Origin of the sequence: Paenibacillus sp. P32E, assembly GCF_001909085.1 — a bacterium.
GTDB lineage: Bacteria > Bacillota > Bacilli > Paenibacillales > Paenibacillaceae > Paenibacillus_AQ > Paenibacillus_AQ helianthi.
Window position 1 is genome coordinate 172628 of record NZ_LVYY01000057.1, and the last position, 93856, is coordinate 266483.

86 protein-coding genes and 1 pseudogene (1 of these 87 only partly in view) are annotated in these 93856 nt (G+C 48.2%); 84 read left to right on the top strand and 3 right to left on the bottom strand.

Annotated elements, in window-relative coordinates:
- From A3848_RS27035 to A3848_RS27435, 81 genes and pseudogenes are all read left to right on the top strand, one after another.
- Positions 1-15, top strand: partial view of a MotE family protein gene (locus A3848_RS27035; RefSeq protein WP_256702564.1) — the 3' end only. 933 nt of this gene lie to the left of the window's left edge; 15 of the gene's 948 nt are visible here — the last part of the coding sequence; the start codon falls outside the window, past its left edge; its stop codon occupies positions 13-15.
- 205 nt (positions 16-220) lie between these two features.
- Positions 221-1552, top strand: coding sequence for a flagellar hook-length control protein FliK (locus A3848_RS27040; protein ID WP_178382090.1), 1332 nt, complete (start codon positions 221-223; stop codon positions 1550-1552).
- Positions 1553-1576: 24 nt separating this feature from the next.
- On the top strand, positions 1577-2062 hold the full coding sequence (gene flgD / locus A3848_RS27045) for a flagellar hook assembly protein FlgD (RefSeq protein ID WP_074088100.1): 486 nt from the start codon (positions 1577-1579) through the stop codon (positions 2060-2062).
- The gene (locus A3848_RS27050; protein ID WP_074088101.1) at positions 2059-2442 is read left to right on the top strand and encodes a TIGR02530 family flagellar biosynthesis protein; all 384 of its coding nucleotides are present in this window, start codon (positions 2059-2061) and stop codon (positions 2440-2442) included. Before flgD ends, A3848_RS27050 begins: the two co-directional genes overlap by 4 nt.
- Positions 2443-2562: 120 nt before the next feature.
- The gene (gene flgG / locus A3848_RS27055; protein WP_074088103.1) at positions 2563-3381 is read left to right on the top strand and encodes a flagellar basal body rod protein FlgG; all 819 of its coding nucleotides are present in this window, start codon (positions 2563-2565) and stop codon (positions 3379-3381) included.
- A 121-nt stretch (positions 3382-3502) separates the two neighbouring features.
- Complete coding sequence (locus A3848_RS27060; RefSeq protein WP_074088105.1) at positions 3503-3727, top strand: flagellar FlbD family protein; 225 nt, start codon at positions 3503-3505, stop codon at positions 3725-3727.
- Positions 3724-4191, top strand: coding sequence for a flagellar basal body-associated FliL family protein (locus A3848_RS27065; protein ID WP_074088107.1), 468 nt, complete (start codon positions 3724-3726; stop codon positions 4189-4191). Before A3848_RS27060 ends, A3848_RS27065 begins: the two co-directional genes overlap by 4 nt.
- 38 nt (positions 4192-4229) lie before the next feature.
- A complete protein-coding gene (fliM, locus tag A3848_RS27070; RefSeq protein ID WP_074088109.1) occupies positions 4230-5228 on the top strand; it encodes a flagellar motor switch protein FliM in 999 nt (332 codons plus the stop codon).
- On the top strand, positions 5218-6513 hold the full coding sequence (gene fliY / locus A3848_RS27075; protein ID WP_074088111.1) for a flagellar motor switch phosphatase FliY: 1296 nt from the start codon (positions 5218-5220) through the stop codon (positions 6511-6513). Before fliM ends, fliY begins: the two co-directional genes overlap by 11 nt.
- 27 nt (positions 6514-6540) lie before the next feature.
- Positions 6541-6906 (top strand): response regulator, encoded by a 366-nt coding sequence (locus A3848_RS27080; protein WP_019910416.1) that lies wholly within the window; start codon positions 6541-6543, stop codon positions 6904-6906.
- A 9-nt stretch (positions 6907-6915) separates the two neighbouring features.
- Positions 6916-7446 carry a flagellar biosynthetic protein FliO gene (locus tag A3848_RS27085; protein ID WP_074088113.1) on the top strand — a complete coding sequence of 177 codons (531 nt, stop codon included), beginning with the start codon at positions 6916-6918 and terminating at the stop codon, positions 7444-7446.
- Positions 7443-8207, top strand: coding sequence for a flagellar type III secretion system pore protein FliP (gene fliP / locus A3848_RS27090; RefSeq protein ID WP_074088115.1), 765 nt, complete (start codon positions 7443-7445; stop codon positions 8205-8207). Before A3848_RS27085 ends, fliP begins: the two co-directional genes overlap by 4 nt.
- Before the next feature lie 22 nt (positions 8208-8229).
- Entirely contained in the window at positions 8230-8499 is a 270-nt protein-coding gene (gene fliQ, locus A3848_RS27095; protein ID WP_074088117.1) for a flagellar biosynthesis protein FliQ, read from the top strand.
- A 10-nt stretch (positions 8500-8509) separates the two neighbouring features.
- Positions 8510-9295 (top strand): flagellar biosynthetic protein FliR, encoded by a 786-nt coding sequence (fliR, locus tag A3848_RS27100; protein ID WP_074088119.1) that lies wholly within the window; start codon positions 8510-8512, stop codon positions 9293-9295.
- Positions 9296-9316: 21 nt separating this feature from the next.
- The gene (flhB, locus tag A3848_RS27105) at positions 9317-10411 is read left to right on the top strand and encodes a flagellar biosynthesis protein FlhB (RefSeq protein ID WP_074088120.1); all 1095 of its coding nucleotides are present in this window, start codon (positions 9317-9319) and stop codon (positions 10409-10411) included.
- A gap of 21 nt (positions 10412-10432) precedes the next feature.
- Positions 10433-12466 carry a flagellar biosynthesis protein FlhA gene (gene flhA / locus A3848_RS27110; RefSeq protein WP_074088122.1) on the top strand — a complete coding sequence of 678 codons (2034 nt, stop codon included), beginning with the start codon at positions 10433-10435 and terminating at the stop codon, positions 12464-12466.
- Entirely contained in the window at positions 12463-13884 is a 1422-nt protein-coding gene (gene flhF, locus A3848_RS27115; protein WP_074088123.1) for a flagellar biosynthesis GTPase FlhF, read from the top strand. Before flhA ends, flhF begins: the two co-directional genes overlap by 4 nt.
- Positions 13881-14762, top strand: a complete 882-nt coding sequence (locus tag A3848_RS27120) for a MinD/ParA family protein (protein WP_074088124.1) — start codon at positions 13881-13883, stop codon at positions 14760-14762. Before flhF ends, A3848_RS27120 begins: the two co-directional genes overlap by 4 nt.
- A 35-nt stretch (positions 14763-14797) precedes the next feature.
- Complete coding sequence (locus A3848_RS27125) at positions 14798-16198, top strand: protein-glutamate methylesterase/protein-glutamine glutaminase (protein ID WP_074088125.1); 1401 nt, start codon at positions 14798-14800, stop codon at positions 16196-16198.
- A gap of 34 nt (positions 16199-16232) precedes the next feature.
- The gene (locus tag A3848_RS27130) at positions 16233-18311 is read left to right on the top strand and encodes a chemotaxis protein CheA (RefSeq protein WP_074088127.1); all 2079 of its coding nucleotides are present in this window, start codon (positions 16233-16235) and stop codon (positions 18309-18311) included.
- A 28-nt stretch (positions 18312-18339) separates the two neighbouring features.
- Complete coding sequence (locus A3848_RS27135; RefSeq protein ID WP_074088129.1) at positions 18340-18801, top strand: chemotaxis protein CheW; 462 nt, start codon at positions 18340-18342, stop codon at positions 18799-18801.
- A gap of 36 nt (positions 18802-18837) precedes the next feature.
- Entirely contained in the window at positions 18838-19431 is a 594-nt protein-coding gene (locus A3848_RS27140; protein WP_371915998.1) for a chemotaxis protein CheC, read from the top strand.
- Positions 19424-19921, top strand: a complete 498-nt coding sequence (locus A3848_RS27145) for a chemotaxis protein CheD (protein WP_074088133.1) — start codon at positions 19424-19426, stop codon at positions 19919-19921. Before A3848_RS27140 ends, A3848_RS27145 begins: the two co-directional genes overlap by 8 nt.
- A gap of 2 nt (positions 19922-19923) precedes the next feature.
- On the top strand, positions 19924-20343 hold the full coding sequence (locus A3848_RS27150) for a hypothetical protein (RefSeq protein ID WP_074088134.1): 420 nt from the start codon (positions 19924-19926) through the stop codon (positions 20341-20343).
- Between the two features lie 50 nt (positions 20344-20393).
- Positions 20394-21182 carry a FliA/WhiG family RNA polymerase sigma factor gene (locus A3848_RS27155; RefSeq protein ID WP_074088136.1) on the top strand — a complete coding sequence of 263 codons (789 nt, stop codon included), beginning with the start codon at positions 20394-20396 and terminating at the stop codon, positions 21180-21182.
- A gap of 27 nt (positions 21183-21209) precedes the next feature.
- A complete protein-coding gene (locus tag A3848_RS27160) occupies positions 21210-22613 on the top strand; it encodes a flagellar assembly protein A (RefSeq protein WP_074088138.1) in 1404 nt (467 codons plus the stop codon).
- A 79-nt stretch (positions 22614-22692) separates the two neighbouring features.
- A complete protein-coding gene (locus A3848_RS27165; protein WP_074088139.1) occupies positions 22693-23004 on the top strand; it encodes a hypothetical protein in 312 nt (103 codons plus the stop codon).
- Positions 23005-23039: 35 nt separating this feature from the next.
- The gene (locus A3848_RS27170) at positions 23040-23615 is read left to right on the top strand and encodes a hypothetical protein (protein ID WP_083612407.1); all 576 of its coding nucleotides are present in this window, start codon (positions 23040-23042) and stop codon (positions 23613-23615) included.
- Positions 23612-24256, top strand: a complete 645-nt coding sequence (locus A3848_RS27175; RefSeq protein WP_074088143.1) for a hypothetical protein — start codon at positions 23612-23614, stop codon at positions 24254-24256. The genes A3848_RS27170 and A3848_RS27175 overlap by 4 nt, the downstream gene beginning before the upstream one ends.
- 188 nt (positions 24257-24444) lie before the next feature.
- Complete coding sequence (gene rpsB / locus A3848_RS27185) at positions 24445-25146, top strand: 30S ribosomal protein S2 (RefSeq protein ID WP_020434093.1); 702 nt, start codon at positions 24445-24447, stop codon at positions 25144-25146.
- Positions 25147-25279: 133 nt separating this feature from the next.
- Positions 25280-25930 carry a translation elongation factor Ts gene (tsf, locus tag A3848_RS27190; protein ID WP_074088145.1) on the top strand — a complete coding sequence of 217 codons (651 nt, stop codon included), beginning with the start codon at positions 25280-25282 and terminating at the stop codon, positions 25928-25930.
- A 98-nt stretch (positions 25931-26028) separates the two neighbouring features.
- Positions 26029-26757 (top strand): UMP kinase, encoded by a 729-nt coding sequence (pyrH, locus tag A3848_RS27195; RefSeq protein ID WP_074088146.1) that lies wholly within the window; start codon positions 26029-26031, stop codon positions 26755-26757.
- Positions 26757-27311, top strand: a complete 555-nt coding sequence (frr, locus tag A3848_RS27200; RefSeq protein WP_074088147.1) for a ribosome recycling factor — start codon at positions 26757-26759, stop codon at positions 27309-27311. Before pyrH ends, frr begins: the two co-directional genes overlap by 1 nt.
- A gap of 78 nt (positions 27312-27389) precedes the next feature.
- Complete coding sequence (locus A3848_RS27205; RefSeq protein WP_074088149.1) at positions 27390-28160, top strand: undecaprenyl pyrophosphate synthase; 771 nt, start codon at positions 27390-27392, stop codon at positions 28158-28160.
- A gap of 21 nt (positions 28161-28181) precedes the next feature.
- Positions 28182-28985, top strand: coding sequence for a phosphatidate cytidylyltransferase (locus tag A3848_RS27210; RefSeq protein ID WP_074088151.1), 804 nt, complete (start codon positions 28182-28184; stop codon positions 28983-28985).
- A gap of 21 nt (positions 28986-29006) precedes the next feature.
- Positions 29007-30146 carry a 1-deoxy-D-xylulose-5-phosphate reductoisomerase gene (locus A3848_RS27215; protein WP_074088153.1) on the top strand — a complete coding sequence of 380 codons (1140 nt, stop codon included), beginning with the start codon at positions 29007-29009 and terminating at the stop codon, positions 30144-30146.
- Positions 30147-30292: 146 nt separating this feature from the next.
- Positions 30293-31567 carry an RIP metalloprotease RseP gene (gene rseP, locus A3848_RS27220; RefSeq protein ID WP_074088155.1) on the top strand — a complete coding sequence of 425 codons (1275 nt, stop codon included), beginning with the start codon at positions 30293-30295 and terminating at the stop codon, positions 31565-31567.
- A 138-nt stretch (positions 31568-31705) separates the two neighbouring features.
- Entirely contained in the window at positions 31706-33154 is a 1449-nt protein-coding gene (gene proS / locus A3848_RS27225; RefSeq protein ID WP_074088156.1) for a proline--tRNA ligase, read from the top strand.
- Between the two features lie 181 nt (positions 33155-33335).
- Positions 33336-37661: a PolC-type DNA polymerase III gene (locus A3848_RS27230; RefSeq protein ID WP_074088158.1), complete on the top strand. Its 4326-nt coding sequence runs from the start codon at positions 33336-33338 to the stop codon at positions 37659-37661.
- 244 nt (positions 37662-37905) lie between these two features.
- Positions 37906-38373, top strand: a complete 468-nt coding sequence (gene rimP, locus A3848_RS27235; protein WP_074088160.1) for a ribosome maturation factor RimP — start codon at positions 37906-37908, stop codon at positions 38371-38373.
- Between the two features lie 26 nt (positions 38374-38399).
- Positions 38400-39497 (top strand): transcription termination factor NusA, encoded by a 1098-nt coding sequence (gene nusA, locus A3848_RS27240; protein ID WP_074088162.1) that lies wholly within the window; start codon positions 38400-38402, stop codon positions 39495-39497.
- A gap of 35 nt (positions 39498-39532) precedes the next feature.
- Positions 39533-39841 carry an RNase P modulator RnpM gene (rnpM, locus tag A3848_RS27245; protein WP_019910454.1) on the top strand — a complete coding sequence of 103 codons (309 nt, stop codon included), beginning with the start codon at positions 39533-39535 and terminating at the stop codon, positions 39839-39841.
- Positions 39834-40152, top strand: a pseudogene (locus A3848_RS32500) (YlxQ family RNA-binding protein); the annotation flags it as partial. The gene rnpM and the pseudogene A3848_RS32500, both read left to right, overlap by 8 nt.
- Positions 40150-42813: a translation initiation factor IF-2 gene (gene infB, locus A3848_RS27255; protein WP_074088165.1), complete on the top strand. Its 2664-nt coding sequence runs from the start codon at positions 40150-40152 to the stop codon at positions 42811-42813. The pseudogene A3848_RS32500 and the gene infB, both read left to right, overlap by 3 nt.
- A 17-nt stretch (positions 42814-42830) precedes the next feature.
- Positions 42831-43184: a 30S ribosome-binding factor RbfA gene (rbfA, locus tag A3848_RS27260; RefSeq protein ID WP_020434078.1), complete on the top strand. Its 354-nt coding sequence runs from the start codon at positions 42831-42833 to the stop codon at positions 43182-43184.
- A gap of 21 nt (positions 43185-43205) precedes the next feature.
- Positions 43206-44183, top strand: a complete 978-nt coding sequence (locus A3848_RS27265; protein WP_074088166.1) for a DHH family phosphoesterase — start codon at positions 43206-43208, stop codon at positions 44181-44183.
- Complete coding sequence (gene truB / locus A3848_RS27270) at positions 44180-45094, top strand: tRNA pseudouridine(55) synthase TruB (protein ID WP_074088168.1); 915 nt, start codon at positions 44180-44182, stop codon at positions 45092-45094. Before A3848_RS27265 ends, truB begins: the two co-directional genes overlap by 4 nt.
- A 39-nt stretch (positions 45095-45133) precedes the next feature.
- Entirely contained in the window at positions 45134-46081 is a 948-nt protein-coding gene (locus A3848_RS27275; RefSeq protein WP_074088169.1) for a bifunctional riboflavin kinase/FAD synthetase, read from the top strand.
- 150 nt (positions 46082-46231) lie between these two features.
- On the top strand, positions 46232-46501 hold the full coding sequence (rpsO, locus tag A3848_RS27280; protein WP_019910460.1) for a 30S ribosomal protein S15: 270 nt from the start codon (positions 46232-46234) through the stop codon (positions 46499-46501).
- Positions 46502-46961: 460 nt separating this feature from the next.
- Positions 46962-49064: a polyribonucleotide nucleotidyltransferase gene (pnp, locus tag A3848_RS27285; protein WP_074088171.1), complete on the top strand. Its 2103-nt coding sequence runs from the start codon at positions 46962-46964 to the stop codon at positions 49062-49064.
- A gap of 334 nt (positions 49065-49398) precedes the next feature.
- Entirely contained in the window at positions 49399-50385 is a 987-nt protein-coding gene (locus A3848_RS27290; protein ID WP_074088172.1) for a polysaccharide deacetylase family protein, read from the top strand.
- 77 nt (positions 50386-50462) lie between these two features.
- Entirely contained in the window at positions 50463-51728 is a 1266-nt protein-coding gene (locus tag A3848_RS27295) for a M16 family metallopeptidase (protein WP_074088174.1), read from the top strand.
- A complete protein-coding gene (dut, locus tag A3848_RS27300) occupies positions 51706-52152 on the top strand; it encodes a dUTP diphosphatase (protein ID WP_143186278.1) in 447 nt (148 codons plus the stop codon). Before A3848_RS27295 ends, dut begins: the two co-directional genes overlap by 23 nt.
- Positions 52153-52431: 279 nt before the next feature.
- Entirely contained in the window at positions 52432-53328 is an 897-nt protein-coding gene (dpsA, locus tag A3848_RS27305) for a dipicolinate synthase subunit DpsA (protein WP_074088181.1), read from the top strand.
- Positions 53329-53925 (top strand): dipicolinate synthase subunit B, encoded by a 597-nt coding sequence (locus A3848_RS27310; protein WP_074088183.1) that lies wholly within the window; start codon positions 53329-53331, stop codon positions 53923-53925.
- A gap of 189 nt (positions 53926-54114) precedes the next feature.
- The gene (gene dapG / locus A3848_RS27315; protein WP_074088185.1) at positions 54115-55335 is read left to right on the top strand and encodes an aspartate kinase; all 1221 of its coding nucleotides are present in this window, start codon (positions 54115-54117) and stop codon (positions 55333-55335) included.
- Positions 55336-55351: 16 nt separating this feature from the next.
- On the top strand, positions 55352-56224 hold the full coding sequence (gene dapA, locus A3848_RS27320; RefSeq protein ID WP_074088186.1) for a 4-hydroxy-tetrahydrodipicolinate synthase: 873 nt from the start codon (positions 55352-55354) through the stop codon (positions 56222-56224).
- Positions 56225-56817: 593 nt separating this feature from the next.
- The gene (locus A3848_RS27325; protein WP_074088188.1) at positions 56818-58497 is read left to right on the top strand and encodes a ribonuclease J; all 1680 of its coding nucleotides are present in this window, start codon (positions 56818-56820) and stop codon (positions 58495-58497) included.
- A 333-nt stretch (positions 58498-58830) separates the two neighbouring features.
- Positions 58831-59610 (top strand): ClpP family protease, encoded by a 780-nt coding sequence (locus A3848_RS27330; RefSeq protein WP_074088190.1) that lies wholly within the window; start codon positions 58831-58833, stop codon positions 59608-59610.
- The gene (locus A3848_RS27335) at positions 59607-59822 is read left to right on the top strand and encodes a YlzJ-like family protein (RefSeq protein ID WP_074088191.1); all 216 of its coding nucleotides are present in this window, start codon (positions 59607-59609) and stop codon (positions 59820-59822) included. Before A3848_RS27330 ends, A3848_RS27335 begins: the two co-directional genes overlap by 4 nt.
- Before the next feature lie 129 nt (positions 59823-59951).
- Positions 59952-62603, top strand: coding sequence for an FtsK/SpoIIIE family DNA translocase (locus A3848_RS27340; protein ID WP_074088193.1), 2652 nt, complete (start codon positions 59952-59954; stop codon positions 62601-62603).
- Positions 62604-62798: 195 nt separating this feature from the next.
- Complete coding sequence (sleB, locus tag A3848_RS27345; RefSeq protein WP_074088195.1) at positions 62799-63647, top strand: spore cortex-lytic enzyme; 849 nt, start codon at positions 62799-62801, stop codon at positions 63645-63647.
- 215 nt (positions 63648-63862) lie between these two features.
- Positions 63863-65140 (top strand): EF-P 5-aminopentanol modification-associated protein YfmF, encoded by a 1278-nt coding sequence (gene yfmF, locus A3848_RS27350; RefSeq protein WP_074088197.1) that lies wholly within the window; start codon positions 63863-63865, stop codon positions 65138-65140.
- 2 nt (positions 65141-65142) lie between these two features.
- Positions 65143-66423 carry an EF-P 5-aminopentanol modification-associated protein YfmH gene (gene yfmH / locus A3848_RS27355; RefSeq protein ID WP_074088199.1) on the top strand — a complete coding sequence of 427 codons (1281 nt, stop codon included), beginning with the start codon at positions 65143-65145 and terminating at the stop codon, positions 66421-66423.
- Entirely contained in the window at positions 66423-67190 is a 768-nt protein-coding gene (gene ymfI / locus A3848_RS27360; RefSeq protein ID WP_074088200.1) for an elongation factor P 5-aminopentanone reductase, read from the top strand. The genes yfmH and ymfI overlap by 1 nt, the downstream gene beginning before the upstream one ends.
- 119 nt (positions 67191-67309) lie before the next feature.
- On the top strand, positions 67310-67570 hold the full coding sequence (locus tag A3848_RS27365; RefSeq protein WP_074088202.1) for a DUF3243 domain-containing protein: 261 nt from the start codon (positions 67310-67312) through the stop codon (positions 67568-67570).
- A 179-nt stretch (positions 67571-67749) separates the two neighbouring features.
- Positions 67750-68517 carry a DUF3388 domain-containing protein gene (locus A3848_RS27370; RefSeq protein ID WP_074088204.1) on the top strand — a complete coding sequence of 256 codons (768 nt, stop codon included), beginning with the start codon at positions 67750-67752 and terminating at the stop codon, positions 68515-68517.
- A gap of 26 nt (positions 68518-68543) precedes the next feature.
- Complete coding sequence (locus A3848_RS27375; RefSeq protein ID WP_074088206.1) at positions 68544-69551, top strand: RodZ domain-containing protein; 1008 nt, start codon at positions 68544-68546, stop codon at positions 69549-69551.
- 83 nt (positions 69552-69634) lie between these two features.
- Positions 69635-69799 carry a hypothetical protein gene (locus tag A3848_RS32505; protein ID WP_167374677.1) on the top strand — a complete coding sequence of 55 codons (165 nt, stop codon included), beginning with the start codon at positions 69635-69637 and terminating at the stop codon, positions 69797-69799.
- A 181-nt stretch (positions 69800-69980) separates the two neighbouring features.
- Complete coding sequence (locus A3848_RS27380) at positions 69981-70472, top strand: YajQ family cyclic di-GMP-binding protein (protein WP_074088209.1); 492 nt, start codon at positions 69981-69983, stop codon at positions 70470-70472.
- Between the two features lie 151 nt (positions 70473-70623).
- Positions 70624-71211 (top strand): CDP-diacylglycerol--glycerol-3-phosphate 3-phosphatidyltransferase, encoded by a 588-nt coding sequence (gene pgsA / locus A3848_RS27385; RefSeq protein WP_074088211.1) that lies wholly within the window; start codon positions 70624-70626, stop codon positions 71209-71211.
- A gap of 55 nt (positions 71212-71266) precedes the next feature.
- Positions 71267-72556, top strand: coding sequence for a competence/damage-inducible protein A (locus tag A3848_RS27390; protein ID WP_074088212.1), 1290 nt, complete (start codon positions 71267-71269; stop codon positions 72554-72556).
- A 298-nt stretch (positions 72557-72854) separates the two neighbouring features.
- Positions 72855-73919 (top strand): recombinase RecA, encoded by a 1065-nt coding sequence (gene recA, locus A3848_RS27395; RefSeq protein ID WP_074088213.1) that lies wholly within the window; start codon positions 72855-72857, stop codon positions 73917-73919.
- 125 nt (positions 73920-74044) lie between these two features.
- Positions 74045-74779: a regulatory protein RecX gene (locus A3848_RS27400; RefSeq protein ID WP_074088214.1), complete on the top strand. Its 735-nt coding sequence runs from the start codon at positions 74045-74047 to the stop codon at positions 74777-74779.
- A gap of 309 nt (positions 74780-75088) precedes the next feature.
- A complete protein-coding gene (gene rny / locus A3848_RS27405; protein WP_074088215.1) occupies positions 75089-76630 on the top strand; it encodes a ribonuclease Y in 1542 nt (513 codons plus the stop codon).
- A 53-nt stretch (positions 76631-76683) separates the two neighbouring features.
- Positions 76684-77478, top strand: coding sequence for a TIGR00282 family metallophosphoesterase (locus A3848_RS27410; RefSeq protein ID WP_074088234.1), 795 nt, complete (start codon positions 76684-76686; stop codon positions 77476-77478).
- Positions 77479-77678: 200 nt separating this feature from the next.
- On the top strand, positions 77679-77939 hold the full coding sequence (locus tag A3848_RS27415) for a stage V sporulation protein S (protein WP_036656334.1): 261 nt from the start codon (positions 77679-77681) through the stop codon (positions 77937-77939).
- Between the two features lie 197 nt (positions 77940-78136).
- The gene (locus A3848_RS27420) at positions 78137-79102 is read left to right on the top strand and encodes a dipeptidase (RefSeq protein ID WP_074088216.1); all 966 of its coding nucleotides are present in this window, start codon (positions 78137-78139) and stop codon (positions 79100-79102) included.
- A gap of 174 nt (positions 79103-79276) precedes the next feature.
- Complete coding sequence (pduL, locus tag A3848_RS27425; protein WP_074088217.1) at positions 79277-79849, top strand: phosphate propanoyltransferase; 573 nt, start codon at positions 79277-79279, stop codon at positions 79847-79849.
- 420 nt (positions 79850-80269) lie between these two features.
- Positions 80270-85924, top strand: a complete 5655-nt coding sequence (locus tag A3848_RS33355) for a rhamnogalacturonan lyase family protein (RefSeq protein ID WP_074088218.1) — start codon at positions 80270-80272, stop codon at positions 85922-85924.
- A 247-nt stretch (positions 85925-86171) separates the two neighbouring features.
- Positions 86172-87683, top strand: coding sequence for a DEAD/DEAH box helicase (locus tag A3848_RS27435; RefSeq protein ID WP_074088219.1), 1512 nt, complete (start codon positions 86172-86174; stop codon positions 87681-87683).
- 132 nt (positions 87684-87815) lie between these two features.
- Here A3848_RS27435 and dapA (A3848_RS27440) read toward each other — a convergent pair whose 3' ends face one another.
- Complete coding sequence (dapA, locus tag A3848_RS27440; protein WP_074088220.1) at positions 87816-88691, bottom strand: 4-hydroxy-tetrahydrodipicolinate synthase; 876 nt, start codon at positions 88689-88691, stop codon at positions 87816-87818.
- A 119-nt stretch (positions 88692-88810) separates the two neighbouring features.
- Here dapA (A3848_RS27440) and A3848_RS27445 point away from each other — a divergent pair, with 119 nt between their 5' ends.
- Entirely contained in the window at positions 88811-89686 is an 876-nt protein-coding gene (locus tag A3848_RS27445) for a LysR family transcriptional regulator (protein ID WP_074088221.1), read from the top strand.
- A gap of 122 nt (positions 89687-89808) precedes the next feature.
- Here the strand turns inward: A3848_RS27445 and A3848_RS27450 are convergent, their stop codons facing one another.
- Complete coding sequence (locus A3848_RS27450; RefSeq protein WP_074088222.1) at positions 89809-90687, bottom strand: glycosyltransferase family 2 protein; 879 nt, start codon at positions 90685-90687, stop codon at positions 89809-89811.
- Between the two features lie 161 nt (positions 90688-90848).
- On the opposite strand from A3848_RS27450, the gene A3848_RS27455 reads away from it, so the two are divergent.
- Together A3848_RS27455 and htpG are read left to right on the top strand one after the other, a co-directional pair.
- Complete coding sequence (locus A3848_RS27455; RefSeq protein WP_074088223.1) at positions 90849-91478, top strand: DUF1796 family putative cysteine peptidase; 630 nt, start codon at positions 90849-90851, stop codon at positions 91476-91478.
- A gap of 137 nt (positions 91479-91615) precedes the next feature.
- Positions 91616-93496, top strand: a complete 1881-nt coding sequence (gene htpG, locus A3848_RS27460) for a molecular chaperone HtpG (RefSeq protein WP_074088224.1) — start codon at positions 91616-91618, stop codon at positions 93494-93496.
- Between the two features lie 118 nt (positions 93497-93614).
- On the opposite strand, the gene A3848_RS32730 is transcribed toward htpG, so the two are convergent.
- Positions 93615-93856 (bottom strand): hypothetical protein (locus tag A3848_RS32730; protein ID WP_208619429.1); only part of this gene is annotated, 242 nt, incomplete at its 5' end.

Consider the following 93856-nt stretch of genomic DNA (forward strand, 5'->3'; position numbering starts at 1 on the left):
ATGGGCGGCAAATAATCCACTTGAGAGGAGGTGAAAAAGAATGAGTTTAGTCGTTCAATCAATGAGTGGCGGTAACACTGCTGTGACTAACGGAACGCCATCTGCGGCAAACGCGGGAACAGCGGCTGCCGGTGGGACCACACCAGTTCTTCCTTTTGCTCAGACTCTTGTTCAGAGCATGGGGGGAGCACAGACCAAAGAAACGTCAGTGCCCGCAGTTTTGGGGAATTTGGCTTCCTTGCTGCAAGGACTTATGAACGCTGTACAAGCAGCTGGTGAAAAAACAGGTACAGGTGCGGAAGATACTGCGAATAGTACCGGGAAGCTACAAGCACTTGCAGAGGATGTAGAGAAGCTGGATGACAGTATAAGCAGTGATCCTTCTTTGATGGCAGCGCTGCAAGGATGGTTGCTCCAGGTATCGGCTTTGTTGTCTGGTAGTACTCCTGCTAATGGAAAAGTCGATACAGAAGCTGGGAACAGCTCTACAGCAGCATTATCCCCACTAGCACAGAACCCGGAGACTTTGCGGTTTGCTGTTCAAGATGAGCTTAACAGCCTTGTTAACCTTATACAGCAATCTGCTGCTGGGGGGGATGCGAAATTAGCCTCAGAGGGTATTGCAATGTTGAACAATTTCACAGCAATCCTTGCAGAAGCGCAGGTCCCAGATGTAAAAGGTAAGCCGGTTAAAACAGCAGTCAGCACAGAAACCTCGCCAGTGGTTTTGACACCATTGTCCGAAACGGAATCCAAAGCTGATCCAAAAGCGAAAGCTCCGGTTTTTACAGACCTTCGTACAATTCAGACAGCTACAGTAAAGACTGAAAATGCTACAACTGCTACCCCTGTTATAACGGCAACGGAAGATGCTGCTGCAGAACTCACTGCAACGCCACTAACCAAAGCAACTGGAACAACTGAAGCTTCTAAGAACGGGGCAATTGCAGAATCGATACCAGGCGCAAAGCCGGTTGAAGAACATAATGAAGTCGTCACTGCAGGACAGTTATCCTTGCGGGGTGGGATTACCGCACCACTTAAGGCAGAGACACCACCAGTTCCGGTCCACCAGTTCGCGCAAGAGATGACTTCGTTTATTACTGGTAAACTGGAAATTGTTAAAAAAGGGGGGGTGGCTGAGGCTTCGATTACGCTGTTTCCGGAGAATCTCGGACAAGTCGATGTAAAGATCACTATGCAAAATGGCCATTTAGTAGCCCAGTTCTTAACGCAGCATACGGGTGCCAAAGATATGCTGGAACAACAGATGAGCCAGTTGAGATCAGCCCTTCAGTCTCAAGGGCTTCAAGTTGAGAAGCTGGAGGTCACTCAGAATAACACACCTTTGCAGTCTCAGTATAATGGTAGTCAGCAGGGTCGTGGAACTGGTTCTGGTGGTCAACAGCAAGAGAAACGTTCCAAGGAACGTACAGAGGAAATTGGAGATGCGGTACTTGCAGCTGAGCTGAACAGTGAATGGAATGAATGGGTTGCAAACACCCAACAGGAAAACCGCTCACAGGGCGGAGGTTTCTCAGCCAAGGCATAACTTAAGACAAGCGAGGTGAAAAAAATGGCATCATCAACTAATCCTATATCAACAAAGGATCAATGGAATTATCAAGTCCCTGACAGCTCGAAAAAAACTACCGGTAATTCAACACTCGGCAAGGACCAGTTCCTGAAGATACTCATTACGCAGCTTCAGAACCAGGACCCTATGCAGCCGATGGAGGATAAGGAATTTATTGCCCAGATGGCCCAATTCTCGTCTGTAGAACAGCTAATGAATATTTCAACACAAATGACAGCGATGAATCAGTCTCTTGGTGCGGTATCTGGTCTGATTGGTAAGGATATCACCTGGACGGATGCAACAACGGAGCAGCCCAAATCAGGGAATGTAGAGTCTATAGTAGTCAGCAGTGGTGTACAGTACGCTGTTGTAGGCAAAGACAGAGTTGCATTATCCGACGTCACGCAAATTAAGAATCCTGTAACGCCAGTGGAGAATGCGGCTGACAATACCGGTTCTGCAGATGGCGGGGCGACATCATGAGCGACAGACTTACAATAGGCCAGCTGTATCCAGCCAGTGTGCACCCGACAACACTTCAGCGGTCAGCAAACGCTAAGAACACTGTGAATTCAGACGTTTCATTTGAAAGTGTGCTGCAGAAGAATATGCTGAAGTTCAGCAATCATGCAGCCAAACGATTGGAACAAAGAGGAATAGAGCTTGGCAGCCGCCAATTGGATCAAATCTCTTCCGCAGTCGATAAGGCAGCCGCCAAAGGCAGCAAAGAATCACTTATATTAATGAAAGACATGGCGTTAATAGTCAGTGTGGCGAACCGAACAGTAGTGACTGCTATGGATGGAAGTTCCATGAAGGACAATGTATTCACACAAATAGATAGTGCAGTTATCATTTCTTGACCGGCCGGTCCTTACTGGAGAGCCGGAATGACCGCCGACCGACTGACGCGGCCATAGCTCAAAACAAGTTTCATACAAATACGGAGTCTAAGAACTCCATTATCCGGGAGGAATTCAATAATGTTAAGATCAATGTACTCAGGTGTTTCAGGTATGCGCGGTTTTCAGACAAAGCTTGACGTTATCGGCAATAACATTGCAAATGTAAACACCATTGGCTTCAAATCAGGGCGTGTGATGTTCAAAGACATCATGAGCCAGACGGTATCCGGAGTAACAGCACCTGTTGATGGAGGTCAGGGTGGTGTGAATGCCAAGCAGATCGGGCTTGGAGTTAGTATTGGTTCTGTTGATACCATGCATTTGGCTGGTAGCGCTATGACCACTAATAATCCGACAGATCTGCGAATTGATGGTGACGGTTTTTTCCTTGTTAAGCTCTCCGATGCACAGGAAACACCATTCCTTACACGTGCCGGTGACTTCCACATGGATGCCAGCCGCAACCTGTTGACCTCGGATGGACTGCATGTGCTTGATTCCAGTGGCCAAGCCATTCAATTAGGTGAAGACGTTACTGCTTTCACAATTGGTTCTGATGGTACAATTATGCAGACAATGGCAGATGGTACTACTCAAGCTGGTGTGCAAATTGGCGTAGCCAAAGTAAGTAATCCTCAAGGTCTTGAAAAGATTGGCGGCAACTTGTATCGGATGACGATGAATGCCAATGCTGATGGAGAACTTACCCCGACTACTGCGAACAATGCTGAAGCGGGGACGGGAGCCATTGTATCCGGCCAACTGGAAATGTCCAACGTGGATCTAACCAGTGAGTTTACAGAAATGATTGTTTCCCAGCGCGGGTTCCAGGCCAACTCCCGCATTATTACGACCTCCGACGAAGTGTTGCAGGAAGTCGTGAACCTCAAGCGTTAATTTGAAAGGCCATAATCAAAAACTTGCTGTACAATAGTAACGTTTCGCCATCTGGTGCAAAGGTTATTGCGAAGTCGTGGGGGAGGAACTCCTCCCCCTATTTTTTGTTAGGAGGCCTGTTATGATTTCGGTAACCAGATTGAATGGAACACCCATGTTTTTAAATGCTTTGTTGGTAGAAATGGTAGAAGAAAGTCCGGATACGTATATTACGCTCGTAACTGGAAAAAGGCTGATCGTGCTGGAAAAGGCCGATGAAGTCATCCGTAAGATCCGTGAGTATAACAGGGACATTGGCACATATGCTGCCACCATTAAAGTCCAGTCAATGGAGGAGCTTTCATGAAAAAGATGCTGCCGTGGCTCATTACAATTCTATTAGCAATAACTCTTATCGTAGTAGCTGCATTTTTACTTATGGATAAGATCTTTCCGAGTGATTCGAACGACGTGAATACGGCAGTTCAGAAGGTTGAGACCAAAAAACTCAGCGCTGATGAGATCGTCGAATTGACTGCACAAATCACCGACATCAAAACTAATCTTGCCGATCCCGATTATATCCTTTCAGTAGACATCGCGTTCCAACTGGATTCAGCGAAGTCCAAGGAAGAATTCGAAAAGATAAAAGCTATAAAAATCACGCCGCTAATTATCAAGGCGATTGCCGATACCAAGCCTGAGGAACTAAATGGGGCAAGCGGCAAAGATCAATTCAGCAGCAAGCTGGTGAATATAATAAATAAGAATTTGACCGAAGGCACTATAACCCAGATCGAATTCACTAAATTCATTTTGGCTTCCATGTAGCTGCTGAAGGATTATTCTTTGATAGGGGGGTGATTGAATTGGTTGATGTACTATCACAAAACGAAATTGATGCTCTGCTTGCCGCTCTTTCATCCGGTGAAATGGATGCTGACGAACTTAAAAAAGAAGAAACCCAGAAAAAAATCCGCTCTTATGATTTCAAACGGGCTGTACGTTTTTCAAAAGACCATATCCGAAGCTTAACCCGGATACACGATAACTTTGCCCGCTATCTTACGACCTACTTTTCGGCCCAATTGCGCACCTTCGTACAGATCAATGTCGTTCAAGTAGAGCAGCTCCCTTATGATGAGTTTATCCGCTCCATTCCGAAGATGACGATCTTAAATATTTTTGAAGCTGAACCGCTTGAAGGCCGGATGGTAATGGAAGTGCATCCGAATATAGCCTTTGCCATGCTGGATAGACTGCTAGGCGGCTTTGGTACGGCACCTTCCAAAATCAATGCTTTGACTGAAATTGAAACCACTATAATGGAGAGGATTTTCAGCAGATGCTTTGAAAGTCTGCAGGAAGCCTGGAAGACAGTGCTTGATATCAATCCCCGCATGGAGGCTTTGGAGACAAATCCTCAATTCATGCAAATCGTATCGCCCAATGAGACCATTGCACTTATTTCCTTAAGTACCAAAATTGGCGATACAACGGGGATGATCAACCTGTGTATACCTCACGTTGTTCTTGAACCTATCATGTCCAGGCTGTCGGTACACCAATGGTTTGTTTCTGAAAAAAAGGCGCGTGATGAAGTTGAGCTTGAGGCAATCCGGGCGAGAGTTCATAGAGCGCAGCTGCCGATTGTGGCAGAGTTGGGTGAATCGAGTCTATCCATTGCTGAATTTCTCGGGCTCAGCGTCGGCGACGTGATTTCTCTCAACAGGACTGTGGATTCAGGACTGTCAATCAAGGTGGGGGACAAGCTGAAATTCATCGGAAGTCCTGGGATGATTAAAGAGCGTGTAGCTGTGCAAATAGACGAGATAGTCAGCGAAGGAGTTGAAGATTTTGACGAGTAAAGATTATTTGTCCCAAGAAGAAATAGATGCTCTGCTCAGACAGTCTGCAGAAGGATCGCTAGCTCCCTCGACGAAGACGGTGGATGATTACTTGACACCCTTTGAACAGGACGCACTGGGAGAGATCGGGAATATCACATTCGGGAGTGCAGCTACAGCGCTGTCCACCCTTCTGGGTAAGAAAGTAGATATCACCACTCCTGAAGTATCCATTATCACCCGCGGAGAGTTCGAAGAGGCTTTTCCAAAACCTCATGTTGCGGTACATGTACAATATGTAGATGGTTTTCAGGGCATCAATTCATTGGTCATTAAAATCAGGGATGCACAGGTTATTGCAGATCTGATGCTTGGTGGTGAAGGGGATCCAAAGGATGAAGAGCTGAATGAAATTCACATCAGTGCTGTTCAGGAAGCGATGAACCAAATGATGGGTTCTTCGGCTACATCCATGTCTACTATCTTCAATCGCTTCGTGAATATTTCCCCTCCGGGAATCGACATTTTGAATATGTCCAGCGGAGAAGGCGTAGGCAGTCTTCCGGATGATGAGACACTTATACAGATTTCATTCCGGCTCAAGATTGGGGATTTGATTGATTCCACCATTATGCAGCTGCTCCCGGTGCAATTCGCCAAAGATATGGTGACTATGCTTCTGGGAGATGTGTCGCAATCGGATCAGGAGACGGCAGCAGCAGCGGTAGAAGCGCCGCCTAAGCCAGCAGCAGCTCCGGAACCTCCGGTAGCGCCTCCGGTGCAGCAAACCCCTCCAGTACAGCCTGGAGCAGTTCCACCGCCATATCCACCTCAGGGTATGCCGCCGTATCCGGGAATGCCGGAGGGAGGTTATTATTATCCTCCAGCAGGAATGCCAGCTTATGGAATGCCGCCTTATGGAATGCCACCTCAAGGTATGCCATACCAACAGGCTCCGCCCCAGCAGCCCGCTCCTAACCGCAATGTAAATGTACAACCGGTGCAGTTTGCCAACTTAAGCAACGGCGCCTTTGGTAATATTGATGAAAATAATTTAAATTTATTGATGGACATACCACTGAGAGTAACCGTAGAATTAGGAAGGACCCAGAAGCAGATCAAAGATATTCTGGAAATGTCGCAAGGCTCAATCATTGAGTTGGACAAACTTGCCGGTGAACCTGTAGACATCCTGGTTAACAACAAGCTTATTGCCAAAGGGGAAGTCGTAGTTATCGACGAAAACTTCGGAGTTCGCGTTACGGATATCGTCAGCCAGTGGGACCGAATTCAAAAATTACAATAAAGCATACTTAGGGAGGATTTTGTAAAAATGGCTAACCGAATTCTAATCGTGGACGATGCAGCATTTATGAGAATGATGATCCGTGACATTTTGTCGAAAAACGGATTTGAGGTTGTGGGTGAAGCCCAGGACGGGTCGCAGGCTATTGAGAAATTCAAGGAACTGCGTCCTGATTTGATCACGATGGATATCACCATGCCTGAAATGGACGGAATTGCCGCCCTTAAAGAAATCAAAAAAGTAGATGCCAACGCCAAAGTCATCATGTGTTCTGCCATGGGTCAGCAGGCTATGGTTATTGATGCAATTCAAGCGGGTGCCAAGGACTTTATTGTGAAGCCTTTCCAGGCAGACCGTGTTATTGAAGCGATTAATAAAACACTGGGTGTGTAATAAGAAATCATGCCAGTCACTGTAGAGCCGCATCTGGGAACGGGTAACAATCTGCTGAATCTTTTAAATGTTATTTTTGTCCTTGCGGTAATTGTTGTGCTCATAGTGCTGCTTATCCGTTTTCTGGGACGCCGTAATCAGACTCTGATGAGTGGGCGTTCCATCCGTACACTAGGCGCTTTGGGTCTTGGACCTAACAAGTCCATACAAATTATTGAGCTCGGAGGCAGCCTCTATCTGATCGGGGTCGGTGAGAATATATCCATGATGGATAAAATCACCGACCCGGCTGAGGTAGCGTTGATCATTTCGGCATTTGAGGATCAAACTTCAGGACAGAATAACTTTCTTGCGCCGCTCGTGGCCAAGATAAGAGCCAAATTCCGTGGAGAAGTACCATCACAGGAAATTGAACTTAGTGAAACATCCTCTTTTTACGAGACACTGCAATCCAAACTTGCGCTGGCACCTGAACGTAAGGAGAAAATGGAAGAGCTGCTTCGTGATGATGTACTCAAGGATGAGTCGAGGGATTTATGAAAAATAAACTGATTCTTTCATTTATACTGCTTGTTGCATTCAGTGCTCTGCTGATGCACCCCGTTCATGCTGATCCTATTCCTAACATTGATATTAAGGTTGGAGGCAGTAACGGTTCTAGCGGCGGTACCAGTTCCATCTCTATACTGCTTCTTGTAACAGTTTTGAGTGTGGCTCCGGCTTTTCTAGTGCTAATGACTAGTTTCACTCGGATTGTCATTGTTCTGGGCTTTGTCAGAACCTCGCTCGGTACTCAGCAGATGCCTCCCAACCAGGTGCTTGTAGGATTGGCGTTGTTCTTAACGCTCTTCATCATGTCACCGACACTTGCAACGGTAAACGAGACGGCGCTGCAGCCGTACATGAAGGGGACAATTACCCAGACCGAGGCGCTTAACAAAGCAGCAGATCCAATGAAGGCGTTTATGTTCAAACAGACCAACACCAAAGATTTGTTGTTATTCATGAATTATACCGGCAACAATGCTTCGGTTAAGCCTGCGTCATACAGCGACATCCCATTGACGGTGATCGTGCCTGCCTTTGCCATCGGAGAGATGAAAAAAGCTTTTACCATGGGATTTATGATTTTTATACCTTTTCTAATTATAGATATTGTGGTAGCCAGCACCCTGATGGCTATGGGGATGATGATGCTGCCTCCGGTAATGATTTCATTACCATTCAAAATAATGCTCTTTGTACTGGTAGACGGGTGGTACTTAGTCGTTAAATCACTGCTGTTAAGTTTTAACACCTGAGATTCAAGAGGAGGCATAAGGGATGAATGCGGACTTTATTATCGGTCTAGCCGGCCAAGCCGTATATTTGGTGCTCGAAACCAGTGCTCCCATGCTGATTCTTGGTCTGGTGGTAGGACTGATTGTCAGTATTTTTCAAGCAACAACGCAAATTCAGGAGCAAACCTTGGCGTTTGTTCCCAAAATTGTTGCTGTGCTGCTTGCTCTGCTCTTGTTCGGACCGTGGATTATCACGAAACTGGTGGATTTCACCAGCCAAATTTTGGGCAATCTCAATATGTACATCGGTTAATTAGATGAATATGGAAACCTTGCTGCAAAGTATTCCCGTCTTTCTGTTGATTTTTTGTCGAATTTCCGCTTTTTTTGTTGTAGTACCGGTATTCTCTTCTCAAAGTGTGCCACCCACCTTCAAAATTGGGCTTTCTTTTTTTGTAGCCATGGTTGTCTTTAGCTCAGGTGGAACAGGAATTACCGTGCCGCAGGATCTCACTTATATTCTGTTAATTGCCCGGGAAGTTTTAATCGGACTATTGCTGGGTTTTATTGGGTATTTGATGTTTATGGCGATTCAAACCGCTGGTTCATTCATTGATATTCAGATTGGATTCGGGATTGCGAATGTAATTGATCCTATGACTGGAGCGTCCGCACCGATTATCGGTAACTTCAAGTATATGATTGCTCTGCTGATGTTCCTGAGTATGAATGGTCATCACTACCTGTTGGACGCGATCGTATACAGTTACAAATGGGTGCCGATAGATAATGATCTGTTCATTAAAATGATAGATGGAAGCCTTTCGGAGTTCTTTGTCCGTACATTTGCACAATCCTTTATTTTGGCTTTCCAGATGTCAGCACCTTTAGTGACGGCATTATTTCTTACAGATGTGGGGCTTGCATTTCTGGCTAGGACCGCACCGCAATATAATGTATTCGTCATCGGGGTGCCTCTCAAAATTATTGTTGGCCTTGCGCTGCTTCTTATTCTGATGCCGGGTCTGGCTATGCTGTTCCAGAATCTCTTCGACATTATGTTTGAGTCCATGCACAATGTGCTGGGCCTGATAGGGAAGAGTCCTTAGGTGGCTGATAGGGGGAGAGCTATGCCGAAGACGAGACGTTATAAGCTTAATCTTCAGCATTTTGGGGGAGACAAGACGGAAAAAGCTACCCCGAAGAAACGGCAAGACGCCCGTAAAAAGGGTCAGGTGGCCAAAAGTGCCGAACTGTCTGGGGCAGTTGTGCTTTTATCAGCATTGTTAACTTTGTCTTTGTTTGGCGGCTTCATGAAAGAACGGTTCATCACACTGTATACAGATGTTTTTCAGAACCGGATGATGATGGAAGTGACTCCGGAAAATGTATCTGATATGTTCAATCACTATGGCATTCAAATCTTGATTTTATTGGCTCCTTTGCTGGGTATTACGTTTGTATTGGCTCTGGTGGCAAATTTGGCGCAGGTTGGTTTTATGGCAACGGGGGAAGGAATTACACCCAAATTCAGCAAAATCAATCCGATAAAAGGTTTCAAAAATATTTTCTCCATGCGTTCCTTTGTGGAGTTTTTGAAATCCATCTTCAAACTCATGCTGATTGCTTATCTGGTTTACAGTACACTTTGGGGACAAAAGGAGAGCTTTGCTGCATTGTCTCATGTCAATGCCGAAGGCGTGTATCGGTTCGCTGCCAAGCTCGTAATGAGCCTCGGCATCAAAATTGGAGCGGCTCTGTTAATCATGGCGGCTCTTGATTATATCTACCAGAAATATGAGCACGAAAAAAGTCTTAAGATGTCAAAGCAGGATATCAAGGATGAGTACAAAAAAATGGAAGGCGATCCCATCATCAAAGGCAAGATCAGGGAACGCCAGCGAAGAATGGCTATGCAGCGCATGATGCAAGAGGTACCCAAAGCGGATGTTATTATTACTAATCCTACGCACTTTGCAGTCGCTTTGAAATACGACGGTTCTAAAATGGAAGCTCCGCAGATTATTGCTAAAGGCCAGGATTATGTAGCGCTTCGAATCCGTGAGTTGGCCAAAGAGCATGGTGTTATGACTATGGAGAACAAACCGCTCGCGCGGGCGTTGTTTCAAAGAGCGGAGATTGGTGATGTAGTTCCTGCAGACCTATTCCAGGCGGTTGCAGAAGTACTCGCTTATGTATACAAGCTTAAAGGTAAAAGGAGATAAGTCGGGGGAGGTTCACGGACATTGAAAGCTAGAGATCTAACAGTTCTACTGGGTGTTATCGGTATTGTGCTTATGATGATTCTGCCCATCCCGGCTTGGCTTCTGGATGTTCTGCTAATTATCAATATATCAATTGCCTTAACCATCATCTTAGTAGCAATGAATACAAAGGATCCGCTGCAGTTCTCGATTTTCCCCTCGCTACTGTTGATCACAACACTATTCCGGCTTGCGCTGAACATTTCTACGACCAAACTGATTCTTTCCAGTGGTCATGCAGGTGAAGTAGTAGCCACGTTCGGAAGTTGGATTGCCCGGGGACAAATTGCAATAGGTTTTGTTGTCTTCCTTATTCTGGTGGTAGTTCAGTTCATAGTTATCACTAAGGGTTCAGAACGGGTTGCTGAGGTAGGCGCCCGCTTTACACTCGATGCAATGCCCGGTAAACAGATGAGTATTGATGCTGATTTGAATGCGGGGATGATTAATGAACAGCAAGCCCGGGAGCGCAGACGTAATGTTGAACGTGAAGCGGACTTCTTCGGGGCAATGGATGGTGCGAGTAAATTCGTCAAGGGTGATGCTATCGCAAGTATAATTATCCTGCTGATCAACCTGATCGGCGGGTTTATTATCGGAGTATCTATTCACGGACTTCCTTTTAAGGATGCACTGTCAACATACTCTGTACTTACGATCGGGGATGGTCTGGTCAGCCAGATTCCGGCACTGCTTATCTCTACTGCCTCGGGTCTGATTGTTACCCGCGCGGCATCTGAGGGCAATCTGGCAGAGGATTTGACGGGTCAGCTCCTGTCCTACCCTAAGCTTCTGTACATTGTTGCTGTAACCATTGCTTTTCTGGGATTCTTCACACCTATTACCGTGATGTCTACACTGCCGCTTGCTGGCTTAATGGGATATGCAGCTTATAGCATGAGCCAAAAAGCCAACCGCAAGCAAATTGCAGAAGAACAGCTGGTTGAAGAAAAACAGATAGAGGAAGTACGCAGTCCGGAGAGTGTAATCAACTTACTGACTGTAGATCCGATTGAATTTGAGTTTGGATACGGACTTATTCCTCTGGCAGATACAGGACAAGGCGGCGATTTACTAGACCGGATTATCATGATCAGACGGCAATGTGCCTTAGAGATGGGTCTGGTAGTTCCTGTAATTCGCATTCGCGACAATATTCAACTAAAACCGAATGAATATGTTATAAAAATTAAAGGAAATAACGTTGGCGGTGGTGAATTATTACTTAATCACTATCTGGCTATGAGTCCTGGGTATGATGATGAGTCGATTCATGGCATCGAGACAGTGGAACCGTCATTTGGTTTGCCAGCGTTGTGGATTGACGAGTCTGTCAAGGAAAGGGCGGAATTATCGGGATATACGGTAGTGGATCCCCCTTCTGTAGTAGCTACTCATTTGACTGAACTTATCAAACGTTATGGGCACGAACTGCTTGGACGACAGGAGACCAAACAACTGGTGGACAATCTCCGCGAGAATTATCCAGTACTTGTGGATGAGTTGATTCCTTCTGTTTTGGCTATTGGGGATGTACAGAAGGTATTAGGCAAGCTGCTGCGTGAGAAAATATCCATCCGCGATTTGGTAACTATTTTCGAAACATTAGCTGATTATGGTACCTATACCAAAGACCCTGATATTCTGACAGAGTATGTCCGTCAATCGCTGTCCAGACAAATTACCCAACAATTCTCACAGGCTGGAGAGACGTTGCGGGTCATCACAGTCGGACCCAATCTGGAAAAGAAAATTTCGGAAAGTGTGCAGCAGACGGAACAGGGTAGCTATCTTGCGCTGGATCCAGTCTCGACACAGACAGTGTACCAGCGCCTCACTGAACAAATTAACCGTCTTCTTCAATCCGGACAGCAGCCTATCGTGCTCACTTCTCCAACGATACGGATGTATTTGCGTCAAGTGATTGAACGGACAATGCAGGACATTCCAGTATTGTCTTACAGTGAGCTGGAGCCTAATATTGAAATTCAGAGCGTTGGGGTGGTGAATCTATGAGAGTGAAGCGTTATGTGGTCGATACGATGCCTGACGCCATGCATTCCATCCGCACCGAGCTGGGAAGCGACGCCGTCATCCTAAGTACCAAAGAGGTCAAAGTTGGCGGTTTCATGGGAATGTTCAAAAAGAAAAAGATCGAGGTTGTCGCGGCTGTTGAGGACGCTCAAAAGCCGGGTGCATCTGGGAAAAAACCAGCAGCTCCCCAGAGCATTCCGCGTAGCGCAGTTCCCCAAGCATATCTGAAAGCCGCTGCAGCTTCTTCTGCAGTAGCAGCAGGTGGTGCAAATGAATCTGTGGCTTTGGCATCCTCCTCGGCGAACGAGGCAGCAGCGAAACGGGCATTTGCCGAGATCGCCGCTGCCTTGTCTGATGCATCAGAGAATAGAGGGGCTGTAGCAGTACTGCCTGCCGTTGAAGACGAAGAGGATGAAATCTTCATTGAACCTCAATCTGCTCTGCCTATTAACAATTATCCCAGCATGTCGTCTATAGATGAGGCAAGGGGTAAGGATACTGTTGCAGCAACATCAACTGGCTTGGAGGGTGAGGTGCTCAGGGAAATTCGCGATATGAAACAGTGGATGGAGCGGATCGCCCGGTATTCTTCAGGCGCTGTTGAGCTTCCAGAACAGTTGGAGCAACTGAGGGATCAACTGATTGAACAGGAGACAGATGTCGTTCTGGTAGATGAATGGATCAGTAATATTTTTGAGCAATGGAGTGAGGAAGGCCGTACTTGGCTTCCGCAACAGTTTGCTGAGATGCTTGAAACTCAGGTGGAAGGATTTTTGTCCGGACGCATTGCAAACGGAATTGCACCTGATACACGGATTGTCTACATCGCAGGACCTACGGGTGTAGGGAAAACAACTACGATTGCTAAGTTAGCTGCAGAGCAGCTTTTCAAGCAAGGGCGTAAGGTAGGTTTAATAACCTCCGATACGTATCGTATCTCGGCAGTTGAGCAGCTTCGTACTTATGCGGCTATATTAAATATGCCTCTAGAAGTTGTTCAGTCACCGGGTGATCTGCAGAGGGCGTTGTTCCGTTTGGAAGGCTGCGATCTGGTATTAATGGACACGGCAGGCCGCAATTACCGTAACGAAATGCTGGTTGCAGAACTTCAGAGCCTGCTGGCCAGGGAGCTTAAGAGTGAAACTTTTCTGGTGCTCAGTCTTACATCAAAAAGCCGCGATATGAAGAAAATTGCCGAGCATTTCGGCCGATATCAGCTGGATAAAGTCATCTTTACCAAGCTTGATGAGACTGGAACCTATGGCCCGCTTTTCAATGTTTTGAATGATTTTCCGCTTAAGCTTTCATATATTACCAACGGTCAGAATGTTCCTGATGATCTGCTGTTGGCTACCAAAGAGCAGATCAGCGGGATGATTTTGGGAACAGGAGGCGTATGATGGATCAGGCGCAATCCCTGAGACAGCTTGTGTCCAGCCAGGAGCCCAAACGATCATCCGGTGGAGGAACATCAGCCCGGATTATCACCGTCTGCAGTGGGAAGGGTGGTGTCGGAAAATCGAATTTCACCTTGAACTTTGCGCTTGCACTTCAAGCGATGGGCAAGAGAGTGTTATTGTTCGATGCCGATATTGGTATGGCCAATATAGATGTGCTTATGGGGGTGTCAGCCAGATATAATCTCTATCATTTACTGAAAAGAGAGGCGGACATCAGCCAGATCATTCAGAAAGGCCCCAGTGGGCTTCCTTTTATCGCAGGCGGTTCGGGAATGGATGAGCTTTTTTCGCTCTCCGAGGGTGACTTAAGCTATTTTACAGACCAGATTGCCGGGATTGCAGACTCGATGGATTTTATCCTGTTTGATACTGGAGCCGGACTCTCTAAAGAGACGATGAAATTCATCACTTCAGCAGATGACTGCCTAGTGGTGACTACACCTGAGCCAACTGCAATAACTGATGCTTATGCACTGATTAAGGTAGTGAATAACTCATATCCTGATGTTTCATTTAAGCTGATAGTTAATCAGGCAGGGGATGAGAAAGAGGCAACTGGAACCAGCGATAAAATTCGCATGGCAGCCAGCCGTTTTTTGCAGCTGGAGATTACTTTTCTCGGATTTATCAGCAGTGATACTCATGTGGTACAGGCAGTGAAGAAGCAAATTCCATTCTCAGTGGCTTTTCCGAACAGTGCGGCAGCCAAAGATGTACACCGGCTTGCGCTAAGCTATTTGGCCGCAGATTCGGCAGACACCACTAAAGTACAAGGCATCAAGGGATTTATCAGCAGGTGGTTGAAGCGAAAACATTAATTGTTCTGAATTTGAGGAACAGAGGTGGAAATGGTATGAAGCCATATCGAGTTTTGGTTGTTGATGATTCTGCGTTTATGCGCAAAATTATTTCCGATTTGATTGAAAATGATGCTAACTTTCAGGTAGCGGCTACGGCTGCTAACGGCCGTGAAGCCATTGACAAAGTAAATGAGCTTTCTCCGGATCTTGTAACCATGGATGTTGAAATGCCGGAGATGAATGGCCTGGAGGCGCTGAAAATAATCATGGCACAGCGTCCGTTGCCGGTAATTATGCTCTCTGGCATCAATGAAGAGGGGATGAAGGAAACCATTCTGGCTCTGGAATGGGGGGCATTTGACTTTATACGCAAACCGTCCATTTCGAACTCACAGGATATTATTTCTGTGGGAGTAGCGCTCAGGGAGCAAATGAATGAGGCTATGCTTGCCCGTAAGCAGCGGGAAGCCAGAGCTTCTGCATATAAGACGCCTGAGCTTCCGGCTGCAGATGTGCCTTCAGTACCTGAGCCGATGCAGAGTCCTGCCAAACGGATAATGGAGCCGATCAAGAAGTTTCCGGATCCTGCAAGTAAATTAGTGGAGAAACCAAAGGTAAAGCCGGAAATGAACCTTGCACCAGACAAGAACAAGGGCAAAAGTTCACCTGGAAGAACAGCTCCAGAGAGTGGTTCTCCGCAATTGGGGGCCAAATCGGCGGCTGCACTTTCTAAACCGGCATCTGATACAATGAAAAACCGTTCCAAGGAGGAAGCTAAACCGGCATTACCGGATTCAAAACCGGTACCTCAGACATCAACCGGTGCCAGGAATGACCCTCCTTCCGTTGCTGGGGACCGCAAGTCCTCGTATACAGGTTTGAGCAAGCTGGTTGCTGTTGGTTGTTCCACAGGAGGACCAAGAGCTTTAAAAGAATTCCTCGAACATATTCCTGCTGATTTCCCAGCACCGATTGTTATTGTGCAGCATATGCCGCCCAATTTCACCAAGTCGCTGGCACAAAGGCTCAATACGTTCAGCCCCCTTGAAGTTTCAGAAGCAGAACAGGGAATGATTCTGCGTAAGGGGGCGGCATATATTGCTCCTGGCGGTTATCATATGAGGGTTGTTCCGGCAGCAGGAGGCCAGTATTCGATTGATCTGACTTTGGGAGAAGCCCGAAATGGACATCGTCCTTCAGTGGATACACTCTTCGAATCCATACTCCCTTATACCTCACTGGAGCGGCACGCAGTGATTATGACAGGGATGGGAAGCGATGGTGCCAAAATGATGAAATCTCTTTATGATTCGGGTGTAACTTCCACCTTTGCTGAGAGCGAAGAAACCTGTGTGGTTTACGGTATGCCGCGTTCCGCTGTGGAGTTGCATTGTGTAAGACATATCCTGCCGTTGCAAGAAATTGCTCCAAGGCTGGTACAAGCCGTTAAATAACGGAAAAGTGAACTTGAAGGGGAGGTGCTCGTTAGTGGACATGAACCAGTATTTATCCATGTTTATTGATGAGTCAAATGATCATCTGCAGTCATTGAACGAAAGTATGATGGGGCTTGAAGCAAATCCTGAAGACCTGAGCATTGTGCAGGTCATTTTCCGCTCAGCACATACTTTAAAGGGTATGGCAGCTACAATGGGCTTTGAAGATTTGGCTTCACTTACACACCAAATGGAAAATGTTCTGGATTTAGTGCGCAATAACAAGCTGCGGATGCAGGATTTCATTTTTGACACGCTGTTCAAGAGTCTGGACGCCCTTGAATCCATGGTTGAGGATATTACGGGTGGTGGAGCAGGCAAAGCCGATGTATCGGCTATTGTCGCTTCATTGCAGGCAATTGTCCGCGGTGAGATCCCGACTGCTGCCGGTGCTGCGTCTGAAGCTACAGCAGCAGCGGCTCCAAAGGCTGCAGACGCTCCCGTATTCCTTGATGAGTTTCAATACTCGGTCCTGGAGCAGTCGCTCCAGGAAGGCCACAAGGTGCTGTACGTTGATGTTGCAATCCGTAAGGACTGCCAGCTCAAAGCAGTGCGGGCATATATGGTCTTTGATCTTCTCGAACGTTCGGGCGAGGTGGTCAAATCCTTCCCTTCGGTTCAGGATATAGAGCAGGAGAAATTCGAACATAGTTTCTCCCTCTATTACATAACCCAGAAGGAAGCAAGTGAAATTCAGGCGATGATCCTGAATCTGTCTGAGATCGAGAAGGTCACTGCGGTTGCACTTGATCAAGAATCACTGCGTCAAATGGGTCAGGAAACGGTGGCAGCTACTTCAGAAGCACCTGCACCTGTCAAAGCATCAGAACCTGCTGTGGGCAACGGGAATGCATCTCCTGCAGCTGCTGCTCATGCCAAAGAAGAGAGCAAAGCTGCTCCAGCGAGAACTGGAGGCGCGCCTTCACGGACCATCCGTGTAGACATTGAACGCCTTGATGTATTGATGAATCTGTTCAGCGAACTCTTGATTGACCGTGTTCGGCTAGAACAGCTTGCTTCAGAAGTCCAGAACGGAGACCTGACAGAAACGGTCGAACACATGAGCAGGGTCAGCGGTGATCTTCAGAACATTGTTATGAAGTTGCGCATGGTTCCTGTTGATACCGTATTTAACCGTTTTCCGCGCATGGTTCGGGATCTGGCCAAATCATTGGATAAGAAAATTGATCTGGTGGTTACTGGTGCTGAGACTGAACTCGACCGCACGGTTATCGATGAGATCGGCGATCCACTAGTACACTTGCTGCGAAATGCTGTAGATCATGGTGTTGAAGGTATACAGGAACGTTTAGCTGCCGGTAAGTCCGATACAGGAACAGTTAACCTGCGGGCATTTCATAGTGGCAACCATGTATTTATCGAAATCGAAGATGACGGCGCTGGAATCAATCCGCAAAAGATTTTGCAGTCGGCGATAAAAAAAGGCATTCTTACCCAAGAACAAGCATCGAATTATTCCGATGATGAGGCAATACAACTCTTGTTCGCTCCGGGATTCAGTACCGCAGAGGTTATCTCCGATGTGTCGGGCCGCGGTGTGGGACTGGATGTCGTCAAATCAAAAATCACCTCATTGGGCGGGAATGTGGTGATTTACTCCACTCAAGGTAAAGGTACCAATTTCTCTGTTCAGCTCCCACTGACTTTGTCCATTATCGCAGCAATGCTTGTGCGTTTGGGTTCAGAGAAATATGCAATTCCGCTCTCGTCCATTGTAGAAACTGGCATTGTGAAGCAGTCCCAGATCAGGACAATTCACGGTAACAAAATGCTGGAATTCCGCAACAGCCACATTCCGCTGGTTTCGCTTAGCAAGATCTTCTCTATACCGGATTATGATGAAAGCACGGAAGAGGAGACTGAAATCGTGGTGATTCGCAAGGGAGAACGTCTGGTCGCCCTCGCAGTTCAAGATTTTATTGGGCAGAACGAAATTGTGATCAAGAATCTGGGCAAGTATTTGCCGGAGGTTCAAGGCATTTCAGGTGCTACTATTCTCGGTGACGGACAAGTTGCACTCATTATCGATCCGAACGCTTTTATTAAATAATTTAGGATAGAACAGGGAGGTTCATTCCATGGCTGAAGACATCAAGGTGATTGTGTTTAAACTCGGAACTGAAGAATATGGCATTGAAGTGGAAAAGGTGCAAACGATCGAGCGTATGATGCCGATTACCCGTGTACCCAAGACGTTTTCCTTCATCAAAGGGGTGATCAACTTACGTGGTGTAGTTATTCCGGTTATTGATCTGCGCGGCCGTTTTGGCATTGCGGAGGCGGAACATACGGATCAGACCCGTGTGATCATTGTAAACGTTAATGAAATGGAAGTTGGCTTTATTGTTGATTCTGCTAATGATGTCATTGACCTGAACCGGGATTCCATTGATACACCTCCAGACGTTGTGGGGGGCATCAAAGCTAAGTATCTAGACGGGGTGGCCAAAATCGGAGAAGACCGTTTGCTGATTATGCTTAACTTATCCGAAGTGCTGAACAAGAACGAAATCGTGCAATTGGAAAGTCTAGAGGGCTAACCTGTGGAGCTATTCAAAAACTTTAAGGATTTTAAAATGGATGTGCTCAAGGAAGTCGGGAATATTGGAGCTGGCAATGCAGCCACCGCGTTGTCGCAGCTTCTGGGCAAACCGATTGATATGGCTGTCCCTAAGGTGCAACTTCTGAATTTTGATGAAATTACTGACAAAGTCGGTGGTGCTGAAGAACTGGTATATGCCGTGTTCCTAAGAGTGGAAGGTGAAGCACCAGGTAATTTGTTCTTCATACTCACACCAGAGGCAGCTATTAATCTGCTTAGCCGAATTGCCGGCATTGAGCTAATGGAGGGTGACGAATTGGGAGAGATGGAACTATCCGCGCTGAACGAAATCGGCAATATTCTCGCGGGTTCCTATTTATCTTCTCTTGCAGATTTCACTTCGTTGTCTATGTACCCGACTGTACCTGCACTTGCTATGGACATGGCTGGCGCGATATTGAGCTATGGCCTGCTGCAATTTGGGCAAATGGGGGATGACGCTTTGCTGATTGATACGACTTTTCTTGAAGGGCAGAACGAAATTGAAGGGCAATTTTTCCTTATTCCCGATCCGGAATCTTTCCCGAAAATCTTCAAATCATTAGGAGTACCATTCGAGAATGATTGAAGAACAAAGCATCATCAAAGTAGGCATGGCGGATCTTAACGTAGGCAGTCAAGAAAGTCTTGTCCGTACAACTGGACTTGGCTCCTGCGTAGGAGTAACCTTGTTCGATCCTGGGAAAAAGCTTGCAGGGATGGCACACGTTATGTTGCCTTCATCTGAGATCGCCCGGGAAGGACAAATGAATATCGCCAAATTTGCGGATACCGCTTTGCCGGAGCTATTATCCCGCTTGCTTGCGCTTGGCGCCGTCCGGAGCCGTCTTGTAGCCAAAATGGCTGGCGGCTCACAGATGTTCGCTTTTGCCGGGGGGAGTGACACCATGAGGATCGGGCCTCGTAATGTGGAATCCTGCAAGATTGCTCTTCAAGCCTTGAATATTCCGCTGCTTGCGGAGGACACAGGTGGAAATTTTGGCCGAACGATAGAAATTGCCTGTAGCACCGGAATATTGTATATTCGCAGTGTTCAAAAAGGCACTAAGGAAATATAGCGATGAATGGTAAACTTCTATTAAGTCTGTTGTTTGGATTGCTTGGCTTTGGCTTTACCTTTCTAATTAACTATGGGCATAACTTATTGGGAACCAGCTTGATTCGAGGAATTTTTGGATTTATTGTCTGGTTTCTGCTTGCCTTTCTCTTAAGATGGGTATTGGGTTTTATTGTTAAGCAATCGGGTTCTCCGGAGAACGGCGAGACAGCTTCCATTGATGGGAGTGAGAACCTCGGTAGTAATTTCGATATCAGCACTCCGGGCGAAGATGAAGAACTAATCAATATGCTAAAACAGAAACCGGAACAACAAGGGAGTGGGGATGTGGAGGACTTTACACCGCTTCAACCTCCCAAACTGGTTTCTATGAAAGATCCTGAAGAATTGGCCAAGGCCGTTCGTCACCTGAAAGAAGAATAAGCGGGTTCTGCTTATGCCCGCTGACTAAACTTTGGGAAGGGTGAAAGCCGTTGAACGAGCATAAAGCTTCTCAATCGGAAACTGACGGGCTCTGGGAACAGTGGAAAGAACACGGGAATCCTGATGCCAAGAAGAAACTGATTGAGAGTTACCTCCATATTGTTGATTATGTGTCCAGCCGCTTGGCAGTGGGGTTACCCAAGAATGTCTCCAAAGATGATTTGGCCAGCAATGGTGTGATGGGCTTGATTGATGCTATAGAGAAATTTGACTACAAACGGGGGCTGCAGTTTCAGACCTATGCCTCCTGGCGGGTGCGTGGAGCGATTCTTGACTCTTTGCGCCAAAGTGATTGGGTTCCCAGATCGGTCAGGGAAAAAGCAAAGAAAATCGAGGACGCCTACCAACAGCTTGAACAGAAATACTTGAGATCTGTGAGTGACGAGGAAATGAGCCAATATCTGAACATTACAGAGCCGGAATTTCAAAATATGCTGCAGGACGTGGCAGTCATGTCACTATGCTCACTTGAAGATCCTATCCGTGAAGAAGAATCAGAGACCCGCATGTCAATATTGGTGGATGATAAGGCTAAGAATCCAGATCGAAAAGTAAATGAATTTTATTTACGTGATACCCTGACCAAAGGCATCGAGAAACTAACAGTGAAAGAACGGACAGTCGTGTCCCTTTTATATTATGAAGATTTGTCTTTGAGCGAGATCGCCGAGGTGATGTCACTGTCGCCTTCACGGATTTCGCAGCTTCATTCGAAAGCTATTTTGCGGCTGAGAGGAACACTTGAAAAAAACCGTGATCTTCTCATGCAAAACGACTAACCGGGCGACGGTGAGGGGGAGCAGAAATTGATCGGTCATTATGCTTTGAGCCAGTATATTAGTATTACCTTTTCGGAGGATAAGGGGATTGCTTACCTTCAGTTTTCTAAGAAGGATGAAAATTTCTCTTGTACGATTGAAGATCTGGAAAGCTTCCTGCACAGTCACAACATTCGCTACGGGATTCAGCGGGACATCGTTCAACGTATCAGCAGCAATCCAGAGGAATACTTTTTCAGCAGGGTGCCTATAGCGATAGGACAACCTTCTGTGAATGGTACAGACGGCCGAGTAGTACTCACTGTCGATCTGGAAGAGGACCGCAAACCGCTGGAGATGGCGGATGGGAAAGTAGATTACAAGGACCTGGTAAGGCTTCATAATGTTCTAAAAGGTCAGATTATCGCCAAAGTCATTCCGCCTCAGCCAGGAAAAACCGGCATGATGGTTACCGGTGAAGAACTGCCGTCCAAACCGGGCAAAGAAGCTCATTTCAAAGTCGGGAAGAATGTGCTTGTTGATCAGGAAGAGACGGCTATGTATGCGGCTATTGATGGTCTAGTGACTTTAACAGACAAGGGAAAGATCAATGTTTTCCCGGTATATGAAGTCAATGGTGATGTTGATTACAGCACGGGTAATATTGATTTTGTCGGAACGGTTGTGATTCGGGGCAACGTACTGACGGGCTTCACCGTTAAATCTGCAGGCGATATCCGTGTAGTTGGAGGAGTTGAAGGCGCAGAGTTGATCTCGGGCGGTTCAATCGAAATTACCGGAGGAATCATAGGCTATAACAAGGGTCTTGTGAGTGCAGGGAAAAATGTGAAGGTTTCCTTCATCCAGGATGGGAATGTAGTGGCAGGTGAGGATGTTATCGTGTCACAGAGCGTAATGCACTCTAATATCAGAGCTGGCAAGGATGTTTTATGCAATGGAACAAAGGGTTTGATTGTTGGTGGCGTAGTGCAGGCTGGTGAACGTGTAGTGGCACGGACCATCGGTAACACAATGTCGACAGCAACGGCTATAGAGGTAGGCGTAGTACCCGAACTGAGAAATGAGATTAACGAACTGCGTCAAGAGCTGCGCCATCTCCTTGAGAATGAAGATAAGACTAACAAAGCGCTGTATCTGCTTAATCAACTTGCAAACAACGGCCAGCTCTCTCCAGACAAGGTGGCGCTTCGCGTGAAACTGAACGCAACCAAGCAATCTCATATGCGTGATGAGAAGAAGATCAAAGAGCGCGTGCTAGAGATCGAAAAAATGCTTGAGGATACAGGCAGAGCTAGAGTAGAGGTTATTAAAACCATCTATGGAGGTTCTAAAATTGTGATTGGCAGGTATACCCGCTTCGTCAAGGACCCAACAGAAAGGGTTACCTTCATCTACAGTGATGGGGATATCTCTATGAGTCCTAATATTTAAAAATGAGGACGATACTTATCTGATTGACGTTGCTTTGGAAAACCGGTTTTGTAACCACTTCAGTGAGGAGAGGGTATTTATGAGTCTGAAACCGGTGGAACTTCAAATTGCTTTGCCCCGGACAACTGAAGCAGGAAAGATTCAAAATGGGCTGCAGCATCGGCCTGCACTGGATCAGCAGCAGTTGGCAGGCCAGAATGTGAAACAAACGGAGCAACTCGCTCAGCGGAGCAGCGAAGTAGATGAGTCCGCTGAATCTGCTTTACGTGATGACCGAAGCGGACAACATCAATCTGGCAGTCATACCCCCCCTCACAAACATCAGAAGCCGGAGACCAGTCATGATGCCGAACACCCTTATAAGGGGCATCGCATTGACCTCAGTCTATAATATTCTTGATTTGAACTTCTAAAGGAGATATGCACTTGCAACCATGGGTATACATCGTGCTGGTAGGCGCTGTCGCTATCGTTTATGCCCTGAGACTGCCAGTACGTGCTAAAGACGAGTCAGCAGACAGACAGAGTCTGAAAGAAACGGAAGCCGCGCTTGAATTGTATATGGCCGACATCGAGCGTGATCATGACAATATGCTGCAGCTGGTCGGCAGTATCAAACAACAGTCGCAAAACAACCGGGCTGCGCTGCAAGAGGAGATTGCCGGATTGAAGGAGCAAGTAGCTGAGTTGCAAAAAAACTCAATGTTGCTTGACGCCAGGCTGACAGCTGAGGAAAAAAGTCTACTACAGTTATCAGCGGCTTTTGGCAAAGGGAATGCGGCTGTTTCACCAGCCACCGGTCAGAGTATGCATACTGAGTCTGTAATCGATGCACCTGTTCCCAAACCGAAACCGGTCAGTTCAATCAAACAGCGTTATCCCAGGTTGTTTGAGCTGCATGAAGAAGGAAAATCTATTGACTCTATTGCCAAGACGGCAGGTCTTCAGCGTGGTGAAGTTCAGCTGATCTTGCAGCTTGCCAAACAGGAGGAGTCGGTATGATCAAGAATCGTTCGTTCATGTTGGGATTGGGTGCTGGCCTGATTATTGGTGCATTGCTGCTACAGTTAATGCTCTCCGGAGGAGCTGCACCCATGACCAAAGATGAGCTGGTCAAGGAAGCGGCTAAACTTAATTTAACCGTTAACGATCCTGCCGCAAAAGCACCAGATGAAGACGGAGCTGATTCTGCGCAGGGAACAGAGGGGGCTGCCAAAGAAAATGATACTACAGCAGTTGCCGGATCTCCCAAGCCATCTGCTTCACCGAAAGCCTCTCCTGCAGCTTCACCTAAGGCTGCGGTTAAGCCAACAGATGCTAACAAACCAGTGAAGCCTTCAGCTCCCGCCAAACCATCCTCCTCAGCTGCAGTTAAGCCAAAGGTAACTTCGTCGACGGTGAATACGCCTGCTACACCTGCTCCTGCGGTTGCTGGCACCATATCTGTTAAGATTCCTACGGGAATTACACTCTCCGAGACTGCTGACCTTTTGGCGGAGGCAGGTGTCATTGATGATAAAGCTGAGTTTTTGAAGAGTGCGAACAACCGTAAAGCTAATACTAAAATTCAATATGGCGGCTACAGCTTTATAAAAGGTGAGGGTATTAATTCTATCATTGACAAACTGATCACCGTAAAGTAGCTATTTGCGGAGGAAATTTATTTGAAGCGTTGCATACGTTATTTTAATATGGTATAGTAATAAACGGTGTTAAAACACACGCCGGTTGATTTCGACAAGGGGTGCTTTCTTCTGAAGAAAGTCTTGTAGAAAGATGACACGCGGCGGAGGAGACACACAAAAAAACCAATACTAGGAGGTGTGTGAAGATGGCAGTAATTTCCATGAAGCAGCTTCTCGAAGCTGGGGTTCACTTCGGTCATCAGACTCGTCGTTGGAATCCAAAGATGGATCGTTATATCTTCACTGAAAGAAACGGAATTTACATTATTGACCTGCAAAAAACGGTTAAAAAGGTAGAGGAAGCTTACAACTTTGTAAAGAGCGTCGCTGGCGACAACGGCACAATCCTATTCGTAGGAACAAAGAAACAAGCACAAGATTCCGTAAAAGAAGAAGCTGAACGTTCGGGTATGTTCTTCATTAACCAACGTTGGCTGGGCGGTACCCTGACTAACTTCCAAACTATTCAGAAGCGGATTGACCGTCTGAAGAAATTGGAACTTTGGGAAGAAGACGGTACCTTCGCAGTTCTGCCTAAGAAAGAAGTAATCCTTCTCCGCAAAGAGAAAGATCGTCTTGAAAAATTCCTGGGCGGTATCAAGAACATGAAAGGTCTGCCTAGTGCGCTGTTCATCATTGACCCGCGTAAAGAGCGCATCGCTGTTGCGGAAGCTCGTAAACTGGGTATCCCAATCGTAGCTATCGTTGATACTAACTGTGATCCGGATGAAATCGACTACGTGATCCCGGGCAATGACGACGCGATTCGCGCCGTGAAATTGCTTACTGGTAAAATGGCTGATGCAGTTGTGGAAGCTCACCAGGGCGAAGATACAACTACAGCTTAAGTAGTAGCCGGAACTTAACTAGAACTTAAATGAAAAGGGTGGTTGGCAGGTGGATAACCTCTCACTGCCCTTTTTTTAGGATAATAGACATGAAGCGTGTAACATAACGACAATTATCTGGAGGGAATTAACAATGGCAGTAGATGCAAAAGCAGTAAAAGAACTTCGCGAAAGAACAGGCGCGGGAATGTTGGATTGCAAAAAAGCGCTGGAAGAAGCTAACAACGATATTTCGAAGGCAGCAGATTTGCTTCGTGAAAAAGGTCTTTCCGCCGCTGCTAACAAAGCTGGACGTATTGCTACAGAAGGCGTTGTTGAGTCTTATATCCACGCTGGCGGACGTATCGGTGTGCTTGTCGAAATCAACTGTGAAACTGACTTCGTAGGTAAAACGGATTCCTTCAAAGAATTCGCACGCGATATCGCTATGCAGATCGCTGCAGCAAATCCGCTGTATGTTCGTCGTGAAGAAGTACCAGCTGAAGCTGTTGAGAAAGAAAAGGAAATTCTGAAGGCTCAAGCTCTGAACGAAGGCAAGCCTGAGAAAATCGTCGAAAAAATGGTTGAAGGACGTATCAGCAAGTTCTATGAAGAATATTGCCTGCTTGAACAAACCTTCGTTAAAGATCATGAAAAGACAATCTCCCAACTGCTGAACGAAAAAATCAGCACTATCGGTGAAAATATCTCTATCCGTCGTTTTGTTCGTTACGAACTGGGCGAAGGCCTGGAAAAGAAAGTCGACAACTTTGTAGAAGAAGTTATGGCTCAAGTGAATCAATAATAGTAATCTGCATACAGAATTGAATAAAGGCAAGCATCAAAAGAGCGGAACACATACACGTAGTGTTCCGCCTTTTGTAAGAAAGTGAGGGTATACAATTGGAACAGCCGGTATTTAAGAGAGTAGTCCTTAAGGTTAGCGGTGAATCACTCGCAGGACAAAACGGATATGGCATTGATGCGGAGACGATTATTTCCATCGCGGAACAGGTCAAGGAAGTCGTTGAGCTAGGGGTTCAGGTTGCCATTGTGTGCGGTGGAGGCAATATCTGGCGTGGAATCGCGGGCAGCGCAAGTGGAATTGACCGGGCTACAGCTGATTATATGGGGATGCTCGCCACGGTTATGAACTCGCTTGCACTTCAGGATGCGTTGGAGCAAATTGATGTGCCGACACGGGTGCAGACTTCAATTTCCATGCAGCAGATTGCTGAGCCCTATATTCGCCGCCGTGCTATTCGGCATTTAGAGAAGGGCCGTGTGGTTATTTTTGCAGCGGGTACGGGTAATCCGTTCTTCTCCACGGATACAACGGCAGCTCTAAGAGCAGCCGAAATTGAAGCGGAAGTCATTCTAATGGCGAAGAATAAAGTAGATGGTGTATATTCTGCTGACCCATTCAAAGATAGTACAGCCGAGAAATACGAGCAACTCACGTATATGGATGTGCTCAACAAAAATCTTGGTGTTATGGATTCCACCGCTTCCTCTCTGTGCATGGATAATAATATACCGCTCATTGTGTTTGCTATTACAGAGCAAGGCAATATCAAACGTGTCGTTCTCGGTGAGAAGATCGGAACGATTGTTAAAGGGAGTGTAGATTAATGCCACAATCGGTTAAGAAGAATGCCGAAGAGCGTATGGAAAAAGCGATTTTATCTCTGAAACGGGATTTGGCAACACTGCGGGCAGGACGTGCTTCTACATCACTCCTGGACCGTATTCAGGTAGAATATTACGGTGCGCCTACTCCAATCAACCAGTTGGCCAATATTAGTACTCCAGATTCACGGACCCTCCTGATCCAGCCTTGGGATAAAACCTCGATGTCGGACATCGAACGCGCGATCATGAAATCGGATATTGGGATTACTCCAGCCAATGACGGTACTATTATTCGCCTTTCTATTCCGCCGCTTACTGAAGAACGCCGCAGTGAACTTGTGAAGTTCACCAAGAAATTTGGTGAAGAGGCCAAGGTAGCCATCCGCAATATCCGTCGGGATGCCAATGATGACATCAAAAAGATGGAAAAAAACGGTATTTCGGAAGATGAGTCCCATGGGCACCAAGAAGACATTCAGAAGTCAACGGATAAGTTCATAGCCGAAGTTGATAAAGTGCTCTTGGCCAAAGAAAAAGAGATTATGGAAGTATAATGAAATTCAAGAGACTTCAGGCCCCTCCGTATATGGTGGGGTTTGTCTCTTTCTGATAAGAGCTTGGAGGAAACGGAAATGATCAAACGGATTCAAGCGTGGCTGAGCCGTAAAGACAGGCAGCAGGAGCCAATTGAGATTTCACCGGATAACATTCCCCGTCATGTGGCTGTCATTATGGATGGCAATGGCCGCTGGGCTAAACGTCGAGGATTACCGCGGATCGTTGGCCACCAGAACGGGATGAAGGCAGTCAAACGTACTACAATTGCCGCGAATGATCTGGGTGTGGAGTTCTTGACCATGTACGCTTTCTCTACCGAAAACTGGAAACGGCCGAAGGAAGAAGTGGATTTTTTAATGCGCTTGCCAGTCGAGTTTCTGGCTCTAGAGCTTGACGAACTTATTGAAAAAAATGTGCAAGTACGTGTGATGGGCGACACTGACGCTCTGCCATCTCATACCCGTAAGGCTATGGAGGAAGCAGTCAACCGTACTAAGCACAATACAGGCCTTATTTTGAATTTTGCCTTAAATTATGGTTCGCGCAAAGAAATAGAAGATTGCATGCGGGGATTGGGACAGGACATTCAGGATGGAGTATTATCACCGGAAGATATTACATCTGAACTGATCGACAGCAGACTATTGAGTTCAGGAATGCCTGACCCTGACCTTCTTATTCGTACGAGCGGAGAGATGCGGCTAAGCAACTTTATGCTCTGGCAGGTTGCCTACAGTGAGTTCTGGTTTACAGATGCATACTGGCCGGAATTTGATAAGTCGCATTTGTTGCAGGCTGTAGCGGAGTATCAGCGCCGTACACGCCGTTATGGTGGACTGAAGTAGCCTGATGGGAGATGGGAACCATTGAAGCAGCGATTGATTACCGGAATTATAGCCGGCGCGGTATTTTTAGGATTGTGCTTTTGGGGAGGCTGGCCATACCAGCTGCTGCTGACAGCTATGGCTCTCATCGGTTTTTATGAATTTGTGAAAATGACAGGCACACAGACTTTTGGTGGTACTGCTATTGTAGGTTATCTATCTGTAATGTGTTTTATGATCCCTTGGGATTTAATGGGTATCTCTGAATGGTTTTCTTGGGAGCAAGGGATTTGGCTATTAATGCTGGTTTTTCTCTTGATTACAGTAATCAGCAAGAATAAGTCGGATGTTAAAATTGCAGCTATATTGTTTACCGGAATTGTATACATAGGAATGGGTTTTTCCTATATGTCTATTGCACGTGGTGCGGGGGACGGGCATGGTTTGATCTGGACTTTCCTGCTGCTGTGCTGTATCTGGGGCAGTGATGCTGGTGCTTATTTTGTAGGCAGAAGCTTTGGCAAAAACAAGCTGTGGCCAGCTATAAGTCCCAACAAAACCGTGGAAGGAGCCCTTGGCGGGGTGTTGATCTCCATTCTGATTGCAATTGGTTTTGCTTTATTTGTTCCTGATCTCCTGACTATAGGACGTGCGCTTCTTATCGGAATTTCATGCGCGGTTCTGGGTCAGCTGGGTGATCTTGTACAATCTGCCTATAAACGGGTGTACGGTATTAAGGATTCAGGCTCGCTGCTGCCTGGTCATGGAGGTATTCTTGACCGCTGCGACAGCTGGATTATCGTATTTCCTTTCGTACATATCGTAATGCTTATGCCATACTACTAACGCCAGGGAGAAGGTTCTACTGTGAAAAGAATAAGTATTCTCGGCTCCACGGGTTCGATCGGGACACAGACGCTGGATGTAATCGCCATGCACCCGGATGCCTTTGAAGTGGAGGGCCTGGCCGCTGGAAGCAATACTGCCCTACTGTTAGAGCAGATTCAACGTTTCAAGCCACGCCGCGTTTCTGTGTCCTCCAAAGAGCTGGCTGAGGAGATCAGAACGAGTCTTCCTGAGGGCGTGGAACTTTTTAACGGGAATGAAGGACTGGTTGAGATCGCTGCAGGCGGAGATGCGGATACTTTGGTAACAGCGGTAATGGGTAGTGTCGGGTTACAGTCCACGCTTGCGGCAATTGATGCTGGAAGACATATTGGCTTAGCCAATAAGGAAACACTCGTTACAGCCGGACATCTGGTGACTGAGCGTGCCGTGAGAAAAGGCGTTCAAGTGCTCCCAGTCGACAGTGAGCATTCTGCTATATTCCAGTGTCTTAATGGTGAAAACCGTGAGGATATTGCCAATATTACGCTTACTGCCTCCGGCGGCTCATTTCGGGACTATTCCCGGGATCAGCTTAAGGAGGTTACGGTTGAAGATGCCCTGCGGCATCCGAACTGGAGCATGGGGTCCAAAATCACGATTGACTCGGCCACTATGGTGAATAAGGGCTTGGAAGTAATTGAAGCTCATTGGCTGTTCGGTTTGCCGTATGAACAAATCCAGGTAATACTGCATCCGGAAAGCATTATCCATTCTTACGTGGAGTTCCGGGACAGCAGTATAATAGCTCAGTTGGGTAACCCGGATATGCGCGTTCCGATCCAGTATGCGCTCACCTATCCGGACCGGTGGGCTTCACCGGCCAAACGATTGTCTCTGGCTCAAGTCGGTCAACTAACCTTCAGGGAAATGGATTATGTGCGTTTTCCAGCGCTGAAGCTTGCGATAGAATGCGGGAAGGCCGGAGGGACGAACACTACTGCCTTTAATGCCGCTAACGAAATCGCTGTTGCCCGCTTCCTGCGTCATGAGATTCCTTTCTTACGGATTGAAGAGATTATTGAAGAAGTACTGCAGCATCATGAAACGGTTGCATTCCCGGATCTGGAACAAATTGAGTATTGCGACTATACAACACGTGAACTTGCAAGTAAGTTGTAATCCGCTCTAAATAAGATATATCCGTGGATTTTTGCTTTACCCTGAAAAATAGGCTGGGGCTGTTGATTCTCTTGTGCAGGGTCTTGGAATAATGATAAATTAAGAGGACATACTTCGGTCTTACACCTAAAGGGGGAAAGTTACGCATGGAAATGGTAAGAGTCGTTTTTTTAACGGTGTTCATGTTTTTTGTACTGGTAACAGTGCATGAATGGGGACATTATTATTTTGCCAAACGCGCCGGTATTCTTGTGCGGGAATTTGCCATCGGTTTCGGCCCGAAACTGTTTTCTTATAAACGAAATGAAACCCAGTTCACACTTCGTTTGCTGCCCTTTGGGGGTTATGCTAGGATGGCCGGTGAAGATCCGGAGATTATTGAGATTGGTCCTGGACAAACTATTGCTGTTAGGCTGGGACAAGATAACAAGGTTAAGAACATATACCTGGATTCTCTCGACACGCGCAGAAATGTGATTCGCGGGGAAGCGCAGTACACGGATCTGGAGAACGAACTGAAGATCCGTCTGGACGTAGACGGGGAAGTAACCGTATATGATGTTCATCCGCAAGCAATGCTCATTAAAGGTACCCAGCAGACACAAATTGCACCTAAGGACCGCCAATTCGGCAGTAAAACCGTTGGTCAGCGTGCGATTGCTATTTTTGCCGGACCGGTGATGAATTTTATTCTCGCCTTTGTGCTGTTTGCCCTGCATCTGCAAATGGCGGGAATTCCCATCGAAAATCCTACGTATGTGAAAATCGGTGATGTTAGTGCCAACATGCCCGCAGAAGAGGCCGGACTGCAGAAAGGCGATATCGTCGTATCTGTAAACGGGGAGAAAATCGGCGGGGATTATCAAAAGATGATCTCGTTAACCTCCGCTTCCAAAGGCAAAGAGATGCAGTGGACATTACAGCGTGGTGAAGAAACCTATAATGTGGCTATGATTCCCCGCAGTATGGAGGGAGAAGAAGGCGGTAAAGTAGGTATTACTCCGGAGTTGCCTACTCGTCAGGCCGGGTTTGGGGAGACGTTCTCCAAATCAGGTATAGCGATGGTGGATACGACCAAGGCGATATTCATGGGCTTTAAACAATTAATCAATAATTTTAACATGGATGATATTTCAGGACCTGTTGGTACAGCAAAAATGACCGGACAGATCGCTCAGCAGGGGATTCAGTATTTAACCTATTGGGCGGCTATACTGAGCCTGTATCTGGGAATATTTAATCTGCTGCCGATTCCTGCGCTGGACGGAAGCCGGCTGGTCTTCCTTGGTGTGGAAGCATTGCGCGGCAAGCCGGTTGATCCTGGCCATGAGGGTATGGTCCATTTCGTCGGCTTTGCGATGCTGTTCCTGGTAATGATTGCTGTTACGTATAATGATATATTGCGTCTCATAAGCGGTTGATTTTCCTTGTTTCACCTAATTTTTATCATTACGTTTTTCACTTGGGTCTACACTTTTGGGGGTCCCCGCAAAGCACCTGAATCAGCTTTTATGAATATTCAACACTTTGTGGGGCTATTTTAGGAGGAGTTTCACTACATGGCCAAAGATAAGCAGTTCGTTACAGAGATTACGCCGCAGGGCGAGGATTTCTCACGCTGGTACATTGATGTTATTAAAAAGGCGGATTTGATGGACTACTCACCGGTCCGCGGTTGTATTGTGTTCAAACCGGATGGCTTTGAAATCTGGGAACATATCCAGGAAGAAATGAACCGGCGCTTCAAGGAAACAGGACATCGTAACGCTTATTTTCCGATGTTCATTCCAGAGAGCTTTTTCCAAAAGGAAAAGGACCACATCGAAGGTTTTAATCCTGAACTGCCTTGGGTCACGGAAGCGGGCGGCGATAAATTGGAAGAACGTCTGGCAATCCGGCCTACGTCGGAAACCATGATTGGGCATATGTATTCCAAATGGATTCAGTCTTACCGTGATCTCCCGGTTCTGATCAATCAATGGGCCAACGTGGTCCGTTGGGAGAAGCGTACACTTCCATTCATTCGCACGAGTGAATTCCTCTGGCAGGAAGGACATACCGCTCATGAGAATGAAGCTGAAGCTCGTGAAGAAACGATGCAGATGCTGGAGATCTATCGGGATTTTGTAGAAGGGTATCTGGCGATTCCGGTAATTACCGGACAAAAGACCCCATCGGAGCGTTTTGCCGGCGCGGTAGATACGTATTCCATTGAAGCCATGATGAAGGATGGACGAGCTGTACAGGCGGGAACTTCGCATTACCTGGGCACCAAATTTGCAGTTGCTTTTGAAATCCAGTACCTGAGCCGGGAGAATGTGCTTGAGCATGTACATACCACTTCATGGGGAACAAGCACACGTCTGATCGGTTCCATGATTATGGTTCACGGTGACGACCGGGGCCTCGCGTTGCCGCCGAAAGTTGCACCTACACAGGTTATTATGATACCGATCGGACCGCCTAAGACTCGTGACGCTGTCATCGGCCGAACAGACGAGCTGTTCAAGGAACTCAAAAACGCAGGTGTTCGCGTACGCGTGGATGACCGGGCGGATGTAACCCCAGGATGGAAGTTCAATGAGTATGAAATGCGCGGAGTGCCAATCCGTCTTGAGCTGGGGCCACGTGATATGGAGAACGGCGTCTGTGTGCTGGTCTCGCGTATCAGCGGAGAGAAGAAGGTCATCCAGCAAGCGAATCTGGTGGAAGAAGTACAGACGATGCTAGAGCAGGTGCATAACGAAATGTTCGAGCGCGCGCTGAAATTCCGTGAGGATCACTTCTATTCGGTGGATACACTGGATGAAATGAAGGCTTCCATGGAGGAGAAACGAGGCTTTGCACTGGCAGGCTGGTGCGGCTCCGAGGCGTGCGAATCCAAGGTGAAGGAAGAGACGGGTGCTACAAGCCGCAACATTCCTTTCAACCCTGCCGAGACGAAGCAAGTGTGCATTTGCTGCGGCAAACCAGCGGCGCATACGGTTGTTTTTGCCAAAGCCTATTAATTTGTTTCAGCATTGTTTATGATAAAGATTCTAGTACGTTAATCTAGCTTCTGGTGAGAGGAGTCGGCGGGCCGAAAGAACCCAAAGCTTTTTGACCCGGAAGCTTTTTAAAATCTGTCTCATTCTTATGATTTGCTGAAATCAGGCGTTTTTATTATTGCGTAAGTTAGGTGGGGGAAGCATGGAACTGAACGTGGAGAGAAGAAAGCGGTTCGAGCTTTTGATGAAGCAAGGTGAAATTCCGCCCGCGATTATTGATCCTTACTTCTTGGATGGATACATTGAACGTGTGGAAATCAGCCGAGGCAATCATGACTGGCATATCGTTATTGTCAAAGAAAGTTTGGTTCCGGCCCAGACGTACCGGACCTTTGTACTGAGAATGCGTGAGAAGCTGCAGCATATTGCCAAAGTCAGCTTCTTGTTCCTATATGATGACAAAATCAGCAGAGCGGAGCTTGTGCAGGAATATTGGGGGCTATTTCTGGAATGGGCGCAGCGTGAAATCCCTTCTGTCAATGGCTGGTTGACACGCTCCAGCCAGGAGCTGCAGGACGGTACACTTTTACTGAGCCTAAATGACTCCATGTCCCTGGAGCTGGCCCGCAAAAAAGGGATCGAAGGCGCGATTGTGAAATTTTACGATAAATTCTTCGGTCTCCCCCTGAAGGTTAAGCTCCAGATTGCCGAGAGTGAGAGCAAAGCGGATGCCTATGAGGAATTCCAGCAGAAACTGCAGCAAGAACAGCGTGAACTGGTGGAAATGATGATGATGGCCAGTGAACCTGATGAGCCTGTAGAGGAAGGGGATCCGAACGAGGTTATTAAGCTCCAGGTCGGTTATGAGATTAAGGAGCAGGCTGTGCCCATTCTTGAGATTCAGGATGAGGAAAAGAAGATCACGATACAAGGGACTATTTTTGGTCTTGAGAGCAAGGAGCTTCGCAACGGAAATACGCTGTTCACTTTCTGTATTACAGATTTTACGGACTCTCTGCAAATCAAAATGTTTGCCAAGACCAAAGAAGATCTGAAGGTCATGGGACAACTGGCTAACGGCAAATGGGTCAGAGCACGCGGTAAAGTAGAATATGACCGGTTCATGCAAGTTCCTGAACTGGTGATGATTCCTTCGGATCTGTCCGAGGTTCAGGCACCACCTGCCCGTAAAGATATAGCCCCAGTGAAGCGTGTTGAATTCCATCTGCATACGACAATGAGTACAATGGATGCGGTCGCACCGATCGATGCGTATGTTAAAACAGCCGCGAAATGGGGTCACCCCGCAATTGCCGTCACGGATCACGGTGTGGTTCAGAGCTTCCCTGATGCAGATCACGCGGCCCATAAGCACAAAATCAAAATGCTTTATGGCGTAGAAGCCAATGTTGTCAATGACTCGGTGAATATTGTAGAGAATCCGCAGCCCTTGGAACTGAAGACAGCGACCTATGTTGTATTTGATATAGAGACCACGGGTTTATCAATTACACGTAACAATATTACCGAGCTTGCAGCGATCAAGATGTGCGAAGGCAAGGAGCTTGACCGGTATTCAACATTTGTGAACCCGCATGAAAAAATTCCTTATCATATCCAGCAACTGACCAATATTACGGATGAAATGGTGAAGGATGCACCGGACCTGGAGCCTGTGCTTCAGGAATTCGTGGATTTTGTAGGTGATAGCATCCTCGTAGCCCACAATGCAAGATTTGATATGGGATTCATTCAGGCATCACTAACGAAGCTGGGCAAACCGATATTATCAAACCCTTCGCTGGACACTCTGGAGCTGGCGCGTCTGTTGTTCCCGAGCATGAAAAATCATAGGCTGAATACATTAGCAGACAAGTATAAAGTACTGCTGGAGAGCCATCACCGTGCGGTAGATGATACCGTTGCGCTGGGGGGAATCCTAAACGGCCTGCTGGCTGATGCTGAGAAGCTCAAGAACCTTACCCGGCTGGACCGGTTGAATGATTATGTCGGTAATGATCTCTCCAACACCCGACCGTTTCACTGCGGTATTTATGCGCTGAATCCAGTGGGGAAAAAGAATCTGTATAAGCTGATTTCCATGTCTCATACCGAATTTTACAAGCGGGTACCGTGTATACCAAAGTCCAAGCTAGAACAGTATAGAGACGGTCTGCTGGTGATTTCCGGTTGTGAACGGGGCGAGTTTTTTGAGGCGGTGCTGAACAAGACTGTGGAAGAGGCAATGGAAGTTGCGCAGTTTTATGATGTTCTTGAGATTCAGCCGCTGACCATGTATATGCATCTGGTAGACAAAGGTTTTGTTGCCAGTCCAGAGGATTTACGGGGAGTGGTGCGTAAAATCTGTGAAATTGGCGAGCAGTTGAACAAGCCGGTTATTGCCACTGGAAATGTGCACTACCTGGAGCCAAGGGATAAACTGTTCCGTGATATAACGATTCATGGAATTACCGGCTTCAGCCCGCTGAAGGATCAGCGTAAGCCGGACGCCCATTTCCGCACTACGGATGAGATGCTGGCTGAATTTGAATTCCTGGGTGCGGAGAAAGCGATGGAGGTTGTTGTTACTAACACCGTAGCCTTAGCTGAGCGTTTTGAGGAATATCCGCTTTTTCCAAGCGACCTGTTCACACCTATAATTGAAGGGGCAGACGACGAGATCCGGGAAACCTGCTACAATACGGCAAAATCGATCTATGGTGAAGAACTGCCGGAGGTTGTCGTTGCCCGGCTCGAAAAGGAGCTTGCGCCGATTATTAAATACGGTTTCTCTGCCAACTATCTAATTTCTGAGCGGCTTGTCAAGAAATCCAATCAGGATGGTTACCTGGTAGGGTCGCGTGGTTCCGTAGGATCATCTGTGGTGGCAACCTTTCTCGGAATCTCCGAGGTAAATCCGCTGCCTGCCCATTATATCTGTACAAATCTGGAGTGCAAGCATAACGAATGGTTTCTTGACGGCAGTGTGCCGAGCGGCTTCGATCTTCCAGATAAAACATGCCCAAACTGCGGAGGCAAACTCAAAGGCGAGGGGCAGGATATTCCGTTTGAGACGTTCCTTGGTTTTAAGGGAGACAAGGTTCCCGATATCGACCTTAACTTTTCGGGTGAGTATCAGCCGACTGCGCATAACTTCACCAAGACCATGTTTGGACCGGACAATGTATTCCGTGCCGGCACCATTGGTACTGTTGCAGAAAAGACCGCTTTTGGCTTCACAAAAAAATACGAGGAGCATCATCAGAAACGGTGGCGCGGAGCCGAAGTCGGGCGTCTGGCGGCAGGCTGCACCGGTGTGAAACGGAGTACGGGGCAGCATCCCGGCGGTATCGTTGTTTTGCCGGATTATATGGAGATTGAAGATATCACCCCGGTTCAGTTCCCGGCGGATGATGTCACCGCAGAATGGAAGACGACCCATTTCGATTACCATGCGTTTGATGCCAATCTGCTAAAGCTCGATATACTGGGCCACGATGATCCGACGATGATGCGTATGCTCCAGGATTTAACTGGTGTTGACCCAACGACCATTCCGATGAACGATCCGAAGGTCATGAGCATGTTCAACTCTACCGAAGCGCTGGGGGTAAGGCCCGATCAGATCCGGACACCTGTGGCAACCTACGGAGTACCTGAGATGGGGACCAAATTTGTCCGCCAGATGCTAGTGGAGTCGAAGCCGTCCAGCTTTGCCGACTTGCTGCAGATCTCGGGTTTATCCCACGGCACCGGAGTTTGGCTTGGTAATGCTCAAGAGCTTATTAAGAACAACACCTGCAATATTAAGACAGTTATTGGTTGCCGCGATGATATCATGCTCTTTCTAATTTATAAGGCGGGAATGGATGCAGGCCTGGCTTTCAAAATTACCGAAAGTGTTCGTAAGGGCAAGGGGTTGTCTGCCGAATGGATAGAGGAAATGAAGAAATGCAAGGTTCCACAGTGGTATATTGATTCTTGCCTGAAGATTCAGTACATGTTCCCGAAGGCACATGCTGCCGCCTATGTAATTTCTGCAGTACGGACCGCCTATTTCAAGCTGTACCATCCTATTGAGTATTATGCGACTTATTTTACGGTGCGGGCAGCTGATTTTGACATTGAGTTGTGCTGTAAGGGCTATGAGGCTATTGCCCGGCAAATTGTTGAGATTGAGCAAAAAGGCTTCCAGGCACTTCCGAAGGAAAAAGCGATGCTGCCTGTGCTTGAAATGGCTCTGGAGATGACCGCACGCGGCTTCACCTTCAAAAATATCGATTTGTACCGTTCCGATGCAACCAAATTCACCGTTGATGGCAATAGCCTGATTCCTCCGTTCTCTTCACTTGCTGGAATTGGAGATAACGCAGCGATCAATATTGCGGCTGCCAAGAATGCCGGGGAATTTCTGTCCATCGAAGATTTCCAGCAGAAATCCAAGGCGAGCAAGACGGTTATCGAACTGCTGAACAATATGGGCTGCTTCCGCGGATTACCGGAGAGCAACCAGCTTTCGTTGTTCTAACAGCCGCAACAAGTGGAGTAATGCAAAGGGTAATCCTATAAAAAGCCCCCTTCGAAACAAGGAGACAGCAGGTTTTTACGACTTGTTACATGAGGCAGTCAAGGGCTGGCACTTGTCAGTGCTGATGCACTATGGTATAATTTTTTTGGTAATAATGAGATAAGTCCGTTGTGTAAAGAGTGGGGAAACCCACTCTTTATCTTTGGTATATAGCAAAAGACAAGTTCGTGGAGGTTATTTTCTTTTGAGCACACCTAAATCCCAAATTAAACAAACGGTAGAGCAGATGCTTGGGCCCTATCTCGAGGACAATGGTTTCGAACTGGTGGACGTTGAATATGTGAAGGAAGGCTCCAACTGGTTTTTGCGCATATTCGTAGATAAAGAAGGCGGCATTGATATTGACGATTGTGGTGCCATCAGCGAATATTTCAGTCAGAAGCTGGATGAGAATGATCCTATACCTGAGGCTTATTTCCTTGAGGTATCCTCACCGGGTGCTGAACGCCCGCTCAAAAAAGCTGCGGATGTCGCCAAAGCGGTTGGCAAGGACGTCTATGTAACGGTGTATGAGCCGATTCAAGGACTTAAGGAATTCGAAGGTCGTTTGCTCTCGTTCGAGAACGAGGAACTGCTCATCTCCGCGGGCAAAAAAGAACATGTTGTACCGTATGCCAAAGTCGCCAGTGCGAGATTGGCCATCATTTTTTAACGTCTTGAAAGGGGGACCGGAATTTCATGAGTATGGATTTTATCGAAGCTATGAATGAACTGGAAAGGGAGAAAGGCATCAGTAAAGATGTGCTGTTCGAAGCCATCGAAGCTGCGCTGATCTCCAGCTATAAACGCAACTTCAATGCGGCGCAGAATGTGCGTGTGGATATGAACCGCAACACAGGCGTAATCAAGGTGTTTGCCCGCAAACTGATTGTTGAGGAGGTACTGGATACCCGGACTGAGATCTCGCTGATGTCTGCCCGGGAGATCAACCCTCATTTTCAATTGGAGGATATCGCCGAGCTTGAAGTAACGCCGCGTGATTTTGGCCGTATTGCCGCCCAGACGGCCAAGCAGGTGGTGACTCAGCGTATCCGTGAAGCAGAGCGCGGACTCATCTATAACGCTTTTATCGACAAGGAAGATGACATTGTTACCGGCCTTGTACAGCGTCAGGACATGCGCAATATCTACGTTGACCTTGGTAAAATCGAAGCAGTTCTGCCGCTCAGCGAGCTGATGCCGGGAGAAAAGTTCAAGCAAAGTGAGCGTATCAAGGCATATATCACTAAGGTTGAGAACACGACTAAGGGGCCGCAGATCATGCTGTCGCGCAGTCATCCCGGCCTCTTGAAACGCCTGTTCGAGCTTGAGGTTCCGGAAATTTTTGACGGTGTCGTCGAAATTCGTTCTGTAGCCCGCGAAGCTGGCTTCCGTTCCAAGATTGCTGTCTTCTCTCGCAATCCTGAAGTAGATCCAGTCGGTTCGTGCGTAGGCCCTAGAGGCACACGAGTTCAGACGATCGTTACGGAGCTGCGCGGCGAGAAGATTGATATCGTCCGTTATTCCGAAGCGGTTCAGGAGTATGTAGCCAACGCGCTTAGCCCGTCTAAGGTGCTTGAGGTTCAAGTCTTTGAAGCGGAAAAGATGGCTCGTGTCATTGTTCCTGATTATCAATTGTCGCTCGCAATCGGCATCAAGGGACAGAATGCCCGTCTCGCCGCGAAGCTGACCGGCTGGAAAATTGATATCAAGAGCGAAAGCCAGGCAGAGCAGGAATACGGCAGACCAAGAACTTCTAATGATGAAATGCATCAGGATTCCGTCTCCATTGACTAATCAACCTGCTCTATTTTAGAGGGGAGGCGATTGACATGAAACAGCGTAAGGTACCGCTGCGCAAATGCGTTGCAAGCCAAGAGATGATGCCCAAGAAAGAGCTGATTCGCGTGGTGAGAACGCCTGAGGGCGAAGTGCTGATAGACCTGACTGGCAAAAAGTCGGGCCGGGGAGCTTATATTTGCGGCAAACTGGAATGTTTTAAGCTGGCACAAAAGAATAAAGCACTTGACCGTGCACTCAAATGTCAAGTGAGTCCTGAAATCTATGCCCAGCTTGCACGGGATTTTGCATCCGTCGAGGAGCAGTTTCTGGCAGCAAAGGATAGTGAGGACAATGAGTAAGGCACTTTCTTATTTAGGGCTTGCCATGAGAGCAGGCAAGATTGTCACCGGCGACGAAGCTGTGCTCAAAGCAGTACGGTCTTCGGAGGCGAAGCTGGTCGTCCTCGCAGGTGACGCTTCAGAAAATACTCAGAAAAAGTTCCGTGACAAGTGCGGAACCTACGATATTCCACTAGTAATCGCATTTCACCGGGATGAACTCGGTGCAAGTATTGGTAAGGACCGGCGCGTTGTGCTGGCCGTTACGGATAAAGGATTCGCGGAAATGATCTCCAGAGTGCTTGGAGATACTGTCGGAGGTGGAGTTATTGACTAAAGAAGACAATAAGGATAAGCTGCGCGTGTATGAATACGCGAAATCGCTTAATATGAGCAGTAAAGAAATTATTACAATTCTGAAGCGTTTGAATGTCCCTGTGAATAATCATATGAGTGTCATGGAGAATGGCTCCGTGAACAAAGTGGAACAGTTCTTCAAGGATATCAAGTCAAACGCTGCAGCTAAGCGGGACAGCGGAACCAGCAGCCGTCCGGCAATTGCCGGAACGGTAACCGCCGATCCCCAAAATGCTCAGAATGCCAACAAAAATCAACCGGAAAAGCAGGTAGGTATGAACAGTAACCAAAACAACAACCAATCGACGACGTCCCCAAGGCCCCAAAGCGGACAAGATTCCCGCAGAGCAACAACAGGTTCCACACAGAATTCCCGTCCGCAGAGCTCCACTAGCGGCAATCGCCCACAAGGCAGCTCCACAGGCAGCCGTCCGCAAGGCAGCTCCACTGGTGGCAGCCGTCCACAAGGCAGTTCCACTGGTGGCAACCGTCCGCAAGGCAGTTCCACCGGTGGCAGCCGTCCGCAAGGTAGTTCTACCGGCGGCAGCCGTCCGCAAGGCAGCTCCACCGGTGGCAGCCGTCCGCAGGGCAGTTCCACAGGTAGCCGCCCACAAGGCCAAGGCAGCGGTGCACCACGTACTGGCGCACCACAAGGTCAAGGTGGAGCACGTACGGCTGACAGCCGTCCACAAGGTCAAGGTGGCGGCGATTTCTCCCGCGGCGGCGACAAAGGTCCCAAAAAGAACACAACTGGTGGCAGACCAAATAACAACAGCGGCCAGAAACGTTTTGAAGACGGTAAAGGCGGCAACTTCCGCGGCCGTGGCGGCAAGAACAACCGCGGCAGAAATCAGCCGACGGTATACCGCGAAAAAATCGACAACACACCGAAGAAGATCATTGTACGCGGCAGCATGACTGTCGGTGAAACAGCTAAGCTGCTTCACAAGGATGCTTCCGAAGTGATCAAGAAGCTGATCTCCATGGGCGTTATGGCCACAATCAATCAGGAACTTGATATCGATACTATTCTGCTTCTGGCCGGCGAGTTCGGTGTTGAAGTTGAAGTGAAGATCCCGGTGGATGAAGACAGCTTTGAAACTGTGGAAGAAAATGATTCCGAAGATGATCTGCAGGCCCGTCCTCCGGTTGTAACGATCATGGGTCACGTTGACCATGGTAAAACAACTTTGCTCGATGCCATTCGTTCCACGAACGTAACCGGCGGTGAAGCAGGCGGAATCACACAGCATATCGGAGCATACCAAGTCGAAATTAACCACAAAAAAATCACATTCCTTGATACACCGGGCCATGAAGCGTTCACGGCTATGCGTGCCCGTGGTGCCCAGGTTACGGATATGACGATTATCGTCGTAGCAGCTGATGACGGTGTAATGCCGCAGACAGTGGAAGCAATCAACCATGCCAAGGCAGCCGGACTTCCGATCATTGTTGCAGTTAACAAGATCGATAAGCCGGGCGCAGATCCTGACAAGGTGAAGCAGGAGCTTACTAGTTATGAACTGGTTCCGGAAGAGTGGGGCGGCGATACGATCTTCGTCAACCTGTCGGCCAAACAGCGTATTAACCTGGAAGAGCTGCTGGAAATGATTCTGCTAGTTGCTGAAGTGAATGAGTACAAGGCGAACCCGGACAAACGGGCACGCGGTACTGTTATAGAAGCTGAGCTAGACAAAAACCGTGGACCGGTTGCCCGAATTCTCGTACAGAATGGTACGCTGAAAGTCGGAGACGCCTTTGTAGCAGGTAACTGCTTCGGACGCGTACGTGCCATGGTCAATGACAAGGGACGCAAGATCAAGGAAGCGGGACCTTCCACACCAGTGGAAATTACCGGTTTGACGGAAGTGCCGCAGGCTGGCGATCCGTTCATGGCCTTTGAAGATGAGCGCAAAGCCCGTGCTATTGCTGACAGACGTTCTACGTCTCAGCGCCAGTCCGAGCTGAACACGAACACCCGCGTAACACTGGATGATCTGTTCAAGCACATCAAAGACGGCGAGATCAAAGATCTCAACGTGATCATCAAGGGTGACGTACAAGGTTCGGTAGAGGCACTGAAAGGCTCCCTGGCCAAAATCGAAGTTGAAGGCGTGCGCGTGAAGATCATTCACAGCGGTGCTGGCGCGATTACGGAATCCGACATCACCTTGGCGGCAGCATCCAATGCTATCGTTATCGGTTTCAACGTTCGTCCGGATACACAGACGAAAGCGGCTGCCGAACAGGAGAAAGTGGATGTACGTCTGCACAACATCATCTACAATGTAATTGAAGAAATTGAAAGTGCGATGAAAGGGATGCTTGATCCCATCTACAAAGAGAACGTTATCGGCCATGCTGAAGTGCGTAATGTCTTCAAAATCAGCAAAGTTGGTACTATTGCAGGATGTATGGTTACTTCCGGCAAAATTACCCGTAATGCCGAAATGCGCCTGATCCGCAGCGGTATCGTTGTTTTCCAAGGCAAGATCGACACCTTGAAACGTTTCAAAGATGATGCAAAAGAAGTGGCGCAGGGTTATGAATGCGGCATAACTTTGGAACGCTATAATGATGTCGTTGAAGGCGACATTATCGAAGCGTTCATCATGGAAACGGTAGAGCGCTAAGCGAAGAGGTGATATAGATGTCTAAAATCAGAGCCGGACGGGTTGGCGAACAGATCAAAAAAGAACTGAGCCAGCTCATCCAAAGCGGTCTAAAAGACCCGCGCATCGGGTTTGTGACAGTAACCGGCGTAGACGTGACCAACGATCTGTCGCAGGCGAAAGTCTACCTGAGCGTATTTGGGGATGAAGAGCAGGTCACAGGTTCACTCAAAGCGATTGAGAAAGCCAACGGTTTTCTCCGCTCGGAGCTTGGCAAAGCGATCCGCCTTCGTCATACCCCTGAGCTGATCTTCAAGATTGACGAATCCGTTGCATACGGAAGCCATATCGAGAAGCTGCTTGGTGAAATTGGCAAGAACGAAGAAAGCTAGGAAACATAAAGGAGACGGCGAATGCAGAGCTATGAACAAAGTCTCCAGCAGACCCGTAAGTTTCTGCTGGAACACGACGATTATCTTGTAGTGTCGCATGTTCAGCCGGACGGAGATGCAGTCAGCTCCACCCTCGCGGTGGGCTGGCTTCTCTCATGTCTGGGCAAAAAATATACTATGCTGAACGAAGGGCCGATCCCGCAACGGATGGAATACTTATGGCATGCTGATGAGATTGTTAACCTGGCCGACGGCGATCTGTCTCGACAATACCAGAATGTCATTTGTGTTGATTGTGCCGATTTTCAGCGTGTAGGACTTACCCAGCGTCATTTTGCCACCGATGCCCTCATCGTGAATATAGATCATCATCCTACGAATAACGGTTATGGCTACGTTACGCTGATTAAACCGGATGCTGCTGCGACTGCGGAAATATTGTTCGATCTGTTGAAGACGTTTGAGGTGGAGTGGGATATCGATATCGCCACAGCTCTCTATACCGGACTGTTAACGGATACCGGAGGTTTTCGTTACAGCAATACTTCCCCTAAAGTGATGGCTGCAGTTTCCGAGCTGCTTGAACTCGGTGTAAATGGGCCAACGCTTGCGGAAACGCTGCTCGAGGAGATGACCCTGGCACAACTCAAGGTGCTGAACCGGGCACTAAGTACTTTGCAGCTATCGCCGGAAGGCGAAATAGCCTGGGTATCAGTGACACCTCAAGATATGCTGGATTGTGAAGCCGCAAACGAAGATCTTGAAGGTATCGTGAACTATCCGCGCAATATCCGTGGTGTGGAGGTAGGAATCCTGTTCAAGGTTATTCATGAGCGTGCCGTGAAGGTTAGCTTGCGTTCCGCAGGTAAAGTAGATGTTGCCGCTTTGGCGCAAAGTTTTGGTGGAGGCGGACACACCCGCGCTGCGGGTGCACGTATTGATGCCACACTGGAAGATGCTATTCCAATGGTACTTCAGGAGGTCAGACGTCATTTATGAGTGAGCTTACAGGTGTTTTGGCTGTGTATAAGCCTGCCGGATTCACTTCACATGATGTTGTTGCCAAAGCCAGACGTATTCTCGGTATGAAACGGATCGGGCACACGGGCACGCTTGATCCCCAGGTGACCGGTGTTTTGCCGCTCTGCCTTGGACGGGCAACACGTGTCGTTGAATACATTCAGGAGCTCCCCAAAGAATATGTAGCCACGCTGAGACTAGGAGTATCCAGTGATACAGAGGATTTAACCGGGACGATTACGGAAACGGTTGAAGAAGTCCATGTCACTGAAGCTGAAGTACTCGCTGTGCTTAATTCTTTCAAAGGCGTGATTTCTCAGGTTCCACCCATGTATTCAGCAGTCAAGGTTGACGGCAAACGTCTATATGAACTCGCCAGAGAAGGCAAAACAGTGGAGCGTAAAAGCCGCGAAGTGGAAATCTATGAGATTGAGATGACCGGTATGGACTGGAACGGCAATCATCCCGATATTACATTTCGTGTCCTGTGTTCCAAAGGTACTTATATCCGTACACTTTGTGTGGATATCGGACGGGCACTCGGACTTCCTGGAGTCATGGTTAAGCTTGAACGAACCATGTCGGCAGGGATAGCGGCCAGTCATTGCTTAACCCTTGAGCAAATAGCTGAATACAAAGAAGCAGGTACACTTGGGGAACATTTAATTGCAGCGGATGAAGCCATCTCCCATTTGCCCAGCCATACAGTGATGGATGAGAAAAAGAAAGCAGCTCTGCAGGGGCAGCGTCTGTCGATCCGTTATGTGGCGCCTGAAGTGAAACAGAATGGACATTTTCGCCTGTATGACGTTAAGGGCGAATTCCTGGGCATTTATGAATTAGAAGATACAGGGGCGATCGCACCCGTTAAGGTATTTGCACAAGTATAACTTTTTATTTCATTTAGTGAATTGTAGGTGAGAAACAGCGTGAGAACCGTAACCTTAAGCTATCCGATACTGCCGGAGACCGCAGCACTGTGGGCACGGCCGCAAGTGGCCGCTCTGGGTCAGTTTGACGGACTGCACCGTGGACATGCCAGTGTCATTGCATCCGCTGTTGCTCTGGCCCGTCAAGAAGGTATACCGGCTTCAGTCATGACCTTCCATCCGCATCCTAAGGATGTTATGGGCAAAGGAGACTATGATGGATATCTGACTCCTCCAAAGGACAAGCAGGAGATCCTTGCGGGTATGGGTGTCGATATTTTGTATATCATTGAATTTAATGAGCAGCTTTCAAAAGTAAGTCCGGAGGATTTTGTATCATTGATGCTGCTGCCACTTCAGATTGTAACCGCCGTGGTCGGCTTTGATTTCCGTTTCGGCTACCTTGGAAAGGGTGACCCTGAACGGCTTCAAGAGCTGGGTCAAGGGGCAATGAGTGTTGTGACTGCGCCTCCGTTCCTAATTGAGGGAGAGAAGGTAAGCAGCTCTGGAATTCGGAAAAGTCTCCAAAATGGGGAAATTACCCTGGCGAATACATGGTTCGGACGCTGTTATCATCTGCGGGGAACAGTGGTGCATGGAGAGAAGCGTGGACGCACCATAGGGTTCCCAACAGCTAATGTGCAACTTGAGGATCGTTATGTTATTCCTGCCAAGGGTGTTTATGCGGTCAGAGTATTTTATAAAGATGAAGTTCTTCACGGGGTAATGAACGTTGGTGTGAAGCCAACCTTCCATGAAGGAGTAACAGCGCCTAGCTTTGAGGTGCATGTGTTTGATTTTGCGGGGGATATATACGGACAGGAGCTTGAGTTGGAGCTGGTCGCATTCATCCGTCCTGAGCGAAAGTTTGACTCCATCGGCGCCTTGATCGCACAAATTGGTGAGGATGCTGAGACGGCAAAAAGTCTGCTGGAAGATCAATCCTGATTCACAGTGGACATGCCGTTTACATTTGTCTACGAAGGTGCTATACTGATTAACGTTGCTGGAATAACAGCATCATAACCTTAGCTTGGTTGCATGTTCTCACCGACGGTGACGAGGCTATTGGCGATTATATTGAAGGAGGTGAACAGGATGGCATTGACTCAAGAACGTAAACACCAATTGATCGACGAGCACAAAACTCATGAATCCGATACTGGATCCCCTGAGGTGCAAGTTGCTATCCTTACGGAGAACATCGTTAATTTGACTGACCACTTGCGTACGCACAAGAAGGATCATCATTCCCGTCGCGGACTGCTGAAGATGGTTGGACAACGTCGTAAACTGCTGGCGTATTTGAAAAACAAAGACATCAGACGTTACAGCGCCCTGATCGAAAAACTGGGATTGCGTCGCTAATTTTCCATAATCTTTACCCTAAAGCAGCCTGGTTGTATACCGTATGTCCTTCTTACGAGCGACAGCGGGACAGCCGGGTTGCTTTTTGAAAATTTAGGGGAAACTATGGTAAGCAGCAAGTGGATATGATTTGCACAAAACGGCTACTTAACCTCATCTTGAGGACAAGCCGTTTTTGCTTGAAATATAAGAATTTATAGTCCTTGTGCTATAGGTGATCCTTATATTTTTGAGGAAAGAGGAGAGCTTAATTTACATACGGTGAAGCCGTTTCTTCTTAAAAGATAAGGATTTATATGTTCCACGCTATAAATTTTCCTTCTCTTTCTCGCTGAAACGAATACCGTCCTTATTAGGACGGCATAGCCGTTTCCACTTGTATAACTTACGTTTTACTTAAGGTTAACATTGAACCTGCGATCGTGAACAGCGGGTTTACTACCATTCAAGGAGGGATTTTATGGAAAAACGTGTAGAAATGCTACTTGGCGGTAGACGCCTTGTACTTGAAACGGGCCGATTGGCCAAACAGGCAAATGCTGCAGTTATGGTCCGTTATGGTGATACTTCAGTATTGTGTACGGTTACAGCGTCCAGTGAGCCTAAAGATCTGGATTTTTTCCCGCTTACAGTTAACTACGAGGAAAGACTATATGCAGTTGGTAAAATTCCCGGTGGATTTATCAAACGTGAGGGCAGACCCAGCGAGAAAGCGATTCTGTCCAGCCGTCTGACGGACCGCCCGATTCGCCCATTGTTTCCTGAAGGATTCCGCAATGATGTACAGGTTCTCAATCTGGTAATGAGTGTAGATCAGGATTGTGCGCCAGATATTGCTGCTATGATTGGTACTTCTGCTGCACTCAGTATTTCTGATGTGCCTTTCAGCGGTCCGATCGGCGGTGTGGCTGTAGGCCGCATTAACGGTGAATTCATCATTAATCCTGATGTTGCGCAGCAAGCGGTCAGCGATATTTATGTAGTTGTAGCCGGAACTAAGGACGCCATCATGATGGTGGAAGCAGAAGCCAATGAAGTGCCGGAAGATGTGATGCTGGAAGCCATCATGTTCGGACATGATGAAGTCCGCAAGATTGTAGCTGTGATCGAAGAACTGGTTGCGGTTGCCGGTAAAGAAAAAATGGCAGTGAAACTGCATACTGTAAATGCGGATGTAAATGCTGAAGTTCGCGCGTATGCACAGATTCGCTTGGTGGAAGCAGTGAAGATCGCCGAGAAGCATGCCCGTCAGGATGCCATCGATTTGATTAACAATGAAACGGTGGAGTATTTCGCAGAGAAATACATAGAAACACCGGAGCTTCTGAAAGATGTCAAGGAAGTGCTGCATGATATCGTGAAGGATGAAGTAAGACGCCTGATCACACATGACAAGATCCGTCCGGATGGACGTAAGCTGGATGAAATTCGTCCCATTGAATGTGACACTGCTCTGCTGCCACGCACACATGGTTCCGGTCTCTTCACACGTGGACAGACTCAGATCCTTAGCGTATGTACGCTTGGAGCGCTCGGCGATGTGCAAATTCTCGATGGAATTGATCCGACTGAGACCAAACGCTTCATGCACCACTACAACTTTCCTCCGTTCAGCGTAGGGGAGGCTCGTCCGCTTAGAGCACCTGGTCGCCGCGAGATTGGACATGGAGCCCTGGGTGAACGCGCGTTGTCCAAAGTCATCCCAAGTGAAACAGAATTCCCGTACACGATTCGTCTGGTATCAGAAGCCATTGAATCCAACGGATCAACTTCACAAGCGAGTATCTGCGCCAGTATTCTGGCAATGATGGATGCGGGTGTGCCAATTAAGGCACCTGTAGCTGGTGTAGCTATGGGTCTGATCAAAGACGGAGAACATGTCTCGATTCTGACCGATATTCAAGGGATGGAAGATCATTTAGGCGATATGGACTTTAAGGTAGCTGGTACGGCTGAAGGTGTTACGGCGATTCAGATGGATATCAAAATCGACGGCATCGACCGTAAGATTCTTCAGGATGCGCTGCAGCAGGCCAAAGAAGGACGGATGTTCATCTTGGGCAAAATGATGGAAGCTATCTCCGAACCTAGAACAAGCCTGTCTAAATATGCTCCGAAAATCATTATCATTAACATCAATCCAGACAAAATCCGAGATGTTATCGGTGCGGGCGGCAAGATCATCAACAAAATCATTGAGGAAACCGGCGTGAAAATCGACATCGAGCAGGATGGTCGTGTCTTTATCGGATCTTCAGACGAAGCGATGATTCAAAAAGCTCGCGGAATTATCGAAGGCATTGTGCGTGAAGTGCAGGTCGGCGAAATCTATGTAGGTACAGTCAGACGTATCGAGAAGTTTGGTGCATTTGTTGAACTGATTCCGGGTAAAGACGGATTGGTGCACATTTCTCAGCTGTCCACAGAGCGTGTAGCCAAGGTAGAGGATGTAGTGGCCATCGGCGATACGATTACTGTCAAAGTAACCGAAATCGACCAGCAGGGCCGCGTCAATCTGTCACGTAAAGCTGTACTGACTTCGGAAGGCGCAGCCAAAGCTTAATTTCACTGTTACTTCAAATCAGGATAAATGTATGAATGGGAAGAGACAGAAGCAATTTCGTTCTGGCTCTTTTTTCAAATGTATATCCGGGTAACCAAGCTCCACGCTGTGGGGCTATTTTAAAATATAGAATTTATATGTTTCACACAATAAATTATCCTTATATTTCTCGCTGAAACGGCTACCGTCCTAAAAAAAGGACGGCGTAGCCGTTTCTACTTGAGTTGCAGTCATATTTTCCTCCGGGGGTTCATAGGCTGGGACAAAGTGTCCCTGCACCTGCTCTGCGCCGGGACCGACAAATGAACCGTTTCTGCCGGGGAGGAAAGACGTCATGAAGACGGAAAAAGCGGCACTTGTACTGGCCTGCATCGCTGTGGTAATCGGCATCGGCAGTACCCAAGGACCGGTGAAGGAAATGTTGTCCCAGCTTAAGCCACAGACAGAACTGGCTGTATGGAACGAGGTCTCGGCAGAGCCGGGGAAAGATTTGCGCAAGATTATTGAGAGCAAGGCATCCGAGTTGAACAGACCGCCAGTAGATGCGACTGTGGACCGAGTGTGGAAGGCTATACCAGGTTATAACGGTCTGGAAGTAGATGTGGAGTCGACCTACAGGAGTGCAAGGCTTAAGGGGCCAAATGACGGCTTGAAGCTGTTCTACCGCCAAATTCAGCCTAAGATTTCATTAAGTGACCTGGGGGCCCAGCCCATCTACCGGGGTAATCCGGCGAAACCGATGGTATCACTGATGATCAATGTCGCATGGGGGAACCAGTATATTATCCCGATGCTGGACATTCTGGATCAGGAACAGGTGAAGGTGACCTTTTTTCTGGATGGCAGTTGGCTTAGCCATAATAAAGAATTGGCAATGGAAATGCAGAAACGCGGTCATGAAATGGAAAATCACGCATATACCCATCCCAATATGAGCACTTTGAGCAGGGCTAGGGCCACGGCTGAAATTCAGAAAACCCAAAATCTTTTAAAGGAAAGTCTCGGAGTGACGAATATTTGGTTTGCACCTCCATCCGGTGATTTTGACCAGGAAACTGTAGAAATTGCTGCCTCGCTTGGCCTGAAAACAGTACTGTGGACGCTCGATACGGTGGATTGGCGCAATCCTTCACCAGAATCGATCATAACCAAAATCAGCAGCAAGACGGAGCCTGGAACCCTGATTCTTATGCATCCCACAGCTTCCTCATCTCAGGCACTGAAAGGTATGATCCGGGGAATAAAAGCTAAAGGGCTGCAACTGGGAACAGTAAGCCAAACGTTATCTTCAGAGCGTGTGCTGCCTGCCGATGTTGAGTGAGCGGTTTAATTCTGGTAGGATAAAAGCGCGTATACCAAATACAGATAGAACCAGGGCTATGCCAGGAGGATTTAGAAGTGGAAAAAATAGTGTTATCAAACGGCCTCAGGGTGGTAACGGAAAAAATCCCCACCGGCCGATCCGTTTCCTTTGGAATCTGGGTCAAAACAGGCTCCCGCAATGAGACTCCGCAGAACAACGGGATTTCTCATTTTATTGAGCATATGCTGTTCAAAGGCACCGAACGCTACAGTGCAAAGGATATTGCCGAACAGTTCGATGCCATTGGCGGTAACGTCAATGCATTTACCTCTAAGGAATACACATGCTATTATGCCAAAGTTTTGGATGAGCATCTGCCCATTGCTGTGGATGTGCTGGCCGATATGTTCTTTCGATCACGTATGGATGCTGAAGAGCTGACTAAGGAAAAAAATGTCATTCTGGAGGAAATCGCAATGTGCGAAGACACTCCGGATGATCTGGTTCATGATCTGATGTGTGCCGCCGCCTACGGCGAACACCCGCTGGCGTATTCGATTCTAGGCCTCAAAGAACGTCTTCAGGAAATGACTCCGGATGATCTCCGGGCCTATATGAAGGCTCAGTATACGATTGAAAATACGGTCATCAGCGTAGCTGGTAACATTAATGATGGACTGGCAGAGCTGCTCGAAAAACACTTTGGATCTTTTCAAAATCATGGTGAATCCGCAGCGCTGACAGTGCCCGCTTTCCAAGGCGAGCTGCTGTTCCACCGCAAAAAGACAGAGCAAAACCATATCTGCCTTTCTTTGCCGGGTGTGCAAAGCGGCGGTCCCCTGCAATATCCGATGGTGCTGCTGAACAATGCAATTGGCGGCGGCATGAGCTCACGTATGTTTCAGGAGATCCGTGAAAAACGGGGCTTGGCCTATTCGGTATACTCCTATCACAGCTCCCAGGCAGATAGCGGGATGTTCACTGTATACGCAGGAACGGCGCCGAAGCAGACTAAAGAGGTCACAGAACTGATTAAAGAAATGATGGTTGAGCTTGCTGTCCATGGGCTTAGCGAAGATGAACTGAGAAAGGGCAAGGAGCAGCTTAAAGGAAGCCTGATTCTTAGCCTTGAAAGCACGAGCAGCCGGATGAACCGTATCGGTAAAAACGAGCTGATGCTTGGAAGACATGATACACTGGATGATATGATCGCCAAAATCCAGCAGGTGACAATGGATGATGTCAACCATTTGCTGGATCATATGTTTGCGGAGCCGCTTGCACTAGCGATGGTGGGCTCAACAGACAAAGCTATTGCCAATGTTAGGAGAGATGATCTTGTCGTATTACGTTCAAATTAATAAGCTTCCAGGGAATGAGGATGTAGAGCTTCCCCGTAAAATGTCTGAACAGGCCTCGGGTTATGACCTGTATGCCGCCGTGGGAGAGGCTGTTGTGCTTGCTCCGGGCGGGAGGGCACTAATCCCCACAGGTATATCACTAGCCATGCCAGACGGCCTGGAGGCGCAGATCCGGCCGCGTAGCGGGCTTGCGCTGAAACACGGTATTACCTGTCTGAACACACCTGGAACCATTGATGCCGATTACCGCGGTGAGATCAAAGTGCTGCTCATCAACCTGGGACTGGAACCCTTTGCCATCGCCCGCAATGAGCGGATTGCCCAAATGGTCTTTCAGGCTGTGCCATCTGTGACACTGGTCGAAGTGGAAGAACTGTCAGAGACAGAGCGGGGAGCCGGAGGCTTTGGACATACAGGTAAATAAGACGCTTTATTTTTTACATTAATTATTAGCTCAAGCTAAGCATTACCAATACACACCGGATTGGATTCGGTAGATATTGGTTGCTTAGCTTTTTTATATTGATCAACTGATATTGGTAGTGCTGCTTACTGTCCATACCTGAGACAGCTTATTTGCATTTGAAAGTTGTTTTGGATGGAGCATGCGGTTCAATTCTTGTCGGCTAATCACCCATCCGCCCACCACGGCATAAGATGCTCTATAGTCAATAGTGTGTATGTGGAAAGGAGCGTCATCCCTATGCTTACTGGCATCAGGATCGTGTTCCTGGGCGGGGACGCGAGACAGATTGAAGTGATTCGGAAATGTGTGGAAATGGATGCGACGGTAAGCGCTGCCGGGTTCGACAAGTGGGATACCCCAAGCCCAGGGGTGAGCCTTGAACAGATGTCGGTAGAGCTGCTAAGCCGTGCGGATGTATTGGTGCTGCCTACGGTAGGCTGTGATGATGAAGGGAATATCAATGCCCTTTTTTCCACAGAACGGCTGCAACTGCTGGAGGAACACGCTGCAGCGCTGTCACCAGGTTGTACGGTATATACCGGTATGGCCAAAAGCTATTTGCGTGGCCTATGTGCCAGGCATTCACTGAAACTGGTGGAACTGCTGAGCCGGGACGACGTGGCGATTTACAACTCCATCCCGACAGCGGAGGGAGCGCTGGTCATGGCTATTCAGAATACGGATTTTACAATCCATGGCTCGACCTCAATGGTACTGGGCATGGGCAGAACCGGGTTCACCATGGCCAGGGCGCTGCAGGGACTGGGTTCAGTTGTGAAGGTGGGAGTAAGAAAACAAGAACATTACGCGAGGTCCGAAGTGATGGGCTGGAAGCCCTTTATGACTGGAGAGCTACTGGTACATGCGCCGGAAGTTGATCTTATTTTCAATACCATACCAAGTATGATTATTACCGCGCAGGTGCTGTCGCGTCTCCCCAAACACTGTGTAATTATTGATCTGGCTTCCGCCCCGGGTGGATGCGATTTCCGCTATGCGGAAAAACGCGGGATCAAGGCTATGCTGGCACCGGGACTACCCGGAATCGTTGCTCCCAAAAGCGCCGGAATTATTATGGCAGGTGCGCTGGTACAGTCGATAGCGGACGAGACTTTTAACAGGGGGGACGAATAAATGGATTGGCATGGAAAAACTGTAGGTTATGCTATTACCGGTTCACACTGTACGTTTGCCGAGGTGATGCCGCAGATTCAACGGTTTATGGATGGCGGCGCCAAAGTGGTGCCAATCGTTTCAGCATCTGTACTGAATACAGACACTCGCTTTGGTACATCGGAAAATTGGTTAAAACAGTTGAAAGATATAACAGGGAATGATATCATTTCTACAATTGTTGAAGCGGAACCGCTGGGTCCTTCCAAGCTGCTGGATGTATTGACCATCGCGCCCTGCACAGGGAATACAACGAGTAAGTTGGCTAATGCCATGACTGACAGCCCTGTGCTGATGGCCGCCAAATCGCAAATGCGCAATGGCCGGCCACTGGTGCTGGCAATCTCCACCAATGATGGACTCGGGCTGAATGCATCGAATATAGCGAAGCTTTTGGTGACGAAGAATATTTATTTCGTTCCGTTCGGCCAGGATAACCCGCAGGGCAAGCCGAACTCGCTTGTGGCGCAGATGGATCTCATTCCAGAGGCCTGTTATGCGGCACTGCAGGGCAACCAGCTGCAGCCGATGATTATCGAACGGTTTCATTCAGCATAGATAACGTTTCATGCAGGCATTCTGACCATAAGGTATACATCTGCCGTCCTCATATTTGAGGGCGGTTCAACACTTTATTCAGCTATCTGAATAGTGACCCCGCATTAGGCGGATTTTTTCGACCTATGGAATGGACAGTGTGTATACGTATTAGTGTGCTTGCTTAGAGAAGCAATGGAGGAATTATACATGGGTATTTTGGTGCAAAAATTCGGCGGAACCTCACTCTCCACACCAGCGGCCAGAGAACACGTGATCCGTCATGTCAAACGGGAGCTGGCTGACGGATTCAGCCTTGTAGTAGTAGTGTCGGCTATGGGCAGAAAGGGTGAGCCATACGCGACCGATACATTGCTGGACTGGGCGGTGCAGAACGGGGATGCCTTGCCAAGCCGGGAGAAAGATCTGCTGATGTGCTGCGGGGAGATCATTTCCGCCACAACCTTGTGCGGCCTGTTGGAGCATGAGGGTATTCCCTCAACCGTGCTGACAGGAGCCCAGGCTGGTTTTCTGACGGATAACAACTATGGTAATGCCAGAATTCTGGATGTGCGGACCGAACGCATTCTACGCGAATTACGCGAGCATAAAGTAGTTATTGTAACCGGGTTCCAGGGTCAGACCGAAGCCGGTGATTTCACAACCCTTGGCCGCGGAGGCAGTGATACTTCAGCTACAGCTCTGGGTGCCGCACTGCGCGCGGATATGGTTGATATTTATACGGATGTGGATGGTATTCTAACGGCAGACCCGCGGATTGTCGAAGATGCGAAACAACTGACCTATGTCAGCTATACGGAAATCTGCAACATGGCTTATCAGGGGGCCAAGGTGATACATCCCCGCGCTGTGGAAATTGCCATGCAGGCCCAGATTCCGGTCCGTGTCCGCTCTACCTTCTCCGAGGCAGAAGGAACACTAGTGACACATCCTGAAGGGTTTAGCGATGTTTCGCACGGAGTGGTAGACCGTTATGTTACAGGGATCGCTTATGTCAGCAACATTACCCAAATTTCAGTGGAATGCCCCAATGGCAACGGAACCGGCGTGCAATTGCAGATCTTCAAAAGCATGGCTGACAACGGCATCAGCGTGGATTTTATCAATGTTACACCGAGTGAAGCATTGTATACGGTGAACGATGACAAGTCAGAACAGGCCATTTCTGCCCTTCAGGAGCTGGGCCTTCGACCTTCGAGCCTGTCCGGCTGCGCCAAGGTTTCAGTCATCGGGGGCGGGATCAACGGGGTTCCAGGCATCATGGCCCGTATCGTTGAAGCACTCAGCTCACAGAATATTCAGATTCTGCAGTCAGCGGATTCCAATACAACCATTTGGGTTCTGGTCAAAAAAGAAGATATGGTACAGTCTCTACGCGCTTTACATGCCAAGTTTGAATTACACCGCTGACAAGGAGGAATTCAAAGTGGACTTCGGAAGATTAATAACCGCTATGGTGACCCCCTTTGACAGGGCTGGAGAGATCAATTGGGAAGCCACTTCACGGCTCGTCGACTATCTCATTGAGGAGCAGAAATCCGAAGCGCTTGTGGTCTGCGGAACGACTGGAGAATCGCCAACCCTTAGCGATGAAGAGAAGCTGGAGTTATTCGCGTATGTACTCAAAAAGGCTACAGGCCGTTGTAAAATCATCGCCGGAACAGGCAGCAACAGCACTAGGCATTCCATACATCTGACACAAGCGGCGGAAAAAATCGGTGTGGACGGCGTGCTTCTGGTTGTCCCTTATTACAACAAACCGAATCAAGAAGGGCTATATCAGCATTTTGCTGCCATAGCAGGGGAGACGTCACTTCCTGTTATTCTCTATAATGTTCCTAGCCGTACCAGCATCAGTATGAGTACAGCCACGACACTAAGGCTTGCCGATATTCCGAACATCGTGGCAACGAAGGAATGTCTGTCTGTAGATCAAATTACACAGATTGTTTCTGCTTGCCCGGCTGATTTCCGCGTATATTCAGGAGATGATGCTGCTGGGCTTGCCGCACTTGCTGTGGGGGGACATGGCATCATCAGTGTAGCCAGCCATGTCGTTGGGGAGCAAATGGCAGAAATGATCCAAGCTTACGTCTCAGGCGATGTAAGACGGGCAGGGGCGCTTCACCGTAAGCTGTTCCCTGTGTTCAAAGGGCTGTTCGAATGTCCGCAGCCGCTTCCGAATCCCTCAGCAGTGAAGTATGCACTTGGTCTGCTCGGTGTGGATGTTGGTACAGTTCGGTTACCGCTAGTACCACCAAGCGAAGAAGAGGCTGCGTTTATTGCAGCACTCCTGTAGTAATATTTGGACTTACAGTAGCTGGAATCTTAAGCTGGTATTCCTTCCAAGGAGTACCGGCTTTTGTTCGTATTGTGTCAAAATTATAAACACAGTATTAAGTTTAATCCTTCTGCAAAACCCTTTAGTCCTAGAGGGTGAAACGTTTTCGTCTGCTTTTTTCTCAAATAAACCAATGAATTCAAGGAAAGAATAGGGTTACGGAGCCGATGACTTGTCTTTTGCCAAAAAAATCATGTATAATGTTCTTAAGTGACTGGGTGCGGTAAAAATTAAATATGCGGTAATCTTCCGTCAATGTATTTTACATTGTGAGACAGGATAGGTCCTTGAATAAGTCTGTGCTAATGGAGCCGGATTTTCGCGCAAGGGGCGCGACAGTGAATTTTGACGGTGTTTTTCCGCTCAAGAAGGATTTCACTGCCCGATTAAGGAGTTTTCGCAGTGCGAAATTATACAGACTTATGGAATTTCTTTGTCAATTATGGAAGCTATCAGCAATTTGAAGATGTGTTCAGCGCCGCTGAAATAATGAAGCTTAATGTTTACAAATAAAAGTATGACGTCCAACATCATAGGAGGGTTAGATTCATTTGTCCAAAAAAAACAACAACGATAAATTGACGATTTTCGCTTTGGGCGGAGTCGGAGAGATCGGAAAAAACATGTACGTGGTTCAATACGGGAACGACATTGTAGTCGTGGATGCGGGACTGAAATTCCCGGAAGAAGATATGCTCGGTATTGACATTGTTATTCCTGATATCTCATACCTCACAGAGAACCGTGACAAAGTAAGAGGTATTGTTCTTACCCACGGACACGAGGATCACATCGGCGGATTGTCTTATGTACTCAAGAACTTGAATGTTCCGGTGTACGGAACAAGACTTACTCTGGGACTTGTGGAGAATAAGCTGAAGGAAGCGAACCTTCTTGGGGAAACCAAGCGTATTCTAATTAATGAGGACTCAGAAATCGAACTTGGAACCTCACTCAAAGTAACGTTCTTCAGAACGAATCATAGTATTCCTGACTCCGTCGGGGTATGTATCGAAACACCTGAAGGAAATGTTGTTCACACAGGTGACTTCAAATTTGACCATACCCCAGTCAATGGTCAGTTCGCTAATTTACACCGGATGGCTGAAATCGGCCAAAAAGGCGTACTAGCACTTATGTCAGACAGTACAAATGCGGAGAAGCCTGGCTTCACTCCATCTGAGAAGAATGTCGGCATTGTTCTTGAAGATATTTTCCGCAAAGCCGAACAGCGTGTAGTGGTAGCAACCTTCGCTTCCAACGTGCACCGTATTCAGCAGGTGGTGAACGCTGCGGAATCAACAGGTCGCAAGATTACCGTCATCGGCCGCAGTATGGTTAATGTGGTATCCATTGCTTCTGAACTTGGGTATCTGAATGTTCCAGATGGTATGCTGATTGAACCGGAAGAAATGAACAGAATGGCTGGGAACCGTGTAGTAGTACTGTGCACAGGCAGCCAAGGAGAACCTATGTCGGCGCTTACCCGCATGGCACGCTCCAGTCACCGGAAAGTGGACATCCTGCCTGGCGACACCGTAATTATTGCGGCAACACCGGTACCAGGGAATGAGAAGTATGTCGGACGTACCATCGATGAGCTGTTCAGACTGGGAGCCAACGTGATTTACAGCGGTTCCAACTCCGGCGTTCACGTATCCGGTCACGGAAGCCAGGAAGAACTGAAGCTTATGCTTAATCTGATGAAACCGAAATATTTCATTCCTATTCACGGAGAATTCCGGATGCAGCGCAGACATGCATTGCTGGCGGAATCCGTAGGTGTAGACCCAAGCAACATTTTCATCACTGAACTGGGTGAAGTGATTGAAATTTCCGGAGGTGCAGCCCGCAGAGCGGGTAAGGTAACTGCAGGCAACGTGCTGATTGACGGTCTTGGCGTAGGTGATGTTGGTAACATTGTACTCCGTGACCGTAAACTGCTGTCCCAGGACGGTATTCTTGTAGTGGTTGTGACGCTTAGCAAGCAGAACGGCGCTATCGTATCAGGACCTGATATCATTTCCCGAGGCTTTGTCTATGTACGGGAGTCCGAAGGACTTCTGGACGAAGCGAACCGGATTGTATCCGGAACACTGCAGCGCCTGATGAGTGAGAAGGTCAATGAATGGGCATCACTTAAAACAAGCGTCAAAGATTCACTCGGCCGTTTCCTCTATGAGCAAACCCGCCGCAGACCGATGATCCTTCCGATTATCATGGAAGTGTAATCAAGAAATAACCAGGCAAAAATATGTCCTATTATAAAAGGACGGCATTGGTGACATCTGGAAATATAAGGATGGTTGGCGTTATACACGTACATCCTTATGTAAATAAATAAGCAGGGCCAAAAGCCCCTTCTTCCCGGAAATATTGGACGGTTTCCAGGGGAGGAGGGGCTTTTGCTGTGCGAGGTCTTACTGGGCTGGACCGGAGACGGAGTCTATGGATACTTTATCAAGACCTTGTGCATAACAGAGTCCCTTGTAACGTCATACTAATCAAAGCTAGTATGGCTGCAGCCGAGGAGTGCTGCAAGCAAAAAGGGAGTGCTGCGAACGATGGAAATAACACCAGGTGTAAATGTTAGTGCAAATGAGGAGATTCTCCCGGATGTGGTGAAACCGCAGACCAGTGAGCCAATACCTCCAGGAACAGCAGGAGTGGTGAAGGAACTGGGTCAGACTGTGGTTCCGACCGGAGAACCGGACATCTTTTGCATGACTATAATCGGTCAGATTGAAGGGCATTTTGTCCTGCCTCCGCATAACAAGACCACTAAGTACGAGCATATCATTCCGCAACTGGTAGCCGCTGAACAGAGCAAAACAGTGAAGGGGCTGCTGATTATCCTCAACACGGTCGGCGGCGATGTAGAGGCTGGACTTGCGATTGCAGAGATGATAGCTTCACTGTCGAAGCCTACGGTAACAGTGGTCATTGGCGGAGGTCACAGTATTGGGGTTCCAATTGCAGTAGCCTCCAGTTATTCCCTTATTGCCGAGAGCGCGACGATGACGATCCATCCTATCCGTATGAATGGACTGGTTATCGGAGTGCCGCAGACCTTTGAGTATATGGAGCGGATGCAGGAGAGAATGGTGAGATTTGTAACCTCCCATTCAAGAATTTCTGAGCAGCAGTTCAAGGATCTGATGTTTAAAACCGGTGAACTGAACCGGGATATCGGTACTGCAGTCGGCGGCTACGATGCGGTCAAGTACGGACTGATGGATGAGGTGGGTGGAATCGGTGCGGCGTTGTCCCGCTTGAACGGAATGATTGCCGGAGATATTGCACAGTTGCCTGAACAAATCGTGCAAGGAGGGTTGACGCAATGACCCTGTATACGGTTATTCCGATAGAGCAGGTATACGAAGGAGCAGTTAGCTTTGTACTGCCGCTGGAGGAAGTCAGCATACAAGGCATGTTGATGCAGGTAGAGCCTATGGAACACGGACAGGCGCGTATCGTTAGACTGCTTGATTGCCCCCTTGAAAAGTATCTGGACCCGGCATTTTCGCCGGGAGCTATTATCCGCTGGAATCCATGAAATTCTCTTTCCTGGGACTCTGTAGAAGGTAATGCGAACACTGTCCCAGAAAGATGCATTTTCTGACAAAAGAGAACATAGGTACGCCACGCCATTATATGGTATAATATTTTACCGGGGGTGGATGGTGTGGCTAAACGAAGAAAGAAAAAGAAAAAAGCACTGCTGGGCAGTGTTTTAAAATATGAAATCTACGGGATCATGCTGATTACAATATCCGTCATTGCATTATCCGGTGAAGCGGCAGTGGGACGCTCACTTTCCAATATGGCAGGATATTTATTCGGGAGATTCTATTTTGTGTTGCCGCTTGTCGGTATTTGTTATGGGTTAATGGTAATGATTCACAGAAAGTGGCCTTCTACGTGGAACAGCCGTCATTCCGGCGTACTTCTGTTGGTACTTTCCTTGTGTCTGATGAGTACGATTTCAGCAATGCAACAGAAATTGGGTCCATTATCGATGCTGCATCCTGGAAATGTACTGGCACAGATACAGAATGATTTGTCGGGTTCGCTCTCATCTGGTGTAAGCGGCAGTGATGTGTATATGTTGGGCAAGGACATTAGCGGTGGTTATCTTGGAGCACTAGAGTACGCAGCATTACTGTGGCTATTCGGCAATCTGGGAGCAAAACTGCTGATGATTGTTATGATGGCCATCAGCTTCATGCTGATTACGAATCTCTCTTATGTTGAACTGTTCACACTTCTGAGAGTCCGGTTAGTTAGGCTGGTGGAAGACATCCGCCAGAGAACGGCTAACCGCCCGGCAGCGGTTCCTGTGGCTGCCAGACCGGACAGAACAAGGAGGAGCGCTGTTCCTCAGCCTATCGAGGATGAGGATGAGGATGAACGTCAGCTCCCTAACCGAAACCAGCCGCAGTTCCTCAGAAGAATCGGAGGCTGGTTCAGTGGTGGATCAAGAACGGGACCTTTACCCGACGAAGGGCAGTCTGAGGATTCTAACAATGGAGATGTGGTGCTGACTGGTACACATACGGACCCCATTCTGTCAGGCTTGCCTGCAGGAGATGTATCCTATCTGGACGACGATGATGATTATCTGGGTGATGATGTTGAGCCGGCAACTCCAATTATTCGTGATTTCTTTGAACATATCCGGACTGAAGGTTTGAATGCGGAGGATCGTGAAGAGTGGAGTGAGTTCTCGCCAGCAGCGCGTAACGGAACGGTCAGGGAGGCCAATGCCAATTCACCAGCACCTTTACAAAGCAGCGTTGCGTCTGTGGAAGGCGCCTTGTCCGCAGAAGAACTGGCACTGGTTGAGTTGAATGGTCTGCTGGACTCCTCTGAGGGCGGAGAGCCTGTTCCGGTACCGCTCCCGCCTCCGCCGAAGCCTTACAAGTTGCCTTCGTTCCGGCTTTTGGCCAAGCCTAACAACGGTGCCAAGGCTGGTGACCAGAACGATTACATGCAGACGGCCCGCAAGCTGGAAGCTACATTGGAGAGCTTTGGCGTAAGAGCGAAGGTGCTTGAGGTCGTAAGAGGACCAGCAGTTACACGGTATGAGATTCAACCGGATATTGGGGTCAAGGTTAGCCGTATAGTTAACCTGACCGATGACATTGCGCTTGCTCTAGCTGCCAAAGATATCCGAATGGAAGCACCGATTCCCGGCAAGTCAGCTATTGGGATTGAGGTGCCTAATCCCGAAGTGTCGATAGTAACGATGCGTGAGGTTATGGAAACCCAGATTTTCCAGGATGCTGAATCCAGATTGTCGATTGCCTTTGGACGTGATATTTCGGGCCAGACGATTGTAGGCAATTTAGCTAAGATGCCCCATTTGCTGGTAGCGGGGGCAACAGGTTCAGGGAAATCGGTCTGTATTAATGGTATTATCACCAGTATTCTGTATAAGGCTAAACCCAATGAAGTTAAGTTTCTGATGGTTGACCCTAAGATGGTTGAGCTAAATGTATATAACGGGATTCCTCATCTGCTCGCTCCTGTGGTCACAGATCCCAAACGTGCAAGTTTGGCCTTGAAAAAGATTGTAGTCGAAATGGAGAAAAGATATGAGTTGTTCTCCAAGTCGGGTACACGCAATGTGGAAGGCTACAATAATCTGATGAAAGATAACCCTGCAGCGGTATTGCCATACATTGTAGTGATTGTGGACGAGCTTGCGGATCTAATGATGGTCGCGGCGAACGATGTGGAAGATGCGATCTGCCGTCTGGCGCAGATGGCACGTGCAGCGGGTATTCACTTGATTATTGCCACTCAGCGTCCATCAGTAGATGTCATCACAGGGCTTATCAAAGCTAACATTCCTTCCCGTATCGCGTTCGGTGTCTCCTCCAACGTGGATTCACGTACCATTCTGGACATGCCGGGAGCAGAGAAGCTGCTGGGCCGGGGAGATATGCTCTTCCTGCCAATGGGTGCATCGAAGCCGATCCGCGTTCAAGGTGCTTTTATGAGTGACCAGGAAGTGGAGACTATTGTTCAGTATGTCAGCAGTCAGGGTGAAGCTAATTACGATGAATCAATTGTCCCTGAGGTAGATGATACAGTGATGGGAGAGGATGAGCCGCAGGATGAATTGTATGAGCAAGCTGTTCAGATTGTGCTCGAAGCGAAGCAAGCCTCGGTATCGCTGCTCCAGCGGCGTATGCGTGTCGGCTATACTCGGGCAGCACGATTAATTGATGCCATGGAAGCCAGGAGTGTAATCGGGCCATACGAGGGCAGCAAGCCCCGAGAGGTATTGATGTCAATGGAACAGTATCAGCACAACCGGATTAGTTCTTAGATCTTGTAAGTGGATTTCCGGGACGAAGCCTCTTCCTTAAATGGAAGGGGCTTGTTTTATTTTCTTTACTGTGAGAATCAAGGGAAGCAGTATCTTTATTGAAGATCTTTCTTAATGCATAGGATGCCCTGCCAGTCGTCATAATAACTTTAGCCATCCATGCTGAACTTACAAGAGAAAGGTAGAGCGATCCCAATGAAAAAGCACAAGCAGTGGATATTTGCCGTACTAACCCTTGCATTGGCAGCTGCTCCGTTTACAGGTTTACTTTATAAAACCAATGGAGCAGTTTACGCTAATCAGAATAATAACGCATCTGTAATGATGGAAAGCACTTTGTCGGAGAAAGAGGCATTGCCGGCATTCGGAACAGTTCCGCTTAGAGTGGGCTCTTCTGGACAAGATGTCTATGAACTGCAGGGAAGGTTGAAGCATCTTGGATACTATGACGGAGCCATAGATAGTCAATTCGGGACAAAAACCAAGAACGCAGTAACCTGGTTCCAATGGAAATTTGGCATAGAAGCAGACGGCATAGTCGGTGCAAAAACAAAGCTGAAGCTGTATAATGCCACCAAAGCCTGGAAGCCAACAGAAGCGTCAACGAGTACTGCCCAAAAGACCGGAACCAGTGAAAATACCGGCACTTCGAATTCAGCCGAGTTGACATCAGGGGATGCAATGGGCTTATCGGAGAATGATCTCAAGATTATGGCAAATGCGGTATATGGAGAATCGCGTGGCGAACCCTTTGAAGGACAGGTGGCCGTAGCTGCAGTCATCCTGAACCGTGTGAAATCACCAAACTTTCCAAAGACGCCTTCCGGTGTGATTTTTCAGCCGGGAGCCTTCACGGCGGTTGCGGATGGACAGATTTATCTAGAGCCTAATGAACAGGCACGCAAAGCCGTGCAGCAGGCACTTAACGGGTGGGACCCTTCGGGTGGCTGTATTTATTACTTCAATCCGAAAACAGCTACTTCCAAATGGATTTGGTCCCGTCCGCAGGTAAAGACGATCGGCCAGCATATTTTCTGCATGTAGCCGTTAGGCAGCATAATGTCGGGCCATTCCGTATAAAAAGGACCTATGAGCAACCGGTAACCTGCTTCCGGTTGCTTCCTTACTTTGGAATGGTTTAGAATGGATAATACTTCATAAACTTGTTGTATAGAGAGTGAACTTAAGAATAGAGATTGCCAACATTATTAAGTTCAGCAATGTATAGCAGTTATTCCCGCCGCAAAGGAGTTTTGGACTTGACAAATACTGGATTTCAACATGGCAGCGCTGCAGGAATGCGTATTCACGTGCTTCCAACCAAGGCGTTCAAGACATTCGCCATCTCGCTCTATGCCGGCATTCCGCTTGACGAAAGTACGGTTACAAAAACAGCGCTGGTACCTTTTGTGCTCCGAAGAGGTACTGCGAATTATCCTGAAACCACTCAGTTCCGTGAACGTCTGGAGGAACTGTACGGTGCCGGATTTGGCTTCGATATTTATAAAAGAGGGGATTATCAGATCGTCCAGTTTCGTATGGATACGATCAATGATTCCTTCGTCCACAGCAAGGAAAGCCTGCTGGGAGAATCGTTCGCGTTTCTCGGAGATGTGCTGACGAAGCCTCTGCTCGAGGAAGGGAGCTTCCGTGCTTCTTATGTAGCCACTGAACGCGAAACTGTACGCAAGAAGCTGGAAGCCATCGTCAACGATAAAATCCGGTATGCGGCTGAGCGCTGTATTGAGGAAATGTGCCGCAAAGAACCCTACCGGCTTCACCCGCTGGGTCAAAGAGCTGATCTGGACAGCATTACCCCTGAATCCCTATATCAGTCCTATAATTCCTGGCTGGAGGGAGCCATTCTTGATCTGTACGTGGTAGGTGACACTACTCCAGAGGAAGTGGAGAAGCTGGTCAATCGTCATTTCGGCCGTGCTCATGGCGAGACTGCAGCGTATTCCTCCAACTTTACACCGGTATCGGTAACAGAGGTCCGCACTGTGGAAGAGAAGCTCGATGTCAATCAGGGCAAGTTAAATATGGGGCTCCGCACCTCGATTACCTACAAGGACGACCTTTACGCTTCTGCACTTATGTATAACGGCATTCTGGGAGGCTACCCCCACTCCAAACTGTTTGTGAATGTGCGTGAGAAAGAGAGCCTGGCCTATTATGCATCCTCGCGCTACGACGGGCATAAGGGCATTGGAACAATTCAATCGGGGATAGAGACACAAAATTACGACAAAGCTGTAGAGATTATCCGTAAGCAGCTGGATGAACTGAAGACTGGGAATATCAGTGATCTGGAGCTAAGCCAGACCAAAGCCATGATCCGTAATCTGCTCTCTGAAATTCAGGATTCAGCGTTTGAGATGATTTCCTTTGACTTTAACCGCCAATTATCCGGAAAAGAACGCTCAGCCCAGGAGCTCATGGTCCAGGTGGACAATACGGGTATGGAAGATGTTAAGGCTGCGGCGGGCACCTTTGAACTGGATACGATCTATTTCCTGACAGGGAAGGAGGAATAGCGGTGGAAAAGATCCATTACGAGAAACTTCAAGAAACGCTGTATCACGAGGTTATGGATAACGGACTGCAGGTGTATGTGCTGCCGAAGCCTGCTTTTCTCAAAACCTATGCCACCTTTGCAACCAAATACGGTTCTGTGGACAATCATTTTAAAGTGGCCGGAGGAGAAGAAACAACCGTTCCTGACGGCATAGCTCACTTTCTGGAGCATAAAATGTTTGAGGAGCCGGAAGGTGATATTTTTGCTACCTTTGCCTCCAATGGAGCTTCAGCGAATGCATTCACAAGCTTTGACCAGACGGTCTACTTGTTCTCTGCAACGGAAAACATTGAGACGAACCTCAGTACGCTTGTGGACTTCGTGCAGCATCCGTATTTCACTGATGAGAACGTGGAGAAGGAAAAAGGCATTATCGGCCAGGAAATCAACATGTATGCGGATAATCCGGACTGGCGTGTCTATTTCGGATTAATCGAAGCGATGTATGCCAAACATCCGGTCCATATTGATATCGCCGGTACCATCGAATCCATTGGTACCATTACCAAAGAAACGCTGTATACCTGTTACAATTCCTTTTACCACCCCAGCAATATGCTGTTATTTATTGTGGGCGGTGTCGATCCGGAGAAGGTGTTTGAGTTGATCCGTACCAATCAGAGCCGCAAAGATTACGGCAAGCAGGGTGAAATCGAAAGAATCTTCGAGGAAGAGCCGGCACAGGTGGCTACTAAAGTGAAGGAAAGCAAGCTTGCTGTGTCTATGCCCAAGATACTTTTTGGCTTCAAGGAGAAGGTGGAAGGCTTGTCAGGGGAAGAGGCGGTGCGCCATGATCTGACGACCAAACTGATGCTGGACCTGCTGCTGGGCAGCAGTACAGGGCTCTACCAGAAGCTGTATGACGAGGAGCTCATCTCTGACAGCTTCGGGCATGAATTCAACAGTTCTCCGCAATATGCATTCTCAGCTATCGGCGGAGATACCAAGGACCCTGATCTGCTGCTTGAGCGGATAAAGGATGAAATCAACCATGTCCTGGAGTCTGGCTTTACGGAGAAGGATTTCGAACGGGCCCGCAAAAAGAAAATCGGAGGCTATCTTCGTATGCTGAATTCGCCAGAGAGCATTGCTCACGAATTCACACGTTATCAGTTCCGCGGAGGAGATTTGTTTGAAGTGCTTCCGCTTTATGAATCGATTACACTTGAAGAAGTTAACACTCGTCTGCGCTCGCATGTGGATTGGGAACAGCTCGCCGTATCGCTTGTGGTGAGTCCTTAATGGCACTTTCGGGAGAGAACAGCAAGCCAATAGGGGAAATGACGGTACTCGTTACAGGAGGCAGCGGGGGAATCGGCGGTGCCATTGCCGAGCGTTTTGCATCTGTAGGTATGAACATTGTCATCCATTACATGAACTCGCATGAAGCAGCAAATGATGTGGCCCGGCGCTGTATGGCGCATGGGGCCAAGGTATTAACAGTGGCTGCGGATATGAAAGACCGCAGCCAGTTAGTCCGCATGGCAGAAAGGCTGGAGAGCAGTGGGCTGCAGCCGGACATCCTCGTGAATAATGCCGGTAAGGCCCATTACGGGATGCTGGCAGACATCACTGAGGAAGAATGGGATGATATTATGGCGGTCAATCTCAAAGGCACCTTTCTGTGCAGTCAGATTTTTATGCCGTACATGGTGTCCCAACGCTATGGGCGGATTATTAATGTATCCTCTGTCTGGGGAATTTCCGGTGCTTCCTGTGAAGTGGCTTACTCTGCCAGCAAAGGCGGGGTGAATGCCTTTACCAAAGCGCTTGCCAAGGAGCTGGCCCCTTCTGGAGTAACGGTTAATGCTGTAGCGCCAGGAGCTGTTCATACGGCAATGCTTTCCAATCTGCAGGAGGAAGAGCTGCGGATGCTTGAAGAGGAAATTCCTGCGGGCAGGCTTGCTTCGCCCGAAGAAATCTCCTCTTTGGTCTATTTTCTTGCGCTTCCTGAATCCGGGTATATCACGGGGCAGATCATCAGTCCGAACGGCGGCTGGATTACCTGATGTTTGATCATGAGGCTGCTTGGAGAAATGCTCCAGCATAAGAATATCCCCGCGGAGACATATTATAGCTGTTGCTTTTAAATCTCACGTAACCCAAAACAATTTGAGGAGGATTTAAGATGTCAACAGACTCCGTAGTGAAAAACTTTGATACCTGGAAAAGCTTTCTGGGAGACCGGGTCATTCAGGCTGAAAAAATGGGGATGAGTGAAGAAACCATTTCCAAGCTGGCTTTTGAAATTGGGGAATTCCTCGATAAAAAAGTCGATCCCGGCAACTACTCCAACCGGGCGATCAAAGAGCTGTGGGATGTCGGCAACGAGGATGAGAAGCATACCATTGCTTCTCTTATGGTCAAGCTGGCGAAGAAAAACGCATAGCTCACGGAACAAGCTCCCCTCGCGGGAGCTTTTCTGTAATTATTACAGCAGTGACCTTGCCTTTCAATTTTATTTTATATATCATTAACATGACCCGTGTTCAGAACACTTTGCCGAAGCCGGCTTTTTTTGACGTATGGCGCAAAGTTAAGGGAAAAGGAATCTATGAGGTGTAACAAGTGGAATATAAACAATGGTACATGGAGTATAAGATACATAAGAACAGACCCGGTCTGCTTGGTGATATCGCTTCAATGCTCGGAATGCTGGAGGTCAATATCCTGACCATAAACGGGGTTGAAGGCAAGACCCGTGGTATGCTGCTGGAAACAAGTGACGATGAAAAAATCATGCTGATGGGCGAAATGCTCAAAAAGGTGGATAATATAACGGTTACCGCTCTACGTTCTCCGCGGCTTGTAGACAAGCTGGCGGTGCGGCACGGACGCTATATTGACCGCGACTCCGATGACCGCAAGACGTTCCGTTTCACAAGAGACGAGCTCGGGCTGCTTGTTGATTTTCTCGGGGAACTGTTTAAAAGGGAAGGGAATCAGGTTATAGGTCTTCGGGGCATGCCGCGTGTCGGTAAGACAGAATCGATCATCGCCGGCAGTGTTTGCGCCATGAAGCGCTGGACATTTGTTTCTTCCACACTTTTGCGGCAGACGGTACGCAGCCAGCTTGCTGAGGACGAAATGAATCCCCATAACGTCTTCATCATTGACGGCATCGTGAGCACGATCCGCTCCAATGAGAAGCATTATAGCCTGCTCCAGAATGTGATGAGCATGCCAAGTACGAAGGTGATCGAGCACCCGGATATTTTTGTGCGGGAATCAGAATACAGCTATGATGATTTTGATATTATTATCGAGCTGCGTAATAATCCGAACGAAGAGATATTGTACGACTCGTTCACGACGAGCTACAGTGATGATCTATAAACACACATAATTTAGGAGGTGATGGTATGTCGGAACTTGGCCGGCATTTGAAGGAGGCGCGTCTGCAAAAAGGGATGAGCCTCGATGATGTCCAGGAAGTAACGAAAATTCGCAAAAAATATTTAGAGGCCATCGAAGCGGAGGATTATAAAGTGCTCCCGGGAAGTTTTTATGTCCGGGCATTCATCAAAACCTATGCGGAGGCCGTTGGCGTGAATCCTGACGAGCTTATGGAGGAACATGGGAATGTACCTGCCGCTCCGGTAGATACCACAATGGAGACGGTCATTCAGAAGCGCAGCCGCAGACCTGAAACGGAACGGAATGCGAAGTGGCTGCCTACGGTTTTGATGTGGACCTTTCCTGTGATCATTATTGTGGTGATATATCTGTACGCCTCTTCCAATATGAATAACAAATCAGATCCCGACAAGACAGAGCCTGCCAACATAACCAGTGAAACACAAGATCCATCGAAGGTTGAGCCTTCGCCGACAGCTGTGGGGGGAGGAGCGGTCATACCTTCTGCATCGGCTGGAACAGACACTGGTAAGACTCCGGAGGCAACAATAGCTCCTTCAGCGACTCCGCTTCCATCGCCATCCTCTCAGGAGGTTACGGTCACACAGGACAGGAAATCCGGTAAAACAACGGTGTATAAGGTTTCTGCCCCTGCCGGAAGTGCGGTTCAGGTACAGATTGCTGCGACCGGAGTGAGCTGGCTTGAGGTATACAAGGGCGAGAATTCCAAAGGAGAGAAGCTGAGCTTCGGCAATACTGCCGCTGGTGACAATATGAGCTTCACCCTTGACAGTGAAGGGATGTATATCAAATCCGGGTACTCTCCTGCTACACAGATCACAGTTAACGGACAGGTAATTACGGATGGCAAAACTTCATCCCGGCTTCTTCTGGAGCTGAATGACGGTTCGGCTACAGGTACGACTGGAGCACCAGACACCGGTACAACGGACACGGGTACAACGGGAAGTCAGGACACAACTGCTACTCAAGAGGGCACGACTACGGAATAGAGCGGCCCGGGTATAGACTTTGGCTTTTTGGAGAACCTATGACTGATTTACAGTTCTTACGCCAAAGTGAGGTGTATTCTCTCATGACCGTTAGCTGGATCGTAACAGGGCTGGGCATTATCGTCAGTCTCCTCGGATATTATCTGACACCGAGTGCCTGGGGTTATGGAATTCTGGGCTTTGGGCTGGCACATGTTCTGCTGGGGATTCTGGATATGTTCCGGGCTCCCTCACGCAGTAGACAGTAGCCCGCAAGCAGCGTCTCCCGAACCCTAAGATATGGGGAGTATCATCTGTGCATACAAGAATGGCTCCACTATGTGGGGCTGTTTTGTATGTCGGGTCCCCGCAGTCCTCCCATAATTAGACTTAAGAGATCCTTTCTCATATAATAGGAAAAGAATATTTGTAAACAAAGGAAGTGGATTTATGAGTTCTGAAAGTTCATTTGATATCGTATCCAAGATGGATATGCAGGAGTTAACCAATGCCGTTCATCAGACGGAGAAGGAGATTGATAACCGTTTTGACTTCAAAAACAGCAAAAGTAGTCTGAAGCTGGAGAAGGACGCACTTATCATCGCTTCAGAGGATGAATACAAGCTGAATGCCGTCATTGACATTTTACAGTCGAAGATGGTCAAACGCGGAATTACACTCAAGAATCTGGATTTTGGCAAAATTGAGCCTGCCTCACTGGGGTCTGTACGGCAGCGTTTGGGACTCAAACAGGGAATTGATCAGGAGAATGCCAAAAAAATCAACATTCTGATCCGTGATTCCAAATTGAAGGTGAAGAGTCAGATTCAAGGGGACCAAATCCGCGTAACCGGCAAAAGCCGTGATGATCTGCAGCAGATTATCCAGCTTCTACGCAAAGCAGATTTGCCGCTGGATCTGCAATTCAACAACTTAAAGTAAGATTTTGTACCCCGCACTGCTTGTGCTTATCTCGCCTGCGGGGTGCTTTGTGTTTTTTTTGACACTTACATAGGGCTATAATATACTTGCTAAGCAGTTTTTAAGAAAATAGTGGATTATCGGATTCGTATGGATCAAGGGAGGAACTTCTGTGAATTTGCCTAACCGCATTACGCTTGCCCGAATTTGCCTCATCCCGATTATGATGTTTTTTTTGCTGGTGAATTTCAGCTTTTATCCGGAACCGATTCATTGGGGCTCGTTCCAGCTCTCCATTAATCATCTGATCGCGGCAGTGATTTTTCTGCTTGCAGCCAGTACGGATGGAATAGACGGCTACATAGCCCGGAAATACAACATGGTCACCAATCTGGGCAAGCTTCTCGATCCCCTTGCGGACAAGCTGCTGGTCTCGGCTGTACTGATTTCCCTGGTAGAACTGGGCAGATGTGACTCTTGGATTGCTATCGTCATTATTAGCCGTGAGTTCGCTGTAACGGGCCTGCGTCAAGTAGCACTTCTCGAAGGTAAAGTGGTTGCTGCCAGCAAATGGGGCAAGATTAAAACTGTGATTCAGATTGTCGCTATTTCCCTTCTGCTGCTCAACAATTTCCCGTTTCAATTTGTCAGTATTCCTGTAGATGATATTGCGATCTGGGCAGCGGCAATTGTTACCATCTATTCAGGTGTTGACTATTTCGTGAAAAACAAAGATTTGTTGCAGCTTCACAACGCTTAATTGAACTGCACAACAGAATCATTCATTATGTACATTCAGGAGGAGAAAGCCAGCGATGAAAGCGGAAATTATTGCCGTCGGCACAGAACTTTTGCTCGGACAGATTGTAAACAGCAATGCACAGTTTCTTTCAGTAGAGTTGGCCGCACTCGGAATCGATGTTTATTTTCAGACCGTTGTTGGAGACAACAGCAGCCGTTTGCAGCAAGCCATCGAAATTGCCCGCAGTCGTGCGGATGTTATTCTGTTCACCGGCGGGATTGGTCCGACCGAAGATGATCTTACCAAAGATGCCTTAGCTGCATCCGTAGGCCGCGGTCTGCATATAGACCAGCTTGCCATGGACCATGTTCAGCGGTTTTTTGATGAACGCAAAATTATTATGACCGAAAACAACCGGAAACAGGCACTGATTATTGATGGAACAACACCACTCCCCAATGAAGCGGGGCTGGCTGTTGGTCTTGCTTTTTCCGATGGTGGAAAGTTTTACATTGTGCTTCCAGGACCTCCGCGCGAGATGAAGCCTATGTTCACAGGCCAGGCGAAGCCTTGGCTGCTGCAGCATGCCTTGACGGATGAAATGCCGATATACTCCAAAATGCTGAAGTTTGCCGGTATCGGGGAGTCGCTTCTTGAAGATAAACTGATTGATCTAATCCGGAACCAGAGCGATCCGACCATTGCTCCATATGCCAAGGAGGGTGAGGTAACGGTGCGTATCTCCACCAAAGCCCCTTCGGAGCGGGAAGCTATGGAGAAGCTGGAGGTACTTGAAAAGTCCATTCAGGAGATTCTGCCGGAGCACATGTATGCCAATATTAATGTGCCGCTTGAGCAGCTGATTGTGGATTGGATGGCAGATGCCGGCCTGACTTTGAGTGCGGCGGAGAGCTGTACAGGCGGCCTTCTAATGGAGAGCATTACAAATATTCCGGGCAGCGCGTCTATGTTCCTCGGAGGGATCGTGTGCTATTCCAATGATATGAAGAAGAAGCTGCTGAACGTGCCTGCAGCGCTGCTGGAGGGTCCGGAGGCCCCGGGCGCAGTCAGCCGGGAAGTAGCTGAGGTGCTTGCGGATCAAGTGAGAATGACCGCTGACAGCGACTTTGGATTGTCGGTTACTGGTGTAGCGGGTCCGGGATATTCCGAGCGCAAGCCGGTAGGGTTAGTATTTATCGGACTGGCTGAACGCGGCCGGCCTACGGAAGTCTATGAACTTAATCTTAAAGGCACTCGCGAAAATATCCGCCTGCGAACCGTCAAGGCTCTTTTATACCGTCTCTGGCGCAGGCTGGAGGAATGTAAGGTAGCTACACCGCTTGAAGGGTCAGCCTTGCAATAACCTTCCCGTCCGGTATATAATTTGTTCATACGGAAGAACCGTGGCACTGAGATATCTTTGCTGCGGTTTTTTGTTTTATTCTTATGTAATGAACTGCAGCCTGTCCCTGTAAGAAGGTACTGTCCGACATCCGGTGAATGAATAATCTGGCCCAGCGTCAGATCCGGAAGGAGGCTTACAATAAAAGGGAGTAACCCTCCTTGGGACAAAAAAAACGAATGTATGTTCGAAAAAAAGCTTGGCAAGACCTCCGAAACACGTTATTATAATACTATAAACAGTGAAGGAAGTGGTCTGATTGTCAGATCGTCGTGCGGCGCTTGATATGGCGCTTCGTCAAATAGAAAAACAATTCGGTAAAGGTTCGATTATGAAATTGGGAGAATCCACTCACATGAAAGTGGAAGTCGTACCTAGCGGATCTTTGGCACTTGATATTGCATTAGGTATAGGCGGACTTCCTAAGGGACGTATTATTGAAGTATATGGACCAGAGTCGTCCGGTAAGACAACTGTTGCCCTGCACGCTATTGCAGAAGTGCAGAAGTCAGGCGGACAAGCTGCATTTATCGATGCCGAGCATGCACTTGATCCTAAATACGCCAAAGCGCTTGGCGTAAATATCGATGAACTGCTGTTATCCCAACCAGATACTGGTGAGCAAGCCCTTGAAATCGCTGAAGCACTTGTGCGCAGTGGCGCGGTTGATATCATCGTAGTAGACTCGGTGGCAGCACTGGTTCCAAAAGCGGAAATTGAAGGGGACATGGGGGATTCCCATGTAGGCTTGCAAGCACGTCTGATGTCCCAGGCTTTGCGGAAACTGTCGGGGGCAATCAACAAATCCAATACCATTGCTATCTTCATCAACCAGCTTCGTGAGAAGATCGGCGTGATGTTCGGTAACCCGGAAACGACACCTGGCGGCCGGGCACTGAAATTCTACTCTTCCGTACGTCTGGATGTGCGCCGTGTAGAGAGCATCAAAATGGGCAATGATGTTGTGGGTAACCGCACCAAGATTAAAGTCGTGAAGAACAAGGTGGCTCCTCCATTCAAACAGGCAGATGTAGATATTATGTACGGTGAAGGCATTTCCCGTGAAGGAAGCCTTGTAGATATAGGAACAGAGATGGATATCGTGAACAAGAGCGGTGCTTGGTATTCCTATGAAGGTGAACGTCTTGGACAAGGCCGTGAGAATTCTAAGCAGTTCCTCAAGGAGCATCAGGATATTGCTCTTCTGATTGAGAACAAAATTCGTGAAGCGAGCAATTTGTCAACGCTTGTGGCTGCGCCTACGGAATCTGAAGTAGTAGCAGAGCAAGAGGAAGAAGAAAAGCTCCTGCTTGAAATCGAATAACTTGATATTCAATCATTTGTAATTGAATACTAGGTAAGAGTTCAGGCGCCCTGTGAATAATCATAGCAGGGCGCTTTTTCGTAAATAAATATGATTTACATCAGCAATGAGGTGATAGGGCAGCTATGGTAATCCAATTAAATCCTGAACCTGAAGAGCAGGACGAGCAGATCTTAGCGGATTTTCCTGAGGATGAATTACTCGAAATTACGCGTGTGGAGCGTCAGAAGAAGTCAGACCACCGTTATATTATACATTTTGGTGCATATCAGCTGGCCGTTCATGAAGATGTCATGATTAAATACCGGATGATTACGGGTAGCTCCTTCATGAAGACCGATCTGGAGGAGATCGTTGTAGCTGATGAGCGGCAGCGGGCTTATGTGGAGGGCTTGCGCTATTTGGAGCGCAAACCGCGGACGTCTCAGGAAATGGCCCGTCGTTTACGGGAGAAGGAAATAGGGGAGACTATTATTGCTGAAGTTCTGCTGCGTCTGCAGCAGGAGCGTCTGCTCGATGATCCCTTATACGCCAAGCAATGGGCGGAGCAGCGAATGACGAATCAACGCAAAGGCAAGCTGTGGATCCGCCAGGAACTGCGTGAGAAGGGAATCGACAAGTCGCTGATTTCTGAGGCATTGGAGAATATTACTCCTGAACAGGAGCTGGAAAGTGCCCTGCAGACGGGACGGAAGAAATGGAATTTGATCCGCGGTGATGTGCATGACAAGCGGAGGAAGACCGGAGCTTTCCTCATGCGGAGGGGGTTTTCCGGGGATATGGTGCGTCAGGTGCTGAATATTTTGCGTCAGGAAGAGGATTTTGAGGGCGAAGATGAGGATATTTACTTCCCTGACTGATTGTCTTGACTTTAATGCAGTTATCGACTCTCTTGACAATGTCTTTTTATAAATAATAAAATATAACATGAATCGGCATAAATAAGATATCCTTTTTCCTTCCCAAAAAGCAGACTCTTATGAAGCGGTTCGCGTACAACTCATATGAAATGTAATCGCCGGATAAGGCGGGCAGTGTGCATGTGCAGCATGTGCAGTATGGCAATCGGTGTATTACCGGTTTTTTGTATGGTGATGAACGGATTAGTTTAACAACTGCACAAATTCCCAAGCCTAGTTCTTGGAGGAACCAACGAGGAGGTGAACAGAATGCAAACTGCAATCTGGGTCATAATCGTTCTCGTTGTAGCTGCATTATTCTTTGGATTCGGTTATTTTATTCGTAAATCCCTTGCAGAAGCTAAGATTTCCAGTGCTGAGAAAGAAGCCGTAGTCATCGTAGAGAACGCGAAGAAAGAGGCAGAAGCACTGAAGAAGGAAACGGTACTTGAAGCTAAGGACGAGGTCCATAGAATCCGTACCGAAGCTGAAAAAGAAACTCGTGAACGTCGGAATGAAATCCAACGGCAAGAGAGACGTTTGCTGCAAAAGGAAGAATCGCTGGATAAAAAAATGGAATCGCTCGAACGAAAAGAAGAACAAGTAGCTAACAAAGAGAAACGAATTGACGAAACACAACAGCAAATTGACGTTATTTACAAGAATCAAGTTACTGAATTGGAACGTATCTCTAATCTGAGCATCGATGATGCCAGAAGTATCATTCTCAGCAATGTTGAGCAGGAAGTTCGCCATGAAACCGCTCAGATGATCAAGGAAATTGAGCAGCAGGCCAAAGAAGAAGCGGACAAAAAAGCCCGTGAAATTATTACCTTGGCGATCCAACGCTGTGCAGCTGATCATGTGGCGGAAACAACCGTGTCGGTCGTAACACTGCCTAATGAAGAGATGAAGGGCCGGATTATCGGCCGCGAAGGCCGTAATATTCGTGCACTGGAAACCCTCACTGGTATTGATCTCATCATTGATGATACTCCGGAAGCGGTTATTCTGTCAGGCTTTGATCCGATTCGCCGCGAAGTGGCCCGTACGGCACTTGAGAAGCTTGTAGCTGATGGTCGTATCCATCCGGCTCGGATCGAGGAAATGGTAGAGAAGTCCCGTAAGGAAGTGGATGAGCGGATTCGTGAATACGGTGAACAAGCTACCTTCGAGGTTGGCGTTCACGGGTTGCATCCAGATCTGATCAAAATCCTGGGCCGTCTGAAATTCCGTACGAGCTATGGTCAAAATGTACTCAAGCACTCCATGGAGGTTGCTTATTTGACTGGACTGATGGCCGGTGAGCTTGGGGAAGACATCGTGCTTGCAAAACGCGCCGGACTGCTGCATGATATCGGCAAAGCGCTGGATCACGAAGTGGAAGGTTCGCACGTGGAAATTGGCGTCGAGCTGGCGAAGAAATACAAGGAACATCCAGTGGTTATCAACAGTATCGCATCCCATCACGGCGACTGCGAAGCTACTTCGGTTATTGCCATGCTGGTTGGAGCAGCTGATGCTTTGTCGGCCGCACGCCCTGGCGCACGCCGCGAAACCCTGGAAACGTATATCAAACGTCTGGAAAAGCTGGAGGAGATCTCCGAATCCTTCGAGGGTGTGGAGAAATCCTACGCCATTCAAGCGGGCCGCGAGGTACGTGTGATGGTGCAGCCTGAGAAGATTGACGATGCAGAAGCTTTCCGTCTGGCACGTGATATTACGAAGATGATCGAGAGTGAGCTGGATTATCCGGGTCATATCAAGGTTACAGTAATCCGCGAGACACGGGCTGTAGAATACGCAAAATAACCAAGGAAATCGGCCCCTCTGTGGGGCCTTTTTTCTTTCAGGAGGAGAATATCATTAAAGTACTTTTTATTGGTGACATTTGCGGGAATACAGGCAGAAAAGCGCTTCGCGAAATGCTGCCTTCCCTGAAGGATAAATATCAGCCGCATATTATTATCGTCAACGGCGAGAATGCTGCTGCCGGCCGGGGAATTACCTCTGCCATTGCCAATGAATTCTTCAATTGGGGAGTACATGGCATTACAATGGGGAATCACACTTGGGACAACAAAGATATTTTTGAATTTATTGATGACGAGCCGCGCCTCATCCGTCCGGCTAATTTTCCTCCGGGAACGCCAGGCCGCGGGTACACGGTGATCAAAGCAAACGGCAAACAGCTCGCGATTGTCAATCTGCAGGGACGTACATTTTTGCCGGCCATTGATGATCCGTTCCGTATTGGTGAAGAGATTGTGGAAGAGCTTCGGCAGAAGCACAAATGCATCCTTGTTGATTTTCATGCTGAAGCAACATCTGAGAAAATAGCGATGGGTTATTTCATGGATGGACTGGCTTCCATTGTGGTTGGAACGCACACCCATGTCCAGAGTAATGACGAGGTCATCCTGCCGGGAGGAACTGCATACTTGACAGATGCCGGGATGGTTGGTTCAAGAGAAGGAATTTTGGGTATGGAAAAGGATGCGGTGCTGTATAAATTTACTACTCAGCTTCCGGCAAGGTTTGTGGTGGATGAAGGCAAATGGATGCTGCATGGATTGTTCGCCGACCTTGACGAAGCTACGGGTAAAGCCACTCGTGTGGAGAAGATCCGGCTGCGCGAAGGCGAATGGGTAATGAGTTAAGCTGAATTACAATTAAATAGGGTTTTCGGGAAAAATCGTTGGTTTTGGGTAAAGTGTGATATTTATTATATCGAAAAAGAGTATCTTTTGTCCTAATTTCTCCGGAATGGTCCGCAAAAAGAAGGAATTAATTCTTCTAGCGCGAATAACATCTACAGTAGTGGAAGAACACCATCATTTTCCCAGGGGAGGTACTTACTATGGATGTATTAAAAGTATCAGCTAAATCCAATCCAAATTCCGTCGCCGGCGCGTTAGCGGGTGTTCTTCGTGAACGAGGAACGGCCGAGCTGCAAGCCATTGGAGCCGGAGCACTGAACCAAGCCGTCAAAGCAGTTGCCATTGCCCGGGGATTTGTTGCACCTAGCGGTGTAGATTTAATCTGCATCCCAGCTTTTACAGACATAGTGATTGATGGAGAGGATCGGACCGCGATTAAACTGATTGTAGAACCCAGATAATAAATAGTCTTAAGGGATGGGATTAACCATCCTCATGAACTTTTGGAATGAACCTGTTTACTTCGGTAAGCAGGTTTTTTGCTGTATATAATTAATTTAGGATTCCAAGTCGGAGGATGGATTGTTGCAGCATATGCTTTGTAATAGTGCTTTGTAATAGACCTATAGCCAAAGCGAAAGCGAGGTTTGATGCAGGGATGGGAAGCGGGAAATTGAAAGTGGCGGATTTTCACTGTGATGTGCTAAGCAAGCTGCAGGCATCTCCGGATATCGACTTTACGAAGGACAGCCGGCTGGATGTAACTCTGGAACGTTTGCTGGCGGGTGGTGTCGAACTGCAGATTTTTGCAATCTTTTTATCTGCGCAGCGGGAAAAAGTGAGCTTTGAACGAATTCTGGGACAAATTGAATCGTTCCGAGCACAAGTGGCCACTCCAGGCGGCCTGCAGTGGCTTCGCTGGAAGGAGGAGACAACGGAGATGGCTGATGGACCCACAGGATGGGGAATGCTCTCACTGGAAGGCGTGGACGGTCTGGAGGGCAACCTGTTCTATGCCCAGTTATGCTTTGAGCTGGGTGTGCGTTTTATGGGCCTAACCTGGAATTATGCAAATTGGGCGGCGGACGGCGTACTGGAGCCACGGAATGGCGGTTTTACGGAACAAGGGCGCAGGCTGATTGAATGGTGCAACAGGAGCGGCATGCTGCTGGATGTATCGCATCTCGCGCCAGCTGGTTTCTGGGAGCTTGCGGAGCGGAATACACGCCCCTTTATTGCTTCGCATTCCAACGCTGCTGCAATATGTGGACATCCGCGCAATTTGAGTGACGAGCAGATTCGGGCGCTGGTGGCTATGGACGGGCGGATCGGGCTGACTTTTGTTCCTTGGTTTGTCCGGGATGGAGGGGGAGCGAAGGCGGAGGATGTGCTGCGTCATATCGAGCATGTCTGCTCTCTTGGCGGTTCCAGGCAGATTATGTTCGGGTCGGATTTTGACGGCATTGATGCCTGGGTAGAAGGCCTTGAGCATCCGGGGAAATATGCAGAATTCGCCGAATTGCTGCTGGCACATTATCCTGAGGAAGACGTACGGGGGTGGCTCCACGGGAATGCACTGACATTTCTTGCAACAAATCTGCCGTCGAAATCAAGCCACCCTTGAACTGCAAGATTCAGCCGGTAAGTGGCGATTTTTTGACAATCCTGTTCCAATATCGCAAAATGCCGAAAAATGATCTCTCTTTGTGAATAGGATCTTTTTATTTTCAAAGAAATAGATGTATAATGTTCAATGGCTTGTACAGATACTAGAGAAAATACAAGGAGTGACATTACAATGAGCAAGACTGTACCCGTAGGTGTGTCGGCCCGACATATTCACCTTACGCAGGAGCATGTAGAAGCGTTATTTGGCCCAGGCTATCAATTGACTGAGTTCAAATCGCTTTCCCAAACCGGACAATTTGCAGCAAACGAGCAAGTAGCAGTGATTGGAACCAAAGGAAAATTTGACAAAGTCAGAATTCTTGGCCCTGTCCGTCCAGCATCACAGCTGGAAGTTTCCCGCACAGATGCATTCAGCCTTGGCGTGAAAGCCCCTGTCCGCGAATCCGGCCACATTGAAGGCACCCCAGGAATTACGATCAAAGGACCTGCCGGCGAAGTTGAGCTGGAAACAGGCGTCATCGTGGCAGCACGCCACATCCACTTCCATACTTCTGAAGCTGAAGCTTGGGGCATTGCCGACAAGCAATTGCTGAAGGTACGCCTTGGCGGCGAACGTGGTCTGGTACTTGAGAACGTGCTTGCACGCGTATCCGATAACTTCAAGCTTGACATGCATATCGACACCGACGAAGCTAATGCTGCAGGTGCCAATAATGGCGATACTGCTGAAATTGTAGATTAGTCTTAAACTTTCATAAGAGTGAAGGAGCGGGGGAGAAATCCTCCGCTTTTTTTGTGCTGCAACACCACTAGAAAATGGGTGAATCCAATGGCCTAAGTCTGTGTTCAACGCTGAGCCAAACGTCCTGAGCGGCCGCAAACAGATCGGTTTAGTGTATGAAAAGATCGGATTTTTAAATGTTCAGTGGTACCGGCAAATGGTAGTATCGATTTGAAGCTGTAACTTTCTGGTAAAACATTTCACAGAGCTCAATTGAACTGGATCTCGAAGGGAGCGGGTGCAGCGGGGAGTGTAAGCAGTAGGAATTTCGTAGCTGGAGTAGCAAAAGAAGAAGCATCTGGTTTGTTTTTGGAAAGCGGTTACATTGCGAGAGAGTGATCCAAAGGCTTTTAAAAATTGAAAGCGGGTGAATCACAGAAGATGAGTAGAAATCGTAAGAGCAACCATACGGTAATGCTTCTTTTATCATGGGTGATGATGTGTTCCACTTTGTTTCCGGCGCTTGTGTATGGGGCTGAGCAGGGGGATAGTGCATCGGTGCAGGCCTCGCAGCTGGAGCTACGGTATGATTTTGGTACGGCATCAAGTCCGGTAATGGAAGGATACACTGCTGTTCATGAAGCTTTGCTGTACACCAGAGAGCTGGGATATGGTCTAGACCAGGCTGTGGCCTCCAGAAACCGTTCGGGGGGGGACGGGCTAAGCAATGATTTTGTGCTGGGTACGTCCTATTCTTTTCTGGTAGATGTGCCGAACGGAGAGTATGATGTCACTGTCTATTCCGGGGATATGCTTACGGGTACCAGCACTACCCAAACCACGTTTACCCTGGAAGGAGCCGCGGCCGGAACGATTACCAGTAAGCAGAAGGTGAATCAGTCGGCCTACCATACCACAGTGCTCGATGGGCAATTGACCTTAGGGGTGTCAGGAACGGGGGCTGGCGGGTATTTAAACGGTCTTGTTATTCAAAAGGCGAGTGCTCAGCCCCCTTCGGCACCGGAAGGACTTACGGTTACTGCTGTGGACGGATCAAGCGTCTCGCTTCACTGGAACACCGTTACGAATGCGGTCTATTACGAGGTCTATCGAAGCGGCGAGACAGGCAGTGCGGTTCAGCAGCTGGGATCGACGGCGGATACAAGTTATACGGACAAAGAAGTTGTTGAAGGTGGTCACTACTCCTATTTTGTAACCGCTATTAATGATAAAGGCGTGGAGTCGCAACTTAGTGGTCCGGTCATTGTGGAGAGCACGAATGACACACCGCCTGCCCCGCTGCCGGAGGGAAACGAATATGCCCTTGATTTCGGGCCGGGTGCCGCAGCAGACGGTTATTTGAAGGTCGAGGCCGGGACTGCCTACTCCGAGGACAGTAAATATGGATTCACGGATACGTCCAAAGTAAGCGGAGCTGACAGAGGCACGGCGGATGCTTTAAGAACGGATTTTGTAGTCGTTAAGGACGCGGGGTTCAATATCGATGTGCCGAATGGTAATTATACGGTATCTCTAATCGCGGGTGACAGCAGCGGCGGTACGAATGTGGCTATCCGTGTAGAAAGCATGCAGAAGGTACAGCTTACCAGTAAGAATGCGGGAGAGTATTTGGAAATGAGCTTCGATATTGCGCTGGTCGACGGTCAGATGAATTTCGTATTTACCGGCACGAGACCCGTACTCAATGCGCTTGTGATCAAAAAACAGCCTGAACGCACAGCCGGTGAGAAGCCTACGGTATACATTGCCGGGGATTCTACAGTACAGACCTATGATCCGTACTGGAAGCCACAGGCGGGCTGGGGTCAGATGCTTGGCAAATTTTTTACCACAGCGGTTGAGTTCAATAATCATGCCATTGGGGGGCGCAGCTCGAAGTCCTTCATTTTGGAAGGCAGGTTGGATGAGATCCTCCGGGAGATTAAGCCGGGTGACTATTTTCTTGTACAGTTTGGACATAACGATTCTACGATCAGCGTGCCTGATCGTTATGCTTCACCAGCTGATTACAAAAATTATCTGAAAACCTACGTTCAAGGCACCAGGCAGCGTGGAGCTACGCCGATTCTGCTGACGCCAATGGGCCGCAGGGATTATAACGCTGAGAAGGGCCAATTTAATGTCAGCTTCCTGGAATACGTGCAGGCGATGAAAGAGGTCGCCACTGAGCTTAACGTAGAGCTGGTAGATCTAAGCTCGCGCAGTGTGGCTTATTACAACTCAATCGGATTTGAAGCTACGCGGGCTGTATTCCTATATACGGACCCGGGTGTTTATGCGGCTTTTCCGGCTGGATCGAGTGACAATACCCATTTCCAGGAATATGGGGCCATTCAAATGGCCCGCCTGATTGCCGGAGGCATCGCGGCTCTGGACATCCCGTTATCTGGAGAGGTCCGGGAGAGTGAACCCCCTGCTGCAGTTCCGGTGAAGCCCACAGGCCTGGCGGCCGGCAGTGTCAGTAATGCAGGTGCCGTATTGAAATGGAATGCAGTAGAAGGGGCAGATATCTACAAAATCTACCGCAAACTGGCTTCAGCCGATCCATCTGCTTATACCATGATTGGCTCTGCCACAGTTTCATCGATTTCAGTAGGCGGGATGGCTGAAGGCCAGAGCTATACAGTGAGAGTGACAGCAGTCAACGGACGGGGGGAATCGGAACCCTCCGATCCGCTGACACTTACTACGAAGCAGTCCCGGTACCGTTATGATTTTGGACCTGCCGGTTCACCAGTCGCTGCAGGTTACACTGAAGTGAACCGAAGCGTACTTTATACGCCGGAGCTGGGTTATGGCCTGACTTCAAGCGCCGGGATGAGCGACCGTGACCGTGGGGACGGGACGGATGCGCTGCGCCGGGATTTCGTCATTTTTTTTGGCGGGTCCTATGAATTCAAGGTAGATATGCCGAATGGTTATTACTCCGTCAAGACATATACCGGTGACTGGACCGGATCTACCAAAACAAACGTATCGATCGAAGGGAAAGATTATGGAACCATTTCTTCCGGTAAAGGGAGTATAGCCGAGAAGGAGTACAGCCAGATTTCCATCAAAGACGGCCAGATGAATCTGGTGTTCAGTGGTACGACCGCTCATCTTAACGGAGTAGAGATTACACCACTAATGCTGGCGCCGGCGAATCTCAAGCTGGATCAGCTGGATCTTCACCATGATCCGGTAACAACAACCCTTTCCTGGGCAGGTATCGACGGGGCCGCTAAATATAGGGTGTACCGAAAGGCCACAGTAGCTGAGAGTGCAGAGCTTCTGGGGGAAACAGCTAGTCTGACTTTTACAGACTCTACAGCCGATATTGGGATGGATTACCAGTACTCCGTTACTGCGCTGGACAGCACCGGACTGGAGTCGGTGGCTTCCAACCTTCTGCTGGTATCAATGATTGACCCATCCGTAGCCAAAGCTGCTGTTCCAAGCGGTCTGGAGCTGCAGGCCGTACACAAAAATGATGTTAGCTTCCGTTGGAACCAAGCTGGGGATGCCAAAATGTTCAATGTGTACCGGTCAAAATCCGCTGGCGGCGAATATGTCCTGATTGGCAAGACGAAGATGGCGTCTTATACGGACCGTACCATTCTAAGTACGATTCCCTATTATTATAAAGTGGCCTCCGTCAATGCGGGTGGAATTTCCGGGCTGTCCGCTATGCTGGAGACCCCGATTGTAACCACACTCTTCCGCAATATGGAAAACCTGGACCGTGCGGCGGTTGCGGTCAAGACGAATGAAGGAATGTATCTCAGCTGGCGGATGCTGGGGCTTGATCCCGATTCGATAGCTTTCAATGTGTACCGTGATGGAAAAAAAGTAAATGTAAAACCGCTGACAGGCAGTACGAATCTGCTTGATGCCAAGGGAACAGTGGACTCCAAATATATATTAAAAGCCGTATTAAATGGTGCAGAGCAATCTGCTTCGGAAGTATTCGGTGAATGGCAGCAGCAGTATCTGTCTGTGCCGCTCCAGAAGCCTGCAGATGATTATACGAAGGACGGCCAGCCTTACACCTACAATGCCGGAGACGCGAGTGTAGGGGATCTGGATGGTGACGGGAAATATGAGATTGTCATGCTATGGTCACCTTCGAACAGCAAGGACAACTCTCAGGCAGGCTACACAGGCATTGTCTATATGGATGCCTACAAAATGGACGGAACCCGTCTCTGGCGGATTAACCTTGGACGGAATATCCGTGCTGGGGCCCATTATTCCCCGTTCATGGTCTATGATCTGGACAGTGACGGCCGTGCAGAGGTGATGCTCAAAACCGCAGACGGCACGATTGATGGCCAAGGTGCAGTGATTGGTGATGCCGCGGCGGATTACCGTAACAGCAGCGGTTACGTGCTGCTCGGGAATGAATATCTGACCGTATTCGATGGGATGACGGGCCGGGCAGTAGATACGGTGGAGTATGACCCGCCACGCGGCGATGTGAGCGGATGGGGCGACGCATACGGCAACCGTGTGGACCGGTTTCTGGCGGCGGTGGCCTATCTGGACGGTGAGCACCCCAGTGTGATTTTTAGCCGTGGTTATTATACGCGGACGGTGCTGGCTGCCTATAACTACAAGGATGGTATACTGAGCAAGGTATGGCGGTTTGATTCTAGTGACGAAGGGAATGGGGAATACACGGGCCAGGGCAACCACAACTTATCCATAGGTGATGTGGACCGGGACGGCAAGGATGAAATTACGTTCGGGGCCATGGCGATTGATGATGACGGCCAGCCGCTGTATAACACAAAGCTCGGTCATGGCGATGCCATTCACTTCGGGGATCTGGACCCGGCAAGACCGGGACTGGAGGTTTTTGATGTACATGAGCATGTAGATTCCAAATATGGCATAGAAATGCGTGACGCGGCAACCGGCGAAGCGCTGTGGGGTGTGTATACAGGTATTGATACAGGCCGGGGGATGTCAGCAGACATTGATCCGAATCATTTGGGAGAAGAGGTCTGGGCGGCAACCATTACTAACGGGCAGCAAATTCCGGTCACCGGAATATACAGCGCCAAGGGGGAACTGATAAGCAATACGCTGCCTTCTTCAACGAACTTCGGGGTATGGTGGGATGGCGATCTTTTGCGGGAGCTGATGGATGACAACCGGGTGGATAAATGGGACTATGCGAATCAGACGACAGGTAATCTGTTAAAAGCCGTGGGAGCGGCCTCGAACAACGGGACAAAAGCCAATCCCAGCCTGCAAGCAGACCTGTACGGCGACTGGCGCGAGGAAATCATGTGGCGTTCCGCCGATAGCACGGAGCTACGGATATACACCACCACAATGCTGACCGATTACCGGATCCGTACGCTGATGCAAGATCCGGTCTACCGCCTGGCGGTGGCCTGGCAGAACGTAGGCTATAATCAGCCGCCGCATCCGGGCTTCTATCTGGGGACGGGAATGGAGGCGCCACCGGCACCGGCTATCCAGATCGTAGGCGGTCCGCAGAAGGCGACGGGTGTACCCGGGAAGCTGGTGCTGTCCAGCAATAGCGGTTATGACACCGGACTGCAGGATGGCGACTACCAGATCACAATGAATCTATGGTGGGGCAACAACGGAACCAGCTATAAGCTGTACGAGAACGGCAAGCTGATTGATGTCAAGGCTTTTGCCGATCACTCCCCAGAGGCGCAAAATGCGGTGACCAATCTGACTGGAAAAGCAAACGGGACTTATACCTACACTGCAGAGCTTATCAATTCTTGGGGAACAACGGTTTCCAGTCCGCTTGTGGTAACGGTGAAAGACGCGGCTCCCGGCGTTCCGGTGTTATCAAATGATAATTGGGATGGTGACGGGAATTATAATGTGACTATGAATCTATGGTGGGGAATGAATGCGACAATTTACCGTCTTTATGAAAATGGTGTCTTGGTCGATACGCAGCCTCTAAGCGCAAATACACCAAATGCCCAGTCAGCCGTGACATCTGTATTGAACCGCACAGCAGGCGTGTATGAATATCGTGCGGAGCTGGTTAACAGTTCCGGCACAAGAGAAAGTGTAATTATGAAGGTTACGGTCCAATAGAAGGATCATATGGACCTCCAGCATCGATAGGATGCGGAGGTTCTTTTTTTGTAACAAACATGAAACAAGAGTTCCTCTAAATCAGCTCCAATTCCATAACCTCAATGGGCGGGGTTATTTTATATGCGGATATGTGGTATCATTATGTGTTATGACTTACAACTGCGCTATGTGGAGACGCAGGAATAAGCTGAATACTGTTCGTTCATGAACTGAAAATATATGTATTGATAATTAAGGAGACAACATGACTTTTAATGATTTGAATTTGATCCCCGCGATCCTCAAGGCTTTGAGCCAGGAAAATTATACATCCCCCACCCCAATTCAAGAGGAGTCCATCCCTGCGGCATTGGCTGGCAGAGACGTCCTTGGCTGTGCGCAGACCGGAACAGGCAAAACAGCCGCGTTCTCATTGCCAATTATCCAGTTGTTAAGCCAGCAGCCTTCTGTAACTGGCGGCAAACGCCGGATTCGTTCGCTGATTCTCACACCTACCAGAGAGCTTGCTTTGCAAATCTCGGAAAATATTCAGGCCTACAGCAAATTCACCAGCATCCGTTCAACAGCTATTGTCGGCGGTGTATCGCAAAAAGCGCAGGAGCGCGCATTAAGCCAGGGTGCAGATATTCTGATTGCTACACCAGGACGGCTGATCGATCTAATCAACCAGAAGCATGTCGATCTGCAATATGTGCAGATTCTTGTACTGGACGAAGCAGACCGCATGCTCGACATGGGCTTCATTCATGATGTGAAGCGGATTATTGCCAAAATGCCAGCCAAAAAACAAACCCTGTTCTTCTCGGCTACGATGCCGACAGAAATTTCGAATTTGATCAAAACACTGCTGGTGAACCCGGTGAAAATCGAAATTACCCCGGTTTCCTCCACTGTGGATAGAATTGAGCAGTCGATCTATCTGCTGGAGAACGGCAATAAGCAGAATCAGTTGAACCGTCTGCTGCAGGACAAATCGATTGTGTCTGCACTGGTCTTCACCCGCACAAAACGCGGAGCTGACCGGGTGACCCGCGATTTGACCCGAATTAACATTACCGCCCAAGCGATTCATGGTAACAAGTCCCAGAATGACCGCCAGAATGCGCTGCGCAACTTCAAGAGCGGGGCTACACGCGTGCTTGTTGCTACGGACATTGCCGCCCGCGGGATTGACATTGATGAGCTGTCGCATGTCATCAACTTCAATCTGCCGAACATTCCGGAAACCTATGTTCACCGTATCGGCCGCACCGGCCGTGCCGGTATGAGCGGAATTGCCATTTCTCTATGCGAAGCCGAAGAAATCCCGTACCTTAAGGATATCCAGAAGCTGATCGGCAAGACGATTCCGGAAGTGAAGGACCATGCGTACCCAATGTCCAAAAGTGCTCAGGCTCTGCTGAATGAACGCCCGGCCAAAGCCCCGGCGAAACCGGCGGCCAAGCCGAAGACCAATCCGGCGCGCAAGCCGAAGTCGGAGTGGTTCACGCAAGGTAACCGTCCGGGTAACAGTTCCGGTGGAAGTAAGAGCAGTGCGGGCAGCAAACCAAGCGGGGATGCGGGCCGCAAATCAGCAGCAGGAGCAAGGCCTGGAAGTGCTGCCGCCAGCGGAGCCGGTTATAACGGCAGACCGGGCGAGCGGAACAGCTCCGGTCAGAGTAGCAGACCTGCAACCGGTCAGGCTGGCAGATCAAGCAACAACCACAGCAACCGTCCAAGCAGCAGACCTGCTGCCAAAGCAGGCAGATCGCAATAATCTGCGGCCTTGGGAATAAATCAGCGTCTCCTAACGGAGGCGCATATACCAACAAGAACCGCCAGGGTGCAGTCAGAGACTGTCCTTGGCGGTTCTTTTGTACAGCATATTATATCAGTTATCGAACAAGTGCTACCCGGCCAGATAAGCTCCCAATTCCTCACGCAGCTCGGAGCTGATTGGGGTCATTGGCAGACGGAGCGTATCCGAGGAGATTTCTCCATAGGCATTAAGCAGCCATTTGATCGGAGCGGGATTGGATTCCTTGAAGAGAAGCTTCATCAGCGGGATGAGCCGGTCAAATTCTGCTCTGGCCTCTTCAATCTTTCCATTTCGGAACTGCTCGTAGATCCCCAGGTACTTCGCAGTATGGACATTGGCCGAGGCCAGCATACCACCGGCGGCTCCACAGCCCAGCATCTCGAAGAAATGGAGGTCATCACCGCACAGCACCGGCTTCGAGCCCAGGCGGGACAGCTCAGAGACGAGCAGCGGCGAACCAGAGCAATCTTTTAAACCGACAACATTATTCATTTCCAGGATTGTTCGTGCCGTATCGATGGTCATACCGACTCCAGCGCGGCCCGGAATATCATAAGCCATGACAGGTATACCTACCTCGGCAGCTTTGCGGAAATGCTCAATAACGCCTTGCTGGGAAGGGCGGCTGTAATAGGGTACTACAACCAGTACAGCATCAGCGCCGGAGTTTGCGGCCATTTCGGTGCGGGCTACCGTGGATGCGGTGTCATTGGTCCCTGTGCCAATAACCAGTGGAATCGAGCTCGATTTCAATAGCTCTCTTGAAGTGTTCACGAGGGTCTGTAGCTCCTGTATGTTGACTGTCGGCGATTCTCCAGTGGTTCCATTGACGACCAGACCATGAATACTGTTCTTGATGATGTTGTTCACATAGCGCTGATACGATTCCAGATCGATCTCTCCAGCTGTATTGAACGGGGTTACCACGGGAACATAGATTCCATAAATCTGTTCTTCTGTTAACATGAATATCGGCCTCCAAAATGTTGAAATCCTTTTATCTTACTGTAGCATGGAATATTCCATCGGCGTTAGCTATAATAAATGATGTGGGTTATCAATAATATTGATGTTGGGGTGAACTTATGGATTTAACATATATGCGGACCTTTCGTGAGGTCGCAAAGCGGCAAAGCTTTACCCGGGCGGCTGAAGAGCTGGGTTACGCACAGTCCAGTGTGACCATGCAGATCCAGAAGATTGAGAAGGAATACGGGGTTCCGCTGATGGAGCGGCATGGGCGGGTACTACGCCTGACCCCACCTGGAGAAGAGCTGCTCAAGCTGTTCGTGGAGATTCTGGATTTATATGACCGCTCCAAAGAAACGATTGCCCAGCAGATTGGAGGAACCTTGACGATTGGGACGATAGATTCGTTGGCCGCCTTTTACCTGCCACCTTTTCTACAGCAGCTTCGGACAACGTTTCCGGGGTTAAATATTCATCTGCAAACCGAACAGGAAGCCAATCTGGTGGCCAAAATTAGAGATGGCGAGGTGGATATCGGCTTGATGCTGGACCGCAGCACAGCAGATACGCAGCTTGAGCGTATGATCATCAGGGATGAGCCGCTGGTGCTGGTGGCACCAAAGGGGCACGCGCTGGCAAGACTGGACCAAGTGACACTGCAGGATTTGAATAAATGCGAGCTGATCGTCTCAGAGGAGAGCTGTATCTACCGCAGTCTGTTCGAGAATCTGCTGCGCGAGCATGGAATAAACTTCCGTATCGGCTTTGAGCTGTCCAATCTGGAGGCCATTAAGCGCTGCGTACGCAATGGGCTCGGTATTGCCCTGCTTCCGAGAATCGTAGCTGAAGAAGAGATTGAACGCGGAACGCTGGCCGAGCTGCCGTTTGTGCATCCCGAAATCCACTTCGATCTGCAGCTGCTTATCCATCCGAAGAAGTGGAAATCGCTGCCGCTGCAATCCCTGATACAGATGCTGCTAGCGGATGCTTAGGCGAAGGCTGTAGCGTTGTGAGATTGTGGGTAGGTAAGTGAAGATAGTCTGGCTAGGGTATATATCAAAAAAAGGTTGGATAAGACTCAGGAGTCTTTCCAACCTTTTTTGTCTTCGCTGGTTTAATATCGGGATAGACTGAAACACTGCGATAATACTGAATTTAGGGTTTCGTGATCATATTTTTGCCTGCGTAAGTTGCCTTCCAAAATCTTGTGAGCCCATGCCAAGCATGTATAGTAATGAGCAGGTTCATGCACCCGTATTCTAAAATTGCAAAAATCCAAGTGAGTCTGGTACTCCTCAGCGGTGGGTTCAATGTCGAGCAGACGTAATTGATCTCTGCGGATGCGTTCTGATTGTATGACTTGCACTTGTTGGTGAGTATTGGAAATCTGATTGGAATGTTGTCTGTACATTAGCAACACTTCAGGAAGATTAACCACCTGTGTAACTGCCGATAATCGGTTCCATATTTCGTAATCTTCAGCATGAACATAATTCAAATACTTGATCCCATGGTCCTCTAGTACAGATTTGCGGATCATAACCGTTGGATGCACAATCGTACATTGGAATAACTGCCAGCATCTGATCTCCTCATGATGTAACGGTTTCGTGGTAATAGCATCTAAACCTAACAAATAAACCTGAGAGCCGCAAACGCCGCAGTCCTTATGGATGTCCATGTAATTCACTTGGCGTTCAAAGCGGTGAGGCAATGCGATATCATCTCCATCCATACGGGCAATGTACTCCCCTGTACATAAATCGATGCCTTGATTTAACGTCTCGATTAATCCAACATTTCTTGAATGTGTAATCAATTTAATTCTACGGTCATCAAATTTTCTAATAATATCTAAGGTTCCATCCGTAGATCCGTCATCCATAATTAGTAATTCGAAATCTGTATACGTTTGAGTTAAAATACTGCAAATAGATTCTTCAATATAGGGGGCCATATTAAAAACTGGCATAAGAACGGATATTTTGGTCAATATCTACACCGCCCATCTTCTTTTCTAAAATTATTGTATGTGAGATTTGAGGTGCATGACCTGCATATCTGACTAATTTCGCCTGAATATAGGCCCTACAGTCCAAACCCTTTTCTCTCTGTGTAATTAAATATAGTAAATGATGCAGGAGGGGATTGGGCATGAACTATAATCAGATCAAAGGGACTTACGATGTCATCTTTAGTTTAGGGGCGAATTGCTTACCTGCAGATCAATTATCACGGCATATGCTGAGGAAGATCGGAGGCGTTCTGGACTGGGTGGAGTCACCTGCACTGTCAGGGGTAAGCCATCTTTTACGGAACCGGTTTTTGAATTATATGGAATTACCTAATTTGGCGATTACAGGTATCAATGACAAGGCTGGGTGTTATATTGTGCGGGATGCTGCATACTATATCTTCTCTCATCATGACTTTCCGCTGAATCAGAATACACCTGTTCAACTGGTGAGTTACCCCGATCTTAGAGAGAAGGTTAGCCGGCGTGTTCCACGGTTTCTGGATACCCTTATGAACGCTAACCGAATTTTATTTATCCGTACTGAAGGAACTATACATGAAACGGCGGAACTGCTGGATGTTCTACAACAGTTGGTCCCCGGTGAATTCAACTTGCTAGTGATTAATCATGCTCCGGTAGACTATATGGTTGAAACTCCATGGCCATTCCAGAATGTGTGCGCCCTGCAAATCCCGAAGGTGCCAGATGAGTTTCACGATAATGATGAACTTTGGAAAAATATATTGGACGGATTCTCGGTCCGCTAGCTAAGTATTTGCAGCAATATATTGACATCAAAAACGGGAATATGGTATATAAAAGGAAGTGTTAGCACTCCTCACAATGGAGTGCTAATCTTCCGGACACTATATGAGGTTATTTTTGAAAGGAGATTTACTTATTCATGGCTAAAAAAGAGTTCAAAGCTGAATCCAAAAGATTGCTGGAAATGATGATTAACTCCATCTATACGCAGCGCGAGATTTTTCTGCGGGAACTGATTTCGAATGCAAGCGATGCCATTGACAAAATCTATTACAAAGCACTGGCCGACGAAGGTCTGGTGTTCAATAAAGAGGATTATTACATTAAAGTGACTGCGGACAAGGAAAGCCGTACACTAACGATCTCCGATACAGGCATCGGGATGACCCAGGAAGAGCTGGAGAACAACCTGGGGATTATCGCGAACAGCGGGTCGTTTGCTTTTAAGAAGGATAATGAAGCAAAAGACGGCCACAACATCATCGGGCAGTTCGGGGTTGGCTTCTATTCCGCTTTTATGGTGGCAGACGATGTGACTGTAGTCAGCAAGGCGCTGGGCAGCGAGCAGGCCTTCAAGTGGGAGTCCCAGGGAGCTGATGGATATACGATTGAGCCCGCCGAGAAGGATACCATAGGAACTGAAATTACACTCAAGATCAAATCGAATACAGAGGAAGACAACTACGACGAGTTCTTGGAAGAATACCGCCTGAAATCGATCATCAAGAAATATTCTGACTTCATCCGTTTCCCGATCAAGATGGACATCACCGGCAGCAAGCCGAAGGAAGGCAGCGAAGGGGAGTTCGAGGAAACGAAGGAAGAGCAAACCGTCAACAGCATGGTGCCCATCTGGCGCAAGAACAAAAATGAGCTGACCGACGAGGATTACAATAACTTTTACACAGAGAAACGCTACGGCTTCGACAAGCCGCTCAAGCATATTCACATTAGTGCCGACGGCGCGGTGGTCTATAATGCGATCCTGTTCATTCCGGAGAACACACCGTTCGATTATTACACCAAGGAATATGAAAAAGGCCTGGAGCTCTATTCCAACGGCGTGCTGATCATGAACAAATGTGCTGACCTGCTGCCGGATTATTTCAGCTTCGTCAAAGGGATGGTGGATTCCGAGGATCTGTCACTGAACATCTCCCGTGAGATGCTGCAGCATGACCGCCAGCTGACGCTGATTGCCAAGAACATCAAGAGCAAGATCAAGAGCCAGCTTCTGAGCCTGCTCAAGGATGAGAGAGAGCAATATGAGAAGTTCTACACTTCGTTTGGCAGACAGCTGAAGTTCGGGGTCTACAATGACTATGGCATGGAAAAAGAAACCCTCCAGGACCTGCTGATGTTCTACTCTTCCAAGGAGAAGAAGCAGGTTACGCTGGCCGAATATGTGGAAAGAATGCCGGAAGACCAGAAGTATATCTACTATGCTTCCGGGGAATCGGTGGAACGGATCGAGAAGCTGCCTCAGACTGAGATGGTATCGGACAAGGGTTATGAAATTCTCTACTTCACTGACGATATCGATGAATTTGCGATCAAGATGATCATGTCCTATAAGGAAAAGGAATTCAAAAACGTATCCAGCGGCGATTTGGGTATTGAAGAGAATGCAGAGGACAAGCCATCCGAAGCAGAAGAGAATGAGAACAAGGAACTGTTCGAAGCAATGCAGGGCATTCTGTCCGGAAAAGTGAAGGCAGTCAAAGCGTCCAAGCGGCTGAAATCCCATCCGGTCTGCCTGTCCACAGAGGGCGAGCTCACGATTGAGATGGAAAAGATCCTCAAAGCCATGCCGAACGGCCAGGAAGTACAGGCGGATAAAGTGCTGGAGATCAACATTCATCATGATGTCTTCAAATCGCTGAAAGCTGCTGCAGAAGGGGACAAGGAGAAACTTGGCCTGTATACGAATCTGCTATACAACCAGGCACTGTTGATCGAAGGCCTCCAAGTGAACGATCCCGTGCAGTTCACCAACGATATTTGCAAAATCATGGTATAATCTGCAGCGGCTCCGCCCTGCTATATAAAATCTAACCCGCTTCCGGTCTGACCGGAGCGGGTTTTTGCGTGCGCCTCACAGTCGCACTATCTAGGTGGTTCAAATCCACCCGGTGACTTTACCCTTTAAAGTGCCGTAGCCGAAGCAGACTTCCGGCAACCGAAGGTTGCCGGAAGGGCAGGGTGTCTTCCGTAAGGAAGAATCCGAAGGGCCTGCAGGCAAAGTCCAGCCCGGAATGCAGTGAACCAGAGGTGGCGGCGATGCTGGGTGACCCGCCGTAAAAACGGGGAAACCTATACGAAATCGTATATCTTACAGGAAAACACACAAAGGGAAATGACCTGCAAGACTCATCGACGT

What these genes read in the sequence shown, in the direction of transcription:
- A3848_RS27140 (WP_371915998.1), top strand. Translation starts at nt 18,838, where the DNA reads ATGGATGTGCTCAAGGAAGTCGGGAATATTGGAGCTGGCAATGCAGCC.
- dpsA (WP_074088181.1), top strand. Translation starts at nt 52,432, where the DNA reads ATGCTTACTGGCATCAGGATCGTGTTCCTGGGCGGGGACGCGAGACAG.
- flhF (WP_074088123.1), top strand. Translation starts at nt 12,463, where the DNA reads ATGAGAGTGAAGCGTTATGTGGTCGATACGATGCCTGACGCCATGCAT.
- A3848_RS27290 (WP_074088172.1), top strand. Translation starts at nt 49,399, where the DNA reads ATGAAGACGGAAAAAGCGGCACTTGTACTGGCCTGCATCGCTGTGGTA.
- A3848_RS27420 (WP_074088216.1), top strand. Translation starts at nt 78,137, where the DNA reads ATGGGAAGCGGGAAATTGAAAGTGGCGGATTTTCACTGTGATGTGCTA.
- A3848_RS27390 (WP_074088212.1), top strand. Translation starts at nt 71,267, where the DNA reads ATGAAAGCGGAAATTATTGCCGTCGGCACAGAACTTTTGCTCGGACAG.
- A3848_RS27380 (WP_074088209.1), top strand. Translation starts at nt 69,981, where the DNA reads ATGAGTTCTGAAAGTTCATTTGATATCGTATCCAAGATGGATATGCAG.
- fliP (WP_074088115.1), top strand. Translation starts at nt 7,443, where the DNA reads ATGAAAAATAAACTGATTCTTTCATTTATACTGCTTGTTGCATTCAGT.
- flhB (WP_074088120.1), top strand. Translation starts at nt 9,317, where the DNA reads ATGCCGAAGACGAGACGTTATAAGCTTAATCTTCAGCATTTTGGGGGA.
- flgG (WP_074088103.1), top strand. Translation starts at nt 2,563, where the DNA reads ATGTTAAGATCAATGTACTCAGGTGTTTCAGGTATGCGCGGTTTTCAG.
- A3848_RS27120 (WP_074088124.1), top strand. Translation starts at nt 13,881, where the DNA reads ATGATGGATCAGGCGCAATCCCTGAGACAGCTTGTGTCCAGCCAGGAG.
- A3848_RS27060 (WP_074088105.1), top strand. Translation starts at nt 3,503, where the DNA reads ATGATTTCGGTAACCAGATTGAATGGAACACCCATGTTTTTAAATGCT.
- proS (WP_074088156.1), top strand. Translation starts at nt 31,706, where the DNA reads ATGGCCAAAGATAAGCAGTTCGTTACAGAGATTACGCCGCAGGGCGAG.
- A3848_RS27125 (WP_074088125.1), top strand. Translation starts at nt 14,798, where the DNA reads ATGAAGCCATATCGAGTTTTGGTTGTTGATGATTCTGCGTTTATGCGC.
- A3848_RS27310 (WP_074088183.1), top strand. Translation starts at nt 53,329, where the DNA reads ATGGATTGGCATGGAAAAACTGTAGGTTATGCTATTACCGGTTCACAC.
- A3848_RS27445 (WP_074088221.1), top strand. Translation starts at nt 88,811, where the DNA reads ATGGATTTAACATATATGCGGACCTTTCGTGAGGTCGCAAAGCGGCAA.
- nusA (WP_074088162.1), top strand. Translation starts at nt 38,400, where the DNA reads ATGAGTATGGATTTTATCGAAGCTATGAATGAACTGGAAAGGGAGAAA.
- truB (WP_074088168.1), top strand. Translation starts at nt 44,180, where the DNA reads ATGAGTGAGCTTACAGGTGTTTTGGCTGTGTATAAGCCTGCCGGATTC.
- A3848_RS27175 (WP_074088143.1), top strand. Translation starts at nt 23,612, where the DNA reads ATGATCAAGAATCGTTCGTTCATGTTGGGATTGGGTGCTGGCCTGATT.
- sleB (WP_074088195.1), top strand. Translation starts at nt 62,799, where the DNA reads ATGAAAAAGCACAAGCAGTGGATATTTGCCGTACTAACCCTTGCATTG.
- rseP (WP_074088155.1), top strand. Translation starts at nt 30,293, where the DNA reads ATGGAAATGGTAAGAGTCGTTTTTTTAACGGTGTTCATGTTTTTTGTA.
- A3848_RS27065 (WP_074088107.1), top strand. Translation starts at nt 3,724, where the DNA reads ATGAAAAAGATGCTGCCGTGGCTCATTACAATTCTATTAGCAATAACT.
- rnpM (WP_019910454.1), top strand. Translation starts at nt 39,533, where the DNA reads ATGAAACAGCGTAAGGTACCGCTGCGCAAATGCGTTGCAAGCCAAGAG.
- A3848_RS27135 (WP_074088129.1), top strand. Translation starts at nt 18,340, where the DNA reads ATGGCTGAAGACATCAAGGTGATTGTGTTTAAACTCGGAACTGAAGAA.
- A3848_RS27230 (WP_074088158.1), top strand. Translation starts at nt 33,336, where the DNA reads ATGGAACTGAACGTGGAGAGAAGAAAGCGGTTCGAGCTTTTGATGAAG.
- tsf (WP_074088145.1), top strand. Translation starts at nt 25,280, where the DNA reads ATGGCAGTAGATGCAAAAGCAGTAAAAGAACTTCGCGAAAGAACAGGC.
- dapA (WP_074088220.1), bottom strand. Translation starts at nt 88,691, where the DNA reads ATGTTAACAGAAGAACAGATTTATGGAATCTATGTTCCCGTGGTAACC.
- frr (WP_074088147.1), top strand. Translation starts at nt 26,757, where the DNA reads ATGCCACAATCGGTTAAGAAGAATGCCGAAGAGCGTATGGAAAAAGCG.
- A3848_RS27150 (WP_074088134.1), top strand. Translation starts at nt 19,924, where the DNA reads ATGAATGGTAAACTTCTATTAAGTCTGTTGTTTGGATTGCTTGGCTTT.
- pduL (WP_074088217.1), top strand. Translation starts at nt 79,277, where the DNA reads ATGAGCAAGACTGTACCCGTAGGTGTGTCGGCCCGACATATTCACCTT.
- pnp (WP_074088171.1), top strand. Translation starts at nt 46,962, where the DNA reads ATGGAAAAACGTGTAGAAATGCTACTTGGCGGTAGACGCCTTGTACTT.
- dapG (WP_074088185.1), top strand. Translation starts at nt 54,115, where the DNA reads ATGGGTATTTTGGTGCAAAAATTCGGCGGAACCTCACTCTCCACACCA.
- A3848_RS27165 (WP_074088139.1), top strand. Translation starts at nt 22,693, where the DNA reads ATGAGTCTGAAACCGGTGGAACTTCAAATTGCTTTGCCCCGGACAACT.
- rbfA (WP_020434078.1), top strand. Translation starts at nt 42,831, where the DNA reads ATGTCTAAAATCAGAGCCGGACGGGTTGGCGAACAGATCAAAAAAGAA.
- A3848_RS27455 (WP_074088223.1), top strand. Translation starts at nt 90,849, where the DNA reads ATGAACTATAATCAGATCAAAGGGACTTACGATGTCATCTTTAGTTTA.
- A3848_RS32505 (WP_167374677.1), top strand. Translation starts at nt 69,635, where the DNA reads ATGACCGTTAGCTGGATCGTAACAGGGCTGGGCATTATCGTCAGTCTC.
- A3848_RS27330 (WP_074088190.1), top strand. Translation starts at nt 58,831, where the DNA reads ATGGAAATAACACCAGGTGTAAATGTTAGTGCAAATGAGGAGATTCTC.
- rpsB (WP_020434093.1), top strand. Translation starts at nt 24,445, where the DNA reads ATGGCAGTAATTTCCATGAAGCAGCTTCTCGAAGCTGGGGTTCACTTC.
- A3848_RS27145 (WP_074088133.1), top strand. Translation starts at nt 19,424, where the DNA reads ATGATTGAAGAACAAAGCATCATCAAAGTAGGCATGGCGGATCTTAAC.
- rny (WP_074088215.1), top strand. Translation starts at nt 75,089, where the DNA reads ATGCAAACTGCAATCTGGGTCATAATCGTTCTCGTTGTAGCTGCATTA.
- A3848_RS27335 (WP_074088191.1), top strand. Translation starts at nt 59,607, where the DNA reads ATGACCCTGTATACGGTTATTCCGATAGAGCAGGTATACGAAGGAGCA.
- fliR (WP_074088119.1), top strand. Translation starts at nt 8,510, where the DNA reads ATGGAAACCTTGCTGCAAAGTATTCCCGTCTTTCTGTTGATTTTTTGT.
- A3848_RS33355 (WP_074088218.1), top strand. Translation starts at nt 80,270, where the DNA reads ATGAGTAGAAATCGTAAGAGCAACCATACGGTAATGCTTCTTTTATCA.
- A3848_RS27080 (WP_019910416.1), top strand. Translation starts at nt 6,541, where the DNA reads ATGGCTAACCGAATTCTAATCGTGGACGATGCAGCATTTATGAGAATG.
- ymfI (WP_074088200.1), top strand. Translation starts at nt 66,423, where the DNA reads ATGGCACTTTCGGGAGAGAACAGCAAGCCAATAGGGGAAATGACGGTA.
- flgD (WP_074088100.1), top strand. Translation starts at nt 1,577, where the DNA reads ATGGCATCATCAACTAATCCTATATCAACAAAGGATCAATGGAATTAT.
- fliQ (WP_074088117.1), top strand. Translation starts at nt 8,230, where the DNA reads ATGAATGCGGACTTTATTATCGGTCTAGCCGGCCAAGCCGTATATTTG.
- A3848_RS27205 (WP_074088149.1), top strand. Translation starts at nt 27,390, where the DNA reads ATGATCAAACGGATTCAAGCGTGGCTGAGCCGTAAAGACAGGCAGCAG.
- A3848_RS27365 (WP_074088202.1), top strand. Translation starts at nt 67,310, where the DNA reads ATGTCAACAGACTCCGTAGTGAAAAACTTTGATACCTGGAAAAGCTTT.
- htpG (WP_074088224.1), top strand. Translation starts at nt 91,616, where the DNA reads ATGGCTAAAAAAGAGTTCAAAGCTGAATCCAAAAGATTGCTGGAAATG.
- A3848_RS27265 (WP_074088166.1), top strand. Translation starts at nt 43,206, where the DNA reads ATGCAGAGCTATGAACAAAGTCTCCAGCAGACCCGTAAGTTTCTGCTG.
- A3848_RS27435 (WP_074088219.1), top strand. Translation starts at nt 86,172, where the DNA reads ATGACTTTTAATGATTTGAATTTGATCCCCGCGATCCTCAAGGCTTTG.
- A3848_RS27400 (WP_074088214.1), top strand. Translation starts at nt 74,045, where the DNA reads ATGGTAATCCAATTAAATCCTGAACCTGAAGAGCAGGACGAGCAGATC.
- A3848_RS27375 (WP_074088206.1), top strand. Translation starts at nt 68,544, where the DNA reads ATGTCGGAACTTGGCCGGCATTTGAAGGAGGCGCGTCTGCAAAAAGGG.
- A3848_RS27050 (WP_074088101.1), top strand. Translation starts at nt 2,059, where the DNA reads ATGAGCGACAGACTTACAATAGGCCAGCTGTATCCAGCCAGTGTGCAC.
- A3848_RS27415 (WP_036656334.1), top strand. Translation starts at nt 77,679, where the DNA reads ATGGATGTATTAAAAGTATCAGCTAAATCCAATCCAAATTCCGTCGCC.
- A3848_RS27085 (WP_074088113.1), top strand. Translation starts at nt 6,916, where the DNA reads ATGCCAGTCACTGTAGAGCCGCATCTGGGAACGGGTAACAATCTGCTG.
- rpsO (WP_019910460.1), top strand. Translation starts at nt 46,232, where the DNA reads ATGGCATTGACTCAAGAACGTAAACACCAATTGATCGACGAGCACAAA.